Origin of the sequence: Roseicella sp. DB1501 (assembly GCF_013112485.1) — a bacterium.
Taxonomy (GTDB): domain Bacteria; phylum Pseudomonadota; class Alphaproteobacteria; order Acetobacterales; family Acetobacteraceae; genus Paracraurococcus.
In genome coordinates this window covers 55,390-167,235 of the sequence record NZ_JABFHG010000014.1, presented here as the reverse complement: position 1 = coordinate 167,235, position 111,846 = coordinate 55,390, and the positions used below count along the sequence as shown (strand labels likewise).

The window sequence follows — 111,846 nt, the reverse complement described above, 5'->3', positions numbered from 1 at the left end:
CATAGGCCGTCCCTCTGCTAGCCAAGCATCCCACTCTGCTCGCGCCTTGGCGCGCGACGCATCACGCCACCGCGTGAATGCCCCAAGGCCATTATCATCGAGTCCCGATAAGAGATCAGGGGCACCAATCTTACGTTCGAGTTTTGCATAAAATGCATCGAGAACGACTCTCTCTTGAGCCTCGATGCAATGGCCCTCACTACGCCGAAACACCTCCATACCCGCATGGTGACGCGTTCCATAAGCGAGGTGAAAGTAAGTGCGAGCCTTGTCGGGATCTCGTATCCTAGTTGTTCCAACGTACTTAAAACTTCCAAACTTTCGGAGGCGAGATAAGTAAAGCTGTAAGATTGCATCCTCTCGGCCCATGGACCGAAGCATGGTGTCCAGCTCTGATCGCCAATCACCTCCGCCGAAAAACTCGGCGAAACTATCCTGAGTATCACTCTGAGTGGCGTGGCGAACGATGCTGTATGTCATAACATTGACTAGCACTTCCGCATGGGAATGCCGCAGCAAGGGCCGGATACGCTCAAGGGCGATTCCCTTCCAACCTTTCGGGTCGAGAAAAGCAAACAAGAAGGTGCTTGGGCTGAGCATAGGCACAATAGCCGGAATGGCGTCCTCAAATCGCCCGTTGATGGTCGTAACCTTAACTCGCGGGTGACCGTCTACAGCGGAAACCAAGCGTTTGTAAGCTGCCGCGTTTTCCTCGACAAAAACGGCCCGCATCGTCGCGCTTTTGCCCATGCTGCCGAGCTTCTCCCGCACTTCAGCCAAGCGTGAGAGAACAATTCCAAAAGAAGTGTCTTCAAAGCGTTCCCCCTTAGCCTGCCATGGCCCAGAAAACCCATCGACATAAAGGAATTCCGTTGGCGCTCTGGGGGACTGGAGTACCTTAAAGGCTAACTCCGTAATGTAGCGTTTGAGTAAAACGTGCTTCGCGAAGGTCTGCCCGCGACCGCAATACAGAGATGGGTCGAGCCCTGTTTCAAGTTGTGCGCGTTCCTTGCCCAATTCAGGCGGCTTTGGAGAAGGTTGAGGTTGGGAACTCGTTCCACTCTCTTCCGTCGAGCACGCGGCCGTTCGACTTTGGGCGGACACCACCCCACTGCTTAAAGAAAAAGGCGACTTTCTGCGCCACACACTGGTCGCGCACCTCTCCCACCCATTCCGGAAGTATAGGACGGTGCTTTGGGCCCGACTCTCCACCGACAATCACCCAGTGGATGCCGGTCAGGTTGACAGCACCCAGTGGACCAACGAGTGGCTCGACCGAGAGAAAACGCACCGCAGCGGTGGTCCGTTGAAGGTGAACAATCCGCGACTTTCTTGCGCCATCCTCGACGCTGACGCCAAGCCAGACATTGGGTGGCGGTGCGCGGTCGGCGTAGCGACGTCGAGTAAAGCGCGCCATGCGGCTACTCCGCTTGGTCAGCACTTGAAAAGTGTGCTGCCCAGCCTCCTCCATTGTGTCGAAGACCTGCCCGACGAACTCATCAGGTACATCCTTATGGAACAGGTCGCTCATAGAATTCACAAAGATCATGCGAGGCTGCCGCCAGCTGAGCGGTTGACGCAGTCGCTCAGGGCGCAAAGTCAGGTCAAAGCCGTTCTCAAACGGATGCCCAGGAACGCCTCGAAACCTTTCGGAAAAGCGCTCAGCATAGCAGTGAAAGCAGCCAGGGCTGATCTTTGTACAGCCTGTGACAGGATTCCAGGTCGCGTCCGTCCACTCGATGGATGTCTGGGCAGCCATGCAATTTGTTCCGGGCCTCTACTCTGCATTACGCAACCTACTGCGTCCAGAGGCTAGCTTGGTTGCGCCTAAGAGTTTGTTTTCCATCGATCCGACGGCATGGTGTCTATCGGGCGAATCGACGAGTGAGCAAATGCTATAGCGGCGTAGAGAGGAGCGGAATACGCTTTCGAAGTCAAAAAAAGATCCCAATAGGCTACGCAGTCGCGGAGACATTAAAAGAGTTAATTATCACTAGATAAATGGTCTGACTTTGACATAGGACAAGCATTTCAGGGGCCGTTAAGCGGAAAGAAGCTCTTCAGCAACGCGAAAGACGCCTTTGATACATCCCGGATTCCGTATGCAGAGCTGAATATGTGTTTTGTTAAAGAAACCAGACGTTTCGTAGATGCGTCCGCCTTCCAAAAACACGCCACGGACGGAGTCGTGCGCTGGGCGGCCCAACTTGGTACGAACCCCATGCAGATGGTTGACCACAGCACAATCCAAGCTTCGCTTGAGTAGATCATCGCCGAGGAAGTTCGTCGGCATAGGCTCGCCGGCAGTCTGCATGTAAGCGGCGAAGTCTGTATGGGCGGCTTTGACAGCTGAGATGCCAGCTGATGAGGTGAGGTCAAGGCAGAAGCCGAGCTCGATCACTGCACCAACTACAAAAGGATCTTTGATAGCGTTTGGCCTACCCACACGTCGAACTTTTAGCTCCTGGGCGAATTCGAGGCCACGCAGTGGGTTTGCTTCCCAAAAATAGATGCCCGATCCGAGCCAGTCGTAGACGTTTTCACTCGGCGCGAACGCGGCGCCACTGAGCAAGGCCTCCCCGACATGACGATCGCACCCGTGGAACCCTAGAACGAATGACGCGTGCAATGATTGCAGCATCTATTGCCACCAAAGCATGTGCACGATGGTGGCTTACTTCTGGGGATCAGCTCGGTATGGCTCTGCGAGCTTGCCGTCTGGGGCAAGAATACCCTCATCCATGAGGAATTGCCGAGCCTTCTCAGGCGAGGCGGTGTTCTCGGCCCGCAACGCCTTCATCGCCTCCAGCAACTCTTTCAGTTCTTTCTGGCTCACTGGCCAACCTCACGTTTGGAACTGCATCCTAACAATCTAAGCACTTCGAAGCAAACGGATGATTATCCTTGGTCGTTCCGACTCTTGGCACGCCTTCGAACGGTTGACGAGCTAGGAGCATATGTTGGGTTGCACCCCAGAAAAATCAAACGCTTAACCGTCTATCTAGAGAACTCTGCGCACCTACGACACGGACGCGTGGGCAACTGCTGCTTCAGATTGGGACCGTGGCAGCACACCTAGCGTCCTACCTGGCCCCGATCTCATCCTGAAAGCCAGGTGCTGACCATTGGCGCAGCTCCGACGGCGAAACCTAGCGGCCCGCGAGAATGGCTTGGTCCCCAAGGCACACACGGCGAGCGGCCCAGTCTGATCTCGAGAAGGGTTACAAGCTCCGCGCAAGCTGTTAGTCGCCTCGCGAAACACTCCGGCTTGAGAAAGTTTCGGCGTTAAGGGCTTGGATCCTAGAATCTGACTGCAGCCGCCAGGCCATGTAGCCCTTGGTATCCGACGTAAAGCCCGACGCAGATAATTACGGCGCTCGAGAAGTAGGGCGCACGCTGTGCGAAGGTCCCAAAGCCTGACCACCGTTGGGACACATGGCGGATACTGAGGGCGGCGGCGACCCCCGCCGTTACCATCGTAAGGGCGAGGCCGATGCTGAAGCACAGCACCAAGGCGACGCCCAGGGTGAACTCCTTCAGCTGAAGGCACAGCAGAAGGACGGTGATGGCGGCCGGGCACGGGATCAGGCCGCCAGTCAAACCGAACATGATGATCTGGCCCGTAGTGACGTGCCGATTGGCGAAGCGCTGCCGAATGTCATTGGCATGCGCACGCTGGTGCGCGTCTTCATACTCGCCGCCGGACACGTCCAGACCTTCATGGTGGTGGCCGTGATCATGCTCAGCGAACGCTATGTCATAGGTGCGGGTGGCACTGCCTTGCGCCAGGCAGATGTGAGCGGTGAATGCGTGCGGTTCTGGGATCTCCTCGAGAGATTCCAGGTAGGCGCCGCGGTCTGCAAAGGCGAAGGCTTGCCGGGTGCCATTTGGCCGCTCAGTGGTGATGGTGACCTCTTCGGCCTTCCAGCCGTGGCCGCTCTCGAAGCGAACTCGCCAACGCGGCGGCACGTCCTCCTCGAACACCTCCAGGGCCAGGACGCCGTGGTCGGTGTCGATGCGTCGCACCTCCTCTCCGTGGTGGTGGTCATGCTCGGCTAGGCCTGTCTGCCGCCCCTCGCGCCAAGTGCGCCAAATCATCCAGAGCGCCACACCGATGATGAGGACGGCAGACGCGACCTGGAAATAGGGCTCAGTGGTCTCGGCGTCGAACTGCCCACCCAGGTGCAGGCCGACCAGGGCAACAGCCCACACGACGGCCGTATGGGAGATGGTCGCTGCCAGACCAAGCAGCACTGCATGCGTCACCGTGCCACGCACAGCAATGATGAAGGCTGCCATCATCGTTTTCGAGTGGCCGGGCTCAAGACCGTGCAACGCGCCAAGCAGGATGGCTGAGGGAATGAACAGCCAGGCCTGGGCCGTGCCCTGCTGGAGAAGCTCGGAAAGCGGTGTCATCGGCTAAAGCTCACAGGTACTTGGTGATTTCCTTGAACTCCTCGATGGAGCGACGCGCCTCGGCGGTCGGCCCACCTGTCGCGTGTTCAAGGCAGTGGTCGATGTGATCGTGGATCAGCGCGCGCTTGGCGTTCGCCACCGCCTTCTCGACGGCATGGAGCTGCTGAGCCAGCTCGAGACACGGGCGCCCAACCTCAATCATGCCAACGATGCTGCGAAGATGTCCCTCGGCACGCTTGAGGCGCTTGGCGATCTCGGGGTGGCTGAGATGAAGGGCGGCGTCGCTCATGGTCTTAACCTATCCCCCTGGATAGGATATGCAAGCGAGCACGCCATTACAGAGGCTCCATGAACCAAGTCCTTGCCCCCTACGCCCTCTACGTCGCGCTTTACCTAGGGGTAGCGCTCACCGGCGGGTCGGTCGTCCACCTGCCGCTTGATCCAGGCCGATATCTGATGATCGGAGCCATCGGCGTGGTGATTTTCATTGTTGCCTCCGCCCTGGACGCCCGGCGCAGGCATGCTTCGGCCGTTGAAGGTGGCAGCGGGGCCCTCGGTCGCTACATCGCCTGGAGCGTGGTGCTGTCGCTCGGTCTCGGCATGCTCAGCGGCTCCATCCAGCACTTCCTCGACTTCCCGCACTACGCGGCTGTGCTGCTGCCACTCGGGGTGCCGGTGACGCTGGTCGCCTACATGGCGCGGGAGCGCCTTCGCCTGCCGCAGCCGCAGCTACTACGGCTGGGTGGGGTAGCGGTCGCGTTCACGCTGGCGCTGGCGCTTGGCCTGGATGTTCTGGCCGACGAGCTCGTGCCGCATGGGCACGATCATTGAGGATCGGCAGGCAGCCGGCGTCAGTCATGACGCCGACTGCCTGCCACAATCCTACATCGGTCGCCATTCGATGTGACGGAACAGCACCCGACCGGTATGCGTCTGCAGCCCGATAAACCGTGGGTTGCCTGGCGTGGATGGTCGACCGCGCGGCGACTGGGGTCCGCCCGCAAACTGGAAGTTGTTCACGACCTGATTGTTGAGGGCGACCATGAGGTTCGGGCCATCGACGGTGATCCGGTAGCGGTTCCACTCGCCGGGCGGGTGGACGACGACCGGGCCGTCGGTCGGCCCTTTGAAAGAATAGACCGCGCCGGTGCGATGGATCGCCGCGCCATCGGGGCGTGCCAGCTCATCGATCTGGATCTCGAAGCCGAAATCGACACCGACGAAGGCAGTGTTGTCGTATCCTTGGCCCTCCGGGTCGGGAAAGCCTACGAAGACGCCGGAGTTGTCATCGGGCGCCGTCATCATCCACTCCAGCTGCAACTCGTAGCGCGGTGGTGTTGGCTGGTTGAGCCACAGGAGGCCGAGGTCGGTGCCCGGCTGCGCTTCCAGCGCTCCTCTCCGGATGAGGAACTGGCCCGGGTTGTCGCGGCCTGGCTGATTGCGGATGGTGGACATGCGCCAGTTCGCTCGGTTCACCCCATCAAACAAGGTGACAAACGGGTTGGCGGACGCGAAGGCGACCGGTGTGATGATGCGGTCCCCGGTGCGACGCGCCAGCGCAATGCCGCTGAGCATCGGATTGGGCGAACCGATGCTGGGAAAGAGGCAAGGACCGGCCGCGTAGAAATTTTCGGTATGGTGGAAACGGCCATTTGCATCAGTCACGCTGCGCGCTGGATCCGTCCCCATCCACAATGTGCCAGCCTCATGATGCGTCGTGCCAAGCCCATCCCGCGAGAGCGCCTGGACAAGGTCTACAGGCTGGCCATTGGCGAAGAGGGTGGCCACCTGCTGTATGGTGGCATCCATGACGTTCCATAATGCGTTATCGCGGTTGGTTGGCGACAGCGTCACGTTCGCGCGCCGGACATTGTACTCATCCAGGCCCGCATAGAGCTTCACTCGGCTGGGGTGGGTGGCGAGCGTGGCTGGTGTACTTGTGTCGGCCGGCTCCATTTCGCCGATACCACGGACGGCAATGGACACGTGCGTGTCGGTCGAGGTTCGCAGTTGGTCGAAGAACTCGACGTCAGGGATTTTCCTGAACAGCTCGTCCTCTGCTCCAACTGTGTTGCCGTCACCACTGGCAGATATCTGCAGGTGGAAACGGCCGAGCTGATTGCCGCCCTGCTGCGCCAAGCACTTCAAGAACAGGGCCGAGGTCTGTAGCTCGGTTGTCAATGCCGACAACCCAGGCACAGCCGCCCGAGGCACGCGGATCACCATGTTCGAGCGAAGATGCCCGATCAGGTTTTCGCCCATCAGAGGAAAGGTCGGAATACCTGTATTGTCGAACGAGAGCTGAGCAAGGCGGGCACTTTCAATTGTCCCCAAGGCGATGACGGCAGTGCCTCCTGGCGCCAAGTCGATGAAGCCTGCGCTCGTCTCGGCGCCGGTGATGCGCCATGTGCCACTGGTCGTCGGTGCGGTCCGCAACGAGATCACGTGCGTCCCGGGCAGCACCATGAACTCCTTGGTGGCGTCGGTGGTGCCGGGCACGTTGACGGCGGTGCGCGAGGCCTTCATCAACAAAGGCACCGTGCTGAACTTGTTCAGCGGAAAGAAGCCGGCATGCGGCGGCCGCGCCTGGACCCCGAGTGGCGCTTCCAGCTTGAGCATGTTCTCCAGCTGTGCTGTGGACAGCCCGCCGGTAGAAAGTGGACCGAGCAGCTGGGCAGCCGTCTTGCCTGGCTTCAACAGTGGTGATGGAGGAAGGGCGGCGAGCGCTGTTGCGGCACCTATCGTACCAATCTGATCGAAGAGGCGCCGGCGCAAGGCACTATGCAGCTCCCCGAAAATGAAGTCGTTTGTCTCATCGACACCGATCTGACGCGTGCTCTCATCGAAGTAGCGGGGTTCGAGGTCGGCAACCGTCGCAGGCGGCCAGCTCGCCGTTTCCTGCGGCAGCAGTCGTGGTGACCAACCACCCCAGTAAAGCGACCGACCCCCGAGCGTGTAAGCCAGGCCTTTGAAGGGGATCGTGGACTTCCACGGGACGCCCCACACTTCGTTGCGCGGTGGCTCCGGCTGCGGCGCCGCCTCGTTCAGGAGAAAGGGCTGACTTGGGTCAGTGAAGCCTTGAATACCAGTGTTTTGGGTGTGCTCTGGAATGGTGAACAGTCCGGCATCGATGACTAAGGTCCTCAGACCGCCGCCGGTTTGCTTCTGCCGGAACCAGAGATGCTCGGCGATCGCGGAGCCGAACGTACCTCCGCCGATAACCAGGATATCGAAAGGCCGGCCACCTGCGGCTTTCCATTCATTCACCTCAGTGATGTCGTTGCAAAGATATCGACCCTGAATATCCTTCGTAAAAGACGTGCTTTCCGTGGTCTTCGGCATAGTGTCCTCCCTTCTTATAATGCCTGACCAGCACACGCTGAACTGCTCAGGGAAGCCCCTGAAGCTGAGCGTTACTACAGACGCCTTCAAAACAGATCAGGCGGTTGGTCTTGATTCACAGCGTGCTTGTCTTGCCGCCTTAAGGCAGCTTGATACTGTACGTGCGATGCTGCCTGCTGCCGTATCTGGAAAAGGCAGGACCGAGCTGACGTTGATCTCGCAGAGCACGTAGGTGTCCTGTCCGGCGGCATCCGGCGGCCCGAGAAGAAAATCGGCGTCCCAGATCGCGGGTAAGGCGGTCGGCGCCAGATCAAGGATGCCCAACATGGAGGGCAGCCAGGCTTCTGCCATCATCCGACGCAGGCGCTGGAACCGGGCAGCGGACGGCTCATGCATCGTCTTTGCCGAGGCCATCCCCAGAGCGGGCCGGCCCGCGGCAGCAGTCTCGCGCCGGGGCCACTGCTCGGACCATCCGACGACCTGGTCCTGCGAAAGATAGCAGCGGATCATCCCCTCGCCGACGCGCGGTTGGAATGCCTGATCGATCAGGCAGCTCACGTTTGAGAAGTATGGCCGGCAGCGTTCGAGGAACGCCGGGATGGGCACGGCCTCGATCCCGTCATCTGCCGCCGCTTGCACCACAAGCATCGTGGTGTTGGACCAACGATCCGGCGTCTCGGGGTGGCGAGACGCGGTTTGATGCTGCAGCTCCACCTTCCATACGCCTTGGCCGTCATTGCCCCGCTGCGGCTTCAGGATACGAGGCCGTCCCGCCTCCAGGCGTGAGGGAAACCGCCTCTGGAACACCTCGAACGTTTCATAAAGATGAGTATCGGCGTCCCAGCTCAGGCTGCGGGTGCGGAACAGCACCTCCTTCGTGCCCATTGTCTGTATCACGCCCGGATCGGCACTTACCCAGACTCCGCTGCGGGCCACCTGCCGCAGCATTGGGTCGAGCCGGGAGCGATCCTGCCCATCGGCGAGCGGATTGACCCACACCATGACCCCGTCATATCGCAGCAGCTGGTCATGAACGGCATCGGCCGCCTCGTCCGCATAGAGCACTGGCTCGACCATCACCCCGGCCTGGGTGAGCGCTTCGGTCAAAGGCTGCAGCCGGGTGCGATACCGGCTGGCTGGGTCGGGCGCGGCTGGGTTGTCCCGCCACATCAGGGCGAGCCGGAGCGCGCCGTTTGCCGGACCGGCGGACCCACCGGCAGAGGGGTGCATGTCCTGTTTCATGGCACTGAACCTCGCGTTATCGCAGTGCTTCCACCTCAAAGCTGTCAAAATGCGTGAGGCTGTCGGCCTTGGTCCAAACCCCGACTTGGCCGGCGTTCGTGAAGGTCCGGTCGGTCGCGGTAAACAGCGCTCGCCTGTCCAGCCACACGTCGAAGCGCTCGCCTTCAACCCGCAGGCCCAGCGTCTGCCAACGGTCGCGCGGCACCGGCGCATCGGTGCCAGCGAACTGGATGCGTCGGCCGTCCACGACGCGGTAAAGGCGGACATTGTTCTCCAGCGCGTTGGCACGGGCGACGTAGTAGTTGCGGGCGTCGCGGTAGCGCAGCACGAGGCCGGCCGCCTGATCCACCCGTCCATCGATGGCGCGGAAGCGCACTGAGAGGGCTGCGTCTCGTGCGCGGACGCCGTCAAGCACTGCGAGCGGAAACCGTGTATCCGTGCGGTCGCGGCTGATTTCCGCAAGTACCTTCGGGCCTGCCGGCGCGGTCGCGTCCTCCAGCACCACCCAGCGTGGCGGCGGGCCGCCGCCGGTGAGCGCCACGGTGAAGCCAGGCGGAGGGGCGCCGAGGGGCGCCGCCTCGAAATCGACCTGCTGCCGCTGAGATTGGGCTTCCGCCTGACGGCCCGCCATGGCGAGACCCGTTAGGCCGAGCAGACCACGCCGTTGCATGGCGCGAGCCCTAGCCGCTTGGGCGGCTGTTGGTGCGGTCCAGGGCCGCACGCAGTCCACGCGCCAGCTTCTCGCCGTCATCGACCGCCCAGAAATGCATGAAGAACAGGCGCGGCTCCTCGCCGATCATGTGGTTGTGGATGGCGGTGACCTCGATGCCGTTTTCCAGCAGCGCCCGCTGCACCGGCACCACCTCGCTGGCGGTCAGCACGAAATCGCCGGTAATCGCAGCCTTCCCATTCCCCGCCGCCTGGAAGTTGATGGCGGTGCCGAGGCCGAGGGCCGGCGGGACGTCCATGCCGTCTTCCCGGATGGTCTCGGCGCGCGGCACCGAAACGCCATACACCCCACCGGATGCGCGCCCTTCGCGGCCGAGCACGCGAGCAATGGCGGCGGTGTCGAGGCCTTCGATGCGTTCTGCACCGGCGGCGGCCGGCGCGGTGGCTCCCTGCAGTGGGGTGGCGCTTTCCTGCAGGGCGGCGCGCAGCGCTGTGGCGAGCTTGGCGGCCTCCCCATGTCCGGCCACATGCATGTACATGGTCGCCGGCTGCGCTCGCAGCACATGGTTATGGAGCGCCGTGACCTCGAGCCCGGCGGCGGCCAGCCGGCGCATGACCGGCGCCACCTCGGTATCAAGCAGCACCAGGTCGCCCATGACCATCAGCTCCTGGCCATGCGGATGGAAGGCGAGCCAGGAGCCGAGTGCGAAGCCGGGTCGTAGCTGGACACCATCCAGCATGACCTTCAGATCGGTGCGTGGCAGGGCAACGCGCCAGACCCCGCCCGGCATCTCAGTGCCTGGCTTGCCGAGCACATCGTCCACGGTGCGGTGCCAATCGGCATTGGGCGTCCCGCCGGACGGCTGAGCCATGGCAGCGATCGGCAGCAGGAGCGCGGCAGCCAGGAGGGCGGCGCGGTAGGTGAGCTTAACCATGGTGACGTTTCCTCTTGATGGTCTTAGGCACCCAGGCCGAGGGCGAGCCGCACGAGGAGGCCGGCCCCGGCGGCGATGCCGAGGGTTTTCACGACGCCAAGCTTGAGACGGAACAGGCAGACGGCGGCGAGTATGGCAAGGCCGAGCGCCGCCAGATCGAGCGAGGTCAGCACCGGCAGCTCCACCCCGAGCGGGCCGAGCTGGACGAGCTGCATGTCCCGGAACAGCACCCGCAGCCCGAACCAGACGGCGAGGTTGGCCACCACGCCGACCACGGCGGCGGTGATGGCGGCCAGGGCGCCCGAGAGCGCTTTGTTTTCCTGCAGGCGCTCGATCCAGGGCGCGCCCAGGAAGACGAAGACGAAGCAAGGGGCAAAGGTGACCCACAGCACCAGAACCGATGCGGCGATACCGCCTGGCACACCGCTCAACGCTTCCGGTGCACGGAAGCCGGCCAGGAAGCCGACAAACTGCAGCACCAGGATCAGCGGCCCCGGTGTTGTCTCCGCCAGGCCGAGACCGGCCAACATCTCTTGTGCAGACAGCCACTGATACGACTGCACCGCGTCCTGAGCGACATAGGCGAGCACCGCATAGGCGCCGCCGACGGTCACGACCGCCATCTTGGAGAAGAACCACGCCACGTTGGCGTAGGTGCTGCCCACCGTCAGAAGTGCCGCAACCGGCAGCAGCCAGAGTGCCAGGCCGATATACCCGGCTCGCCGCGCGCCGGCCGCCAGTCGCGCCGGCCGTCCCGGATCGGCCGCCAGCACCGCGTCGATCACGGCCGGTGCGTCGCTCTTGGCGCTCCCGTGGCTGCCATGTGTGAAGGCGTGGGGCGCAAGGTAGCCGATGACGCCGGCCGCCAGGACGACCAAGGGAAAGGGCAAGTTGAGAAAGAACAGGGCGGCAAAGGCCGCGACCGCCAGCGCCCAGGCTGCTCTTCCCTTCAGCGCCCGTCGCCCGATGCGCAGCAGCGCCTCGACCACCAAAACGAGGACGGCGCATTTGAGGCCGAAGAACAGGGCGGCGATCAGCGGCACGTCGCCCAGGGTCGCGTAGATCAGCGACAGGGCGAGCATGACCACGGCGCCCGGCAGCACGAAGAGGAGTCCGGCAGCCAACCCGCCGCGCACGCCGTGCATCAGCCAGCCGAGATAGGTGGCGAGCTGCTGGGCCTCCGGTCCCGGCAGCAGGGTGCAGAAGTTCAGACCATGCAGAAAGCGGCGGTCACCAATCCAGTGCCGCTCATCGACCACTTCCCGGTGCAGTAGGGCAATCTGACCCGCCGGTCCGCCAAAGGAGAGCAGGCCGATTTTCAGCCAGACGCGCAGCGCTTCGGCGAAGGACGGCAGCCGCGCCTCGGCGGCCGCCTTCGCTTCTTGTTCCTGACCCAGGGCCTCCACGGTCGCGTCGCTCATGCCTTAGCCCCTTTGTGGTTGCCGGTAGGCCAATTATGCGTCTCGGCGACGGCATCGCGGCTCCAGCGGAAGAAGGAATCGTAGAGGCCCATCGCCGCGTCGAGCTGCGCCAGGTCATCGCGGTACATGCGCGACAGACCGAGCGAAGCGGCGAGCAGGCCAGCCGACTCCGGCACCAAGTCCGGCCGGGCAGTGTCGGCACCGCGCACGATCAGGGCCAGCCGGTTCAGTGCCTCCGATCCCAGGCCGAACTCCTCGACCATGGCGTCGAAGGTGCAGCGGTCCCCCCGGTGGCTCCAGAACACCTCCTCAATGTCAAAGGGGGTGGCGTTGAAGCGCTCGGCCACCGCCGTGACCTCGGAGGGCGCCACGAATAGGAAGACGGCGCTCGGGTCCACAAAGCGGCGGATCAGCCAGGGGCAGGCGATGCGGTCGATCTTGGGGCGAGCGCGTGTGACCCAGACCGTCCTGCCTTGGGCATTTCGCGGCGGGATATGGTCCGGGCGCAATAACATGCCGTCACCGGCCGACTTCACCCAGGCTTCGAAGCCGCCATCCAGCACCTCGGCCCTGGCGCCGCTCTGGCGTAGCCAGGCAGCGACACCCTGACTGAGCTTCAGACCACGCTGGCAGATGACGACCACGGGACGTCCGGCATAGTCAGCGGCCCAGCTGGTGACACTGCGCGCATCGCGTCGGAAGGACGCCGGCAGCAGCCGTGGATCGGTCGCATAGTCCTCTTCAGTGCGCACATCGAGGAGCAGCGGCGCATCGGGCAAGCCGACGAGGCGAGAGAGTTGTGATACAGTAATGGTATCGGGGGCTGGCATGGCACGTCCTCTCCCTTAACTGTGGAGTTTCGGACGCGATCCTTCAGCCGAAGCCTCACGGGGCAATCGCGGTAGTCCCCTTGGCTCTGAGCTAAGAGAGGGCCGTGTCCGGTGTCAAGGTTCACGCCTCCACCGTGCCGATCGGCCCGTTCGTCTGCCGCAGCCAAGCGCTCGCTATCGATGCCAAAGCCATGGCGAAGAGTCTCTGCATGGCGAGACGGCTCGTGAAGCACTGCGTCGAAGCCAACCGAAGCGACGGGCGTGATCCCCGGCGGCTGATCACGGCGCTCGAGTTTCGAACAAAATGTGAACTGCGGCTGGATGATATCGGACTAACCTCGGCGCGTTGTGCGTGGGGGTTTCGGGGGTCGCCATGGAGATCGAGCGCGTCGGAGCGTGGATGGTGATTCGCGATCAAGATGGGCGACGCCATGCCTTGAAGCCCGGCGCACTTCTCGGCGCCTGTGAGATGGTCGAGCAGGACACGACGCTTTTGCTTCTACCGGGAGGGAAGATGGTGGTCGTGGGTCACGACCTGGACACCGTCCTGGAAGCGCTGCAGCCCATCCGACCAACCTGACCTGCTAAATCCCGCAGAGTGCTTGGGGTAGCTGCGTTAGAATTGGTTAGGCGCCAGATTTTATAGCTTCTGGAAGGTCCCATCCTTCAGAAGGATTCCAACTTCGATCTCGCCGTCCTTTTCGTGGATGACCGTTCCGGGTCGGTCCTTGTTTGCGTAATACAGGCTGACGCCCGGCCTGCGGATATTCCATACCGGCGGCGTGTTGGAGGACGCACGAAGCCTGGCTGAAATCTCATCGCTGTGACGGATGTTTTGACGAATATTGCTGGCGCGCTGTTCTGGCGTTAGCTCCGGTCCCACAACGATGACGTCGCCGCACCTCACCGTTCTAGTCGGACCAGCGATGTCGCTCGAATGGACGGTTACGACAGTTCGAGAGCTCGGTGGCATCTCTTCACCTCTCCAGGTGCGCCAGATGGCGCCGTACCGCGGCCCAATGGCAGGATAGGCGATAGGCATCCGTCGGTCATCACCGAACCCGCGTGTTCCATCTGAGCGTTGCAGCTCAAGCCGCCATCAGGTTCAGGCCGACCATACGGGCTTCTGAACGTGGCAAGGCTCGGATGGCTCGTTCGGCGGCCGTGATATCACCGACCAACACCACCTGCTCGGTTGCCCTCGTAATGGCTGTGTAGATTAGAGTCCGATCGAGGAGCCTGCTTGGGAATATGGGCACCACGATCCGCTGAAACTGGCTCCCCTGCGCCTTATGGACGGTGATCGCGTATGCGAGCTGGAGGGCCTGCAGACTGTCGAGCGGATCGAAACGATGGATGGTCCCATCCATCTCAATGATCGTATGACCCTGGCCGTCGACGTTCATGACATGGCCCAGTGAGCCATTCATGAGGCCACGCTCCCAATCATTGACCGTCCACACGACCGGCTCGTCCACGGCGATTTGCCGATTCGGCACACGCCTACGCGCGGAGGCGCAGATAGCATGGAAACGGGCATTGATTCCGTCGGAACCAGTCTCCCCTTTGCGCAAAGGAGCGAGGATCTGGCAGGCGCCGACGCCCCCAAGGGCCGACACTGCGTCAACCAGCGCTGCACCAAGCTGCTCCGGCTGGCAGGGCAGCACACTCACGCCGAGGGATGGCGAGAAGCCGAATGTGGGAAGGGAAGGGAGGTGGCCTGCGCGGACAGCTGCAGCCACCTGGGGGATCCCGGTTTCCGATGCCTGCCGGTGCACACGCGTCAGCTCGACAGTCGGCAGGCGCCGCTCGGCTGCCGCAATGTGGAACACCAGCCCAAAGCCGATCGGCGATAGCTGGGCCGGGTCTCCGACCAGCATCAGCCGCGTGCTTCTCGGCAGGGCTCGAAGGATCCGATAGGCCGTGGGGAGATCGAGCATCGAAGCCTCGTCGACCACGACCAGCGCATCTGGAGGGACTTTCAGGCGGCCAGAAGACACCTGCATCAGGAAGCCAGCGATGGTATAGGCATGACACCCCGTCGCCTCTCGCAGCCGCTGTGCCGCGCGCCCGGCCAGGGCCATCTGCAACACCGGCAGATTGTGACGTCCCATGACCGCATGTACAGCCCGCAGGGTCGTTGTCTTGCCAACACCCGCGCCGCCGATGAGCAGCGAAATGCCTTCGCTCACCGCCATCAGAACTGCATGCTGCTGCTCGGACGTCAGGTCATGAGCGCTTCCTCGCTCCGAGGCAGAAATCTCCGCATCGACCTGAGCGCCCCGAATTGACACATCGAACAGGCCGCCTTGCCGAGACTGAAGCTGCATGTCGCGGATCCGATCCTCGACATACCGCTCCATCACTGCTGCCCCGGCTGGTTGCAGCAGGCAGCCGCCTGGCGCCAGCACGGCACCGCCTTCGATGATTGCGAGGTCGACCGCACGTTCCGCGAGGGCAGGTCCTCGGCCGAGCCTGCAGCAAACAGACGCTACGAGGACCTCTCGACGGACTGCCGCATCTTTCTGCTCCAGACGCGCATAGAGGTCGGCTTCGACCGCGCCGACGAGCCGACGCGGGTCGGCAGCGTCGATGCCAACGCGATACGCCGCGGCGTCGACCTTCGGCCAATCCGCAAAGGTCAGCATGACGTATGGGTTCGCCCGGAGCTTCGCGGCACCTTCCTTGCCCCAAACCGCTATAACCTTGTTTGCCAGGCGAGGGTCGAGCCGGTTCTCATCGAGCCAGACCGCGACATCGCTCTCGGCCTGGTCCTCTTGCCAGGCATGGAGGAGCTCGGCCGCCCGCTCCTCACCCAAGACAGTATGAAGGGGGCACGGATCGTCGCCGGCCAAGATGCGATAGAGTGCCGGGCCGTGAGCCCTCCACAGTCTATGGGCCGTACCGAGGCCAATCCCCGGGAAGCGTTTGGACCGAGCTAGGAAGCGCACAAGGAAGCTGCCGGGCGACTGGCCACCTCGGACGTTCGTGTCCTCGAAGCTTCCAGATTGGTCATGAGGCGCCTCGGCGGGGTACAGCTCCACCCGGGCCTCATCCCGAAGAGCGAGTACGACGCCGAGATTGGACGCCATAGCCTGACGCTCGCCGGCCGTTGAGGTCGCACCCTCCCGACGGTCGGCGCGTTCGGCCTCAGCGCCGACCTTACGACCGGTCACCGTGCGGTCCTCCTGCCCGTCTCGACCATGTGTGACTCGACATGTTCGAGGCGACGAACCCGGCGCCTAAGATCAAGATTCTCGGCCTTCAGGGCGGCATTTTCCTGCTCGAGCTTCAGGATGCGCTGATCTCGCCCGTCCCTCGCCGCGACTTGCGGCTCCTGTCGCTGCGGCGGGGCCAATCCGAGAAGTGCAACCGCTTCGGCCAAGGCGGCAGCCGCGGCTGGATTTTTGTACAAGACTTGGCGGTCAACCCCGGCTGCTAGGGCAATGGCGGAGATGTTCGCCTTGCCATCACGCTCTGGCAGGCCTTGGCCTGCGGCTTGGAGCCCGGCGAAATAGGCTTTGAGCCTGGTAGCGTTCTCGGCGCCGATCTGGGCACCACTCTTCGCCGTGGCCGACATTCCCCGGGCTCCCCAAGATGGTGCTGCGCGCCAATCCTCAACTGTTGCCGGCATCGTCGTCCGACCGAACGACGCTTAGCGTCGGAGCCTTCCGCCGGGCCCGCGCTACTGCTGCTTCCTGCTGCTGCACCTGTAGACGCCCTCCGTTACGGGCGGGCGGCTTGATCAGTGATGAGAGATCGGGGTCGACGTCGATCCCCGCCGCGTGGCACCGCTCGACCATGACTGCTAGCTTTTCGGCCAACCGGGTGGAGATCTGCCTCTCGCTGGCGAGGTCAAAATCCTTGCCGGACGCCTCCTTCGACTTCGCGCGAAGGTCACTCTCGAGGAGCGATATCATGGCTTTGCAGGCAGCCACCTGTTGCATGAGATTGAGGTTGATCACGGTCAGCCGGGCGACTTCGGCGCGAGCCTCTTGTTCCCCGTCATCCAGCTTGCCGGCCGGCGGCTTGCCCGCGATCAGCTTGTCGCCGCTTCGGTCGGGACGCGTCGTCCAGGCGAGCGCCGCAGCCTTGAGAGCAATATCGGGATCCGCGTTCAGGTACCGCCAGTAGGTCGCATTGGTCAGGCCTGCACGCTCCCTGAGGAAGTCGTGGGAGATCTCTTCTGGCTTCAGTGCACCAGCACCCAGTTGCAGTTCGATGAGCGCCAGCACCTCGGCTAAAGCGGATCTACGATGGGCCGCATTCTGCCGCTTGGTCTCCGCGGCCTTGGCTCTGGCGTCAGCAGACGGCCCCCTGCCGTCACGGCTCATGCCGCATAGCTCCGCACCCCCGCACGCTCTATCCGCGCGATGAGGTCCGCGACCTCCGCTCGGCGCCGCTTCCGGGAGACAGTGGAAGCCTCCCTTGCACCGACGCCAATCAGCGCCTGATCGAGCACCCCTCCCTCTGCCTCCAAGGTGGGTAGGAAGGGCAGGATGAGGCGAGCTAGCATTGCCATCTCCTGCCGATAGATATCTCGCTGCGATGACGAGTGGCCCGGATCCGCGAGGAGCTGGCCGTACTCTTCGAAGTCCTCGAGATAGGCCGGCACCTGGAGCCGCGTGATCGCGGAGTTTGCACATCCATGCGGGTCGCATTTGTGAGTTCGTGGCCGTGTTCGCTGCCCGGCTGGAACGCCCTTCAGACACTCTGCTGAATCACCTTTGAACACGCACATTGTCAGAGCCGTCTTGTAGACGGGCACCCCACTCTTCCGAAGGCGCTGAATGGTACGTGCATTCGGGGCTTCGGAGCCGGCTTGTGCATAATTGATCGATCGCACCTCAGCGTCGAGCGAAGCCTGCTCTTCCGCCGTCCTCGCTCTCATAACATCAAGCCCCTTCCGACCGCGGAGAACGGGCTCGGTCATGACAGTATGTAGATGGTCGGCTTGAGCGGCTTGCTCGAAATGGGCGAGCATCGATTGGAACTGCGTGTCGTTCCTCAGATACCCACGGAATGCTGCCGTGCTCAGTTGCTTGAGATGGATCGCACCGGCGACCTCGCCGTGCGGCTCCTGCGCCAACCACTGGGCCAAAGCCACCCGGAACATATGGGTAGAAAGCGGAAATGGCTTTCCATCGACATAAGGGGCCTCAATCCGCTCTAAAAACACTTTTAGATCGTAGTTCATTATATTGTTCTGGACGAGTTTTCCGGTTTGCGTTGCAAACAGTCGAGTTGTTCCAGTCCTCTTTCTCCAAGGCTGCAGCATTTCAGCAAGAATGCCCGCAGCGTCGATTGCCTCCTTTGGCACATTCCAGGTGACCTGTTCCGGGATGCGTCCACGATGCTTAGCGACGGTCCCATGAATGAGGTGCTGCGGCGAGAAACGTGGGTCGACCGCGGGAACCGTTTCCGCGCATTGAAGAGGCAGGTCGTTCATGTCGCCATTACGGCCGCCAGTCAAAAAAGCTATTATGATGTAACAGGCGGTTCGGAGAGAGTTCTCAAGCACCTGCAGCTTGTGTCGGGTTTCGATGCGATCTAACCAAGGCTTGCCCGTATCAGGATCCTCTCTAAAGAATCCATTTTCATTCCACGGTGCAGGCTGCGGCATCTTTTTTCGCGCAGTGCGGTTCTTCGATCCAAATCTCCTGCCAACCCATGAATCGAAATCTGAATATTCTTTCGATCCTTTTTTCCACACCGGCGCTGAAGAATCGTAGATCGTCTCCCACTCGGCTACCAATTCGTCGAGATAACGACGAGCAGCCCGAATATCATGAGCATATACTTCGATAAATCGGAGAGCCGCCCCGACGACATGGTCAAGAACCGCCTTCGGGATCAACTGGTAAGATTCGGTCTCTGGGCCGTCAGTAATCCAATCTTTGCCAAACTCACCCAGTGGTCGGAAACCAAGCGTTGCACTGATCCGGCTTCTCAGCCGCCAAAGAAGAAGCGTCGTGTCGACCAGGCGGCGGGCGTCGCGGACAGAGCGCACACCCGCGCCATCCTTGAGGCTAGCAGCTTCCTTCACCCAGGCTTCGAAGCTCGGTTCGTCGACCTCCGACACCGCGCTGATACCGCGTGCAGCCGCCCACAAGCAGAAATCACGAGCACAGCGGCATGCGTCTGCTGCTCTAGAGGGGGCCCAATTCTTCCCATCCTCTCGCTCTTTGTATAGCCAGCGTACCGCAATGGCCTCCTGGAACGGATAGACGAGGTTACTGTACCGCCTGTCGCCCAGGTTGCCGATCACGACATTGCGGACGCGAACATCAAAAGCCCAGTCGAAAACAAAGAGGCCTGGTGCATCGCCAGTGAAGTCCCAGGTTGAGTCAGCAAGACGACTTCCCTTGCGAGTAACCACGGTCGAGGACGCGAGAAGGCGGAGGTTCGCTCCTGGCTTGAGAGCGGACTCACCTTCGGGGTGTAAATCGCTCATGATTGCTTCGCCGGTCGGAACGCGATCACTGGGGACCGCGAACGCGCTTCGTTCGTTAGTCTATCGACAAGGTCACGAGGGAATTTCGACAAATGGACTTCGACGAGCTTACAGTTCAGCTCGTGTTCCTCACGCCAGATAACCTCTTCCATCTCGTCAGCAAGGCGTAGCCACTGCAGGTAAAAATCTAAGAGACGTGGTAAATGCCGCTCTAGAATGATTCCGTTTACGCAGACCAAGCAGGATTCAAAGCGTCTGCATGCCGTGCCTTTCCGTTCCGGGCCTTTGCCGTTTTTGTCGTCAATGCAGCTATTGCAGAGCTTGTCTCTCTTGCCATACAAGATCTCCGCCGCATGTCCCAGCGTAACCCCAAGCTCCGACGCAAGTGCCTCAACTTCTTCCCGCTTAGGCCTATCTTGGAACCCAGAACGGATTGACGTAATCGCCTTACTTTGCGCACCCTTGATCGTCTCGCGGACTCTGATCTCATTGCCCGGGCTCGATGCGTAATCAATGGTCCGCCTGAAGTCGGCATGCGACGCTCGCCGCTGAGCCTCTTCAACTCCATTTGCAATCGCAATGTTTGCTATAACGGTAGGACGGAACCGCCGAAAGTGTATGTTGGGAATGGGATTGCCGTCAGGCAGAAGATTTTCAGCCTTATGCACGAAGTCACGCAATCCGCTGTACGCCACAGCCGGAGTTAAAACCCGTACGCCTCCGTTTCTGCTTAGCCAGTATAGCCAGAGGCTATGAGCATCCTTGGGATCGGCGATAGACCGAAGTGACTGGGTTACCTCTATGAGTGTTCGGATAACGCCTGGAATATCGAAGGCACCGCGGTCTGGCACGTCGACAAAAGTTTTATCAACACCAGCACGAGGCTTGCCGAAGTACAATCGGCTATGCCCGTGCGTCGGACTCGGCCGCAGGCAATGCGAAGCTGCGTCGGTCAGGTCGATATGCAGGTTGAGTGCACTGCTGAGGTTCAGAGGAGCGTGCTCATTAAATGTAAGTCTTAAAAGAAATGGAATGAGATCGTCTTGATGCGGTTTTACGAGCTCTTTTTCGCACCCACCGGCCTGAGCCATGTCGTCTCGGTTCCCGCTGAACCGTTGCTTAACCCTTCGCATAGCGGTTAAGCATGACTTTTCGAACGCAGCAGCCTCAACCGGTGTTAGCGCTTTCGATTTGACGCGCTGCACCTCCGATCCGGTCAACGGTGCTGGCAAGGCGAAGTCAGGTCCAAAAAGCTCTGAGCGGCTACTGGCAACTCGGGCCAGGGTCTTGTTAACCGTCCAAACGATGTCTGCGATGTAGCGGGACGCTTTGGGGCGACCTTCTTCCCGCCCAATCTCAGGCTGATGTGGCAGAGATTGCCATGGCAGTTTTTTCGGTCTGACAAACGGAACGTTCTGCGCAGACGCTACCCGTTCCACAATTTCAAACAGTGGCGCATGCCGCGCCACGTAGTAAGGTGACGGACCGAGGCGGAGAGAAAGTTTCGTGTAATTAAGCCTTCCTGTTTTTGTTGAAAAATTCGCTAGCGGCTCATTCGCTAAGATTTCCTCCAGAAGCTTAGCTCGCTCCTCGACTTGGCGCCGCACTTTTACCGATTTATCTGCTAACCAGTGCTCGAAGTTGCGAAGAGTATGAAAGGTTAAATCCTTCAGGGACGCTGTAGGTTTCCCATTTTCGTTTGCGTCTCGATCCTGTAGGTATTCGAGGAAGCGCGTGAGGTGATAAACTTGAGAGGCGGCAGTGTCTGATGTCAGCCGCATACACGCTTCTTGGTGTGCGATGAGGAGTTCACCGGCTATCTGCTGATAGGGCGATCCGATCCACACACTAAGGCTGATGTCCCGGGGCTCTCCTCTACCCGCGGGCGGAACGTGTAAGAATGTTAGAGTCTGTCGTATCTGCTCGCGATCAGCTTCGAGATCGATTACTGTAATAGGAGCTGGAGCTTCTGCGAACTTCGAGCTCACTTTTGTCGTGTGCTTAGGCATCGAAATAGGTCGCCTGCATTTCTGAGACAGCCATTGCAAGAAGTGCACGATGTTCGGCTATATGATCGAGATAGATCATTGTCGTCTCAATAGAAGCGTGACCAAGGCGCTCCTTGACCTCGCGTATGGGCTCCATGAAGTAAACACGCCCTTCTGGCCGACCCAGATGGCGATCGACCATTTCTTTCTTCAGCATAGCGTTAATGAGTAGGGATAGGGTAATAATCGCGTAGCTGTGGCGAAGGTTATGGGGTGAGCACTGAGGTCCCTCTTCCCCGCAGCGATCACTGACTTTCGCAAAATCCTTCCCCCATCGTTTGTATGACAATGGGTCGCCATTTTCGGCCAGCCACAATGGCGAGGATGAATTTTCGATTAATTGTCCACCAGAAGCCACGGTGAGAAAGGTTTGTGAGACTGAGATTTCTTGTCTGGCGATCCGTTGCCGCAGAGTTTCTACGGCCATGCGTCTCTCACCATTGATATACCACTGAATCCACTTGATCGCCGTGGACGGCCAGTAAATCGTACGGATTTTTCTACCCTTGCCCTCAATGCTGGCTGGTAGATAGGCACGTCCAAGGTTTGCAGCGCCCCGCGGGTCGGGAATATCAGCAAGCCGTAACGCGGCGAGTTCTGAAACCCGTACCCCCGTTCCAAGACAGGCCGCACACCCGGCCCGCATGCGAGAGGAATCGGCCGCCTGAATGAATGTTTTGAACTCGGTCGCTGATAACGCCTTCACTGGACGGGCGGAACGCCCGCGCTCGATGACGTCGGAACGAGTGAACCCGATGTCGTCGACCAGACCGGTATGCTTGGCGTAGAGGACGAAGGCATACCAATGGTCCATCCACTGATTCCACGTCGCCTTGCTGACCCGAGGGCTCTCAGCAGATCGAAATGAGAGCCAAAGCCGGTTCATGTGGGCGAGCTCGAGGCAGTCTTGCCATCGCAGGTCCCGTTCATCGTACCAACCCAGGACTCGCTTAATCGCACTGGAGCGAGTAGCCCGAGTAGCAGGCGAGGACGTCCTCAGGCCCATTCGGAGTTGCCAGCCGTTGACGTCGTCCAGATACTGACCATTGCGGTCGAAGAGGAAACGGACGCCGTCTGCCATCTCTAACGAGTGGCCTCGCTCACCCGCAGTGATCCGAGAGGTTGCCGCTCCGCCTACCACTGTCGAGAGAAGCTTTGTCATCGCTCCGGCTGGGATGCTCACGCCGCTGATCATCGTCACTCCTTGCGATGCTCACACACAGAGCCGATTCCCAAAGGTCGCGCGGCAACGAGGCTTGCCCATGTAGAACGAAAAGGGAACACAAATTCCGCGAAGATAGTGCGGCGGCTCGATCAACTGTGAGGTTTTTGGCGTGCTTGCAAGCGTCGTCGGCCACTCAACTGGAGAGCGCCAAGCTTCACCAGTTCAAACACCAAACGCTAATATGAGACGTTCTGTTGATATGAGAGTGGGGGCAAATAAGGTTGTTTCATTCCGACTCAGTGCCAAAAAGGCGGGTTTTTCCTCTCATATGAGACAGTCGATGGCAGGGGCGATAAGCGGGGAGGGGGCGGGCAAGTCCACCCAGGCGCGGCTGCTTGAGGCCGCGCTGCGGGCCGCGGGGCATCGGGTGCTTCGCACCCGCGAGCCCGGCGGCGCGCCCGGCGCCGAGGCGATCCGCGCCCTGCTGCTCGGCCAGGGGTCCTATCAGGGGCCGTGGGACGGCATCACCGAGGGGCTGCTGCATTTCGCGGCGCGGCGCGAGCATGTGGTGCGAACCATCCGGCCGGCGCTCGATGCCGGCGCCTGGGTGGTCTGCGACCGCTTCCTCGACTCGACGCTTGCCTATCAGGTCTTTGGCCAGGGCATGCCGCGGGCGGTCCTCGACAGCCTGGCCGGCATCACCCTGGACGGGCTGTGGCCGGATCTGACGCTGGTGCTCGATATCGGCCCCGAGGAAGGCCTTGCCCGCGCCGCCGCCCGGGGCGACGCCAACCGCTACGAGGCGCTCGACCCGGCCTTCCATGCGCGCGTCCGGGCCGGCTTCCGGGCGATCGCCGCCGCCGAGCCGGCGCGCTGCGCCCTGGTGGATGCCACCGCGGCGCCGGAGGGCGTGGCGGCCGACATCCTGCGCCTGGTCCGCGGCCGGCTCGCGGCATGAGCCCGCCGCCCGAGCCGCGCGCCAATCCCGATCTGATCGGGCATGACGACGCCGCGCGCACGCTGGAGGAGGCGGCGCGCTCCGGCCGGCTGCACCATGCCTGGCTCATCGCCGGCCCGCCTGGCCTCGGCAAGGCGACGCTCGCCTATCGCTTCGCCCGCTGGTTGCTCGCCGGCCAGCCGCCGCCGGTGCCGGGCGAGCCGCCGCTGGCGGTGCCGGGCGGCGCGCCGGCCTTCCGCCGGGTCGCCGCCGGCGCGCATGCTGATCTCTTCACCCTCGCCCCGAGCCTCGGCGACAAGGGCGGCAAGAAGGAGGTGCTGCGGGCCGAGGAGGCGCGGGATGCGCTGCGCTTCATGGCGATGACGGCGGCCGAGGGCGGCTGGCGGGTGCTGGTGGTGGAGGCGCTGGAGCAGGTCGACCGCGAGGTGGTGCCGAACATCCTGCTCAAGACCCTCGAGGAGCCGCCGCCGCGCACGATGCAGCTCCTGGTGACGGCGGCGCCGGACCGGCTGCTGCCGACCATCCGCAGCCGCTGCCGCCGCCTCGACCTCGCGCCGCTCGCCGATCCGGTCCTGGACGGGCTGCTGGCCCGCTGGCTGCCGGAGCTCTCGGGCTCCGACCGGGCTGGGCTGGTCGGCATCGCGGATGGCTGCCCCGGCCGGGCGCTGCTGCTCGCCGAGGGCGAGGGGCTGGCCTTGCAGGGGCTGGTCGAGGAGGTGCTCGGCAGCCTCGGTCAGCCTGATCCGCGCCGCTGGCACGGCCTCGCCGAGAGCGTCGCCGGGCGGCGCGACGCCGCGGCGGTGACCCTGTTCCTGACGCTGCTGCGCCGGACGATGGCGGCGGCGCTGCGCCAGGCCGGGCGGGGCGGGGCGGCACCACCCTGGATCGCCGGGCGTTCGCTTGCCGATTGGTCGGTGCTGTGGGACAAGCTCGGCCGCCTGGCCGACGAGACCGAGCGATTGAACCTGGACCGGAAGCAGGCGGTGCTGACCGGCCTCGGTTGGCTCTCCGCGCGCTGAGGCATTGATGGTCCGGCGGGGCACGCAATCGCCCTCCCGGCGCCCCCTGGGCCCCGGTCGAGCCCGCCATGACGGGCGCCGGGGAGGGTGTGCCGGCCCGGCCGGCGGAAGGGCAGCCCGATGGCACGCGTCTACTACACCACCCCGATCTACTACGTGAACGACAAGCCGCATATCGGCCACGCCTATACCTCGCTGGCGACGGACGTGCTGGCGCGCTGGAAGCGCCTCGAGGGGCATGAGGTCTTCTTCCTGACCGGCACCGACGAGCACGGCCAGAAGGTGGAGAAGGCGGCGCAGGAAGCCGGGATGGCGCCGCAGGCCTTCACCGACCAGGTGAGCCAGAGCTTCCGCCTGCTCGCCGAGCGCATGGGCTATTCGAACGACGACTTCATCCGCACCACCGAGCCGCGGCACCGCCGCGCCTGCCAGGCGCTGTGGGAGGAGCTGGTGCGGCGCGACGAGATCTATCTCGGCCATTACGAGGGCTGGTACGCGGTGCGCGACGAGGCCTTCTATGGTCCCGACGAGCTGACCGAGCGGGACGGGGTGAAATACGCCCCTTCGGGCGCCCCGGTCGCCTGGGTGAAGGAGCCCTCCTACTTCTTCCGCCTGTCGAAGTGGCAAGACTGGCTCCTCCGCTTCTACGAGGAGAATCCCGGCTTCATCGCCCCGGCCTCGCGCCGGAACGAGGTGATCAGCTTCGTGAAGTCGGGGCTGCAGGACCTCTCGATCAGCCGCACCAGCTTCACCTGGGGCATCCCGGTGCCGGGCGACACGGCACATGTGATGTATGTCTGGCTGGATGCGCTGACCAACTACATCACGGCCGCGGGCTATCCCGACCCGCAGGCGCCGCGCTGGGGCTTCTGGCCGGCCGACGTGCATTTCGTCGGCAAGGACATCGTCCGCTTCCACGCCGTCTACTGGCCGGCCTTCCTGGCGGCGGCCGGCCTCGCGCCGCCGCGGCGGGTCTTCGCCCATGGCTGGTGGACGATCGAGGGGCAGAAGATGTCGAAATCCCTCGGCAACGCCATCGACCCGCTGAAGCTGGTCGAGGAGTACGGGCTCGATCCGCTGCGCTACTTCCTGCTGCGCGAGGTGCCCTTCGGCAATGACGGCGACTTCTCTCGCGCCGCGCTGATCGGCCGGGTGAACGGTGAGCTGGCCGACACGCTCGGCAACCTGGCGAACCGGACCCTGTCGCTGATCCAGCGGAACTGCGAGGGGCGGCTGCCGGCGCCCGCCGAGGGCACGCCGGCCGACGCCGAGCTGCTGGCCGGCATCGCGGCGCTGCCGGCCGCGGTCGCGGCGCATCTCGAGGCGCAGGAATTCCACCTCGCGCTCGAGGCCATCATGGCCCAGGCGCGGGCGGCCAATGGCTACATCACCGTGCAGCAGCCCTGGGCGCTGCGGAAGACCGACCCCGTCCGCATGGCGGTGGTGCTGCGACACCTGCATTCGGCGCTGCGCGTCTTCGCCACCGTGCTGCAGCCCTTCATGCCCGGCAGCATGGCGAGCATGCTGGAGCAGCTCGGCGTGCCAGAGCAGGCGAGGGGGCTCGCCGACCTCGCCGCGCCGCTGCCCGGGGGCACGCCGCTGCCGGCACCGGCGCCGCTCTTCCGCAAGATCGAGGAGGCCGCGGCCCCCAAGGGCGCCGCATGAATCGAAATCGCAACGAAATGCCCATCCATGCTGATCGATAGCCACTGCCATCTCGACTACTTCGGCGATGGGGAGGTCGAGGCGGTCGTCAGCCGGGCGCGCGAGGCCGGCATCGGCCGTCTGGTCACCATCGGCACCCGTGTCGGCCAGGCAGCGCGGGTGAAGGCGCTCACCGAGCGCTTCCCGGATGTCTGGGGCACGGTCGGGGTGCACCCGCACAATGCCGGCGAGCCCGAGGGCATGCCGACGGTCGAGGAGCTCGTCGCCCTGGCCGATCACCCGCGGATCATCGGCATCGGCGAGGCCGGGCTCGACTACTTCTACGACACGGCGCCGCGCGAGGCGCAGCAGGAAGGGTTCCGCCGCCATATCCGGGCGGCCCGGATCACCGGCCTGCCGCTCTGCATCCATGCCCGGGAGGCCGATGCGGACATCCTGGCCATCCTGCGCGAGGAGGCGGAGGCGGGGGGCGCCTTTCCCTTCCTGCTGCATTGCTTCTCCTCCGGCGCCGAGCTGGCGCGGGGGGCGGTGGCGCTGGGCGGCTACCTGTCCTTCTCCGGCATTCTGACCTTCCCGAAATCGCCCGAGATCCGGGCCATCGCCGCCGAGGCACCGGCCGACCGCATCATGGTCGAGACCGACAGCCCCTATCTGGCGCCGGTGCCGGTGCGTGGGAAGCGCTGCGAGCCGGCCTATGTCGCGCATACCGCGCGCGTGCTGGCTGAGACGCGCGGCACCACCCAGGCGGAGATCGAGGCCCTGACCAGCGACAATTTCTTCCGCCTGTTCCGCAAGGCGGCCTGAGGATGCTGCGGGTGACGATCCTCGGCTGCGGCGGCTCGGGCGGCGTGCCCTTGCTCGGTGGCGCCGATGGCGGCGGGGAATGGGGCGACTGCGACCCTACGGAGCCGCGCAACCGCCGCACCCGTACCTCGGCGGTGATCGAGGGACCGGACGGGCAGCGGCTGCTGATCGATGCCGGCCCGGACCTTCGCCAGCAATTACTGGCCTGCCGGATCGGCCGCTTCGATGCCGTGGTCTTCACCCATGCCCATGCCGACCACATCCTCGGCATCGACGACATCCGGCAGGTCAACCGCACCATCGGCCGGGCAGTGGATGCCTGGGGCACGCGCAAGACGCTGCAGAAGTTGGATGAGCGCTTCGACTATGCCTTCATCGGCCCGACCGAGTTCTTCTTTCGTCCCGCGCTGGAACCGCGGCAGGTGGCGTTCGGAGAACAATTCGAGACCGCCGGCCTGACGGTGGACGCCTTCCGGCAGGACCATGGGGTGATGGACACGCTCGGCCTGCGCATCGGCCGCTTCGCCTATTCGACCGACGTGGTCATGCTGCCGGAGGAGAGCCTGGCGGCGCTGGAGGGGCTCGACACCTGGGTTGTCGGCTGCTTCCAGCATCGGCCGCACCATGTGCATGCCAATCTTGAGCGGGTGCTGGAATGGGTCGGGCGACTGCGGCCGCGCCGGACCGTGCTGACGCATATGGGCACGGCAATGGACTATCAGGGCCTGCGACGGATGCTGCCGCCGGGCATCGAGCCGGCGCATGACGGGCTGGTCCTGGAGGTGCCGCTCGCGTAAGACTTGAAACATCGCGAAGCAAGTGATGAGTTCCGCCAAAGCCCTGGGCCGCTAGGCTGTCAGGGCGCAGCAGCGCCGGGCCGGGGGGCCCGATCAGGGGACCGTTGTCCAGCATTGGCATTCGCAACGCCGCGGCAGGGCGCCGCTGGCGCTCCACAGGCTTGTCCAGGGCTTTTCCCCGACTTGTCCCCAGCTTCTTGTTTTCCATAATATATCTTATGCGGTACATCATCACGGTGGATAATCGGAATCCGGAACACTCCGGCCCGCCCCACCTGTCCGCCCAGGCGGCGCAAGGACATCATGCTGAGCCCAGCTGACGCGGATGGAATGGATGCGTGGGACCCAGGCCCCTGTACGACGTGCCTAGACCGCTCCAACCGCACTCTCCGTCCGGATCGCCCTTGCGATCCCGGCCGGTCCTGGCAGAAGGCGCCGAAACCGGAGATGCCCATGCCGAACTCCCCGACCCAGCCCAGCCCGGAACAGGCCCTCGCACGCCTGCTCGACATCATGGTTCGGCTCCGCGACCCGCAGGCGGGCTGCCCCTGGGACCAAGTCCAGGACTTCGCCTCGATCGCGCCGTATACGGTGGAGGAGGCCTATGAGGTGGCGGACGCCATCCGCCGGGGCCCGGACTTCCCGGCGCTGCTCGACGAACTGGGCGATCTTTTGTTCCAGGTTATCTATCATTCCAGGATGGCTGAGGAAGCCGGTCGGTTCAGCTTCGCGCATGTTGCGGAGGCGATCAGCGGCAAGATGCTGCGTCGCCATCCCCATGTCTTCGGCGAGGCCGTCGCGCGCAATGCCGCCTCCCAGACCGTCGCCTGGGAGGCCGGCAAGGCGGCCGAACGCGCTGCCCGCGCCGAGGCCGGCACCTTGGCTGGAATCCCGGAGGGACTCCCTGCCCTCGTCCGCGCCGCCAAGCTGACCCGCCGCGCCGCCCGGGTCGGCTTCGACTGGCCCGACGCCGTCTCGGTCCTCGACAAGCTTGAGGAAGAGGCCGCTGAACTCCGGGCCGAGTTGCCGGCGGCCGATCCAGTGCGGCTGGCGGATGAGGTCGGGGATCTGCTCTTCGTCCTGGCGAACCTAGCCAGGAAGCTCGACCTCGATCCCGAAGCTTGCCTGCGCTCGGCCAATGCCAAATTCGAGCGGCGCTTCGGCGGAGTCGAGCGGGCGCTGGCCGCCGAAGGCCTGGCGCCGGGCGATGCCGGACTCGAGGCTATGGAGGCCGCTTGGCAGGTGGTGAAGGCTGCAGAGAAAGCCGGCGAAAACAACTGAGCGCGCCTCAGCAAATAACTTTACATGCACTCCATAACGCGGGAGGCGGATTAGTCCGCGTCGTCAAGGATTCACAAATTTAGTGAAAACTTGACATGCTCTCTCGCTGCATAGCCTTGCCTGCAGTGTTGCCGAAAGCAAAAAGAACAAAAAGGGTCTCTAAAAGGAACTCCACGCGTAGAGGGATACATTTTTTAAGAAATAATTCTTAGGAAAATATTCAGAGTTCTTGGAGGCGCCAGATCCGGCTCATGGATAATCCGGCACCCGGCTCCCTGCCCGCACCCGCATCGTCTCCGGCAACGGGATGAACTCGATGCTGTCCGTCGGCACCAGCGGGAAGCGCCGCGCCCGCCAATCAGCCTTCGCCTGCTCGATCCGCTCGCGCGAGGAGCTGACGAAGTTCCAGTAGACGAAGCGCGGCCCATCCATCGGCGCGCCGCCCAGCAGCAGCAGCCGCGCCCCCTCTGGCCCCGCCGTCAGGGCAAGGCCGTCGCCAGCCCGGAAGACCAGCATCCGCCCGGGCGCGAAGCGGTCGCCGGCCAGGGTGACCTCGCCCTCCAGCACATAGGCGGCGCGCTCCTCATGTCCGTCCGGCAAGGGCACCCGCGCTCCGGGGTCGAGGATCGCATCGGCGTAGAAGAGCGGCGAGGCGGTGGCGACCGGTGCCCGCATCCCCCAGCCCTCGCCAGCGATAAGGCGCAGCCGCAGCCCGGCCTCCTCGGCCAGGGGCAGCGTCGCCGCCGGGTGATGGGCGAAATCCGGCGCCCGTTCCTCCGCCTCCTTCGGCAGCGCCACCCAGGACTGGATGCCGGAGAGGCTGCGGGCATGGTCGCGCTCGGCAGTGCTGCTCCGCTCGGAATGGGTGATGCCCTGCCCGGCCGTCATCCAGTTCACGTCGCCGGGCTGGATTGCCAGGTCGGAGCCCAGGCTGTCGCGGTGCTGGATCGCCCCCTCGAACAGGTAGGTGACGGTCGCGAGGCCGATATGCGGGTGCGGCCGGACATCGAGGCCGGTGCCGGCGAGGAATTCGCCCGGCCCCATCTGGTCGAAGAAGATGAAGGGCCCGACCAGCATGCGCTCGCGCGCCGGCAGCGCCCGTCGCACCTCGAAGCCGCCGACATCATGCGCGCGGGGGATGATGACGAGATCGACCGCCGGCATGGCCTCGGGCGGTGCCCCGTTGCAGGCGGGATCCTCGGCGGGTTGCCAGCTCATGCGCTCCCTCCCGGTGGACGTCCCGGGCATATGGGCCCGCGGCGCGCCCGGGGCGCCATCGCCAGACCGGCTCGCGAGAGCGTGGCAAGCCTGGGCCCTCGAAGGGCGCGGTGCCCGATGCCCGGACCCGGCGATGCTTGACCGGCCGCGGCGGCAGGGCCTTCAATCGATCCGGATCGTCCAGGCAGGGCTGCTGCCGAGAAGCCCCCACAAGAAGCGACAAGAAGGATCAGACGCGATGCACGACACGGTCATCCGCGGCGGCACCATCATCGACGGCACCGGGCGGAAGGGCTTCGCCGGCGACATCGCCATCGATGGCGACCGCATCGCCCAGGTGGGCGGCAAGGCGGGCCCGGGCAGGCGCGAGATCGCCGCGGAGGGGCTGCTGGTCACGCCGGGCTGGGTCGATGCCCATACGCATTACGACGGCCAGGCCACCTGGGACCCGCTGCTCGCGCCCTCCTCCTGGCATGGCGTCACCACCATCCTCTTCGGCAATTGCGGCGTTGGCTTCGCCCCGGTGCGGCGGCAGGACCATGCCGAGCTCATCGGGCTGATGGAGGCGGTGGAGGAGATCCCCGGCATCGCCCTGGCCGAGGGGCTGAAATGGAATTGGGAGAGCTTCCCGCAATATCTCGACGCGCTCGACGGCATGCAGCGCAGCATCGACGTCGCCGCGCAGGTGCCGCACCACCCCTTGCGCGTCTATGTCATGGGGCAGCGCGCCATCGACCTCGAGCCGGCCACTGCCGAGGACATCGAGGCGATGCGGCGGCTGACGCTCGAGGGGCTGAAGGCCGGCGCCTTCGGCTTCACCACCTCCCGCACCAACAGCCACAAGACGCTCTCGGGCGGCATGGTGCCGAGCCGTTATTCCGAGGTGGAGGAGCTGCTCGGGATCGGCCGCACGCTCGGCGAGGCCGGCCACGGCGCCTTCGGCATGAACAGCGACTTCGACATCGAGGAGAGTGAGCTCTCCTGGATGACGCAGCTCGGCCGCGAGACCGGGCGCCCCGTCTGGTTCCTGCTGACCGACCGCCCGACCGACGAGGCGCGCTGGCGCCGGCTGATGGATGGTGTGAAGGCGGCCCGCGCCCAGGGCGCGATGGTCACGGCGCAGGTCGCGGGACGGCCGGTCGGCGTGCTGCTCGGCGCCGATACCGCGCTCAACCCCTTCTCCATCCGCCCGAGCTACCAGGCGCTGCTGCGGCTGCCGATCGAGGAGCGGATGCGCCGCCTGCGCGACCCGGCGGTGCGGGCGGAGATCCTGGCGGACCGGCCGGCCGAGGCCCTGGTGAGCCGGCTGTCGCAGTTCCGCCAGCACATCGTCCGCCGCTGGCACCGCATGTTCAAGCTCGGCGATCCGCCGGATTACGAGCCGCCGGCGAGCGAGAGCATCGCCGCCATCGCCGAGCGCGAGGGCCGCACGCCGGACGAGGTTGCCTATGACTATATGGCGGCCGATCCGGCGAACCTGATCTTCTTCCCCGTCACCGGCTACAACATCGACAATCACGACGTCATCCACGGCATGCTGACGGATGAGGCGACGGTGCTCGGCCTCGGCGATGGTGGGGCGCATTGCTCCTCCATCCTCGATGCCGGGGTGCCGACCTGGATGCTGACGCACTGGGCGCGCGACCGGCATCGCGGCCCGCGCCTGCCGCTGGAATTCGTGGTGAAGCGGCAGACCAGCGAAACAGCGACCTTCTTCGGCTTCAACGACCGCGGCGTGCTGGCACCGGGGATGAAGGCGGATGTGAACCTCATCGACTATGAAGGGCTGCGGCTGCACAAGCCGGAGGTCTGGTACGACCTGCCGGCCGGCGGCCGCCGCCTCATGCAGCGGGTCGAGGGCTACAAGGCCACCTTCGTCTCCGGCGTGCCGGTCTTCGAGGGCGGCGAGCATACCGGGGCGCTGCCGGGCCGGCTGGTCCGCGCCGGCCGCGGTTGACCGGCGCCGGCCGGCCTCCCCGTCAGGGCGCCAGCAGGGCGGCGTGCAGCGCCTCCCAGCTCGCCCGGTCGGGGGCGGCGATCATCCCGCCGCCGGTGACCAGCGGGCCATAGGCGCTGCCGTCGAAGCGCGCGGCATAGCCGCCCGCCTCGCGGTGCAGCAGCCAGCCCGGCGCGTGGTCCCAGGGCATCAGCCGGTTGTAGAGCAGCGCATGCGCATGCCCGCTCGCGGCCATGCGGTATTCATGCGCGGCGCAGCGGAAGCCGAGCACCGCCCGCAGCCGCGGCAGGCGCGCGGCGACCCGGCTGCGCAGCGGCTCGGCGAGGTAGGTCCAGCTCACGCTGGCGACCATCTGCTCGAGCGGTGCCGGCGCCGCGACGCGGAGGTCGATGCGGGCGCCATCGGGGAATTCGATCCAGGCCCCCTCCCCGCGCAGCGCCACGGCCGTGTCGTCGCCGAGCGGATCGTGGATCCAGGCCGCGACGATCTCGCCCCGGACCACCGCCGCCGCCATGCAGCCGAAGAGCGGCAGGCCGGCGGCGAAATTCGCCGTGCCGTCCACCGGATCGACGACGAAGGCGAGATCCGCCCCGGCCAGGCGGCCGAGCAGCGCCGGATCGGCGGCGCAGGCCTCCTCCCCCACCACGACGCAGCCGGGAAAGCGCGCCGCGAGCCCGGCGGTGATGACGCGCTCGGCCGCCTCATCGGCATCGGTGACGAGGTCGAGCGGCCCCGACTTCACCCGGACCGCCTCGGCGCCCAGCCGGCGGAAGCGCGGCAGGATCTCGGCCGTCGTGGCCTCGCGCAGCAGCGCCGCCACGGCGGCCGCCGCCCGGGCATCGATAGGGGAAGTCATCACCGGCTCCTCAGGCGGATGTCTGCTCGAAGCGCGCGCGGTCGGCCGGGCTGAGTCGCACGGTCACCCGCACATCGGCATCGCCGTCGTTCCGCTCGAGCACCTCGCCATGCCGGTACAGCCAGGCGAGGCGCGCGCCGTCGCTGGCCGGGATGGCGTAGTCCACCGTCTCCATGCCGGCCGAGAGCCGGGCGTCGAGCGCCGCTCGCAGCGCGTCCAGCCCCTCTCCTGTCAGGGCCGAGACGGCTACTGCGCCGTCATGCTCCTCAAGGCCGGGCACGGCGCCGACGCCGCCGAGCAGGTCGGCCTTGTTCAGCACCTCGACCACCCGCCGCTCCCAGCCCTCATCCAGCGCGGCATGCGGGCCGCTCGCCATCTCGCGCAGCACGCCGAGCACATCGGCCCGCTGCGCGGCACTGTCGGGATGCGCGGCGTCGCGGACATGCAGGATGATGTCGGCGGCCGCGACCTCCTCGAGCGTCGCGCGGAAGGCCTCAACGAGCTGTGTCGGCAGGTCGGAGATGAAGCCGACCGTGTCAGAGAGGATCGCCCGCCGGCCGGAAGGCAGGCGGATGCCGCGCATGGTCGGGTCGAGCGTGGCGAAGAGCTGATCCTGGGCATAGACCCCGGCGCCCGTCAGCGCGTTGAACAGCGTGCTCTTTCCGGCATTGGTGTAGCCGACCAGGGCGATCACCGGATAGGGCACGCGCTCTCGCGCCCGGCGGTGCAGGCCGCGGGTGCGGCGCACCTGCTCCAGCTCCTTCTTGAGCTTGACCATGCGCTCGCCGATCAGCCGGCGGTCGATCTCGATCTGGCTCTCGCCCGGGCCGCCGAGGAAGCCGAAACCGCCCCGCTGCCGCTCGAGATGGGTCCAGGACCGCACCAGCCGCGTGCGCTGGTAGTCGAGATGCGCCAGCTCGACCTGCAATGCGCCCTCGCGCGTGCGGGCGCGTTCGCCGAAGATCTCGAGGATGAGACCGGTGCGGTCGATGACCTTGCAGCGCCAGTCGCGCTCGAGGTTGCGCTGCTGCACCGGCGTCAGCGCCGCATCGACGACGACGAGTCCGACGCGCTGGTCGGCGATCGCCTGGCCGGCCACCTGCACCTGCCCGTCGCCGAGCAGGGTGCTGGGCCGCCGCTCGCGCAGCGGGAAGATCGCCTGGTGGACGATGGTCACGCCGATGCTGGCCGCAAGCCCGACCGCCTCGGCGAGCCGCGCCTCGGCCGCGCGCTGGCCGCCATCGACGACCGGAGCGCCGGCGGGGCCCACCGGGCGCATGCCGCGCTCGAAGGGCAGGATCACCGCCGCCCGGATCGGCCCGGTATCGGTGCCATCGCCCCGGTCATTGGCCGGGGACGGCCAGTCGGACTCAGTCACTTCCGGCAGGATGGACCTCACGGCTCATGGTCAGGGTGGTGCCCTCGCGCTGCACCGTCGCACCCTCGCGGGCGGCGGAGGCGTCGAAGAGCTGGATCGGGGCACCCGGCATCACAGTGCTGATCGCATGCTTGTAGACAAGCTGCGTATGGCCGTCCCGACGAAGCAGAACAGAGAAATTGTCGAACCAGGTAATGATACCCTGCAATTTGACGCCGTTGACGAGGAAGATCGTCACAGGCGTCTTGCTCTTGCGAACATGGTTCAGGAATACATCCTGAACGTTCTGGGACTTCTCGGCGGCCACGGCGCGGTCCTTCTTGTTTTTGGCAGCCACTGAATGCGGCATGCCTGGGCGGGTTTCGCCTTCGACAACAGGTGAGCAGAACATCTGCCACCGTGGCCACAGTTGCAAGGGATGGTTGGGTGCCGAGCGCGGAAATTTGCTGCGATGCAGCAATTCCGCGCCTCACCCTGGCCCGGCCAGCGCTCAGCGCTGCCGGAAATGCGCGGCCAGGGCCTTCCCATCGGCAAAGGCTCGGTCCGGATCGACCTGCGCCACCCCGCCGTCATGCGCCGCGTCGCCCAGCAGCACCGCGGTGCAACCGGCCCGGCGGGCGGCCTGCATGTCAAGCCCGGTATCGCCGACATACCAGATCTCCGGCCCGGCCGGCAGGTCCATCGCCGACAGCGCCAGCCGGAACGGCGCCGGATCGGGCTTGTCCGCCGCCGCGTCGCCCGCGCCGATCAGGCTGCGGAAATGCCGGTCCCAGCCGAGATGCGCCGCCTCCGCCCGCAACAAGGGCCCCTGCTTGTTGCTGATCACCCCCTGCGGCAGGCCGGCCGCGGCCACGGCCTCGATCGCCGCGGCGGCGCCGGGCATGGGCGTCAGCACGGCGAGGTGCCGGGCCCGGACCTCCCGATAGAAGATGTCGCGCGCCGTCTCCCAGGCCTCGCCGAAGATCTCCGGGAAGGATTCCCGCAGCGAGCGGCGGACCCGGGCCCGCACCTCCTCCAGCGTCCAGAGCGGCAGGTCATAGGCGGCGAAGGCGGCGTTCAGCCCGGCGGCAATCGCCGCCCAGCCATCGACCAGGGTGTTGTCCCAATCCCACAGGATGGCGCGCGGCGCGGTCATGCGGCGTTCCTGCGGTCGCCCTGCACATGGCGGGCGAAGATGGCGAAGAGCCGCCGCACCACCGGCCCGACCTGGCCATCGCCGACCGGTCGGCCATCGATGCGGGTGACCGGCTTCACGAAGGAGGTCGCCGAGGTGAGGAAGGCCTCCCGCGCCTGCCGCATCTCCTCGAGGGAGAACGCGCCCTCCTCCACGGGGATGCCGGCCTGGGCCAGCTCCGCCAGCAGGGCGCCGCGGGTGCAGCCCGGCAGGATTACATGGTCGAGCTGCCGGGTGCGGATGGCGCCCGCCGCATCGACGATCCAGAAGCTGGTCGCCGCCCCCTCCGTGACCATCCCGCTCGCCTCGTCGTAGAGGATGGCCTCCATCGCCCCCTGCTCCCGCGCCGCCTGGCGGGCGAGGCAATTGGGCAGCAGGTTGATGCTCTTGATGTCGCGCCGCGCCCAGCGCAGGTCCGGCTGGGTGATGCAGGCCGCCGCCCAGCGCTCGACATCCTGGGGGAAGGGCGGGATGCGCCTGATGGTCACCACCAGCGCCGGCGGCACCGGCTTCGTCGGGAAGGCGTGGTCGCGCCGCGCCACGCCCCGCGTCACCTGCATGTAGAGCAGCCCCTCGGCGAGGCGGTTGCGCCGCGCCACCTCGACCAGCACGTGGCGCAGCGCGGCGCGGGTCATCGGCATCGGCAGCCGGATCTCGCGCAGCGACCGCTCAAGCCGGTCGAGATGCCGGTCCTCGTCGACGAAGCGGCCGCCATGCAGGTGGACGACCTCGTAGATGCCATCGCCGAACTGGTAGCCGCGATCCTCGATGTTCACCTCGGCCAAGCGTTGGTCGAGATAGCGGCCGTTCACATAGGCGATGCGCGACATAGGGTCCCCGAAGGCCTGCGAGGCCTCCGGTTTAGGCCGGCTTCGCCGCCGAAGGGAAGCGCCGGCCGGCGCCTCGCCTCTGGCGGTCCGATCTGAACTCCCCGCAAAACCGCTTCGCGGCTTTGCGGGGGCCCCATGGAGTCCCCTTCTGCCCCAGAACCGCCACAGCCTGCTGCGGCAAAGCCGCAGCAGGGCAACGGGTAGCGACGGTTTTGATGGACGCTCTTAGATCGTCGGCCCGGCCGCCGCCGAGGCCGCCGCGGCGGCGGCCTGGGCCGGGGCGCGGTCCTCGGCCTGGACGCCGAGGAACTTCAGCTTCCGGTGCAGCGCGCTCCGCTCCATGCCGACGAAATTCGCGGTCCGGCTGATATTGCCGCCGAAGCGCAGCAGCTGCGCCTCGAGATACTGCTTCTCGAAGAGTTCCCGCGCCTCGCGCAGCGGCAGGGTCATGATCTCGGAGGAGCGGTCGAGCTTCAGCATCGCCGGCGCCGCCGAGCCCACCTCGGGCGGCAGCATCTCGGCGCGGATCGGATCCCGCGCCTCGCCCGGCGCCATGATCAGCAGCCAGTCGATGAGGTTGCGGAGCTGCCGGACATTGCCCGGCCAGTCATAGGCCTGCAGCGCCGCCAGCGTGTCCTCGGCCAGCTCGCGCGCCGGGATGCCGGAGAGCTCGGCCGAGCGGATCATGAAATGCCGCGCCAGGGCCGGCACGTCCTCGCGGCGCTCGCGCAGCGAGGCGATCTTCAGCGGCACCACCGCCAGGCGGTAGTAAAGATCCTCGCGGAAACGGCCGGCACCGATCTCGGCCTGCAGGTCGCGGTTGGTGGTGGCCAGCACCCGCACATCCACCTTCACCCGCGTCGCCCCGCCGACCCGCTCGAAGCCCTGCTCCTGCAGCGCGCGGACGATCTTGCCCTGGGTCTCGAGCGGCATGTCCGCCACCTCGTCGAGCAGCAGGGTGCCGCCATGCGCCCGCTCGAGCACCCCGGCCCGGCGCGGCGCGGCGAGCGGGTCGGCCCCCGCCTCCAGGCCGAACAGCTCCTCCTCGAACCGCCCGGGATTGAGCGTGGCGCAGTTGAGCGCGACGAAGGGCCCGTCGGCGCGGCGCGATCGGGCATGGATCATCCGCGCCGCGACCTCCTTGCCCGAGCCGGCCGGCCCGGTGATCAGCACGCGGGAGCCGGTCGGCGCCACGCGCTCGATCGCCGTGCGGAGCTGGTTGATCGCCTGCGAGATCCCGACCAGCTCGGTCTCCGGCCCGGCGCGCAGCCGCAGCTCGGAATTCTCCCGCCGCAGCCGCGCCGCCTCCAGCGCCCGCGCCACGACCAGCAGCAGGCGGTCGGAGTTGAACGGCTTCTCGATGAAGTCGTAGGCCCCCTGCTGGATTGCCCGCACCGCGGTCTCGATCGTGCCGTGGCCGGAGATCATCACCACCGGGATCTGCGGCTCCTCGCGGTGCAGCGCGTTCAGGATGCCGAGGCCGTCGAGCTTCGAATTCTGCAGCCAGATGTCCAGGACCACCATGGACGGGCGGCGCTGCTTGAAGGCTGCGAGCGCCGTGTCGCTGTTGTGGGCCTGCCGCGTCTCGTAGCCCTCATCCGTCAGGATGCCCTCGATGAGGGCACGGATGTCCGGCTCGTCGTCGACGATCAGGATCTCATGCGCCATGCGCGCGCCTCATGCTCCCATCCGGACGGTCGCTCTCCGTTGCCAGGGGCCGATCCTGCGCCGGCCGCCAGGGCAGGGTCAGCACGGCCCGGGCGCCGCCGGGCAGCGTGCCCTGGCCCGGGTCGGGGGGCCTGTCCTCGAGCCCCAGCCTACCGCCATGGTCCTCCATGATCTTCTTCACGATGGCAAGGCCGAGGCCGGTTCCTTTCGCCTTGTGCGTGACATAGGGCTCGGCGAGCCGCTCCCGCTCCTCGCCCTGGGGCAGGCCGATCCCGTCATCCTCCACCGCGATGGCCACCATGTCCTCGCCGGGCTCGATTCGCACGGTGATGTGTCCGGCGGCTTCGCCCGGGGCGCGGGGTGCGGCCGACTCGCCTTCCGCCTGGAGGCGCATGGCGATCCCATCCGCCGCGTTCTGCAGCAGGTTGGTCAGGGCCTGGCCCAGCAGGCGCCGGTCGCAGGGCACCACCGGTGCCGCTTCCGGCAGGTCGATCCGGTACTCGATCTCGGGATGCGCGTCTCGCTGCAGCACCAGCGCCTCCCGCAGCACCTGCCCGAGATCCTCCGGCTTGATCACCGGCTGCGGCATGCGGGCGAAGGCGCTGAACTCGTCCACCATGCGGCCGATATCGCCGACCTGGCGGACGATGGTGTCGGTGCAGGCCCGGAAGGTATCCGGATCGGACTGGATCTCCTTCAGGTAGCGCCGCTTCAGCCGCTCGGCGGAGAGCTGGATCGGCGTCAGCGGGTTCTTGATCTCATGCGCGATCCGCCGCGCCACATCGGCCCAGGCCGCCTTGCGCTGCGCCGAGAGCAGCTCGGTGATGTCGTCGAAGGTGAGCACGTAGCCGGCGATGCGCGGCGCCTCGCCGCTCTCGGGCGGCGATTGCAGCTCGGCGCCGATCTGGGTGAGCAGGGTCCGCCGGTTGGAGGGCGGCCCGATGCGGATCTCGGCGGTGATGGCCCGCTCAGGCGCCCCCGCCGTCTCCTCGATGACGCGCTCGAGCAGCGGCGCGAATTCCGGCACCACCGCGCCGAGCGGCAGGCCGATCGCGGCGTCGAGGTCGAGGCCGAGCAGCTCGCTCGAGCGGCGGTTCGGCAGGTTGATCCGGCCATCCGCCTCGAGGCCGAGGACGCCGGCCGAGACGCCGGCCAGCACCGCCTCGGTGAAGCGGCGACGGTCGTCGATCTGCCGGTAGGCCTGCATCAGCTCGGCGCGCTGCGCCGCGAGCTGGTTGGTCATGCGGTTGAAGGCCCGGGTCAGGCTGGACAGCTCCTCATCCGTCGCCGCCTCCTCGACGCGCGTCGTGAGGTCGCCGGCCCGGACCCGCTCGGCCGCCACGATCAGCCGCCCGATCGGCCGGGCGAGCTGGTTGGCCAGCACCAGGCCGATCAGCACCGCTGCCAGCAGCACCAGCAGCGCAGCGACGGCGAAGATCATGATGAAGGTGAGCTGCAAGCCATAGCGGTTGCGGTCGAGCTGCTCGTACTGCGCCACCTCCCGCTCGGCCCGTTGCTGGTTGTTGACCACCTCCGGGTCGACCGGCCGGCCGATCAGCAGCATCAGCATCGGCCGGCTGTCGAGCGCCACCACGGCGCGGACGCGGCCGGCCTGCTCGTCCGGCAGCACGGCGACGTCGCCCTGCTTGGCCATGTCGATCGCCCAGTCGGGCGGCGGGTCGAGGGCGAAATTGGCGGTCGGCCCATATTGCGCCATGGGGCGGCGCAGCGTCGGGTCGAAGACCACCGACTCGGTCAGGCCGCGCAGCAGCGTGTGGGTGGCGAGCACCTGGGCGAAACTGCGCCCCTGATCCGCCAGGAGCTGGCCGCCGGCGCGGTTCAGGTCGTTTGCCATGGCGAGGGCGTCGCCGCGGATGTTGTTGCGGTGCTCCTCCAGATAGGCCTGGGCCACCTGCCGGCTCGCCTCGAGCGCGGTGCGGACCCGGTCGCTGAACCAGGCCTGGATGCCGAGGCTGAAGAAGGCGGCGGCGAAGCCGGCGACGAGGATGGAGGGCACCACCGCCACCACGCCGAAGAGCAGCACCAGCCGCACATGCAGCCGCGCGCCGGCCGAGCCGCGCCGCCGCTCCGCCCAGACCCGCACCAGCCGCCCCGCAAGCGAGGCACCGAGCAGGCAGAGGACCAGCAGGCTGACCAGCATCAGCCCCATCTCGACCCCGGGGCGGGTCGGGCCGAAGGGGCTGCCGTTGGAGAGCACGGTGAAGGTGGCGATGCCGAGCAGCAGCGCCCCGACCGCAAGGCCGAGGGTCATGCCGCGGCCGAGCAGCAGGTCGGCGATGCGGCGCGAGACGCCGCGCTGCCCGGCCGGCGCCGCCCCCTCCTCCAGCCGCCGCCCCGTCGGGCGCGGAACGCGCATCAGCCGAGCCCGCGCACCACGGGCAGGTCGAGCTCGCGGATCTTCTTGCGCAGCGTGTTGCGGTTCAGCCCGAGCATGGCAGCGGCCTTGATCTGGTTGCCGCGGGTCGCGCCGAGCACCAGGCGGAGCAGCGGCCGCTCGACCTCGGCGAGCACGCGATCATAGAGGTCTCGCACCGGCATGCCATCCCTATGCGCGGCGACGAAGCCCTTGAGATGCCGCTCGACCGCCTGCTCGAGCGTCTCCGGCCCGCGGGCACCGCCGGCCTCTGCCGGGGGCTCGGCCTCGGAGAGTTCGGCGCTGACCGCCTCCGCATCGATCGTCTCCTGCGGATAGAGCGCGGCCAGGCGGCGCATCAGATTCTCGAGCTCGCGGGCATTGCCGGGCCAGGAATGCTGCTTCAGCCGATCCACCGCCTCGGCGCTGAGCTGCTTCTGCGGCAGGCCGGAGGCGCGGGCGCGGTCGAGGAAGTGCCGCGCCAGCAGGGGGATGTCCTCCAGCCGCTCGCGCAGCGGCGGCAGGCGGATCGGCACCACGTTGAGGCGGTAGAACAGGTCCTCGCGGAAGACGCCCTGGCGGATGGACTGCCGCAGATCGCGATGGGTCGCGGCGACGATCCGTACATTGGCCTTGATCGGGTTGCGGCCGCCGACGGTGGTGAACTCGCCCTCCTGCAGCACCCGCAGCAGCCGGGTCTGGGCCTCGGGCGGCATGTCGCCGATCTCGTCGAGGAAGAGGGTGCCGCCGGCCGCCTGCTCGAAGCGGCCGATGCCGCGGTTCAGCGCTCCGGTGAAAGCGCCGCGCTCGTGGCCGAAGAGCTCGCTCTCGATCAGCTCGCGCGGGATGGCCGCCATGTTGATGGCGACGAAGGGCCCGCCGCGGCGGCGGCCGTAATCGTGCAGGGCGCGCGCCACCAGCTCCTTGCCGGTGCCCGACTCGCCGGTAATCATCACCGTCAGATCGGTGGTCGTGAGCCGCGCGACGGTGCGGTAGATCTCCTGCATCGCCGGGCTGCGGCCGACCAGCGGCAGGCGCTCGCCCGCCTCGTCCCCCTCCTCCTCGGCCAGCGGCGGCTGCGGCGCCGCCAGCGCCCGCTCGACCACCGCCATCAGCTCCTTCAGGTCGAAGGGCTTGGGCAGGTATTCGAAGGCGCCGCGCTGGGCCGCCTTCAGCGCGGTCATGAAGGTGCTCTGCGCGCTCATCACCACGACCCGGAGCTCGGGCCGGACCCGCTTGATGCGCGGCACCAGGTCGAGCCCGTTCTCGTCCGGCATCACCACATCGGTGATGACCAGGTCGCCCTCGCCATCCTCGACCCAGCGCCAGAGCGTCGAGGCGGAGGAGGTGGCGCGCACCTGGTAGCCGGAGCGCCCAAGGGCCTGGCTCAGCACGGTGCGGATGGCCCGGTCGTCATCGGCGACCAGGATGGTACGGTTGTCGTTCATCATCGGCTCTTGGCCCGGATGCCCGTGCCGCGCTCGGCGGCCCGCGCGGCTGCCTCCTGCTTCCGGGCGGCGGCAGGCGGCATGGCGAGGGAAAGACGGAAGACGGTGCGGCCGGGACGGCTGTCGCATTCGATCAGCCCCCCCTGATCGGCGACGAGCTTGGCCACCAGCGCCAGGCCGAGCCCCTGCCCGCCCCGCTTGGTGGTCACGAAGGGCTCGAAGAGCGTGGCGCGAACCGGCTCGGGGATGCCGGGGCCGTTGTCCCGCACGCTGACCTGCAGTGGCAGGTGCACCCGGTCGCGGCTGCCCGGCACCGCGATCCGCACGCCGTGATGATAGGCGGTGGAGAGGATGATCTCGCCTGCCGCAGGATCAACGGCTTCCGCAGCATTCTTCACCAGGTTCAGCAGGATCTGCACGAGCTGGTCGCGGTTGCCCCAGACCTGCGGCAGCGAGGGATCGTAGTCCACCAGCACCCGGAGATGCGCCGCGAAACCGGTCTGGGCGACGCGCCGGACATGATCGAGCACCTGATGGATGTTCACCGGCCCCAGCTCGACCGGGCGGTCGGAGAACATGTCCATGCGGTCGACCAGGCCGCGGATCCGGTCCGACTCGTCCTGGATGAGCTGACAGAGCTCGCGGTCGCCCTCGTCGAGGCTCGACTGCTCGAGCAATTGCGCCGCGCCGCGAATGCCGGAGAGCGGGTTCTTCACCTCATGCGCCAGCATCTCCGCCATCGCCGAGGCCCCCCTGGCGGCGCCGAGGAAGTTCAGCTGGCGGTTCATCATCTGCGCCGTCGAGCCGTCCTGCAGCGTCAGCACCACTCCGCCCGGCATCTCCGGCAGGGGCGCTCCATGCGCCGTCACGCCGCGCCGGTGCAGGCGCGGGCTCTCGAGCGCCAGATCGTGGTCCGAGACCGGCGCCTCGTGCTGCCGCACCTGATGCAGCAGGGCGAGGAGCCGGCTGTCCTCCGGCAGCAGGTCGCCGAGCCGCATCGCCGCCAGGGTCGGGAAGGAGAGCTGGAAGAACAGCTCAGCCGCGGGATTGGCGTAGCGGAAGCGGTCCTCGGCATCGAGCACCACGGCCGGCATCGGCAGGGCGGAGAGGATCGCCGCGGCCTCGGGCAGCGGCGTGACATGCGCCGGCTTCGGGACGGGCTTCGGGGTAGGCTTCACCGGCAGGACGGCGCGCGGCCGGGCAGCGAGGGTGCCGCTCATGCCGCCATCCGCTCGCCGTCCTGCGAGAGGCCGCGGGCATGGAAGGCGGCCCGCGCCGCCTCCAGCCCCTGATCGAGGAGCGGCTGGTAGAAGCCGTGGACCAACGCCTCCACCGCCTCCGGCGCATCGACCCGGTTGATGCTCGACCGGAATTCCGCCGAGCCCGGCAAGCCTTTGGAATACCAGGCGATGTGCTTGCGCGCGAGGCGCACGCCGGTCTGCCGCCCATGGTGGCTGAGCATGTCGCGGTAATGCTCCAGAAGGATGGACAGCTGCTCGGCGAGGCTCGGCTCGGCCGGCGGCAGGCCGGTGGCGAGATAGGCGGCCACCTGCCGAGGGAACCAGGGACGGCCGTAGCAGCCGCGCCCGATCATCACCCCATCGGCCCCCGACTGCCGCAGCGCCTCGGCGGCGTGCTCCGGCGTCAGGATGTCGCCATTGACCAGGACCGGGATTCGCACCGCCTCCTTCACCTGCCGCACGAAGGCCCAGTCGGCGGTGCCGGTGTAGAGCTGCTGGCGGGTGCGGCCATGGATGGTGACCAGGCGGATGCCGCACGCCTCGGCGATGCGGGCGAGGCGCGGCGCGTTGAGCGAGGCGTGGTCCCAGCCCATCCGCATCTTGAGCGTGACCGGCACGGAGACGGCCCGCACCGTCGCCTCGAGGATCGCGGCGGCGCGCGCCTCGTCGCGCATCAGGGCGCTGCCGGCCTGCTGGCCGACCGCCACCTTCTTCACCGGGCAGCCGAAATTGATGTCGACGATGGCCGCCCCGCGATCGGCGGCGAGCTTCGCCGCCTCGGCCATCACCGCCGGCTCGCAGCCGGCGAGCTGCACCGCAGAGGGGGCGCCGAAGCCGTCCACCTCCGCCATCTTCAGGGTTTGCCGGTTCTCTCGCACCATGGCCTGGGAGGCGATCATCTCGCTCACCACCATCCCGGTGCCCTGGGCGCGGGCGAGTCGCCGGAAGGGCAGGTCGGTGACCCCCGACATCGGGGCCAGATAGACAGGCGTCTCGATCTGCACGGGACCGACCGCGAGCGACCGCAATTCGGGCACAGAGGCGGGCCGGCCGTCGCCGAGGGGCGTTTCGATGCTCATGATTTGAGCAAGCTAGTCCAGGACCGGGCATCCGGCAACGCGCCACGGCCGGAAAGTGACAGTTTTCATCATCTTTGCGCGGCGCCTGGGACAAGACTGCCATGGCGAGGCAGCCGGGCAAGGCGGTAGAGGGGCTATGGACGGCGACAGAGCCTGTCCGGTGCCCTACACCTCCAGGCGATGACGATCGCTGCCCTCCTGATGACCGCCGGCCGTGGCGCCCGATTCGGCGCCGACCAGCCGAAGCAGTACCTGCCGCTGCTGGGCCGTCCGGTCCTGCGGCACGCCGCCGAGGCCCTGCTCGCCGAGGGCGCGGTCACGCTGCTGCAGCCGGTCTGCGCCGCCGGCGAGGAGGCGCGCGTCGCCGGGCTGCTGCAGGGGCTCCCCGCCCTGCCGCCGGTCGTCGGCGGCGCCACCCGGCAGGAGAGCGTGCGGGCCGGGCTCGAGGCCCTGGCGCGGCGCGATCCGCCGCCGGCGACCGTGTTGGTGCATGACGCGGCGCGGCCGGTGGTGCCGCCCGGGACGATCCCGGCCCTGCTGACAGCGCTCTTCGGTGCGCCTGGCGCCATTCCCGCCCAGCCGGTCGCCGATACGATCAAGCGCGGCGCCGAGGGCATCGTCCTCTCGACCGTGCCGCGCGCCGGCCTCTACCGCGCCCAGACTCCGCAGGCCTTCCGCTTCGAGACGCTGCTCGCCGCGCATCGCGCCGCGGCGGAGGAGGCGACCGACGATGCCCAGCTGCTGGAGCTGATGGGCAGCCCCGTCGCCCTCGTCGCGGGCGCCGAGACCAATGTGAAGATCACCTTCCCCGAGGACCTGGCGCGCGTGGAGGCGCATCTGATGACCCGCATGCTGCCGCGCATCGGCACCGGCTTCGACGTGCACCGGACCGAGATCGGCCGGCCGATGGTGCTCTGCGGCGTCACCATCCCCTGCGAGTTCGGGCTGGAGGGGCATTCCGACGCCGATGTCGGCATCCACGCCCTCTGCGACGCCATCTACGGCGCCCTCGCCGAGGGCGATATCGGCCGTTGGTTCCCGCCCTCCGAGATGCGCTGGAAGGATGCCGACAGCGCGCAATTCCTCCGCCACGCTGCCGGGCGCATCGCCGCCCGGGGCGGGATGCTGGCCAATGCCGACGTCACCCTGCTCTGCGAGCGGCCGAGGATCGGGCCGCACCGGGACGCCATGCAGGCCCGGCTGGCGGGGCTGCTGGGCGTCGAGCCGGAGCGGATCGGGGTGAAGGCGACAACGACGGAGCGGCTCGGCTTCACCGGGCGCGGCGAGGGCATCGCCGCCCAGGCGGCGGCGATGCTGCTGCTGCCCGCCTAGACCATGAATGATCCGCTCACACAGGGTCGCGGATCATGGTCCAGGCCGCTGTTTGATCGCGTGAGTCACGCTGTTCGGTGAGTCCACCTCAAGCGATCACGCTCTAGGCTTCGCCCCGCTCCGCGCAACTGCGGGCGCGCGCCGCCGCCAGGACCGTCTGCCGCACCGGGTCGGGCTGCTCCTCCAGGGCGCCGAGCAGCGCCCGCACCGTCCGGCGCGCATCGTAGAGCTGGTCGATCAGCGAGAGGACGACCGGCATCGCCTCCTCCGTCACCTCCAGCGTCACGCGCAGCTCGGTCAGCAGCCGCACCCGCGCCACATCCATCTCGGTGAGGACCCAGGCGCCGTCCGGCGCCCGCTCCGCCCGCAGCCAGCGGCGCTCGATCCAGACCGTGACCTCGGCGGACGGAGCCTCGGGGACCAAGCCTCGCAAATCCTCGAGCCGGATCATGCGTGCATCCCCGCCCGTGGGTTGCTGCCATCCCGCGGCGTCCAGCCGCTCAGGAATTCCTCCAGCGCCGGCTCCGGCCCCTTCGGCATCACCACATGCAGCACCGCGATCTGGTGGCCGCCATCGATGCCGCGGCCGCGCAGCCGCAGCCGGCTTCCCTCGCTGGAATAGGGCGGGATGGTCATGGTCACCGGTCCCTCGATCGTCGGCACCTCGACCTTGGCGCCGAGCAGCGCCTCCTTCAGCGTCACCGGCAGGTCGAGCAGGATGTCGTTGCCCTCGCGCCGGAACAGCGGATGCGGCTCGATCTCGACCACCGCCAGGATGTCGCCCGCCGGAGCCCCCTCGCCCTGGCCCGGCATGCCCTGCCCGGCCAGGCGCAGCACCGTCCCGTCCTGCGCCCCCTTCGGAATGGTCAGGTTGATCCGGCGCCCATCCGGCAGCGTCACCTGCCGGGTGGCGCCGCGCACGGCATCGAGGAAGGGGACGTGCAACGCCACCTGGATATCGGCGCCGCGGCGCGGCCCGCCGCGGCGGGCGCCGGTCCCGAAGGCGCGCGACAGCAGATCCTCGAAATCCTCGGCCTCGTAGCTGCCGCCCGGCCCCTCGCCGCCGAAGCCGTAGCTGCGCGACTGGTAGCGCGCCCCCTGCGGCGCCTCGGCCCATTCGCGCCAGCCGCCGCCGGGGCCGGCCCCAGGATATGCGCCGGGCGGAGCGCGCTCGGCGCCCGAGGCGTCGATCTCGCCGCGGTCGAACCGGGCCCGCTGCTCCGGATCGGAGAGCAGGGCGTTGGCGGCGCTGATCGCCTTGAAGCGCGCCTCCGCCTCCGGCTTGTCCGGGTTGGTGTCGGGATGCCATTGCTTGGCGAGACGCCGATAGGCCTTGCGGATCTCCTCCGCCGAGGCCGTCTTCGGCACGCCGAGGATCTGGTAGGGATCGTCCACGCGGCCTCTCACTCCTCCTAGCCGGCGCTCGTCAGCAGGCCGACCGGGCCCGCCGGCGTCAGGTCTTCCTTCCCCTGGTCGGTGCCGCACCAGGGTTGCGTCAGCGCCCCTCAACCGGCTGGGGCTGACGCGGTTCCACCACCTGTCAGCCCGGCTCCGTCGTCTCCCGACGGAGCCAGTCGAGGAAGGCGGCATCGCCCGCCACGGCCGGCAGCGCCAGGATCGCCGGCGTCTCGTAGCTGTGCAAATCGCGGATGCGGGCGCTGAGCGCGGCGAAGCGGGCGGCGGTGGTCTTGGCCACGAAGGCGGCCTCCGCCTCCTCCCGCACCTCGCCCTGCCAGCGGTAGATCGACCGGTGGCCGGGCAGCAGGTTGACGCAGGCGGCGAGCCGCTCCTCGACCAGGGCACGGCCGATCGCGCGCGCCTCCACCTCGTCGGCGGCCGTCACATAGACCCAGTATGCCGTCTCGCCCATCGGCCGCCCTGCCCCTGGTCTCCCTGATCAGGCGCGCTCGAGGATGGAGACGTAATTGGCGACGGCGGCGCCGCCCATGTTGAAGATGCCACCGATTTCCGCCTTCGGGAGTTGCATCGCCCCGGCCGTGCCGGTGAGCTGCATGGCGGTCAACACATGCATGGAGATGCCGGTGGCGCCGATCGGATGGCCCTTCGACTTCAGCCCGCCCGAGCGGTTCACCGGCAGCCGGCCGTCGGCGGCCGTCCAGCCCTCCAGCGCCGCCCGGGCGCCCTGCCCCTCGGACGTGAGGCCCATCGCCTCGTATTCCAGCAGCTCGGCGATGGTGAAGCAGTCATGCGTCTCGACGAAGGAGAGGTCGGTGACTGCCCCGAGCCCCGCCTGGTCGAGCGCCCGCGTCCAGGCCTCGCGCGGCCCCTCGAAGCGGGTGATGTCGCGCGCGGCGATGGGCAAGAAGTCGTTCACCTGCACCGCGGCGCGGAAGCGCACCGCCTTCTGCATTGCCTTCGCGGTCTCGGCATCGGTGATGACCAGCGCCGCGGCGCCGTCCGAGACCAGGCTGCAATCGGTCCGCTTCAGCGGCGGGGCGACGAAGGGGTTCTTCTCGCTCTCGGCGCGGCAGAAGGCGAAGCCGAGATCCTTGCGCATCTGCGCCCAGGGGTTGTCGACGCCGTTCTTGTGATTCTTCGCGGCGATCGCCGCCAGCGCGTCGGACTGGTCGCCATGGCGCTGGAAGTAGGCCTCGGCAATGCGGCCGAAGACGCCGGCGAAGCCGCCCCGGATGTCCTGCTCGGTCTTGCGGTAGCTGGCGTTCAGCAGGATCTCGCCGACCTGCGGGCCCGGCGTCGCCGTCATCTTCTCGGCGCCCAGCACCAGGGCGAAGCGGCCGCGCCTCGCCGCCAGGAAGTCCAGCGCGCCGTGGATCGCGGCGGTGCCCGTCGCGCAGGCATTCTCGTAGCGGGTGATCGGCTTGAACCGGAGTTCCGGGACCGATTGCAGGATCAGCGAGCTCGGGAAGCCCTGGTTGGTGAAGCCCTCCCCGAAGACGCCGACGAAGCCGGCATCGATCTCGGCGGGCGAGATCCCGGCATCCTCGATGGCGGCGCGGCCGACTCGGGCGAGCAGGCTCTCGAGATCCGGCTCCTCGGCCTTGCCGAAGGGGGTATGGGCCCAGCCGACGATGCAGGCCTCGGGCGCAGCCATGGTGGGGGCGGGCATGAGTTCCTCCGTGCAGTTGCCCCGAAGATAGGCGGCCCGGCCGCTGCCGGCTACCGCCCTGCCCCGTCGCATGCTCAACTCCGCCCGAACCGATAGGGAGCGAACGGATGAGCTGGCAGCCCGAACTGGACGAGCTCGCGCGGCGGCAGGCCATGGCGGAGGCCATGGGCGGGCCGGACAAGGTGAAGCGCCAGCACGATGGCGGTCGGCTGACGGTGCGCGAGCGGATCGACGGCATGGTCGATCCCGGCAGCTTCCACGAGATCGGCGCCATCGCCGGGCGAGGCCAGTACGGGCCGGACGGCCAGCTCACCGGCTTCACCCCCTCCAACTGCGTCATGGGCCGCGGGCTGGTGGACGGGAGGCCGGTCGTGGTGGTGGGCGACGACTTCACCGTCCGCGGCGGCAGCGCCGATGCCACCATCAAGGAGAAGCCGATCATGGCGGAGCGGATGGCGGCGGATCTCCGCCTGCCGATCATCCGCATCATCGAGGGCTCGGGGGGCGGCGGCTCGGTGAAAACGATCGAGACCACCGGGCGGGCCAACCTGCCGGGTGGCGTCGGCGGCACCTGGCTCTATCACCATACCGGCGACAACCTCGCCCGCGTGCCGGTGGTCGGGCTCGGCCTCGGCTCGGTCGCCGGGCTCGGCGCGGCGCGGCTGGCGGCGACGCATTTCTCGGTCATGACCAAGGAGACGAGCGCGATGTTCGTCGCCGGGCCGCCGGTGGTGAACGCGCTCGGCAACAACCTCTCCAAGGCCGAGCTCGGCGGCTGGGAGATCCAGTGCCGGGCCGGCGCCGTCGACCATGCGGTGGACAGCGAGGAGGAGGCCTTCGCCGCCGCCCGCCGCTTCCTCAGCTACCTGCCCGCCTCGGTCTGGGAGCTGCCGCGGCGCCTGCCCTCGGAAGACGATCCGGCGCGGACGGAGGAATCCTGGCTCTCGGTGATCCCACGCGACATCCGCAAGCCCTATCGCATCCGGCCGATCATCGAGGGGCTGATGGATCGCGGCTCGGTCTTTGAGACGGGCCGGTATTTCGGCCGCTCGGTCGTCACCTGCCTGGCGCGGCTGGGGGGCATGCCGGTCGCCGTGCTGGCCAGCGACCCGATGTTCTATGCCGGCTCCTGGACGGCGGATGCCTGCGCCAAGGTGACCCGCTTCGTCGACCTCGCCGAGACCTTCCACCTGCCGGTGGTCTACCTGATGGACTGCCCGGGCTTCATGATCGGGCTGGAGGCGGAGCAGCGCGCCACGATCCGCTGGGGCGTGCGGGCCATGGCGGCGGTGAACCAGACGACCGTGCCCTGGTGCACGGTGATCCTGCGCAACGCCTTCGGCGTCGCCGGCGTGGTGCACCAGCCGGCCAGCCGCTATTCGGTGCGCTATGCTTGGCCCTCGGCCCGCTGGGGCAGCCTGCCGCTGGAAGGCGGGATCGAGGCCGCCTACCGCGCCGATCTCGATGCCGCCGATGATCGCGCGGCAGCGCTTGCCGAGATCGAGGCGCGGCTGCAGCAGCTCCGCTCGCCGCTCCGCACGGCCGAGGCCTTCTGGGTGGAGGAGATCATCGATCCGCGGCAGACGCGGCGGCTGCTCTGCGAATTCGCGGGGCTGGCGGAGCGGGTGCTCGAGCCCGGCCAGCGGACGCATGGCATGCGGCCTTGAGGCATCGGCCCTGGGGGCAGCGGGGCGGCCGCCTATTCCAGATAGGCGTCGCGCAGCGCCCGCAGCCGCGCGGCGTCGAGGCCAAGCCCCTGCTCGAGCAGCAGCGGCAGCCCATCATGCGCCGCGATCGCCCGGTCGAGCGTCTCCTCCAGCAGCTCGGGATGGGTCGAGAGCAGCGCATCGGCAAGCGGCTTCGGCGTGCCCTCCGGCAGCGAATGGTCGCGCCGCCACAGCCGGTCGGTGGCGCGGTAATCCTCCAGCACCGTCTGCCGGCTGGCGCCGAGGGCGGTGAGGATCAGCGCCGCGCCGACGCCGGTGCGGTCCTTCCCGGCCGAGCAGTGGAAGAGCAGCGCCTGCCGCCCCGGCTCGAGCAGCAGGGCGAAGACCTGCCGGTAGACGCCGATGAAGCGGCCGAGATAGTCGAGATAGGCGCGGCGCAGCAGCGAGACGACATCCTCGCCGGTCGCCTCCTCGCGGTGCAGCAGGTCGCGCAGCGAGGCGCCGACCGTGGGCTCGATCGGCAGATGCACCCGCTCGGCGCCGGGCGGGAGGCGCGAGGGACGGAGCGCCGCCTCGCGCTCGCCGCGCAGGTCGCAGACGGTGCGCAGGCCAAGCGCGGCGACGCGGGCCTGGTCAGCCTCAGTGAGGTTGGCGAGGCTGGCCGAGCGGTAGATCAGCCCGTGCCGCACGCGCCGCCCATCCGTCACCGGCCAGCCGCCGAGGTCGCGGAGGTTGGAGGCGCCCTCCAGGGCGACGGCCTGCGGCTGGTCCTCTGCGGTGCTGCTCACGATCGGCATCTCCCCTCGCTCCGCCGGCATCGGGCGGCCGCGCCGGGGCCCGGCCCGCTCTAAAGCAGTTCCGGCGCGAGGGAAATCCGGCCGGCGTCAACCCGGGGGCGGCGGATGCGGTCGAGCGGCCGGTCCGCGCCGCCCCCGGGTTGACGCCGGCCGGATGGGCTGCGGAGACTCAGCGCGGCACAAGACAGAGGAAACGCAGCATGCCCGGATCATCCCTGTTCGACCTTTCCGGCAAGGTGGCGATCGTCACCGGCGGCAGCCGTGGGATCGGCCGCGCGATCGCCGAGCGCATGGCCGAGCATGGCGCCAAGGTGGTGGTCTCCTCCCGCAAGCTCGATGCCTGCCAGGCAGTGGTCGACGGCATCGCGGCGAAGGGCGGCGAAGCCTTCGCCTTCGCCTGCAATATCGGCCGCAAGCCCGAGCTGCAGGCGCTCGCCGAGGAGACCATGCGCCGTTACGGCGGGGTGGACATCCTGGTCTGCAACGCGGCGATCAACCCGCATTTCGGGCCCGCCATGGGCATCCCGGACGACATCTTCGACAAGATGATGGCGACCAACGTGAAGTCGAACATGTGGCTGAGCCATATGTGCATCCCCTCGATGGAGGCGCGCGGCGGCGGCGCCATCGTCATCGTCAGCTCGATCGGCGGCTATCGCGGCTCCACCAATCTCGGCGCCTACGCCATCACCAAGGCGGCCGACCTGCAGCTCGCCCGCAACCTTGCCTGCGAGTGGGGACCGAAGAACATCCGGGTGAACTGCATCGCCCCGGGGCTGGTCCGCACCGATTTCGCGCGGGCGCTCTGGGAGGATCCGGTCAACTACAAGAAGCGGACCCGGGACACCCCGCTGAAGCGGATCGGCGAGCCGGACGAGATCGCGGGCGCCGCCGTCTTCCTCGCCAGCCCCGCCGGCAGCTTCATGACCGGCCAGAGCATGGTCATCGATGGCGGGGTGCTGGCGGGCGCGCCGCCGAACAGCGAGGAATGAGGCGAGGATGACGTTGCCCGGGCGGCCGGCGTCCGGCGCGCCGCTGCCCGGGAGCCAAGAGCGAAGGACCCTGTGCCCAGGAAACAGGCAGGGCCGCCGGGCGCCGATGCGCGCCCGGCAGGCTTGAAATTCCGGCCTGATTAACCTTCTCGCCATCGCCAGCCCGGCGAATCGTATTCACTGGCGCTGCTGGCCGAGTCGAGCCGCCTGCAAGGGGCTAAACTTTACCATTTAGCGCAGCTCATCACAGATTGCACCTGCGTGGCGGGCCAAGGATCCCTTGGGTGCAGCAGAGATTGTAACCGGCTGACGAGACGCTGCGGAGACAGGCACACCATGCCTCAAACATGGACAAGTCTTTGTTTCGGGCCTCCATGAAGCGATTCACAAGGAGTCGGTTCGGCATATTGTGTCGAGCCGCAGCGTTCCGGTGCGTGATTTGACAGCTTCGTGGCCAACAACAGGACCGGGCTTGCGATCCGCGCTATCAGGACAACATGATTTACGGACTACAACGCCACACTGCGGCGCAGCAATAAAAGTTTACCGCAATCTGCCTTGGCAAAGCCCATGCTACCGGCGTTGCGCATTCGTGGCAGCACTTCCAGGGGCCGCCGATGGACACCATGCAGGACATCTTCGCCGATTACGCACGGGCCTATGAAGCCCGCCGGGAATCGGACATGTCGATTTCCGAGTTTCTCGAGGCCTGCAAATCCGATCCGGGCTGCTACGCTTCCGCTCCCGAACGCATCCTCAAGGCGATCGGTGAGCCGGAGGTCGTGGACACCGCGAAGGATGCCCGCCTCGGGCGGATCTTCCTCAACCGCACTATCCGGATCTATCCGGCCTTCTCCGAGTTCTTCGGTATGGAGGACACGATCGAGCGGATCGTGGGCTTCTTCCGCCACGCCGCGCAGGGGCTCGAGGAGCGCAAGCAGATCCTCTACCTGCTCGGGCCGGTCGGCGGCGGCAAGTCCTCCCTCGCCGAGCGTCTGAAGGCGCTGATGGAGCAGGAGCCGGTCTACGTGTTGAAGGCCGGTGACCAGATGAGCCCGGTCTTCGAGAGCCCTCTTGGCCTGTTCGATCCGGAGCGGCTCGGCGGCATGCTCGAGGACCGCTATGGCATCCCGCGCCGGCGGCTCACCGGGCTGATGAGCCCCTGGGCGCTCAAGCGTCTCGACGAGTTCGGCGGCGACATCTCGAAATTCCGGGTGGTGAAGGTGCGGCCCAGCCGGCTGCGGCAGATCGCCGTTGCCAAGACCGAGCCGGGCGACGAGAACAACCAGGACATTTCCTCGCTGGTCGGCAAGGTCGATATCCGCAAGCTCGAGATGTACGGCCAGAACGACCCGGATGCCTACAGCTTCTCGGGCGGGCTGAACCGCGCCAACCAGGGCATCCTCGAATTCGTCGAGATGTTCAAGGCGCCGATCAAGATGCTGCACCCGCTGCTGACGGCGACGCAGGAAGGCAACTACATCGGTACGGAGAATATCGGCGCCATCCCCTTCCAGGGGATCATCATGGCGCACAGCAACGAGGCGGAGTGGCAGAGCTTCAAGAACAACAAGAACAACGAAGCCTTCATCGACCGCATCTACGTCATCAAGGTTCCCTACTGCCTGCGGGTGACGGAGGAGCAAAGGATCTACGACAAGCTGGTCCGCAGCTCCGAGCTCTCCTCGGCGCCCTGCGCGCCGGCGACGCTCGAGATGTTGGCCCGCTTCAGCGTGCTCTCGCGCCTGCGCAAGCACGAGAACTCCAACCTCTACGCCAAGATGCGGGTCTATGACGGCGAGAGCCTGAAGGAGACCGATCCGCGGGCGAAGACGGTGCAGGAGTACCGCGACTCGGCCGGGCCGGATGAGGGCATGGACGGCGCCTCCACCCGCTTCGCCTTCAAGGTGCTGGCCGCGACCTTCAACTACGACACGACCGAGATCGCAGCCGATCCCGTCCACCTGATGTACGTGCTGGAACAGTCGATCCGGCGCGAGCAGCTGCCGGACGAAACCGAGAAGCGCTACCTCGAGTTCATCAAGGGCGAGTTGGCGCCGCGCTATGCCGAGTTCATCGGCAACGAGATCCAGAAGGCCTATCTCGAATCCTACAACGACTACGGCCAGAACCTCTTCGACCGCTACGTGGCCTATGCCGATGCTTGGGTCGAGGACATGGACTTCAAGGATCCCGATACCGGCCAGATGATGAACCGGGAGCTGCTGAACCAGGAGCTCACCAAGGTCGAGAAGCCGGCCGGCATCGCCAATCCTAAGGATTTCCGCAACGAGGTGGTGAAATTCGCCCTTCGGGCGCGGGCCAATCGGGGCGGGAAGAACCCCTCCTGGACCTCCTATGAGAAGATCCGGGAGGTGATTGAGCGGCGCATGTTCAGCCAGGTGGAGGACCTGTTGCCGGTGATCAGCTTCGGCTCGAAGAAGGACGGCGACACCGAGAAGAAACACGGTGAATTCGTGGCTCGGATGACCGCTCGCGGCTATACTGAGAGGCAGGTGCGCCGGCTGGTGGAGTGGTACATGCGCGTCAAGCAGGCCGGCTAGCCCGACAACCCGAAGGCAGGCCGCTGTATGCAGATCCTGGATCGCCGCCTCAATCCAAGCGGCAAGAGCCTTCCCAACCGGCAGCGCTTCCTGCGTCGGGCGAAATCCCTGGTGCAGGAGGCGGTCCGGGACGCCTCCGCCAAGCGTGACATCCGTTCGGCCGATGAGGGGGGCGAGGTCAGCATCCCCCTGCACGGCATCCGCGAGCCCAGCTTCCATCTCGGCTCCGGCGGCATCCGCGACCACGTCCTGCCCGGCAACAAGGAATACCGGGAGGGGGATGAGATCCCCCGCCCGCCGGGCGGCGGCGGCGGCGGCGGCTCGGAGGGCGCCACCGATGGCGGCGGCGAGGACGCCTTCCGTTTCGTCCTGAGCCGGGAGGAATTCCTCTCCCTCTTCCTCGACGACCTCGAACTGCCCGACATGGCCAAGCGGCGGCTGGTCGAAGGCGCCGATCCGGCCTGGCACCGGGCCGGCTATTCCGTCTCCGGCTCCCCGGCCAACCTCTCCCTGCCCCGCACCATGCGGAACAGCCTGTCGCGGCGGATCGCCCTCAAGCGGCCGAAGCCGGAGGAGGTGCAGGCGCTCGAGGCGGAGATCGCCGCGCTCGAAGGCAAGCCCGAGCATGCCGAACGGGTGCTCGCCTTGCGAGCGGAGCTCGAGCGGCAGCTGCTGCGGACCCGCCGCATCCCCTACATCGACCCGATCGACGTCCGCTACCGGCGCTTCGAGCCGGTGCCGCGGCCAGTCGCCCAGGCGGTCATGTTCTGCCTCATGGATGTCTCCGGCTCCATGACCGAGGACATGAAGGATCTGGCCAAGCGCTTCTACACGCTGCTCTATATTTTCCTGCAGCGCCGCTACAAGCATGTGGAGATCGTCTTCATCCGCCACACGCACGAGGCGTCGGAGGTGGATGAGGAGACTTTCTTCCACAGCCGCGAGACCGGCGGCACGCTGGTCTCCACCGCACTCGAGGAAATGCGCAAGGTGGTGGCGGATCGCTACCCGCCGAACGAGTGGAACATCTACGCGGCCCAGGCCTCGGACGGCGACAACGCCGCCGGGGACAGCCAGAAGACGGCGCGGCTGCTGGTGGATACCATCCTGCCCGCCTGCCAGTACTACGCCTATATCGAGGTGGGCCGGGAGGGCGAGCACGGCATCCCGGGTTTCCCGCGCGGCCCGACCGATCTCTGGCGCACCTATGAGGCGCTGGTGAATGCCGGCGCGCCACTCGCCATGAAGAAGGTCCGCCACCGGCGGGAGATCTTCCCGGTCTTCCGGGAGCTCTTCGCCAAGCGCGGCGTGACCGAGGGGGCCAGCGCGTGAACGTCATCATGAAGCCTGAGAGCCGCCTTCTCTACGAGGGCGCCGACTGGGATTTCGACACGCTGATGCGGGTCCACGACGCCTGCGAGGAACTCGCCGGCGCCGAGCTCGGGCTCGACTGGTACCCGAACCGCATCGAGGTCATCAGCGCCGAGCAGATGCTCGACGCCTATGCCAGCACCGGCCTGCCACTCTTCTATCGGCACTGGTCCTTCGGCAAGCATTTCGCCCAGCAGGAGGCGCTGTACCGCAAGGGCTATCGTGGCCTCGCCTATGAGATCGTCATCAACTCCGATCCGTGCGTTTCCTACGTCATGGAGGAGAACACGGCGACGATGCAGGCGTTGGTGATCGCCCACGCTGCCTTTGGCCACAACCACTTCTTCAAGAACAACCGCCTCTTCCGCGAATGGACCGATGCCAAGGGCATCCTTGACTACCTCGAATTCGCCAAGGGCTACGTTCAGTCCTGCGAGGAGCAGCATGGCGAGCTGGCGGTCGAGCGGGTGCTCGACTCGGCACATGCCCTGATGAATTACGGCGTCCACCGCCACCGCCGCCGCGCCCCGGACCTGCAGAGCGAGCAGAAGCGGGAGCGGGAGCGTCGGGAGCATGACGAGCGGATGTTCAACGTCCTCTGGTCGACCCTGCCGGAGAAGGCCTCGCAGCCGACCACCAGCACCGAGGAGGAGCGGCGCCGCGCCCTGCTGCAATTGCCGCAGGAGAACATCCTCTACTTCCTCGAAAAGTCGGCGCCGCGCCTCGCCCCCTGGCAGCGCGAGATCCTGCGCATCGTCCGCAACGTGGCGCAGTATTTCCATCCGCAGCGCCAGACCAAGATGATGAATGAGGGCTGTGCCACCTATGTCCACCACCGCATCCTGAACCGCCTGCACCAGCAGGGCCGGATCAGCGACGGCGCGATGCTGGAGGTGCTGCACTCCCATTCCTCCGTCGTCATGCAGCCGGATTTCGACGACCAGCGCTATTCGGGCATGAACCCTTATGCGCTCGGCTTCGCCATGATGGAGGACATCGAGCGCATCTGCCGCGCGCCGACCGAGGAAGACAAGCAGTGGTTCCCGGACTTCGCCGGTTGCGGCGACCCGATGCCGGTCCTGCGGCATGGCTGGGCGGAGTTCCGCGACGAGAGCTTCGTGCTGCAATTCCTCAGCCCGGCGCTGATGCGCAAGCTGCGGCTCTTCCATCTTGTCGATGACAGCGGCCAGCCGGTGCTGCGGGTGGATGCGATGCATGACGAGCGCGGCTACCGGCGGGTGCGGCGCGCCCTTGCCCGGCAATACGACCCGGCCTGGCAGGACCCGGACATCCAGGTGGTGGATGTCGACCTCGGCGGCGACCGCAAGCTGGTGCTGGAGCACCGCGTCGCCTCCGGCCGGCTGCTGGAAGAGCAGGAGGCGCGGCAGGTGCTGCGTCACCTCGCCAGCCTCTGGAGCTACGACGTGCTGCTGCGCGAGGTGGATCCGGCGAGCGGCGCCAGCTTGCGCGAGCACGCGGTCAGCCCGCCGCGCTGAGGCGGCGGCCGCCCACCGCTTCAGGCCGCCGGTGCGGGGCTGCGCAGCGCCGCTCCGACCCGTTGCATGAAGTCGTCCAACCGGGTCGCGTTGATCCAGCGCAGCACGGCGACGATCCCGTTCGGCGCGTCGATCCAAGTGATGTTGCCGCCGGCGCCCGAGAAGCAAATGCTCTCGGCGCTCGCGGCCGGCCAGCGGGTGCGGCCGGTGTTGAGCCACCAGAGCAGGCCGTAATGCGGGTTGAGGGCGCAGGGGGTGCGACAGGCCGCCACCCAGCCCTCCGGCAGCAGGCGCCGGCCGGCCCAGATCCCGTCCTGCAGCACGAGCTGGCCGATACGGGCCTGGTCCTCGGCATGGATGAAGACGCCGCCACCCCAATGCCCGCCGCCGGAGACGCTCTGCAGGCGCCGGCCCTCCACCTCCACCCAGCTCGTCTCGTAGCCATGCCAGGACCAGTCGGCCGAGGCGCCGATCGGCTGCATGATGCGCTCGGCGAAGACCTCGGGCAGCGGCCGGCGGAAGCGGCGGAGCAGGGCCAGGGCGAGGCGGTTCACCCGGACGTCGTTGTATTCCCAATAGGCGCCCGGCGGCTGCAGCGGCCGCGGCTCCCCCTTCCGCCCCTTCCCTTCGAGTTGCAGATTCCGACCGCGATCGATGCGGTCGCTCTTGCCGAAGAGCGTGCCCTCCCATTCCGAGCTGTTCTGCAGCAGTTGCCGCCAAGTGATGCCGCGGTTCTGCGGCGAGTCGAAGCCGCCATCCTCAACCAGCTGGCCGACCGGCGCGTCGAGGTCGGGGATCAGCCCATCGCCCACCGCCAGGCCGGCCAGGAGGGCGAGGTAGGATTTCGCCACGCTGAAGGTCATGTCGACCTGCCGCGGATCGCCCCAGCGCGCCACCAGCCGGCCGTGCCGCAGGATCACCCCGTTCGGGTCGCCGCGGGACCGGACGGGTCCGATGATGGCGTTGTCCGGCGGCGGCTCGAAGAAGCCGGCCTCGAGATGGGCGCGGATGTCGCGCGGCCAGGGTGATTCATGTATCAGCGCGAAGGTCACCGCCTCGGCAAGCGCGGCGGGGTCGAAACCCAGCTCCCCTGCCGTGGTCTGGGGCCAAGCAGCGGGATGGGGCGGCAAGCCGGTCTCATCGATCATCGGGGTGCCACCTCTTTCTTGGTTTGGGCGAAAGGCTTTTCTGTTCCTGCCGCACCGGTTGAGATAGATGTTTGGTCATGCACAATGCAACCCTGACCGTAGAGAGCAGCGGCCGCATCCCGGACGATGTGCCCGCCCCGCGCAGCCCGGCCGTCACCGCGGCCGAGTCGATGATGGATGCCGCGCTGGCCGTCTCCCCGGCTGGGCTCCTGCATGCCCGGGCCACCGCGCCCAGCTTGCTGCTGGAAGAGCGGGACCCGCGCCGCTTCGTCATCACCACCGCATGGCACGAATACAGCGGCGACCTGTCGCAGGGGCTGGTGTTGCAGGCCCTGCGCGGCGCCGAAGGGGCGCCGGGCAGCCCGATTTGCCACTCAGGCAACATGCTCGAATGCCACCATCGCGGCCGCGCCCTGTCCCTCGACGTCGAAGCCAATATCGTCGATTTCGGCATTCGTCGCCTGCCGGGCCGGGTGGTGCTGTTCCATGAGAGCCGCTTTAGCCGGCCGGAAGGGCTGGCCGGCCGCCTCCGTCCCTTCGCCCGCCTGCGCTACGAATACGCCATCTCGGCCGACAATCCGGTCCTGCAGCTGACGGTGACGCTGACGGCGGAGCCGGGTCGGCGCCTGGTTGCGCCGCGCATCACCACCGCGCTCGACGCCCTCAGCCCGGCCGGCGCCCGCACCGCCATCCGCCGCCTGATCGCCTGGGGTCCCGCCGGCAAGGCAGCCAGCCAACCGGCCGGGCAGACGGGCGCCGTGATGCTGCATGAGGGACCGGCGCGCCATCTGATGCTGCCGGAGGAGCCGCGCTATGGCGGCGCGGCCCAGGCCTGCCATCTCCGTCTCGGCGACGGCCATCTCCTCGCCAGCGTCAAGGGCACGCCGCAGGCCGATGGGATGCTGCACTGGATGGTGCTGCGCTATGCCTGCCCCACCCTGCCGCGCGGCGGATCGATGACGATCCGCGAGGAAAGGCTGCGGCTCGACGAGGCGGACATCGATCCGATGCCGGATGCGATGGAGCAGGCGATCGGCAGCGCGGTATCGGTTGCGATCGAGGCCAGCCAGGATGCCGCCTGGGACGCGGGCGGGACCTCGCCGGAGCGGCGCCCGGCGCCTGGCAGGATCGCGTTCAGGTCGCCGCATGTCACGACGGGCGAGACGGCCGCCCTGCGGGCCAATATCAAGCTGCTGGGCTCGGCGCTGGCGCAGTCCCGGCTCGCCGCCCGCGCCGCGACCGAAGCGCCGATCGGGCCACAGGCCATCGGGCTGGCCAGCCGCGCCTGCTGCCAAGCCGATATCGAGGGGGATTGGCTGCATTACTGGTGCCGCGTGCTCGGCACCGAGCCGCATTATCATCGGAAGCTCTGGGAAGACTGCACCGTCCCGCAGATGCTCTGGGAGGCCGGCATGCTGGAGCCCGGGATGCGCGGGCTCGGCTTCGCGGTCGGGCGCGAGGATCTTCCCGCCCTCTTCGCCAGCCGCGGCGTCGAGGTGCTGGCGACGGATCTCGACGGTACCGACAGCCGGGCGACGGCCTGGACGGAGACCGGGCAGCATGCGGACCGGCTGGAGAGCCTGCATCGTCCGCGCCTGTTGCCCGAGGAGGGATTCCGCCGCCGCGTCCGCTTCCGTCCTGTGGACATGTCCGCGATTCCGGAGGATCTGCTGCAGGGCGAATTCGACTTCGTCTGGTCGGTCTGCGCCCTCGAGCATCTCGGCTCGCTCGAGGCCGGCGAAGCCTTCATCCGCACAGCCATGCGCTGCCTGCGACCGGGCGGCATCGCCGTGCACACGACCGAGTACAATCTCAACCCGACCGGTCCGACCATCGAGGCAGGCCCCACCGTACTCTATCAGCGTCGCCATCTCGAAGGCCTGGGCGAGCGCCTGGCCGCGTCGGGCCATGAGATGCTGCCGCTCCGGGACCCGACCGGAGACCAGCAGCTCTTCGACCAGCTCGTCGATCTGCCGCCTTACACGCAGCAGGGCGGGCCAGCGGATGCGCCGCATCTGCGGCTGGTCCTGGGTGGCCATATCGTCACCTCAGCGGCCATCGTGATCCGGGCCGGCGGCAAGGCCTGACCTGCGCCACGGCGCCGGCCCCTCAGGTCGGCGCCGCGCCGATATCGGCGACGGATCGCGGCCCATGCCGCCGAGCCCGGCCAAGTGCCGGCGCCCGGGCCTTCACGCCCGCCTGAAATCTGCCAGACCATGATCCGCTCACACAGGGTCGCGGATCATGGTCCAGGCCGTTGTTTGATCGCGTGAGTCATGCTTTCTGGTGAGTCCACCTCAAGCGATCACGCTCCGATATCCTGATCTCGAAGCTTTGCTGACTTCGCCAGAGGCCACTCGCTTCCATGATCGGGGGCGTGCCGATCCGCTGCGTCACGGGCGAACCCACAGACGCAGAGGGCGTGATGCGGAAGCGGCTTGCGTTCAGGGTTGAACGCTGCTCCGCCATAGTTCCTTATTGGCAAAGCAGGTCCACGCTTCGGGCGATGCCGCCCTGCGGCGATCTGCATTTATCTTTGCAGGGCAGATTCACGCCTTCGGGCGATGCCGCCCTGCGGCGATCTGCCCTAGGCCCTAGCCGCCTCGACCGCGCCCGCGGGTGTCGAACGCGTCATCGGCAGCTCGATCTCGATCGCCAGGGTCGAGATGTCGCTGCTGCGGTCGAGCGCGACATTCACCTTCGCCGGATCGATCGCCACGTAGCGGGCGACCACGGCGACGAGGTCCTGCTGCAGCCGCGGCAGGAAATCCTCGCGGGTGCGGCCGATCCGCTCATGCGCGAGCAGGATCTGCAGCCGCTCCTTCGCCTGCGCCGCGCTCTCGGGCTCCGGCTTGCGATTGGTACGAAAGAAGTCGCGCCAGCTCATCTCAGGCAGCCCTCCCTCCGAACAGGCGCCGCAGCAGACCCGGCTTCTTCTCCGGCTCGAGGAAACGGTGCGGCAGCTCCTGGCCGAGGAAGCGGCTCACGGCGTCCTTGTAGGCTTGGCCGGCGACGCTTCCGCCGTCGAGGATCACCGGCGTGCCGGTATTCGACGCGCGCAGCACGCTCTCGTTCTCCGGGATCACGCCGAGCAGCGGGATCGCCAGGATCTCCCGCACGTCGTCGAGCTTCAGCATCTCGCCGCGCTCGACGCGGTTGGGGTCGTAGCGAGTGACGAGCAGATGCTCCTTCACCTTGTCGCGCTTGTCTTCCGCCCGCTTGGACTTCGATTGCAGCACGCCGAGGATGCGGTCGCTGTCGCGCACCGAGGAGACCTCGGGATTCGTCACGACGATGGCGTGGTCGGCAAAGTAGAGCGCGAGCAGCGCGCCCTTCTCGATACCCGCCGGGCTGTCGCAGAGGATGAAGTCGTTCTCCTTCGAGAGCTCCTCGATGATCTCGGCGACGCCCTCGCGGGTCAGTGCATCCTTGTCCCGGGTCTGCGAGGCCGGGAGGATGCTCAGATTCTCGATCCGCTTGTCGCGGATCAGCGCCTGGTTCAGCCGCGCCTCGCCCTGGATGACGTTGACGATGTCGAAGACCACGCGCCGCTCGACACCCATGATGAGATCGAGGTTGCGCAACCCGACATCGAAATCGATCACCACCGTCTTCTTGCCGGCCTGGGCCAAACCCGTCGCAAAGGCGGCGCTGGTCGTGGTCTTGCCCACGCCCCCCTTCCCCGACGTCACGACGATCACCTGCGCCATCGACGCACCCCCTTCTGAACCTTCCTGACCCGGACGCGTCCCTGCTCGGTTCGCATCCGTGGCTGGTGCATCATCACGCCCACTCTGCGGCATGAAGATGCCCAGGCCATTGATAGTGGAGCCGATTCACGCCTCCGGGCGCCCTGCCCCCATGGCAATCGTCTCCGGCCTCCGTCCGTGCCGACCGCGCGGCGCAGCACCACGCCAAGCCACCGGCAGCTAGCCCAGCGGCCCGAAGCGCATCTCCTCGCCGTCCAGCCGGACCTGGGCTGGCCGGCCGATCGGCGCGTCGCCCAGCCCCTCGCGCACGACGTAGTAGCCCGCGATGGCGATGAGCTCGGGATCGAAATGCAGCGCGAAGATCCGCGCCTCGGAATCGTTCTGCGCGCCGGCGATCGCGCGGCCACGCAGGGCGCCGTAGACATGCACGTTGCCGTCGGCGATCACCTCGCCGCCGGGATTGACCGTGGCCGTTACGATCAGGTCGGCACCCTCGGCATAGATCCGCTGCCCCGAACGGACCGGCTCCGTCACCAGCAGGGCGTTGCGGCCGCTGCCGCGGAACTGCGCTGCGGCACCCGGCTTCGCCGCCGCAGCGGGCGCGGCCTGCGGCGCGGAGGCAGCCTGCGAGGCGCCCTGGGGCGCAGCGGCCATGGCGGCCTCGGCATCCACCTCCTTGCCGCCGGCGGCGCGCAGCGGAGGCAGGCCAGCCGCCGTCGCCGCCTGGCGCATCTGCGGCGTGCCGCCGGTGGTGCCGATCGGGACGATCTCGAGGGCATGCAACCCCTCGATCAAGCCGCGGAAATCCACGTCCTCCGGCGCCGCGACGAGGTCCTGCAAGCCGATGACGATGGGCGCGAAGCGCAGGAAGCCGGGCGCCTTGCGGAACTGGTCGCCGAGCGCCGGCAGCACCGCATCCGGCCGCGGATCGAGCAGGCGCAAAACCAGCAAGTTGAAATTGCCGGCACGGAGCCTGAATGTTTCCGGAAGGGTCTGGCTGCTCAATGCGGTCTCGGATCGGCCATTCGACAGGGCACACAAAAGCGCGTGCCATTGCGCGTGCATAGCAGCGCCATCGCGGTGGGCGAAGCCCGAATGCAACGCTTTACCGTTCGGCGTTGCACGCCGGCCGCGGACTCGCCCGACGCGGCGAAGCCTGGATAATGGCGCGGACGCGACGGAGACGCCGGTCTTGCACGAGGTGACGCTGCTCGAACCTTTCCGGGCCCTGTTCTATGCGCCCTTCTATCTGGCGGAGGCGCTCGGCGCCTTCGCCCGCCAGGGCGTCCGACTCCGCCTGGAAACGGCCGGCACCCCGGACGCGGCCTGCGCTCGCCTGCACGCTGCGCAGCTTCTGCGCGGTGGTGATGCGCGACCCCTTCCTGCTGATGGGCGGGCGCCGCCGCCCGGATTTCCGGCTGGAGGACCTGCCCGGCCTCCGGCTCGGCCTCGTCTTCGAGGTGCCGACCCCGGTCTGGTGCCTGCGCGGCGACCTGGCGGTACGCGGCATGGACTGGGCGGCGCTCACCGCCGTCACCGGCGGCAGCAGGCCGAGAATGCCGAGGCGGTGGCCGAGGGCCGGCTCGACCTGGCGCAGCTCTTCGAGCCCTTCGCCTGCCGGGTCGAGGATGCCGGCGGCGCGCTCTGGCACGCCCAGGCGAGCCGCGGCCATACCGCCTATACGGCGCTCTACGCCACCGAGGCCGGCATCGCCGCGCGACGGCCGGCGCTGCAGGCGGTGATCCGCGCCCTGGCCGAGGCGCTGGCGGCGATCCGCCGGATGCCGGCCGGCGAGGTCGCCGCGCATCTCGCGCCGCACTTCCCGGATGTCCTGGCCTCGCACCGCGTTCGCGGCATCGCCCGCTACCAGGCGCTCGGCCTCTGGGATGCCGGCCCGGTCTTCCCGTGCGAGGCCTATGACCGCCTCGCCGCCGCCATGCTGGCGAGCGGCGCCATTGCCCAGGTCCCGGATTTCGAGGCCTGCATCGACAACGCCATCGTCGAGGAGGCGCTGAGATGAGTGAGAAGACGCCCATCGGAACCCGCGCCGACTACCGCTGGTTCACCACCCTGCCCACCCGCTGGATGGACAACGACGTCTACGGCCACGTCAACAACGTCACCTATTACAGCTGGATCGACACCGCCGTGGCGCAGTTCCTCATCGCGCATGAGGTGCTCGATCTCGGCAGCAGCACCGAGGTCGGGCTCGTCGTCGAGACGCAGTGTCGCTACTTCGCGCCCATCGCCTTCCCCGACCTCGTCACCTGCGGGGTGCGCTGCGGCCGGCTCGGTACCTCCTCCATCCGCTACGAGCTCGGCATCTTCCGCAACGAGGAGGAGCGGGCGAGCGCCGAGGGACATTTCATCCATGTCTATGTCGCGCGCGCCGAGCAGACCCGAACCGTTCCGCTGCCGGCCAGGCTGCGCGAGGTCGCGGAGCGGCTGCTGCTGCGTTGACGCATCATGCGCGGGCCCTGCCCGCCCTATCGCCCCGCTGGGAGGACACCATGCCGGAGTTGAAACGCCTCGGGATCCTGGATGACTACCAGGGCGCGACCCTGCGGCTTGGTCCCTGGGACCGGCTGCCGGAGAGCCTGCAGATCGAGCAGTACCGCGACACCGTGACCGGCCCGGCGCTGCTCGAGCGGCTGCGGCCGCTGGATGCGATCCTGGCGATGCGGGAGCGCACGCCCTTCCCGCGCGCGCTGATCGAGCAGCTGCCGAATCTCCGGCTGCTCGTCACCACCGGCGCCCGCAACCGCAGCATCGACCTCGCCGCCTGCGCCGAGCGCGGCATCACCGTCTGCGGCACGCCTTCCTTCGCGCATCCGACCGTCGATCTGGCCTGGGGGCTCATCCTGTCGCTGATGCGGCGCATCCCGGAGCAGGAGGCGGCGCTGCGGCAGGGCCGCTGGCAGGTGGCGCTCGGCCATACGCTGGAGGGCAAGACGCTCGGCGTCATCGGCCTCGGCAATCTCGGCAGCCGGGTGGCGCGGATCGGCGCCGCCTTCGGCATGCGCGTCATCGGCTGGAGCCAGAACCTGACGCCGGAGGCGGCCAGGGCGGCCGGTGCCGAGGCGATGAGCAAGGAGCGGCTGCTCGCCGAGGCGGATGTGGTGACCCTGCACCTGGTGCTGTCCGAGCGCTCGCGCGGCGTGGTCGGCGGCGCCGAGCTCGCCCGGATGAAGCCCTCGGCGGTGATCGTGAACACCAGCCGCGGCCCGCTGATCGACCAGCCGGCCCTGATCGCCGCGCTGGCCGAGCGGCGCATCGCCGGCGCCGGCCTCGATGTCTACGACCAGGAGCCGCTGCCGCCCGGCCACCCCCTGCTCTCGGCGCCCAACACCGTGCTGACCCCGCATCTCGGCTATGTCACCGAGGAGAACTACCGGGCCTATTTCACCGGCGCGGTGGAGGCGGTGGAGGGCTACCTGGCCGGCCGGCCGGTGCGGGAATTGCACGCCGGCTGAGCAGCCCTGCCCAGGGGTTGGGCGCAGGGGCTGGGCGAGGGATAACGGGCGATGGGCAGCGGAACCGGCCCGGCCCCGCCGGCATGGCCGTTGCATCCACGGTGCGGATTGTCCCGCGTCCATGGGACCGTACCGGGAGGCCCGCGCCATGTCGCTCACCCGTCGCATGCTCATCGCCGCCGGCGCGGCGAGCCTTGCCGCGCCCGCCCTCCGGGCGCAGGGCGTCACGGTGCGGATGGGCGCGCTGCGCCTGATCCACTCCATCGCCCCCTATATGTATAAGCGCTTCCAGCCGGACGGCCTGCGGATCGAGGTCGTGGTGTTCGAGAGCCCGACCGAGGGCAAGAATGCCGTGGTCACGCGCTCGGTCGATTTCGGGGCCTTCGGCGTCGCCGCCGCCATCCTGGGCGCCGCGGCGCGCGAGCCGGTGGTGGTGGTCGGCTCCTGCTGCGACCGCGGCATGGCGGTGGTCGCCCGCGCCGATTTGGGCATCGACAGGCTGCAGGCGCTGAAGGGCCGCAAGGTCGGCATCTGGCCCGGCTCGACGCAGGAGGTCTTCATCCTCGAGCGGCTGCGCATGGAGGGCATGAGCATCCGCGACGTCCAGCCGGTGCGCGTCTCCTTCTCGGAGATGCCGATCGCCCTCGCCCGCAGCGATATCGAGGCCTATGTCGGCGCCGAGCCCGGCCCCGGCATCTCGGTCGCCGCCGGCATCGGGAAGATCGTGGAATATCCCTATTCGACGCCGATGGGCTCGCTGAACATGGTCTTCGCCACCCATGCCGAGATGGCGGCGCAGAAGCCCGATCTGGTGCGGCAGATGCTGAAGCTGCACCGCCAGGCCAGCGAGTTCGGCATGGCGAATCGCGAGGCCACCATCGAGACGGCGATCGCCAGGCTCGGCATGAAGCGCGAGGCGCTTGAGATCAGCCTGCCGAATGTCGAGCTGAACTGGCAGATGACGCCGGAGATGGTGCAGCGCTCGAAGACCTATGCCGAGCAGATGCTGAGCCTGAAGCAGATCCGCGCCATGCCGGATTTCAGCCACTTCTTCGATACGCGCTTCTCGGACGAGCTGGCGAAGTCGGCGGCCTGAGGCATGGCCGCCGCCCTCGGCCGCGGCCTCGCCTCGCGCCAGGCGCTGCTGGCGCTCGCCGCGCCGGTGCTCGGCCTGCTCGCCTGGCACCTGGCGACGGCGGGCCGGCCCTACAGCCTCGTCCCGCCGCCCTGGGATGTTGCGGTGCAATGGTGGGACCTCGCCTTCGGCGGGGTCTGGGACGACCTCTATTCCGCGACCCTGCTCGACCACACCCTCGCCAGCCTTGGCCGGGTCTATGGCGGCTTCGCCCTCGCGGCGCTGGTGGCGCTGCCGCTCGGCATGCTGATCGGCCGCGTCGCGGTGGCGCGCGACCTGCTCGACCCCAGCCTGCAGATCCTGCGGCCGATCCCGGTGACGGCCTGGCTGCCGCTCGCCATGATCGTCTTCGGCATCGGCCCGCGCAGCGCCTTCTTCCTGGTCTTCCTTGGCGCCTTCTACCCGATCCTGCTGAACACGGTCTTCGGGGTGCAGAGCGTCGAGGCGCGGCTGTTCGAGGCGGCGGCGATGCTCGGCGTCTCGCGCCAGGCCACCTTCTGGAAGGTGGTGCTGCCGGCCAGCCTGCCCTCGATCTTCACCGGGCTGCGCCTCGGCCTCGGATTCGCCTGGGTGGTGATCGTGGTCGGCGAGATGACCGGCGTGCAGACCGGGCTCGGCGCCATCATCATGGAGGCGCGGCAGCTCTCCCGCACCGAGATCGTCATCAGCGGCATGATCACGATCGGCCTGCTCGGCTTCCTTTCCGACCGGCTGATCCAGGCCCTCGGCCGCCGCCTCCTGCGCTGGAGCCCGCAACATGGATGACCTGGCCGCGCTGCCGGTGCAGCCCGCCACGGCGGCGGTGCCGATCCTCGACATCCAGGGTGTCGGCAAGCGCTTCGCCTTCGGAGCGGAGACGATCACCGCCCTCTCCGGGGCGACGCTGCGCATCCCGAAGGGCCAGTTCGTCTGCCTCATCGGCCCCTCGGGCTGCGGCAAGTCGACGCTGCTGCGCATGATCGCCGGCTTCGAGACCGCCAGCGAGGGCACGCTGCTCATGGCCGGGCGCCATGTCGCGGGGCCGGGGCCGGATCGCGGCATGGTCTTTCAGGATTACGGCCTCTTCCCCTGGCTCACCGTGCGGCAGAATATCGGCTTCGGGCCGGCGGCGCGCGGCCGGCCGCGCGCCGAGGTGGCGGCGACCGCCGCGCGCTTCCTCGAGATGGTCGGCCTCACCCGCTTCGCCGATGCCTATCCGCACCAGCTCTCGGGCGGCATGAAGCAGCGGGTGGCGATCGCCCGGGTGCTGGCGAACCAGGCCGAGGTGGTGCTGATGGACGAGCCCTTCGGCGCGCTCGACGCCATGACGCGCGAGAACCTGCAGCAGGAATTGCTGCAGATCTGGGAGAGCGCCGGGCTGACCATCATCTTCGTCACCCATGCCATCGAGGAGGCGATCCTGCTCGCCGACCGGGTGGTGGTGATGTCCCCCGGGCCGGGCCGCATCGTCGCCGATGAGCGGGTCCCGCTGCCGCGGCCGCGCGACCCGACCGGGGTGGAGTTCAACGCCCTGCGCCGGCACCTCGCCGCGCTGCTCGGCAGCCAGCATTGATCCGGCGCGCCCGCGCCGTGGAGGCAGCATGACGCAGACCGGCCTGCCCGGCTTTTGGGCGAGGGCGACCCAGGCGGAGCGCGACGCCGCCTATGACAACACCCGCGCCGTCGCTGACAGCGCGGCGCTGATCGCCGCGCGCGTGGCGGCCTCTGCGCCGCTGCGCGCCAGCCATGGCGGCACCCTCGACCTGCTCTATGCCGCGGGCGAACGGACGCGCTGGGACCTCTTCCCCGCCGCCGATCCCGGCGCGCCCTGCCTGGTCTTCGTCCATGGCGGCTACTGGCAGCGCAACCGGCGCGAGGATTTCGCCGCGTTGGCCGAGGGAGCGTTGGCCACGGGCTGGTCGGTGGCGCTGCCGGGCTACACCCTGGCGCCGGAGGCCTCGCTCACCCGGATCACGGGCGAGATCCGCGCCGCGCTCGACTGGCTGCGCGCCGAGGGGCCGGGCCATGGCATCGCCGGCCCGGTGCTGCTCTCCGGCTGGTCGGCGGGCGGGCATCTCGCCGCCGCCTGCCTCGATCACCCGGCCGTCGCCGCCGGCCTCGCCATCTCCGGCATCTTCGAGCTGGCGCCGATCCGCGACACGGTGCTGAACGACAAGGTGCGGCTGACCGCGGCGGAGATCGACACCCTCTCGCCCCTGCGCCGGCCCATGGTGCCGAAGCCGCTCGGCATCGCCTATGGCACGGCCGAGCTGCCGGAGCTGCAGCGGCAATCGCGCGACTTCCATGCGGCGCGTGAGGAGGCGGGCTGCCCGAGCCCGCTGATCCCCGTCCCCGGCGCCGATCATTTCCGCATCCTCGATGCCCTGCGCGCGTCCAACGGCCTCCTGCTGCGGGCCGCGGCCAACCTGCTGCGGCAGGCCGCATGACCGCGCCGGAGGTCTTCACCCTGCCGGCCCTCGCCGGCTTCCACGCCGCGGGCGGCAGCCCGGTCGCCGTGGCGGAGGCGGCGCTCGCCCGCATCGCCGCCTGGGCCGATCCGGCGCTCTTCCTTGCCACGGTGCCGCCCGAGGCGGTGCGGGCCCGCACCGCCGCCCTCGCCGCCGAGGGGCCGCGCGGCCGGCCGCTCTACGGCGTGCCCTTCGTGGTGAAGGACAATATCGACGTTGCAGGCCTGCCGACCACCGCCGCCTGCCCGGCCTACGCCCATGTCCCGGCCGCGGATGCGCCGGCCGTCGCCCGGCTGCTCGCCGCCGGCGCCGTGCTGCTCGGCAAGACCAATCTCGACCAGTTCGCCACCGGGCTGAACGGGACCCGCAGCCCCTTCGGCACGCCGCGCAACCCGGTGGCGCCGGACTGCATCCCGGGCGGCTCCTCCTCCGGCTCGGCGACCGCGGTCGCCGCGGGCATTGCCGCCTTCTCCCTCGGCACCGACACCGCGGGCTCCGGCCGGGTGCCGGCGATGGCGAACAACATCGTCGGGCTGAAGCCGAGCCTCGGCCTGGTGCCGACCCAGGGGGTGGTGCCGGCCTGCCGCTCACTCGACTGCGTCTCGGTCTTCGCCCTGACGGTCGCCGATGCGGCGGCGGTGCTGGAGGTGATCGCCGGCCCGGCGCCCGGGGATCGCTATTCCCGCCCGGCCCCGCCGCACTGGCAGGCCCGGCCGGCGCCACAGCCCGCCTGGCGCTTGGCGGCGCCGTGGCCGGAGCAACTCGTCTTCGACAGCCCGGAGGATGCGGCGCTCTATGAGGCGTCGCTGGCGCGGGCGGCGCTGGATGGGACGCTGCTGCGGGTCGATATCGCGCCCCTGCTCGCCATCGCGCGACGTCTCTATGACGGCGCCTGGGTGGCCGAGCGCACCGCCGCGCTGCGCGAGATGGTGGAGCAGCGGCCGGAAGCGCTGCACCCGGTCACCCGCGGCATCCTCGCCGCCGGGCTCGAGAAGCGGACCATCGAGGCCTGGGAGGATTTCCACGCCGCCGCCGAGGCCCGCCGCCTGGCGCGCGAGCTCTTCGCCAGGGTCGATATCCTGCTGCTGCCGACGGCGCCCGGCCTGCCGGACCTCGCCGCCCTGGCGGCCGAGCCGGTCGCGGCCAATAGCCGGCTCGGCACCTACACCAATTTCGTCAATATCTGCGACCTCAGCGCCCTGGCGGTGCCCGCCGGCTTCCGCGCCGATGGCCGGCCGGCGGGCGTGACCCTGGCCGGCCCGGCCTTCGCCGAGGCGGGCCTCGGCGGGCTCGGTGCGGTGCTGCATGCCGCGGCCGGGGTCGGGCTCGGCGCCTCCGCAGCGCCAGTCCCGCCGCCGCCCAGGCCGCCGCCGCTCGCGCCCGGCGAGCTGCCGCTGCTGGCGATCGGCGCCCATATGGCAGGCCTGCCGTTGAACCCGCAGCTCCGCGGGCATGGCGGGCGCTTCCTCCGCGCCGCCCGCACCGCGCCGCTCTACCGGCTGCACGACCTCGGCAACCGGCCTGGCATGGTCCGCGTCGCGGAGGGCGGGATGGCCGTCACGGGCGAGCTCTGGGCGCTGCCGGCAGCGGGGATCGGGCCCTTCCTCGCCGAGATCCCGGCACCGCTCGGCTTCGGCCGGGTGACGCTGGAGGACGGCTCGACGCCGCTCGGCTTCCTCTGCGAGGCCGCCGGCATCATCGGCGCGCCGGACATCTCCGCCACGGGCGGCTGGCGCGCCCATCTGCAAATGCGAAAGGACGGGTGATGGAGGTCGATATCCCGGAGGTGCTGGCCGAGGTCCGGGCCGCCTTCGCCGCCTATGAGGCGGCGCTGGTCGGCAATGACGTCGCGGTGCTGCAGGACCTCTTCCGCAAGGATGCGCGGACCCTGCGCTACGGCCCGAACGAGAACCTGCTCGGCTGGGAGCGGATCGCCGCCTTCCGCGCTGCCCGCTCGCCGGTGGGGCTGGAACGGACGCTGGAGAACACGGTGATCACCACTTACGGCCGCGACTTCGCCACCGCCAATACCGAGTTCCTGCGCGGCGGCCGGTGCGGGCGGCAGAGCCAGACATGGGTGCGCTTCCCGGAAGGCTGGCGCATCGTCGCCGCGCATGTCTCGCTGATGCCGCCGCCCGACGCGGCGCCGTGACGCGCCGACCGGGCAGCGGCACCTCTCAGCCCGCGAGGTAGCGGGCCGCGCCCTCCCCGAGGATGCGCATGCAGAGGGCGAGATCCTCCTCCTTCGTATCCTCGGCCCAGTGATGGCTGATGCCGCCGATCGAGGGGGTGAAGAGCATGGCGACCGGCATGACGCGGGCGATGTACTGCGCGTCGTGCCCGGCGCCGCTCGGCATGCGCTGCCACTTGCCGGGGGCGATCGCCTCCGCCGCGGCGTCGAGCGCCGCCATCATCGCCGGGTCGCAGGGCGCGGGCATCGACTTGCTGACGCTGATCAGCTGCGCCCGGGTGCGCTCGCGCCGGTTGCTCTCCTGCACGCAGGCGCGCAGGCAGGCCTCCATCCGCTCCAGCACCGCCAGGTCGATGTCGCGGAACTGGAAGAGGATGTCCGCCCCGCCCGGGATGATGGAGGGGGCGCCGGGATCGAGGGCGATCCGCCCGGTCGTCCAGGTGCTGCGCTCGCCGCAGACTTTGGGGAATTCCCGGTCGATCATCGCCAACAGCCGCACCGCGGCGAGGCCGGCATCGCGCCGCTCCGCCATGGTGGTGCCGCCGGCATGGTCCTGCATGCCCTCGATCAGGATGCGCCACTGCCAGATGGCGACGATGCCGGTAACCACGCCGGCCTGCAGCCCGGCGCCTTCGAGCTGGGTGCCCTGCTCGATATGCATCTCGAAGAAGCCCTTGTGGCGGCCGGGCTCGAGCTGCAGGCGCGGCTTGCCGGCAAGGCCCGCCGCGGCCAGCGCCTCGCGCAGCGGCGTGCCGTCCGTGCGGTTGCGGCTGCGGTCGATCTCCTCCTCCGAGAGCAGGCCGATCAGGGACTTGCTGCCGAGGAAGCCGCCCTCGAAATGCCCCTCCTCATCGGCGAAGGCGGCGACATCGATGGGCAGGCCGGCGCGCGCGAGGGCGAGGCCGGCGACCACGCCGAGCGCGCCGTCGAGCCAGCCGGCCTCATTCTGTGATTCGATGTGGCTACCGGCCAGCAGATGCGGCCCCGGCCCGCGATGCCGGCCATAGACATTGCCGATGCCGTCGATGCTGGGCTCGAGGCCGATCTCGGCCATGCGGTCCATCAGCCAGCGCCGGCTCTCCATGTCCTGCGGTGAATAGGTCGGCCGGTGCACGCCGGTCTTGTAAGCGCCGATCTGCCGCAATTCCTGCAGGTCCCGCAGGAAGCGCTCGGTATCGATCTCCGGCATGGCGTCTGCTCCTTCTTACTGCATCGGAATAGGCTGCCGCTGGCTGGCGGCCGGCGCCAGGCGCCGCGGCGGATCGCGTGGCAGCTTCCGTGCCAGCCGGCTTCGCCTAGAGCGTGATCGCTTGAGGTGGCCTCACCGAACAGCGTGATCCACGCGATCAAACAACGCCCTGGACCATGATCCGCGACCCTGAGCGAGCGGATCATCGTCTAGCAGGCGGGCCCTCTCCGGCGGCATCGGCGCCGAGGCCCTTTCGCCATGGGGATCAGGGCTGAGGGCGGGAAATTTTTCTGTCCGGAAGCAACTCGTTTCGCTTGCCGAAAATCTGATTGCGATTGATATTATGAACGCCATGCAACTAACACACGTCCAGGGCGCCGGACCGACAGCGCCGAGCCTCCCGATCCTCGCTCCGGACGACGCCATCGACGGCGGCCCGGCCCGCGAGGCCCTGCCACCGGCGTTGCTCGCCATGATGATGATGGCGAACCGCATCATCGCGACCGAGGCGGTGCGCGTCATTCCCGACGGAAAGCTGACGCCACCGCAGTTCCGCATCCTGAACTACCTGCTCATCGCGCCCGGCGCCTCGCTTTCCGAGGTGGCGAACTATCTCGGCGTCCGGCTGCCGACCGCCTCCGTCATGCTCGTGAAGCTGGCGGCGGAGGGCTATGTGCTGCGCAGCCGGCATCCGATGTCGCGGCGGCGCATGCAGCTCGTCCTGACCGAGCAGGGCCAGGAGATGACGGAGGCGGTCCGCACCGCCCTCTTCGCCCGCCTGCATACCGGCCTCGACCGCCTCGACCCCGCCGACCGGACCCTGGTGCAGGACGCGATCCCGGTGCTCCGCCGCCTCTTCTCCGAGGTGTGAGCCGGACTGCGCGGCACAGGCAGGCCGGCCGACCAGCCGCCGATCGGTCCCCCGGCGATCAGTCGTCGATGATCGCGACCGCCCGGGTCCAGCCGGCCGAGCCGCGATGCACCTTCACCGGGAAGCAGACCACCTGGAAGCCGTCGGGCGGCAGGGCCTCCAGGTTGTGCAGCTTCTCGAGATGCGAATAGCCGATCTCCCGCCCGGCCCGGTGGCCCTCCCAGATGAGCGAGGCATCGCCCGTCTCCTGCACCCGGCGGCGGGTATGGCTGAAGGGCGCGTCCCAGGACCAGCCATCGGTGCCGACCAGGCGGATGCCGTGCTCGAGCAGCCAGAGCGTTGCCGCCTTGCCCATGCCGCAGCCGGAATCGATGTAGTCCTCCTCGCCGTAGCGCGACCCGGCGCGGGTGTTGACGACGACGATCTCAAGCGGCCGCAATTCGTGGCCGATGCGCTGGAGCTCGGCTTCGACATCGCCCGGCTGCACCACGTAGCCGTCCTCGAAATGCCGGAAGTCGAGCTTCACGCCGGGATTGAAGCACCATTCGAGCGGCACCTCGTCGATCCGCCAGGAGGGCTCGCCGCCGGGCGTCAGCCGCTCATTCATGCGCGAGAAGTAGTGGTAGGGCGCGTCGAGGTGCGTGCCGTTATGGGTGCTGATGTTCACCCGCTCGACCGCGGCGTATTCACCCTCCGGCAGCGCCTCGACCGGCACCCCCATATAGGCGGCCATGCGTGGCGCCGACTGGTGGTGATCGACATACTCGATCTGCGGCAGCATCTCCGGCGGGTCGGAGCGGATCCCGGCCTTCAGCGGCACGGAGATGTCGATGAAGCGACGGGCCATGGCGTGTCCTCCTGCCTTTGCGGTCTGCTGCCGCGCGCTCAGTACAGCGCGTAGCCGCCATCGATGACCAGCGTGTCGCCGGTATGGAAGCTGGCGGCATCGCTCATCAGATAGACCGCGATGCCGCCGAAATCGGCACCCGTGCCCCAGCGCCGCATCGGCACCCGCGGTAGGACATTGCCGGCGAACTTCGCATCCGCCGTCGCCCGGGCCGTCATCTCCGTCTCGATCCAGCCCGGCAGGATGGCATTGGCCCGCGCGCCGTAGCGCGCCAGCTCCACCGCCAGCGCCCGGATCATCGAGACCATGCCGCCCTTGGAGGCGCCGTAATGCTCGTTCCGCGCCGCCCCCTCGATGGCGGCGAGCGAGGCGGTGCCGACGAGCACGCCGCCCCGGTCGCCCGCCTCGGCCCGCGCCTTCATGTGCCGCGCCGCGGCGCGGAAGGTGAGGAAGGCGCCGCGGAGATTGACCCCGAGCACCCGGTCCCATTCCTCGACCGTGCGCTCGACGAAGGGGCCGCTGCGGCCGCCAGAGACGCCGGCATTGGCGAAGCAGCCATCGACCCGGCCGAGCACCCGCAGCGTCTCGGCGAAGGCGGCCTCCACCTCGGCCTCCTCGGCGACGTTGCAGCGCAGCGCCAGCACCCGCCGGCCAGTGGCCTCGAGCTGCGTCCGCGCCGCCGCGTTCTTCGCCTCGTTGGTGCCCCAGATGGCGATGTCGGCTCCCGCCTCCGCCATGGCCTGCGCCATGCCGAGGCCGATGCCGCCATTGCCGCCGGTGACCAGCGCCACCTTGCCCGTGAGGTCGAACCCCGCATAGGCCATGGCCATTCCCTTCCCTGCTCCGTTCCGCCCAGCCTGCACCGGCCCGGCTTGCGCCGGAAGCCCGGCCGCGCGAGAGGAGGCCCCGGCAACGGGGAGCAGCGGCATGGCGCGGATCACCTTCGTCCAGCCCGATGGCAGCCGGCAAAGCTTCGAGTCGGGCGAGGACGAGACCGTCATGCTGGTCGGCGTCCGGCACAACGTGGCGCATCTGCCGGCGGATTGCGGCGGCCAACTCGCCTGCGCGAGCTGCATGGTGGATGTGGCGGAGCCCTGGCGAGAGCGGGTCGGCCCGCCGGGGCTCGACGAGGGCGACATGATCGAGGATGCGCTCGGCGAGCGGCCGCCGGGGCGGCGCCTGTCCTGCCAGATCGGCATCACCGAGGCGCTGGACGGGCTTGAAGTGCTGCTGCCCCGGGATCGGAGGCCGGACCGCCAGGGATGAGCCGGGACCGCGCCCTTGGCATGGACCGGCCGATCCCCCGGCGGGACCTGCTGCAGGGCGCGGCGGCACTGGCGCTGGGCGGCGCGGCACCGGCGGCCGGGCTGCCCGATCCGCCGCTGCGCCAGGGGCTGCGCGGCAGCCAGCCCGGCAGCTTCGAGGCGATGCATGCGCTGGCCGCCGGCGCGCCGCTGCCCAGCGCCACCGACACCGAAGGGCCCTATGACCTGGTCGTGGTCGGCGCCGGGATCAGCGGCCTGGCCGCGGCCCTGTTCTGGCGCGATGCCAGGCCGGAGGCCCGGATCCTCATCCTCGACAACCACGACGATTTCGGCGGCCATGCCCGCCGCAACGAGTACCGCATCGGCACCCGCACCCTGCTGATGAATGGCGGGACCATGCTGATCGACAGCCCACGCCCCTACGGCGCCGTGGCAGCGGGGCTGCTGCGGCGGCTCGGCATCGAGCCCGAGGCGCTGGCGGCGCGGCATGCCGATCCGGGCTTCTGGCGGCGCCAGGGCATGGGCCGCGGCGTCTTCCTCGACCATGCGACCTTCGGTGCCGACCATCTCCTCACCGGCATCGGCGACCGGCCCTGGGCCGAGGTGCTGCGCGACTCGCCGCTGCCGTCAGCGGTGCAGCAGGACATTGCCCGGCTGCACGAGGCGCGCACCGACTACCTGCCCGGCCTGTCCTCGGCCGGGAAGAAGGCGCTGCTCGCCCGCACCAGCTACCACGACTATCTGGCCCGGATCGCCGGGGCGGGGGCGGCGACCCTGCCCTTCTTCCAGGCGATGAGCCATGGCGAATGGGGCGTCGGCGCCGATGCGGTGAGCGCGCTCGATGTCTGGGCCCTCGGCTTTCCCGGCTTCCAGGGGCTCGACCTGGCGCCGGGCGCGGCGGCGGGCATGGGCTACACCGCCGCCGGCTATGCCGAGGGCGGCTCGGCCCGCTTCCATTTCCCGGACGGCAACGCCTCCATCGCTCGGCTGCTGGTGCGCGCGCTGATCCCGCAGGCGGTGCCCGGCGGCAGCGTCGAGGATGTGGTGCTGGCGCGCGCCGATTACGCGCGGCTGGACCGGCCGGAGGCCGCCACGCGCCTGCGGCTCGAAAGCCCGGTGCTGCGGGTGCGGCAGGCCGGCGATGCGGTCGAGCTCACCTATCTCCGCCATGGCGAGGCCCGCCGCGTTGTCGCGGCGCGCTGCGTCCTGGCCTGCTGGGGGATGACGATCCCGCATCTCTGCCCCGACCTGCCCGAGGCGCAGGCGGCGGCGCTGCGCAGCCAGGTGAAGGTGCCGCTGGTCTATGTCTCGGTGCTGCTGCGGAACTGGCTGGCCTTCCGGCGGCTCGGCATCGCCCGAGCGCAGGCGCCGGGCAGCCGCTTCACCGCGCTCTGGCTCGACTGGAAGACCCGCATCGGCGGCTACGACAGCATCGGCCGGCCGGAGGAGCCGGTGCTGCTCTTCCTCTCGCATGTGCCGACCGCGCCGGGCCTCGACCAGCGCGCCCAGCATCGGGCCGGCCGCGCGGCGATGCTCGCCACCACCTTCGAGGAGTACGAGCGGGACCTGCGCGACGAGCTGCAGCGCCTGCTAAGCGCCGGCGGCTTCGAGGCGGCGCGCGACATCCTCGGCATCACGGTGAACCGCTGGCCGCATGGCTATGCCTATGAGTACAACCCGCTCTTCGATCCCGCCTGGCCGCCGGGCGAGGCGCCGCACGAGATCGGGCGCCGCCGCTTCGGCCGCATCGCCATCGCCAATTCCGATGCTGGCGCCGCCGCCTATACCGACAGCGCCATCCACCAGGCGCATCGCGCGGTGACGGAGCTGCTGGCGGATTGAGCGGCGGCGGGCGCGCCCTGCCCACCGCCGCCTGACCCTGTTGCGCCCATCAAAACCCTCGCTGCCCGTTGCCCTGCTGCGGCTTTGCCGCAGCAGGCTGCGACGGTTCCTGGGCAGGAAGGGACTGCATGGGGCCCCGCAAAGCCGCGAAGCGGCTTTGCGGGGAGTTCCTATTGCGCCGGCGCCGGCGCCACCGTCGGGTCGAGCTCGATCGCCGGGATCGGATCGCGGACGATCACCGCATAGGCGACGGCGCAGAAGACGGCGAGGCTGGCACCGACCAGCAGGGCCGGGGCGAAGCTGCCGCTTCCCTCGACGATGAAGCCGGTCGCCGTCGGCGCCAGGGCGCCGCCGAGATAGCCGCCGAAATTCTGCATCGCGCCGAGGGAGGCGGTGCAGTTCGCCGGCGCCACGACCGAGACCATGGCCCAGGCCGTCGCGGTCGCGACATAGCCGAGGAACATCGCCGCCGAGATGAAGGCGATCGCCAGGCTGTTGCTCGGCGTCCAGGCGGCCAGCGCGGTGCAGAGCCCGGCCCCGGCGAGCGAGATCGCCATCGGCCATTTCCGGCTGTTGACCGGCGAGACGCCGCGGCGCGCCAGCACATCCGTCAGCCGGCCGCCGAGCAGGCTGCCGACCACGCCGAAGGCGAAGGGGATGGCGGCCAGCACGCCGGTATCGCGGATGCTGATATGCCGCTCCATTTCCAGATAGGCGGGCAGCCAGGAGGCGTAGATCCAGAGGGTGTAGATGACGCCGAAGAAGCCGATCAGCATCCCCCAGGTGGTGCGGAAGGTGAACAGCCGCCGCCACTCCACCAGGGTGAGCTGCGTGGTCTCCCCGGTCGCGTCGCCCTCGGTGAGATGCGCCCGTTCCTCCGGTGTCAGCGCGACCTCGCCGGGGTTGCGGTAGATGGCATAGGCGATGACCGCGACCGCTACCCCGGCCAGGCCGACGATGAGGAACATCCAGCGCCAGCCGACATAGAGCATCAGGAAGGTCAGCACGGGCACGGAGACGGCGGTGCCGAGCGTCGAGGAGCAGTTCCAGATGCCGGTCGCGGTGCCGCGGTCGCGGGCATTGAACCAGTCCCGGCTCACCCGCGCCGCGGTCGGGAATTGCGGCGCCTCGCCGATGCCCAGCAGCATGCGCGCGGCGAAGAATTGGGTGAAGCTGTGCACCAGCCCGCCGGCGGCCTGGGCGATGGACCAGAGGCCGAGCCCGAGCGAGAGCATCCGCCGCGGCCCGAAGCGGTCGACCAGCGCCCCGACTGGGAGCTGGGAGAAGGCATAGGCCCAAAGGAAGGCGGAGAGCAGCAGCCCCATATCGCCGACCGAGAGGCCGAGCTCCTCGCGGATCAGCGGGTTGGCGACGGCGAGCGTCGCACGGTCGATGTAGTTGATGACGCCGCTCAGCACGAGCAGCGCCAGCGCGATGCGCTGAGTCCGGACAATTCGTGGGGTCCGGCCCGGCGGCAGCGAAGCCGACACGGCCAAGGCGAGTCCTCCCGCTATCTGCCTGTCCCGGCGAGAGCGAAGGAGAAACGCCGGGGGCATGTTGCGGCCATTCGACGGCCGCGCGCGGCGGCTCCGTTCCCGGGCGGCTCCGCGTGGCCGGCATAGTCCCATGCCACGCGGCCTGCAAATCGGCGCCGGCTCAGCTGGCCGGCGGCAGAGTGCCGAAGACGGTCTCGGCCTCGATCTGGCGGACATTCTCCGGCCGCGGGAAGGGCGGCGGTGGCGCCTCGTCCTCGGCCCGCACCCGGCCGATGCGGGCGAAGAAGGTCTCGAGCCCGCCCGGCATGATGCACCAGACGAAGGTCAGCGGCCCGCTGCCGGTATTGTGGAAGCTGTGCGCCCGGTTGCGCGGGAAGAAGAAGCAGGAGCCGGGCCGCATCGGATGCACCGCGCCCTCGATATGCGCCTCCCCCTCACCGGCGATGACGAAGATGACCTCCTCGTTCTGGTCGTGCAGGTGCTCGCGCACATGGCAGCCGGGATCGACGGTCTGGGTGCCGAAGGCGAAGGGCGTCTCGGAGCCGGTGCTGGCGCCGTCGAGCAGGCAGCGCACGAAGCCGTTGGCCGGCACCGGCTGCCAGAAGCTGAGCGCCTCCCCCGGCTGCTGCACGATCAGGCGGGCGGGGCTCTGCGGGGCGGTGTCGGGCATGGCGGCTCTCCGGCGCGGCGGCGCGAGTGTCGGGCCGCGGCCCGCCACGCCGCAAGCCTTGCGGCGGCGTGCCACCCGTGGAACCTTCCGTCTGGGAGACACGCCGCGCGGCCACCGCCTGCCGGGAGACGAACCACCATGCCTCGCTGGACCGCCCGGGCCCGGAGAGCCCGTTCGCGCCTTGCCTCCCTCGCCGCGGCGCTGGCGATCGCGCTGCTGCCCACGGCGCTGCCCATGGCGCCGGCCTTCGCCCAGACGCGCTGGGTCATGGCCACGCCCTATGCCGAGAATTTCCACACCCAGAACATCCGCCAGTTCATCGCCGATCTCGACCAGGGGACCGGCGGCCGGATGCAGGTGCAGCTGCACAACAATGCCAGCCTGCTGCCCATGGCGCAGATCAAGCGCGGCGTGCAGACCGGCCAGGTGCAGCTCGGCGAGATCCTGCTCTCGGCCTATGCCAACGAGGACCCCTTCTTCGAGGTGGACGGCGTGCCCTTCCTCGCCTGGACCTGGCCGCAGGCGGAGGCGCTGAACGCGGCGACCGAGCCCTATATCCGCGCCCGGCTGGAACGGCAGGGCCTGACCCTGCTCTACATCGTCCATTGGGATGTCCAGGGCTTCTACGCGAAATCCGAGATCCGCAGCGTCGCCGACCTGAAGGGTAGTCGCTTCCGCGCCTACAACACCGTCACCGCCCGCATGGCCGAGCTGATGGGGGCGACGCCGGTGACCGTGCAGCTCGCCGAGGTCAGCCAGGCCTTCGCCACCAACGTCATCACCGCCATGTTCACCTCGGCCCAGAGCGGCGTGAACGTCACTGCCTGGGAGTTCACCCGCGCCTGGACCAATGTCGGCGGCATGCGGACGCGCAACGCCGTCTTCGCCAACACTCGCGCCCTGCAGGCGCTGGATGCGCCGAACCGGGAGGCGTTGCTGGCCGCCGCCGCCCGGGCCGCCACGCGCGGCAAGGAGCTGGCGAAGCAGGCCGAGGTCACCCAGGCGGAGCGGCTGCGTGCTCAGGGGATGCTGCTGCCGCAGCCGAGCGAGCAGCTCATGGGCGAGCTGAAGGGGATCGGCGAGACACTGACCGCCGAGTGGGTGCAGCGCGCCGGCCCCGAGGGGGCGCAGATGCTGCAGGCCTACCGCGCCGCCCTGCGCTGATCCCGCCGCTATTCGGCGGCGAGACGCTCCGCATCCAGCAGCCCGGCCGCTGCCAGGGCCTGGCCGATCCGGCGAATCTCCGCCGGGCCGAGTTTCTTCAGCGGCGGCCGCACCACCGCGCGCGGCAGCTTGCCGAGCAGCACCAGCGCCTCCTTCATGCGGTTGTGCATGTCGAAGAAGGGCTCGGCATAGAAGGCCTGGGCGGTCGGGCGGATGCGGGCGTTCAGCGCCTGCGCCGTCGCCATGTCGCCGCGCTGCACCGCCTCGAACAGCCGCGCCTGCAGATCGGCGATGACGCTGCCTGAGCCGGAGAGCAGCCCGGCGGCGCCGGTGACGAGCGAGGCGAAGAGCCAGGCGCTGTGGGTCGAGAGCACATGCACCGGCCGGCGCAGCCCCTGCAGCACCTCGATATGCCGCTCCGCCAGCGCCGGGTCGTTGCACCAGTCCTTGATGGCGCGGATGCTCGGCACCTCCTCGGCGAGCCGTGCCAGGGTGTCGAGCGGATAGGTCAGGCCGGTCACCGCCGGATACTGGAACAGGATGAGCGGCAGGTCCGTCGCGTCGGCGATGTGCCGGACATGGTCGGCCAGGCAATCCGGCCGGGCGGCATTGCCGCGCGAGAGCACGCCGGACGGGAAGACCAGCAGGGCCGAGGCGCCGCCAGCCGCGGCGCGCCGGGCGATCTGCGCCGCCTGCAAGGTGCCGTCGGCATGGACGCCGTTCACCACCGGCAGCCGGTCGCCCACCGTCTCCAGCGTCAGCGCCAGCACGCGCTCCTGCTCCTCCGGATCGCAGGAGGCGACCTCGGAGGCATGGGCGTTGGTGGTGATGGCGCTGAGGCCCGGGACGGCGGCGACGTCGCGCAGATGCGCCGCATAGGCGGCCTCGTCGATCGAGAGGTCGTCATGGAAGGGCAGCAGCACGGCGGGGATGACGCCGCGCGGCTCGAATCCCGGGAAGCGGCTCGGCATGCGCTGCGTCCTCCTCTCCTCCGCTGGCCCGGCTCAGCCGGGCAGCTTGCTGGTCTTGGTGCCGAGGCCGCGCATGAAGCGGTCCCGGATCTGCGGCGGGTCACGCTCGGTCTGCGCCGCCGGCCCCTGGTCGTCGAGCTTCAGGCCGATCAGATGCGGCCCGTCGGTGGCCAGGGCGTTGTCGATCAGCCGTTCCAGATCCGCCTCGTCGGCCGCCCAGGCGGCGCCCGCGATGCCGCAGCCGCGGGCGATGGCGACGTAATCCGCGCCGCCCGCCGCCGGCGTCGCCTGGCCGCCGGTGATCTGGTAGGTGCCGTTGTCCATCACCAGGATGGCGAGGTTGGCCGGGCGCAGGGTCGCGACCGTCGCCAAGCAGCCGAGTTGCATGAGCAGCGAGCCGTCGCCCTCCAGCGCGAAGACCCGGCGCTGCGGCTGCGCCAGCGCGACGCCGAGCGCGATCGGCACGGCGAGGCCCATGCTGCCCAGCATGTAGAAATTCTGCGGCCTGTGCCCGGCGGCCCAGAGGTCGAAATTGCTGTGGCCGATGCCGCCGATGACGGCTTCCTCGCGCTGCAGCCGCGCCACCAGCCGCTTCGTCGCATCGAAGCGGTGCAGCCGCTTGGCATTGTGCGCCGTGGTCGCCATGGCTCAGCTCCCCGCCTTTACCGGCGAGGCCTTGGCGCCGGTCAGCAGCGGCGAGAGGACCAGCGCCGCCGGCTGCTGCGTCATCAGCGCCTGCCTGATCACCCGGTCGGCGATGAAGCCACATTCATCGAGCCGCGTGATCACCTGATGCGGCATGGCCAGCGCCTCGAGGGTCGGCCGCATGGTGCGCCAGACCGCCGCCTGGCCGAGATTGAACTCGCCGAGCGTGCCGCGCTCGCTGATCATCAGCAGCACCGGGATCTGGAAGGCGCAGGGCAGGCTGGCCAGCACATTGGCCAGCGTGGCGAAGCCGCTAGTCTGCATCAGCACCATGCCGCGCATGCCGGCCATCGCCCCGCCGGCCACGATGCCCACCGCCTCCTCCTCCCGCGCCGTGGTGAAGGCCGTGAAGAAGGGATCGGCATGGATGGCGGCGATGAGCGGCTTCAGGACGTTGTCCGGCACATAGGGGATGAGGCGAATCTCGTTCGCCTTCAGCACCTCCAGCACGATCTCGTGCCAAGCCTGGCTCATGGACGCTTCCCGTTATCGCCTCGGTCTTGCCCGCATCATCGCCCAAGGGGCGGGATCGCGCCAGATGGGCGCCGCTCGGGCGGCGCCGGTCAGGCGGCGGGCGTCTCGGCCGGCGGGTAGTTCAGCTCGACCGCGACGCCGTCCGGGTCGCGGATGAAGAGCTGGGTCTGCCGGTCGCGCGGGATCACCCGCACCTCATGCGCGATGCCGCGCTGCGCCAGGCGCTGCTTCATCTCGGCAAGCCCGGTGCAGGAGAAGGCGATGTGGTCGAGCAGCCCGGTCGGCCCCGCCTCGCGCGCCGCCGGATGGCCGTCATCGCTGCGCGGGCCGATCAGGTGCACGGTCGGGTTGTCGCCGACATAGAGCCAGTAGCCCGGGAAGGACAGCGGCGGCCGGTAGCCGACCTCGAGCCCCAGCACGTCGACATAGAACTCCCTGGTCCGCTCCAGGTCCACCGGGCGGATCGTGTAGTGGTTCAGGCCTTCCAGCGGCATGTCGCGAGTCCTCTCCCATACGAACGGACCGGTCGCTTGACCGGTCCGAGGTCCCGAACGGGGCCCGCAGCGTATGCTGCGAAGCCAAGCAAACCGGAGGCTTGCGCCCGGCGACCGAGGGGCACCGGTACCAGGCGGCGGTCAGAAGAAGCGGCCGGACGGGTTCATCCCCAGGAAATGCTGGCCGCACATCTCGAGATGCGCGGTCCGGCCCTGCACCTGCTGCGCCGAGGCATGGATGTCGCGCATCCGGCGCTCGAAGGGGCCGCCGACCATGATCGCGCTCGCCCCCGCCTCGTGATAGGCCCATTCGGCCACCTCCTTGGCGCGGTGGATGGCCGAGGTGGTGGCGAGGCGGACCATGGCCCGCTCCTGCATGGTGATGTGGCCGCGGCTGCGCGCCACCTCCCATGCCTCCTCCAGCACCTCGACCAGCCAGGCGCCGGCCGAGCGCAGCTTCGCCTCGCATTGCGCGATGCCGTTCTGGATCACCTCGCTCTCCCGCATCGGCCGCGTCATGGCGGCACCGGTCTTGGTCCGCGCCATGCTGGTGAAGGCATCCAGCATGCCGCGGGCGATGCCCATGGAGACGCCGGCGAAGCCCGCGGCATAGAGGTTGGTGGTGGTGAACTTGTAGAGCGGCGAGTCGATCCGGCGCTCGGCATCGCTGTCGCGGCAGACGCTGAAGGCCTCCGGCACGAAGAGCTCGTCGAAGCTGTAGGTGTCGCTGTTGGTGCCGCGTAGGCCGACGACGTTCCAGACATCGTGGAAGCGCACCGCCTCGCGCCGCACCAGCATCGTGCGCTCGGCCTCGCTGCCATCGGGGTTGCGGCGGATGGAGCCGTCCGGCTCGACGAGGCGGCAATGCCCGCCCATCCAGCTCGCATGCCGGTTGCCGCTGGCAAAGCCCCAGGTGCCGGAGACGCGGTAGCCGCCAGGCACGGCATGGGCGGTGCCGGTGCCGAAGCCCCAGGCAAGCACCGCGCGAGGGTCGCCCCAGACCTCCCAGGCCGCCTCGGGCGCCATATAGGCCGCGGCGAAGGAGCAGCCCGAGGCCTGGCCGAGGCACCAGGCCGTCGAGCCGTCGGCGGCGGCGATCGCCTCCTCCATGCGGAAGAAGGTGGCGGGCCGTACCTCCTCGCCATTGTAGGCGCGCGGCAGAAGGGTCCGGAACAGGGCGGCGCCGTGCAGGGCGTCCAGCACCTCGGGCGTCAGCGCCTTGTCGGATTCGATGCGGGCCGAATCCGCCTCGATGCGGGCGGCGATGGATCGGGCCCGGGCCACGGGATCGGTGCCGACCCGGATCGGCGAGAGGCCGTCCATCTCCAAGGCTGCGCTCATTGGCCGTCCTTCCGCGATGCTGGGGCCACGATGTTCGGTCGCCCGACCAAATCTCGACGAGCGGGCCCGTCCGTGTCAAGCAGGCGGCAGCACGCTATAGGGACTGCGGGGACGAGGCATCGACGCGGCCATGGACGGATCGAGAATGACGGTAACAGAGCAAACCAGGCCCGCTGCGGAGGCCACCGCCAGCGTGCGCGACCGCATCCTCGACGTTGCCCAGTCGCTCTTCTCCGAACAGGGCTATGCCGCCACTTCTACCCGGGCGATCGCCCAGCGGGCGGGGGTGAACCTCGCCCAGCTCCATTACCACTTCGGCGCCAAGCGCGACCTGTTCAAGGCGGCCTATCTGCGGGGCGCCAGCCAGGTGACCGAGGCGCGCCGGCGCGCCCTTGCCGAGGCGCGAGCGGGGCGAGGCGGCGGGCCGATCCCGCTCGAGGAGCTGGTCCGCAGCTTCGTGACGCCCTTCATGCTGAATGGCCAGACGCCGGAGGGGCGGGCCACCATGCGCATGCATGCGCGGCTGCACACCGAGCCGGACGACATCTCGAAGGAGGTGCTGAGCGCCGTCTACGACGAGACGACGCTCGACTATCTCGGCGAGTTCGCCCGCGTGCTGCCGCATCTCGACCGGCAGGTGCTGTGCTGGCGGGTCTATTTCATGATGGGCGCCTATCGCTACACGCTGCTGCGCACCGGGCGGCTGGAGATGATGTCGGACGGCGCCTGCGACAGCGGCGACTTCGACCGGGCGGTCACCGAGATCGTGCCCTTCCTCTGCGCCGGCCTCAGCGCGCCCTGACGCGGCCGGCGGTCCGGGAGGGCCGCCATCACCATGGCATGACCGGCCACTGGACGGGCCGAGCCGGGATGCGGCCCCGGCGTTCCCTCCGGCGGCATCTGGGCGGGAGCGGGACATGGCGGAGTACGACGCGATCGTGATCGGGGCCGGGCAGGCCGGACCCTCCCTCGCCTTCCGCCTCGCGGCCAGCGGCCGGCGCGTCGCCATGATCGAGCGGAACAAGGCCGGCGGCACCTGCGTCAACACCGGCTGCACCCCGACCAAGACCCTGGTGGCGAGCGCCCGGGTGGCGCAGCTCGCCCGGCGGGCGGCGGAATACGGCGTGGTGCTCGCCGGCGAGGTCGGCATCGACTGGCCGCGGGTCCGCGCGCGGATGGAGGGGATCGTCGCCCGCTCGCGCGACGGCCTGGCGCAGTCCCTCGCCACGACCGAGAACATCGCCTTCCTGCACGGCCATGCCCGCTTCACCGGCCCGCACCGCGTCGCGGTCGATGACCAGACGCTGACCGCGCCCTGGATCTTCCTCGATGTCGGCGGGCGCGCCGCGGCGCCGCCGATCCCGGGCCTCGAGACCGTGCGCTGGCTCAGCAACAGCGACCTGCTCCGCCTCGATGCCCTGCCCCGGCATCTGGCGATCATCGGCGGCAGTTATATCGGGCTGGAATTCGCCCAGATCTTCCGCCGCTTCGGCGCCATGGTGACGGTGGTGGAACTGGCGCCGCGGCTGATCCCGCGCGAGGACGAGGAGGTCTCGGCGGCGGTGCAGGCGCTGCTCGAGGCGGAGGGCGTGACCGTCCATTGCGGCGCCAAGGGGCTCGCCCTGGCGCCCGCCGGCGAGGCGGTGGCGGTCCGCATCGAGGGCGTCCCGGAGATCCAGGCCTCGCACCTGCTGCTGGCGACCGGCCGGCGACCCAATACCGACGATCTCGGCCTGGAAGCCGCCGGCATCGCCCGGGACGCGCGCGGCTACATCACGGTCGACGACGCGCTGGAGACCAGCCAGCCCGGCATCTGGGCGCTCGGCGACTGCAACGGCCGCGGCGCCTTCACCCATACCGCCTACAACGATTACGAGATCGTCGCCGCCAACCTGCTCGATGGCGAGCGGCGCCGGGTCACCGACCGGCTGCCCTGCTACGCCCTCTTCACCGACCCGCCGCTCGGCCGCTTCGGCATGACCGAGACCGAGACCGAGGCGCGCGCCGCCGGGCACCGGCTGCTGGTCGGGCGGCGGCCGATGACGCGGGTGAACCGCGCCGTCGAGAAGGGCGAGACCCAGGGCTTCATCAAGATCGTGGTCGATGCGCAGACCCACCGCATCCTCGGCGCCGCCATCCTCGGCGTGGAGGGCGACGAGGCGATCCATGGCCTGCTCGACCTCGCCCATGCCGGCGCGCCAGCCCCGGTCATGCAGCGGGCGGTGCATATCCACCCCACCGTCTCCGAGCTGATTCCGACCGTGATGGGCGACCTGCAGCCCGCCTGACGGCTCAGCCGACGACCGGCACCCGGCCCTCGATCGGGTATTGCGGATCGTTGTAGCCGGGCGTCGAGGGGTGGCCGGGCGCGACCAGGCTGTCGATCAGCGCCTCGTCCTCGGCCGTGAAGCGGTAGTCGAGCGCCGCGAGGTAGTCCTCCAGATGCTGCTCGGTGCGCGGGCCGAGGATGCAGCCCGTGACCAGGCGGTTGTTCAGCACCCAGGCGATGGCGAGATGCGCCGCCGAGCCGCCCTTCGCCGCGGCATGGTCGCGGATGCGCTGCGCGATCGCGAGCGATTCCGGCCGCAGCTCGGTCTCCAGCATCCGGCGGTCCTGGCGGCCGGCGCGGCTGCCCGGCTCCGGCGCCTCGCCGGGGCGGTACTTCGCCGTCAGCACGCCGCGGGCCAGCGGCGAATAGGGCACGACGCCGAGCCCGTAATGCGCCGCGGCGGGGATCTGCTCGACCTCCGGCTGGCGGTTCATGGCGTTGTAATAGGGCTGCGAGACCACCGGCCGGTCGATGCCCAGCCCGTCGCAGAGCCGGCAGATCTCGGCGATCCGCCAGGAGCGGTAGTTGGAGACGCCGAAATGCCGGATCTTCCCGGCCCGCACCAGGTCCCCGAGCGCCCGCACCGTCACCTCCAGCGGCGTCGCATGGTCCTCCTTGTGCAGGTAGAGGATGTCGATGAACTCGGTGCCGAGGCGGCGCAGGCAGGCCTCGGTGCCCTGCATCACCCATTTGCGGGAGAGGCCGCCCTCGTTCGGCCCCTTCCCCACGCGGTTGGCGATTTTGGTCGCCAGCACCCAGGCATGGCGGTTGCCGGCGATGGCGGCGCCGACCACCTCCTCCGAGCGGCCGGCATTGTAGCCATCCGCGGTGTCGAGGACGTTGATCCCGGCTTCGGCCGCGCGGGCGATGAGGCGCTCGCTGGTCGCGGCATCGGTCGGGCCGCCGAACATCATGGTGCCGAGGCAGTAGCGGCTGACCGAGAGGCCGCTGCGGCCGAGCGTGCGGTATTCCATCGCCTGTCTCCCCTGCGGCCGGCGAGGCTTGCCGTGCCGCCGGGGAAGGTCAAGCGGACCGGCGGCCCTCAGGCGACGGCGTAGCGCGAGAGGGCGAGGTCGTCGGCGGCGATCTCCGGCGCGCGGCCGGTCATCAGGTCGGCGAGCAGGCGGCCGCTGCCGCAGGCCATGGTCCAGCCGAGCGTGCCATGGCCGGTATTGAGATGCAGGTTGCGGTAGCGGGTCGGCCCCACCACCGGCGTGCCGTCCGGCGTCATCGGCCGCAGCCCGGTCCAGAAGCTGGCCTTCGCGATGTCGCCGCCGCGCGGGAAGAGGTCGCCGACGGAATAGGCGAGCGTCTCACGTCGCGGCTTGCGCAGCCGCAGCGAGAAGCCGGCGAGCTCGGCGGTGCCGCCGACCCGGATGCGGTCGCCGAGCCGGGTGATCGCCACCTTGTAGGTCTCGTCCATCACGGTCGAGACCGGCGCGCCGGCCTCCTCGGTCACCGGCAGGGTGAGCGAGTAGCCCTTCACCGGATAGACCGGCACCGCCACCTGCAGCGGCCGCAGCAGCGCCGGCGAATAGCTGCCCATGGCGACGACATAGGCATCCGCGGTCACCCGGCCCCGGTCGGTGGCGACGCCGGTGATGCGGTCCCCTTCGCGCTCGAGCGCCCGCACCGTGACGCCCTGGCGGAAGACGACGCCGCGGGCGGCGGCCATGGCGGCGAGTCGCTGGGTGAAGAGATGCGCATCGCCGGTCTCGTCCCCTGGCAGGCGCAGGCCGCCGACGAACTTGCCGGGCACCAGGCCGAGCGCCGGCTCGGCGCCGATGCAGCCTGCCGCGTCCAGCACCTCGTAGGGCACGTGATAGGCATCGAGCACCGCGGTGTCGCCGCCGACGGCATCGAGCTGCTTCTGGGTGCGGAAGAGCTGCAGCGTGCCCCTGCTGCGCTCGTCATAGGCGATGCCGGTCTCGGCGCGCAGGTCCCGTAGCACGTCGCGGCTGTATTCGGCGAGGCGCACCATGCGGGACTTGTTGGTGCCGTAGGCCGCCTCGGTGCAGTTGGCGAGCATCTGGCCGAGCCAGCGATAGAGCCCGTGGTCGAGCTGCGGCCATAGCACGAAGGGCCGGTGGCGCATCATCAGCCATTTCAGCGCCTTGATGGGGATGCCCGGCCCGGCCCAAGGGGCGGAATAGCCCGGCGAGACCTGGCCCGCATTGGCGAAGCTGGTCTCCATGCCGGCGGCGGGCTGGCGGTCCAGCACCGTCACCTCGTGCCCGGCCTTCGCCAGGTACCAAGCGCTCGTCACGCCGACCACGCCGCTGCCCAGGACCAGGACCCGCATCGCCGCCTCCGTTGGTTCGCCGCAAAGACTATCGGGAGGGTCAGCAAATTTCACGCCGATGCGCCGAATCCTCTGCCGCCGGCACGCCATGTGCCGCATGATCGACGACGGATTCGCAGATAATTCGATGCACGCGCTGGACGATACCGACCGCGCCATCCTCCGCCAGTTGCGGGCGGACGGGCGGATGAGCAATGCCGCCCTGGCCGAGGCGGTCGGGCTCTCGCCCTCGGCCTGCCTCAGGCGGCTGCGGCTGCTGGAGCACCGGGGCGTGATCCGCGGCTATACGGCGATCATCGAGGAGGCGGCGCCGCGCGAGGGCGTGGTGGTGATCGTCCAGATCACCCTCGAGCGGCAGACAGATGCCAGCATGCAGGGCTTCGAGACGGCGGTTCGCCGCTGTCCGGAGGTGCGCGAGTGCTACCTGATGACCGGGATGTCGGACTACCTGCTGCGGGTCGAGGCGCGCGACGCGGCGGATTACGAGCGCATCCACAAGGAGGTGCTCTCCCGCCTTCCCGGCGTGGCGCGCATCCAGTCGAGCTTCGCGATCCGCAGCATCGTCCGCGGCTGACCCAGGCCGGCAGGACCGGCGGATGGCGCGCCCGGCAGGACTTGAACCTGCGACCCCACGCTTAGAAGGCGCGTGCTCTATCCAGCTGAGCTACGGGCGCTTGGTGCCGGGCCGGCCGGGCCAGCCTCAGTGGGTCCAGTTCTCGGTCCGGCCGTAGCGGAAGTTGTCGGCATAGACCTTGGCCTTGATCCGGACCGGCTTCGGCTCCTCCACCTCATAGCGCAGGCCGTTCGCCTCGGCATAGGCGACGGCCTCCTCGCGGGTGGGGAAGCGCAGCCGGACCTGGCCGCGCGTGTCGCCCGAGCCGGCCCAGCCCATCAGCGGGTCGAGGTTCTGCCGCTCGCCGGGCGCGAATTCCAGCACCCAGTCCTGGGTGCGGCCCTTGCCCGACTGCATGGCACTGCGGGGCGGCACGAAGATGCGGGCGATCTGGGACGGGCCGGGCATGGTGTTCCTCGTTGCAAGACTCGGGGCGGCGGGATTCGAACCCACGACCTCCTGTACCCAAAACAGGCGCGCTACCAGGCTGCGCCACACCCCGCGCGGCGCGCACCCTATGGGCGTCGGGGCTCCGGGGCAATGGGCAGCCGGCGGATCGCCCCTCGGGACCCGCTTCCCCGGCCCCATTCCAGGCGCGGTCAAGGAGCGTTGCCGAAGATCCGCTGCTGCACCTGGTCGCCCACCCGCAGCCCCAGCCGCTCCGCCGTGCCGGCCGCGAGCTCGAGCGTCGCCCGGACCGGCCCCCGGCTCTCGATGGTCGCCAGGGATTGCGGCACGGTGCGCTCGGCGATGCGGTGGATCCGGCCATCGGCGGCGATGAAGACCATGTCGAGCGGGGCGATGGTGTTGCGCATCCACATCGCCGATTCCCGCGGCACGCCCCAGTCGAAAAGCATGCCCTCATCCGGGCCGACGCTTGGGCGGAACATCAGCCCGACCGTCTGCTGCTCCGGCGTCAGCGCCATCTCCACCTTGAATTTATGGCGCACCCCGTCCCGGGTGACGATGACCAGCGGCTCCTCCGGCAGCTTCGGTTGCGGGCCGGTCTGCGCCGGGGCGATGCCCGGGAGGGCGAGCTGCGCCGCCAGCAGGGCGGCGCCGGCCAGAAGGGAGCGTCTGTTCATCCAGCGAGCATGCCATCCGCCCCTGGGGCGGCCAACGCCCCTTCCCTTCCGGGCGGCGCGGCGCGCATCCTCGCCGGCATGAGCCATCTCCGCACCGTCCGGACCCCGACCCTCGAGATCGCCTATGAGGAGCATGGCCCGCCAGAGGGGACGCCGGTGGTGCTGCTGCACGGCTTTCCCTACGCGCCGCGGGGCTATGACGCGGCGGTGCCGCTGCTCGTCGCCGCCGGACGGCGGGTGATCGTTCCCTATCTGCGCGGCTACGGCCCGACGCGCTTCCTCGCCGCCGAGACGCCGCGCTCGGGCCAGCAGGCGGCGCTCGGTAAGGACCTGCTCGACCTGCTCGACGCGCTCTCCATCCCGCAGGCGGTGCTCGCGGGCTATGACTGGGGCGGGCGCGCCGCCTGCATCGTCGCGGCGCTCTGGCCGGCCCGCTGCGCCGGGCTGGTGAGCTGCACCGGCTACAACATCCAGGACATCGCCGCCTCCGTGCATCCGGCCACGCCGGAGCAGGAGCACCGCTATTGGTACCAGTACTACTTCCACACCGAGCGCGGCCGGGCCGGGCTGCAGGCCAACCGCGCCGGCATCGCCCGGCTGCTCTGGCGCCTGTGGTCGCCGGAATGGCAGTTCGACGAGGCGACCTTCGCCGCCAGCGCCGCCGCCTTCGACAATCCCGATTTCGTCGATGTGGTGATCCAATCCTACCGGCACCGCTTCGGCTATGCGCCGGGCGACCCGTCGCTCGAGCCGCTCGAGGTCGCGCTCGCGGCACGGCCGCCGATCATCGTGCCGACCATCGCCCCGCATGGCGGCGCGGACGGCGTCGGGCCGGCGGCGGATTCCGCCGGCCATGCCCACTTCTTCAGCGGTCCCTATGAACGCCGGGTCCTGCCGCGCATCGGCCACAACCTGCCGCAGGAGGCGCCGGCGGATTTCGTCCGCTGCATCCTCGACCTGCCGCATCACTGACCGCCCCGCAGCCGCCTCGCGCCGTGGTCAGGTGCGCCGCGGCTGCCCCGTGCCGGCCTGCTCCGCCGGAAGCGGTTGCGCGCCGATGAAGCGTGAGATGTCGCGCAGCACCGGTGCCGCGCTCGGCAGCCAGGGCGCCGAGGCGAGCAGATCGAGATGCCCGAAGCCGGGATAGACGATGGCCTTGACCGGCGTGCCCGCCGCGCGCGCCGCTTCGGCGAGCAGCCGCGTCTCGCGCGGCGGCACCACGAAATCGAGGCTGCCGGCGAGCAGCAGCAGCGGCGGCGTGTCCGGGCCGAGCTGCCGCGTCGCCGGCGCCACCGCACGCACATTCGGCGGGAAGACCGCGTTGAGCAGCGGCCAGTCCATGCAGCGCTCGGTGAAGAGGCCGGCGATGCCGATGGCGCCCTGCACCGCGTCGCGCGGCAGGCCGACCGAGGCGACGTGGTTCCGGTCGACCGCGAGCTTGACCGCGTTGTAGGCGCCGGCGGAATGGCCGGCGAAGTAGATCCGCGCCGGATCGCCGCCGAGCCGCGCCGCGTTGCGATGCGCCCAGACGGCGGCACCGGCGCCGTCCTCGAGGAAGTTCGGATAGCAGGCTTCCGGCGCCAGCCGGTAATTCGCCGAGATCACCACCGCGCCGCGCGCCGCCAGCCGGCGGGCGAAGAGCATGTCCTGCAGCTCGTCCTTCCGCCCGACCTGCCAGCCGCCGCCATGGAAGTAGACGATGACCGGCAGGGGCTCCGTCGCCGCCACCGGGTGGTAGGCGTCGAGCAGCGCTTCCGCGCGCGGCGCATAGGCGATGTCGCGCTCGACCTGGACCTCCGGCCCGCCCAGATCCGGCAGGCCGCCGGGAATGCATCCCGCGAGCAGCAGGGACGCGCCTGCTCCCGCGCCGCGCGCGAATGCGCGTCGCCCGACTCCTTGTCGCATTGGCCTCCTTCCCGCACGCCACATGACGCGGTCGGGAGGCGGAATGCTGCCGTTTCGTCACTGTTGCGCGGTCCGTGAAACACGCCGACGCGATAACGTAACGACCGGGTGAGAGAACATCCGTCGCGCAAGTTCGGGAATCCCTGTGCGTATCCACGGTGCTCGAGCCCAACCTGAAATGCTCACTGCCAGACGCGTCGTCGCCTGATCGATGCGAGGAGGCGTGGTGGAGGATCGGGCCAGACATGAACGCAGCGGCTGCGGGGGCCGCCGTACTGCTCAGACGAGGCCGGTGAGGTAGTAGAGCGCGATGACGAAGAACACCGCCGCGGTCTTCAGCGCCGTGACCGCGAAGATGTCGCCATAGCTCTGCCGGTGCGTCAGCCCGGTGACGGCGAGCAGGGTGATCACCGCGCCATTGTGCGGCAGCGTGTCCATGCCGCCGCTCGCCATCGCCGCGACGCGATGCAGCACCTCGAAGGGGATGCCGGCCGCGCTCGCCGCGGCTTTGAACTGCTCGGCCATGGCGGCGAGCGCGATGCTCATGCCGCCACTCGCCGAGCCGGTGATGCCGGCGAGCGCCGTCACTGCCACCGCCGTGTTCACCAGCGGATTGGGAATGGCGGCGAGCGCCTCGCGGATCACCAGGAAACCGGGCAGCGCCGCGATCACCGCGCCGAAGCCGTATTCCGAGGCGGTGTTCAGGCTGGCGAGCAGCGCGCCGGCGACGGCCGCGCGGCTGCCCTCGGCGAAGCGGCCGGCGATGCCCCGCCAGCCGAGCGCCAGCACCGTCAGGATGCCGCAGAGCAGCGCCAGCTGCACCGCCCAGATCGCCGCCACCGCCGGCACGGCGGTGGTGATCGGCTGCTCCAGCCCGGCGAGTTCGGTCACATGGCTCGGCCCATAGAGCACGGGCACCAGCCGCGTGAAGGCCAGGTTGAGCAGGAAGACCACGACGAGCGGCGCGACGGCGATGGCGGGATGCACCGGGCGCTCGTCGGTGGCCCGTTCTGGCTCGTTGGCATGGCCGCTGCCATAGCCCTCGCCGCGCGCCGCCGCTTGGCGGATCCGCCAGGAGAGATAGGCGATGCCGAGGGTGAAGATGAAGCCAGCGCCCGCCAGGCCAAGCAGCGGCGCGGCCCAGGCATCGGTCTGGAAGAAGGTGCTCGGGATGATGTTCTGGATCTGCGGCGTCCCCGGCAGCGCATCCATCGTGTAGCTGAAGGCGCCGAGGGCGATGGTGCCGGGGATCAGGCGCTTCGGGATGTCCGCCTGACGGAAGGCCTCGGCGGCGAAGGGATAGACCGCGAAGACCACGACGAAGAGCGAGACCCCGCCATAGGTGAGCAGGTTGCAGACCAGGACGATGGCGAGGATCGCCCGTTCCCGCCCCGCGAGGCCGATGACGGCGGCGACGATCGCGCGCGAGAAGCCGGAGAGCTCGATCAGCTTGCCGAAGACGGCGCCGAGCATGAAGGCCGGGAAGTAGAGCTTCACGAAGCCGACCATCTTCTCCATGAAGAGGCCGGTATAGACCGGCAGCACCGCCGCCGGATCGGTGAGCAGCACCGCGCCGAGCGCGGCGACCGGCGCGAAGAGGATGACGCTGTAGCCGCGATAGGCGACGAGCATCAGGAAGCCGAGCGCGGCGAGCGCGATGACGAGGCTCATGGGCACCTCCTGCGGCGGCGCCGGTCCGCCGCCCTGCCCGCAACCGCCCGGCGGCCCGCCGGTTCCGCCGCGGATCAGGCGGTCGCCACGCCCGCCCCCATATCCTTCCTTGGCGCCGGCAGGTCGCGCAGCGCCGCGGCCGCCACGCGCTGCACCTCGGCGCGCACCACGCCCGGCCGCGGCGGGTCGCGCAGGGTGGTGAACCAGTGCGCCGGCGGGTTGCGTCCGGCCGCCCGCGAGTAGGTCAGCGCCCGCAGCACGCGCTCGGCCGCCGGCGTCGCGCGCGCCGGGATCTCGATGCCGTTCAGCACCGCCCAGATGCCGGCCCAGCAGCGCCCGACCGACCAGGGATTGTAGCCGCCGCCGCCCAGCACGACGAGGCGCGGCGCCGCGCCGAGCAGCGCCCGCACCATGCCCCAATGCGCGTTGTTGGACAGGGCCAGGCGCGAGAGCGGGTCCTCCTCCAGCGCGTCGGCGCCGCATTGGAGCATGATGGCCTGCGGCCGCAGGCGCCGCGCGATCGGCAGGATGGCCTGATGCAGCAGCCACAGCATCTCGCTGTCGTTGAAGCCGGCCGGCACCGGCAGGTTGCGCGCATGGCCGCCGGCGCGGTCGGTCGCGGCGCCGGTGAAGGGCCAGCGCCCGCCCTCATGGATGCTGAGCGTGAAGACGCGTGGATCGTCGTGGAAGGCATCCTGCACGCCGTCGCCGTGATGCGCGTCGATGTCGACGTACAGGATGTTGTCGATCCCCTGGTCGAGCCAGGCGAGCAGCGCGAGGACGACGTCGTTCAGGAAGCAGAAGCCGCTCGCCCGGTCCGGCCGGCCGTGATGCGTGCCGCCGCCCGGGCAGTAGGCGATCCCGCCCGCCACGGTCAGCCGCGCCGCCAGCATGCAGCCGCCGGCGCTGGTCGCCGGGCGGGAGAAGACCTCGCGGTAGACCGGGTTGCCATGGGCGCCGATATGGAAGCGCTCGCGGTCGGCGGGATCGGCCTGCTGCGTCGCCTCGGCCCGCTGCAGGGCGGCGATGTAGTCGGGGTGGTGGAAGCGGGCGAGCTCGGCCGGCGCCGCCATCGGGGCGGGCAGCCAGCCCTCCGGCGGCAGCCAGCCCATGGCCTCGATGAGGTCGAGCGCGGTCGAGACCCGCGGGATGGAGAGCGGGTGCTTCGGGCCATAGGAGGAGCGGCGGTAGATCTCGGACCCGATCAGGACCGGGCGGCGGTGGGGATCGGGCGGCATCGCTGCCGATATGCGTCGCGGCCGCCCCAGCGCAAGCGCCGTCCCGATGCGCCGGCTTGAATTAGGTGCATATACGTGTATTCTCGGCCGATGCCCGCGCGCGCCCCGGATCCCTGCAGCTGCCTCGCCATCCGCAAGGCGGCGCGGCACGTGACCCAGTTCTACGATGCCCGGCTCGCGGCGAGCGGGCTGACCACGCCGCAATTCTCCATCCTCGCCCGCCTCCGCCATCTCGGGCCGAGCACCATCAACGACCTCGCCGGGGATCTGGTGATGGACCGCACGACGCTGGGGCGGAACCTGCGCCCGCTCGAGCGCGACGGGCTGCTCGCCATCGCCGCCGATCCGGCGGACCGCCGCTGCCGGGCCCTGGTCCTGACCGAGGCCGGGCAGCGCCGCCTCGCCGTCGCGCGGCCGCTCTGGCAGGCGGCGCAGGCGGAGTTCGATGCCCGCTTCGGCGCCGAGGCTTCGGCCGCGCTGCGGGCCAGCCTCGCCAGCCTCGTCGCCATAGACCTCAACGGCCCGCAGGCGGGCTGAACGGATCCCGCGCCATGCTCGCCGACCGCCTCGCCCAAACCCTCGCCCGCCGCGGCATCCATTACGGCTGGGCGATGGTGGCGCTCACCTTTCTGGTCTCCCTGGCCTCAGCCGGCGCCCTCGGCGTGCTCGGCGCGCTGCTGCTGCCGGTGCAGCGGGAATTCGGCTGGGAGACGGCCACCATCTCCGGCGCCCTCGCCCTCCGCCTGCTGCTCTTCGGCCTGACGGCGCCCTTCGCCGCGGCGATCCTGCAGCGCTACGGACTGCGCCGGACGGTGGCCGCGGCCCTCTCGCTCGTCATCCTCGGCTGCGGCCTGTCGATCGGGATGCGGGCGCCCTGGCAGCTCTGGCTGAGCTGGGGCCTGCTCACCGGCCTCGGCACCGGGATGACGGCCCTCGTCCTCGGCGCGACGGTCGCCAACCGGTGGTTCACCGCCCGCCGCGGCCTGGTGATGGGCATCCTCACCGCGACCAATGCCACTGGGCAGCTCGTCTTCCTGCCGCTCGGGGCCTGGCTGGCGCAGGCTGCCGGCTGGCGCGTGGCCATCCTGCCCGGCCTCGCCGCCTGCCTGCTGGCTGCCCTGCTTTTCTGGCTGCTCGCCCGCGACCATCCGGCCGAGCTCGGCCTGCCGGCCTATGGCGAGACCGCCGCCGCGCCGCCGCCGCGCCCGCCGGCCGGCAATCCGGTACGCACCGCCTTCGCCACCCTGGCGGACGCCGCCGGCACGCGCATCTTCTGGATCCTTTTCGTCACCTTCGCTATCTGCGGGTTGTCGACCAACGGGCTGATTCAGACGCATTTCATCCCGCTCTGCAGCGATTTCGGCATGGCGGAGGTCGAGGCCGCCTCGGTCCTGGCCCTGATCGGCGCCTTCGACTTCGTGGGGACCGTCGCCTCGGGCTGGCTCTCCGACCGCTACGACAACCGCAAGCTGCTGTTCTGGTATTACGGTCTGCGCGGCCTCTCGCTGCTCTTCCTGCCGAGCAGCAGCTTCACCCTGTTCGGCCTTTCGCTCTTCGCCGTGTTCTACGGGCTGGACTGGGTCGCCACCGTGCCGCCCACCGTGAAGCTGGCCGGCCAGGCCTTCGGGCGCGAGAAGGCGCCGCTGGTCTTCGGCTGGATCTTCACCGCGCATCAGCTCGGTGCCGCGACCGCCGCCTTCGGGGCTGGCCTCGCCCGCGATTCCCTGGCGAGCTACCTGCCCGCCTTCTACCTCGCCGGCCTTGCCTGCCTCCTGGCCGCGCTGCTCGCCCTCACCGCCCGCCGGCCGCAGCAAGCGGCGGCGCCGGCCGAGTAGCCGCCCCGGCCCCGCCCGGGTGGCAGATGCCCATGGAAGGATGCTGCGACAGGGCTGAATGTGTAAGGTGCTCCCGGCTGCGGGAGGGCTGCTCGGATGCGGTCGCAGGCATGGCGATGGCGCGAGGCGCCGCCCCGGCATGGCCGCCCGCGCCCGTGAGGCGCGCGCGCCAGGTGCGGCCGACGCGGCCCGGCCAGCGGGAGGTGCAGGCCGAGCGCGTGGCGGCGCTGATGCGCCAGACGCCGCTGGCCGTGGCGGTCACGGTGCTGAATGCCAGCCTGATGACGGCACTGCTGTGGCATCTCGGCGAGGGGCGGGCGGGCGGCTGGCTCCTCCTGGCGCTGGCGGTCGCGGCGCTCCGGCTCGTCCTGGTGCGGCGCTGGTGGCGCGCCTCCGTCATTGCGCGGCGCGAGGAACGCTGGAGCCTGCTCGGCACGCTCGGCAGCGGCGCCGCCGGCCTGGTCTGGGGCGGCGGCGCGGCCTGGCTCTGGCCGGCCTCGGACGCCGCCCGCCTGATCTGGACCTTCCTCGTCGGCGGCATGTGCGCGGGCGCGACCGGGCTGCACCATGCGCATCTGCCCGCCACCCTCGCCTTCCTCCTCGCCGCCGGCCTGCCGCTGCTCGGCTGCTACGCCGCGGTGGGCACGGCGGAGAGCGCCATCGCCGCCGCGATGATCCTCGTCTTCCTCGGCGCCCTGTGCTTCAGCGCTTGGCGGTCGAGCGGGGAATTCGCGGCGCAGATCCGCCTCCGCCTCGACCTGTCGCGGCAGGCGCGCGAGCTGGACGAGATGAACCTCCGGCTGCGCGAGGCGATGGCGCGGCATCGCAGCGCCGAGGCCAGCCTGCGCCAGGCGCAGAAGATGGAGGCCGTCGGCCAGCTCACCGGCGGCATCGCGCATGACTTCAACAACCTGCTGACCGCGGTGCTCGGCAGCCTGGCGCTGCTGCGCAAGCGCCTGCCGCCCGGCGACGGCCGCGCCGGCCGGTTGCTCGAGAATGCCTGGCAGGGAGCGCAGCGCGGCGCCGCGCTGACGCAGCGGCTCCTCGCCTTCGGCCGCAGGCAGGCCCTCGACCCGGTCGTCGTCTCCCTGCCGGATCTCGTGCGGGAGATGGCGCCGCTGCTGCGGAGCGCGCTCGGCGGCGGCGCGCAGCTGCGCACCGCGCTGCCGCCCGACCTCGCGCCGGTCATCGTCGATGCCAACCAGCTCGAGCTGGCGCTGCTCAACCTCGTGGCCAATGCCCGGGACGCCCTGCCCGAGGGCGGCGAGATCCGGATCTCGGCGGAGGAACGCAGCGTGGCGAGGGGCGAGGCCGGCGCCCTGCAGCCCGGCCGCTACGTGGTGCTGCAGGTGGCCGATGCCGGCGAGGGCATGGACGAGGCGACGCTCGCCCAGGCGATCGAGCCCTTCTTCACCACCAAGGGCCTTGGTAAGGGAACCGGGCTCGGCCTGTCGATGGTGCATGGCCTCGCCGCGCAATCGGGCGGCCACTTCGTGCTGCGCAGCGCCCGGGGCGAGGGCACGGTGGCGGAACTCTGGCTGCCCCGCGCGGCGGCGCCCGTGCCGCAGCGCGCCGCCGCGCCGCAGCCCGGTGCGAGCGGCCGGCAGGGCAACATCCTGCTGGTCGATGACGATCCGCTGGTCCTGGCGAGCACGGCGGCGATGCTCGAGGATCTCGGCCATCGCGTCACCGAGGCTGGCTCGGGCGCCGAGGCGCTGGCGCTGCTGGCCGCCGGCGCGCCGGTCGATCTGCTCGTGACCGACCAGGCGATGCCGAACATGACCGGGCTGCAGCTCACCGAGGCCGCCCGGCGGCTGCGGCCGGGCCTGCCGGTGCTGCTGGCGACCGGCTATGCCGAGCTCAGGGGCGAGACGCCGCCGGGCCTGATGCGGCTGGGCAAGCCCTTCGAGCAGGACCGGCTCGCCCTCGCCGTCGAGGCAGGCCTCGCCGGCGACCGGCTCGACACGACCGCCGGCTGACCGGAGCGGCGGCCGTCAGCCGACCGCGGCGGCGATCGCCAGGAAGTCGGCGGCGACCAGGCTGGCGCCGCCGACCAGCGCCCCATCGACATGCGGCAGAGCGAGGATCGCCTTGGCGTTGCCCGGCTTGACCGAGCCGCCATAGAGGATCCTGAGCCCTTCCCCCGCCTTGCCGAAGCGACCCGCCAGATGCGCCCGGATCGCGGCATGGATGGCGGCGATGTCGGGCTCGGTCGGGGTCCGGCCGGTGCCGATCGCCCAGACGGGCTCGTAGGCGACCACCCCGCCGGCGCCGGCGAAGCCCTCGGGCAGGCTGCCGGCCAGCTGGCCGGTGACCACCGCCTCGGCCTCGCCGGCCAAGCGCTGCGCCTCGCTCTCGCCGACGCAGACGATGGGGACCAGCCCGGCGGCGAGGGCCGCCTCGGCCTTGGCACGCACCGCGGCGTCGCTCTCGCCATGGTCCGCCCGGCGCTCGGAATGGCCGAGGATGACGTAGCGGGCGCCGACATCCTTCAGCATGGGCGCGGCGACGTCGCCGGTATGGGCGCCCTTGGCGGCGGCGTGGCAATCCTGCGCGCCGACGGCGAGGCCCGGCCCGGCCTTGCCGGCGACGAGCTGGAGATAGGGAAAGGGCGGGCAGACCAGCAGCTCCGCCGCCCCGGCCTGCGCTGCCCCGGCCTGCACCGCCCCGACCAGCGAGGCGGCCTCGGCGAGCGAGCCGTGCATCTTCCAATTGCCGGCGATCAGCGGGCGCACTCCGGGCGTCATGGCGTCCTCCTTTGCGGCCCCACCGGCCCGGACCGATCGCGGATCCGTCCTAAGCCATTGCCGGGCTGCGTGATTCAGGCAATCCGGCGTTTCCGCCGCGAGGGCTGACGCTCTATCGGGCATGCCCCGGTTTGGCAACCGGGGCTGTCCTCGGCTATGGCAGCCGCCCAACGCGCGCACGGGACACGATGCTCACCGCCCTCCGACGCCTGGCCGGCACCTGGTTCGCCAGGGCCCTCTTCGTCCTGCTGATCCTGTCCTTCGCTGTCTGGGGCATCGGCGACATGGCGCGCAACCTCTTCGCGCCCGATACCTCGCTCGCCCGCGTCGCCGGCCAGCCGGTGACCCTGGAGGAGGGGCAGGCGGTGATGCGGCGCGAGATGCAGCGCCTGTCGCGCCAGATGGGCAGCCAGTTCGAGAATGATCCGCGCATCCGCCGCGCCATCGCCGAGCAGGCGGTGGACCAGCTCGTGCTTGACCGGGTGATCCGGGACGAGGCGCAGCGGCTGAAGGTGGCGGTGCCGGATGCGGCGGTGCGCGACTATGTCTTCGCCATCCCCGGCTTCCACGGGGCCGACGGCCAATTCTCCCAGGCGCTGTTCCAGAGCTTTCTGCGCAACAACGACCTGAGCGAGGCGCGCTTCCTCGACCTGCTGCGCGCCGATCTGGCGCGGCAGCAGATCGCCATGGCGGTCCGCTCCGGCGCCGCCGCCCCGGCACTGCTGACGGACCGGCTGCTGCGCTGGCTCGACGAGCAGCGCGACGTCACGCTGGTGACGCTGCCCATCGCCGCCGCGCCGGAGCCGCCCGCCCCGACCGAGGCGCAGCTGCAGCGCTTCCACGAGAACAATCCGGAGCAATTCTCCTCGCCCGAATACCGCGCGGTCACGGTCGCGGTGCTGACCGCCGACCTGCTGTCGCGCGAGGTGGCGGTGAGCGACGAGGATGTCGCCGCCGCCTATGAGGCGCGCCGTGGCCAGTTCGAGACGCCGGAGCGGCGGACGCTGGAGCAGGTGCTGGTCCCGGACGAGGCCAAGGCGAAGGAGATCGCCGCCGCCTGGTCCGGCGGCGCGGATTTCGCGGCGATCGGCGCCCAGGCCAAGGCGGCGGGCGGCGAGGCGCTGGAGCTCGGCGAGGTCGACCGCGCCGGCCTGCCGGTGCCGGAGCTGGCCGAGGCCGCCTTCGCGGCGCCCGAGGGCGGGGTGACGGCGCCGGTGCGCAGCCCCTTCGGCTGGCATGTCTTCCGCGTCCAGTCGATCGAGCCTGGGCACAGCCGGCCGCTGGCCGAGATGCGCGAGCAGCTGCGGCAGGAGCTGGCTCAGGAGAAGGCGGCCGACATCGCCTTCGAGCGCGCCAACAAGGTGGAGGACGCGCTGGCCGGCGGCGCGACGCTCGCCGAGGTGGCGAAGCAGTACGGCCTCGGCCTCGCCACCGTGGAGACCGATGCCAATGGGCTCGGCCCGGACGGCAAGCCGGTGACCCTGCCGGTGATCGAGGCCGCTCGCGCGCCGCTGCTGAAGGCGATCTTCCAGGCCGAGCGCGGCGCCGCGCCGCGGCTGCAGGAGACCGAGGCGGGCTTCGTCGCCATCGACGTGCAGAAGATCGTCCCGCCGGCGCTGCGGCCCTTCGACACGGTCGAGGCCGCGGTGCGCGCCGCCTGGGTGCAGGATGCGCGCCGGCATGCCGAGGAGGAGCGCGCCGCCGCGCTGCTGCAGGCGACGAAGGAGGGCAAGCCGCTCGCCGAGGCGGCGGCCGCTGCCGGGCTGGGCTCGCGCGAGATCGGCGCGGTGCGGCGCGACCCGCAGCAGGATGCGGCGGTGCCGCGCGAGCTGCTGGCGCCGCTCTTCGAGTTGAAGCTGCACGAAGCAACGATGGTGCAGACCCGCGACGGCTTCGCCGTGGCGCAGGTGCAGGGCATCACGCCGGGCGATCCGGCGGCGGACAAGGAAGGGTTCGACCGGCTCAAGGACCAGCTCGGCCAGGCGATGGCGCAGGACATCGATATCGAGTTCGTCGCCGCGCTGCGGGCCCGCGGCGACGTGCGCGTCAACCCGCGGATGCTCGATACGCTGGCCCAGCCCTAGGCCGGGAGGCGCGGCGGCTCCCGCATCCGGGCCGCCGCGCGCCGGGCTCAGCTCACGCTGCCTTCTAGCAGCGAGCCGAAGCGGTCATAGCTTCGGCCGTTGAAGCGCTGCAGCTGCATCTGCCGGATCGGCCGGTAGTTGGTCGGGCTGGAGTTCAGCCGGATGCCCGGCAGCAGCGTCGGGACCTCGACATCCTTGAGGTTCGCCGCCTGGCGCATGATGTTCTCGCGCGAGGCATCCTCGCCGCATTGTCGCAGCACCTGCTCCATCGCCCGCGCCGCGCTGTAGCCATAGACCGAATTGGCATCCGTCAGGTCGGCATCCGGCAGGTAGCGGGCCATGAAGGCGCGCCATTCCAGCATGCCGGCATCCTGCGCCCAGGCCGGATCGGTCGGGTCCTTCATATAGGCCGCCGTGGTCAGGCCGACCGCCTTCTCGAGCCCCGCGGGCTGGATCACCACGCCGACGGAATTGGCGCCGTAATGCACGCAAGTGGTCGGCTTCCAGCCGATCTCGTACAGCTTGCGGATGGCCATGGAGGCGAATTTCGCGGTGACAGCCAGCACCAGGCCCTGCGCCCCGCTCTGCTGCAGCGTCAGGATCTGCTGGTCGATGGTCGGGTCGGTGCTCTCGTAGCTCAGCACCTTCGTCGCCTCATCGAACCGCGCCCCGAGCACGTCGCGCACGCCATGGACGTAGTCGCGGCCGAAATCGTCGTTCTGGTGCAGGATGGCGATGCGCCCGCCCGGATGCGTCGAGAGGATGTGCTTGGCGTAAAGCTGCGCCTCGATCCGGTAGGAGGGCGGGAAGCCGATGGTCCAGGGGAATTCCTGGTAGTTGCTCCACTTGTCGGCGCCGGTCGAGGGAAACAGGTTCGGCACCTTGCGCTGGTTGGTGTAGCGCAGGATGGCGCTGTTGGTCGGCGTGCCGAGGTTGCTGAACAGGCAGGCCACCTGGTCCTGCTCGACCAGCCGTCGCACCTGCTCGACCGTCTTCGGCGGGCTGTAGGCGTCGTCATAGGAGAGGAATTTGATCTTCCGCCCGGCGATGCCGCCCGCATCGTTCAGCTTGCGGAAATAGGCCTCCATGGTCTTGCCCTGGATGCCGAGGCCCGAGACCGGGCCGCTATAGGACATGGTGTTGCCGATGCGGATCTCGGTCGCGGTGACGCCGGGCATGGCAGGGGCTGCGGCGAGGCGCGGGGCGACGAGCAGGCTTGCGGCCGCGCTCCCGAGGAGCGTGCGACGGGTGGTCATGGACGGGTCTCCCTTTCCCTTTGGCGAGCGCCCTGTTGGGCCTCTGCGCCATTGTCTTGGGCGGGCCGGCTGGCGGTCCGCCTGCGGGTAGCCTAGGCCGAAGCGCTGCCTGCCGGCCATTGCTTCCGGTGGGCTGACCGCGCTCCCGAAACGAGCAGATGCACGGCTCCGAGCGTACCGCCCCCTCGCCGATCTGCCGGTTGGTGGAACGAGCAGATTCACGGCTCCGGGCGTACCGCCCTCCGCCGATCTGCTCTAGAACCTCCGGCGCGCCGGCAGCCCGGCCCGCGGCGGGCCCGGGGCGGCGCAGCCCCAAATCAGGAACCCACCCAATGTCGCTTCCCGATTTCCCCCGCTTCAGCGCCGGTCTTGCCGCAGGGCATGGCCAGGTGCTGTGGCGGGAGCGGGTCGCGGATCTCGACACGCCGGTCGGCACCTTCCTCAAGCTCGCACATGGAAGGCCGAACAGCTTCCTGCTCGAGAGCATCGAGGGCGGCGCCGCCCGCGGGCGCTATTCCGCCATCGGCATGGAGCCGGACCTGATCTGGCGCTGCCGCGACGGCCGCGCCGAGGTGAACCGCCACGCCCTGGCCGCGCCGCATGCCTTCGAGCCGGAGCCCGGCGCGGCGCTGGACAGCCTCCGCGCCGTCATCGCCGCCACCCAGATGCCGCTGCCGCCCGGGCTGCCGCCCATCGCCACTGGCCTCTTCGGCTATCTCGGCTACGACATGGTGCGGCTGATGGAGCGGCTGCCCGCGACGAAGCCGGACGTCATCGGCATCCCCGATGCGGTGCTGCTGCGCCCGACCCTGGTCGCCGTCTTCGACCATGTCCGCGACGCGCTCAGCCTCTTCACCACCGTTTGGCCCCAACAAGGACTTGATCCACGCGCTGCCTGGGAGGCGGCCGAGGCGCGGCTCGACGAGGCGGAGGCGGCGCTCGACCGGCCCCTGCCGCGCCCCGCCGCGCCGGTCAGCCTGCCCGCCCTGCCCGAGCCCTCGAGCAATTTCAGCCGCGAGGGCTTCATCGCCGCGGTGGAGCGGGCGAAGGAGTACATCCGCGCCGGCGACTGCTTCCAGATCGTCCCCAGCCAGCGCTTCTCCCTGCCCTTCGCGCTGCCGCCCTTCGCGCTCTACCGGGCGCTGCGGCGGATCAACCCGGCGCCCTTCCTGTTCCATTTCGACTTCGGCGGCTTCGCCGCGGTGGGCGCCAGCCCAGAGATCCTGGTACGGCTGCGCGACGGCACGGTGACCATCCGCCCGCTCGCCGGCACGCGCCGCCGCGGCGCGACGCCGGAGGAGGACAAGGCGCTGGAGGCCGAGCTGCTCGCCGATCCGAAGGAGCGCGCCGAGCACCTGATGCTGCTCGATCTCGGGCGCAACGATGTCGGCCGCGTCGCCGAGATCGGCAGCGTCCGGGTGCCCTCGCAATTCCAGATCGAGCGCTACAGCCAGGTGATGCATATCGGCTCGGAGGTCGAGGGCCGGCTGCGCCGCGGCCTCACCGCCGTCGATGCGCTGGCGGGCGGCTTCCCCGCCGGCACGCTGACCGGCGCGCCCAAGGTGCGGGCGATGGAGATCATCGAGGAGCTGGAGCCCTCCCGGCGCGGCGTCTATGCCGGCGGCTTCGGCTATTTCGGCACCGATGGCGGCATGGACACCTGCATCGGCCTGCGCATGGCGGTGGTGAAGGACGGCGTCATGCATGTCCAGGCCGGCGCCGGCGTGGTCGCCGACAGCGATCCGGTCGCGGAATACGAGGAGACGCGGCAGAAGGCGCGCGCCCTCTTCCGCGCCGCCGAGGAAGCCGTCCGCTTCGCCGCCGGGCGGCGATAGGCCGCATCCGGGCGGCGCCTGCCCGCGCCGCCCGGATTTGACACCGCGCCGCACCGGCCGCCTACTGCCCGGCGTGCGGCGATCCCTGAATCGCCCTCGTCCAGGAAAGACGCGCCGACCGTCCTGCCCCGCAGGCGCATCCGCGCGCGCGGCAGGAGGATCCCCCGGCCATGTTCGGCTGGCTACGCGAGCTCAACGAGAAAGAGCGCAAGACCATGATCGGCTGCCTCGGCGGCTGGTCGCTGGATGCGCTCGACGTGCAGATCTTCAGCTTCGTCATCCCGACGCTGCTCACCCTCTGGGGCATCAGCCGCGCCGATGCCGGCATGCTCGGCACCGTCACCCTGCTGGTCTCGGCGCTCGGCGGCTGGCTCGCCGGCGCGCTGTCGGACCGCTACGGCCGCGTCCGGGTGCTGCAGATCACCATCCTCTGGTACGCCTTCTTCACCTTCCTCTGCGGCTTCGCGCAGGACTTCAACCACCTCTTCATCTTCCGCGCCCTGCAGGGCCTCGGCTTCGGCGCCGAGTGGTCGGCCGGCGCGGTGCTGATGGGCGAGGTGATCCGGGACCGCTTCCGGGGCCGCGCCGTCGGTTTCGTGCAGTCCGGCTGGGCGATCGGCTGGGGCGCCGCGGCGCTGCTCTACACCGTTATCTTCGCCCTCCTGCCGGAGGAGACCGCCTGGCGGACCATGTTCTGGATCGGCCTGGCGCCGGCCGCCCTCGTCTTCTGGGTGCGCAAGCATGTCGACGAGCCGGATGTCTTCAAGGCGCAGCAGGCGCACCTCATCGAATCCGGCCGCTCGCCGCTCAGCCAGCTCCTGGTCGTGCTGAAGCCGCCCTATCTCTCGACCACCTGGAAGGTGGCATTGATGGTCACCGGCGCCCAGGGCGGCTCCTACGCCCTCTCGGTCTGGCTGCCGACCTTCCTGCGGACCGAGCGGCACCTCTCGGTGCTGAACACCGGCAGCTACCTGCTGGTGCACATCCTCGGCGCCTGGTTCGGCTTCATCGTCGGCGCGGTGCTGGCTGATGCCATCGGGCGGAAGGCGACCTTCCTCATCTCGGCCATCGGCTCGGCCATCTCGGTGGTGCTCTACGTGACGATGCCGATCTCGGACACGGTGATGCTGCTGCTCGCCGCGCCGCTCGGTTTCATCCTCTACATGATGTTCTCGGCGATGGGCCCCTTCCTCACCGAGCTCTACCCCACCGAGGTGCGCGGCAGCGGCCAGGGCTTCTGCTACAATGTCGGGCGCGCCTTCGGCGCCCTCTTCCCGGCGCTGGTCGGCTTCCTGTCGCAGCGCCTCGGCCTCGGCCCGGCCATCGCGGTCTTCGCCGCCGGCGCCTACGGGCTGATGATCATCGCGCTCCTGATGCTGCCCGAGACGCGGGGCCGCGATGTCCGCACCATTGCGATGGCCGGAGAATAGGTGGATTCAGGTGGTCGTCGCAACACCGTGGCGGAGGGTGGTGCGATGGCGGGTCGGCGGCGTTCGGATCGGAAGCTACGGGGTAAGCTGCGTTCGCCGGGGCGGCCGCCTGTTGCGCGGCAGGAGCATCGGCATCGGTTCTGGGCGTTCATCGCTGCGGGCAAGACAAGCGAGGACGCGGCGATGGAAGTCGGGGTATCGCGGCCGGTTGGGACGCGCTGGTTTCGCCAGGCAGGCGGGATGGCGCCGTCGCACCTGGCACGATCCGCGAAGCCGCCTTCGGGGCGCTATCTCTCGTTTGCCGAGCGGGAGGAGATTGCGCTGCTCCGGGTGGAGGGACTGGGTGTACGGGAGGTGGCCCGCCGCGTCGGACGCGCGCCGTCGACGATCTCGCGGGAGCTGCGGCGGAACGCGGCGACGCGAGGTGGGGAGCTGGATTACCGAGCCACGACGGCGCAGTGGCACGCGGAGCGTGCCGGGCGTCGGCCGAAGGCGGCGAAGCTGGCGGCGAACCCCGAGCTGCGGTCGTATGTTCAAGAGCGGCTGGGCGGTGCGGTCGGTGTTCCTGGCAGGGCTGCGGTCCCGGGTCCCGCGGTATCGTGGAAGGGCCGGCGGCATGGGCGACGTCAGCACCGGCGCTGGGGACTGGCCTGGAGCCCGCAGCAGATCGCCGAGCGGCTGCGGGTCGACTACCCGAACGAAGGGAGGATGCGGATCAGCCACGAGGCGATCTACCAAGCGCTCTACATTCAGGGCCGAGGGGCGCTGAAGCGCGAGCTGACAGCGTGCCTGCGGACGGGCCGGGCGTTGCGCGTGCCGCGAGCGCGCATGCAGGGGCGCGGCAAGTCGTTCGTCACGCCGGAGATCCTCATCAGCGAGCGCCCGGCGGAGGCGGAGGACCGCGCGGTGCCGGGGCACTGGGAGGGGGACCTGATCCTTGGCCTGAACCGCTCGGCGATCGGCACCCTCGTCGAGCGGACGACGCGGTTCACGATGCTGCTGCACCTGCCACCGATGGAGGGGCACGGGGTCGGACCGCGGGCGAAGAACGGGCCAGCGCTGGCGGGGCACGGCGCGGAGGCAGTGCGCGATGCGATCACCGGCACGATCACCACGTTGCCCGAGCAGGTGCGCCGATCGCTGACCTGGGATCAGGGATCCGAGATGGCGCAGCACGCACGGCTGCGGGTCGAGACGGGGCTGGCGGTGTACTTCTGCGATCCGCACAGTCCATGGCAGCGTGGCTCGAACGAGAACACCAATGGGCTGCTGCGGCAGTATTTTCCAAAGGGGACGGACCTGAGCGTCCACAGCGCCGACGATCTGGCGGCAGTCGCTGCGGCACTCAACAGCAGGCCACGGAAGACGCTCGGATGGAGGACACCAGCCGAGGCGTTCGACGCAGCGCTGCAGTCGGTCCAGAAAGGCGTTGCGACGACCGCTTGAAAGTAAGATAGCCATGACCCGCCCCTGCCCCGGCCCGCGCGCCGTGACGAGCAAGCCCGGCTGGCACCCGCCGCCCGGCGCCACCGACTGCCACATGCACATCTTCGGGCCCTATGACCGCTACCCGCTCTCGCCGGGCCGCGGCTACACGCCGCCCGAGGCGAGCATCGCCATGTACCGGGAGATGCTCTCGACCATCGGCCTCGAACGCACGGTGGTGGTGCAGCCGAGCGTCTACGGCACCGATAACGAGGTCAGCCTCGCCGCCGTCGAGGCGCTCGGCCGCGACCGCGCCCGCGCCGTGGTGGTGGTCGATGAGAGCTTCGACCTCGCCGCGCTGCGGGCCATGGGGGAGCGTGGCGCCTGCGGCGTGCGCTTCAACGCGGTCTCCGGCAACGGCACACCGCTCGAGCAGCTCGAGGCGCTGGCGGAGCGGCTGGCGACCCTCGGCTGGCACCTGCAGCTCTATGCCCACAGCGCCGAGCTGGTGGCGTTGGAGGCCGTGCTCGCCCGGCTGCCCTGCCCGCTCATCATCGATCATATGGGCGGGGTGCAGGCGAGCGAGGGGGGCACCGCCGATCCCGGCTTCAAGGCGATGATCCGGCTGCTGGAGGGCGGCGCCTGGGCCAAGCTCTGCGGCTACCGCTCCTCGGCGGGGGCGCCCTATGCGGATGTCGATGCCATGGCGCGGGCGATGATCGCCGCGGCGTCGGAGCGCTGCGTCTGGGGCACCGACTGGCCGCACCCCTCGCTGGCCAGCCCGGAAGCGGTGCCGGATGACGGGGTGCTGCTCGACGCCCTCGGCCGCTGGGCGCCGGGCGAGGCGCAGCGCCGGGCGATCCTGGTCGACAACCCGGCGCGCGTCTACGGATTCCGGTAGTCCCCACGACGTCGCCGCGCGCCGCCGCAGGGGCCCCGTCATTCGCTCGATGCCCGGCATGCGTCACAGCCTGTCGCGGCGAAGCCGCGCCAGGGCAACGGAAGGCGACGGACGGCCCGCGGTGCCGTGTCGGATTGGCGGCGAAGGGGCGTTGCGTCGGGGGCGCGGCGCGGCTAGTCTCCGCGCCATGTCCAGAGCAACGCGCCCCGCAATGCGATTTTGGTACCGCTGGTACACACCGGCGGCCTAGGATCTCGCGTAGCGCAGAGACACACCCGAAGCCGCCACTCGCTGGCGGCTTTCGCATCTCTGGACCTTTCTTCAGCGAATGCAGCCGGCCCGTGACGGTGTCCCCACCAGGAGGCCAGCATGCAACGCAGCGATTTCGATTTCGACGTCATCAGCGGGCCCTCGGCGCCGCCGCTGATCCGCACCGCGCCGCAGCCGAGCGCGCCGGCGCCGGCCGAGCCGCGCGACACGGCACCGGCCGAGGCGCAGCCCGGTGGCTGAGTCCATGCCCGGCGCGACGCGGCCGCCCGTGCCGTTGCGGGCGCCGTTGCTTGACCGGGTCGCCCACCGGCCCGAGAGTGCCGCGCCCGTGAGTACCGCGCCATGATCCTGCTGATCGATAATTACGACAGCTTCACCTTCAACCTCTACCACTTCCTCGGCGATCTCGGGGTGGAGATCGAGGTGCGGCGGAACGATGCCCTGACCAGCCAGGAAGCGCTGGCCATGCGGCCGGAGGCCATCCTGCTCTCGCCCGGCCCCTGCACGCCGAACGAGGCCGGCATCTGCCTGCCGCTGATCGGCGCCGCGGCTGCGGCCGGCGTGCCGCTGATGGGTGTCTGCCTCGGCCACCAGGCCATCGGCCAGGCCTTTGGCGGCACCGTGATCCGGGCACCGGAGCCGGTGCACGGCAAGGTTTGGGACGTGCACCACCGCGGCAGCGACCTCTTCGCCGGCCTGCCCGACCCGGTCCGCGCCACGCGCTACCACTCCCTCGTCGTGCGGCGGGAAGACCTGCCGCCGGCGCTCGAGGCGACGGCCTGGACCGAGGACGGGCTGATCATGGGCCTCGCGCATCGGGAGCTGCCGATCTGGGGCGTGCAATTCCATCCCGAGAGCATCGCCAGCCAGCACGGCCACGACCTGCTGCGGAACTTCGTCTCGCTGGCCAAGGCCACGGCCCTGACGCCGGCATGAACACGCTGAAGCCGGTCCTGGCCCGCCTCGCCGCCGGCGAGCGCCTGGCGGAGAGCGAGGCCGAGGCCGCCTTCGGGGTGATCATGGCCGGCGAGGCGACGCCGGCGCAGATCGCTGGCCTGCTCATGGCCATGCGGCTGCGCGGCGAGACGGTGCCGGAGATCACCGGCGCGGTGCGGGCCATGCGCGCCCGCATGAGCGCGATCGAGGCGCCGCCCGGCGCCATCGACATCGTCGGCACCGGCGGCGACGGCTCGGGCAGCCTCAACATCTCGACCGCGACGGCGCTGGTCACCGCCGCCTGCGGCGTGCCGGTCGCCAAGCACGGCAACCGTGCCCTCTCCTCGCGCTCCGGCGCCGCCGATGCGCTGGCGGCGCTCGGCATCAATCTCGACGTGCCGCTGGACCGGCTGGAGGCGGTGTTGGAGGCCGCCGGCATGGTCTTCCTCTGGGCGCCACGGCACCACGCCTCGATGCGCCACGCCGCCGGTCCGCGGGTCGAGCTCGGCACCCGGACCATCTTCAACATCCTTGGCCCGCTGGCCAATCCGGCGCGCGTCCGCCGGCAGCTCACCGGCGCCTTCTCGCCGAGCTGGCTGCGGCCCATGGCCGAGACCCTGGCCCGGCTCGGCACCGAGAGCGCCTGGGTGGTGCATGGCCAGGGGCTCGACGAGATCGCGCTCTGCGGCGAGACCCATGTGGTGGCGCTGCAGGACGGCAGGCTGCGGGAGTTCACCATCGCCCCGGAGGATGCAGGGCTGGAGCGTGCCCCGGCGGAGGCGATCCGCGGCGGCGAGCCGGCGGAGAACGCCGCCGCCCTCCTGGCGTTGCTGGAAGGCGCGCCGGGCGCCTATCGTGACATCGTGTTGCTGAATGCCGCGGCGGCGCTCATCGTCGCCGGCCGGGCCACCGATCTCCGCCAGGGGGCGGCCCAGGCGGCCCGGGCCATCGACAGCGGCGCCGCATCCGGCGTCC

The 111,846-nt window shown here is 69.2% G+C and carries 102 protein-coding genes and 2 tRNA genes (2 of these 104 cut by a window edge); 45 read left to right on the top strand and 59 right to left on the bottom strand.

Features of this window, described 5'->3' with window-relative positions; genetic code table 11:
* The 6 genes from tcmP to HJG45_RS23615 all read right to left on the bottom strand — a co-directional run.
* A protein-coding gene (tcmP, locus tag HJG45_RS23640; RefSeq protein ID WP_171615717.1) for a three-Cys-motif partner protein TcmP crosses the window boundary here: on the bottom strand, nt 1-1,017 show its 5' portion. Its footprint begins 159 nt before the window's first position; the window shows 1,017 of its 1,176 coding nt (coding positions 1-1,017); it begins with the start codon at nt 1,015-1,017; the stop codon falls past the left edge of the window.
* A 1-nt stretch (nt 1,018) separates the two neighbouring features.
* Nucleotides 1,019-1,759, bottom strand: coding sequence for a DUF5131 family protein (locus HJG45_RS23635; protein ID WP_171615716.1), 741 nt, complete (start codon nt 1,757-1,759; stop codon nt 1,019-1,021).
* Between the two features lie 282 nt (nt 1,760-2,041).
* Nucleotides 2,042-2,641 (bottom strand): hypothetical protein, encoded by a 600-nt coding sequence (locus HJG45_RS23630; protein ID WP_171615715.1) that lies wholly within the window; start codon nt 2,639-2,641, stop codon nt 2,042-2,044.
* Nucleotides 2,642-2,674: 33 nt separating this feature from the next.
* A complete protein-coding gene (locus HJG45_RS23625; protein WP_171615714.1) occupies nt 2,675-2,836 on the bottom strand; it encodes a hypothetical protein in 162 nt (53 codons plus the stop codon).
* A 464-nt stretch (nt 2,837-3,300) separates the two neighbouring features.
* The gene (locus HJG45_RS23620; RefSeq protein ID WP_171615713.1) at nt 3,301-4,416 is read right to left on the bottom strand and encodes a nickel/cobalt efflux transporter; all 1,116 of its coding nucleotides are present in this window, start codon (nt 4,414-4,416) and stop codon (nt 3,301-3,303) included.
* Between the two features lie 10 nt (nt 4,417-4,426).
* Entirely contained in the window at nt 4,427-4,705 is a 279-nt protein-coding gene (locus HJG45_RS23615) for a metal-sensing transcriptional repressor (RefSeq protein WP_171615712.1), read from the bottom strand.
* Between the two features lie 59 nt (nt 4,706-4,764).
* Here HJG45_RS23615 and HJG45_RS23610 point away from each other — a divergent pair, with 59 nt between their 5' ends.
* Nucleotides 4,765-5,247, top strand: coding sequence for a hypothetical protein (locus HJG45_RS23610; RefSeq protein ID WP_171615711.1), 483 nt, complete (start codon nt 4,765-4,767; stop codon nt 5,245-5,247).
* Between the two features lie 51 nt (nt 5,248-5,298).
* Here HJG45_RS23610 and HJG45_RS23605 read toward each other — a convergent pair whose 3' ends face one another.
* From HJG45_RS23605 to HJG45_RS23580, 6 genes are all read right to left on the bottom strand, one after another.
* Nucleotides 5,299-7,758, bottom strand: a complete 2,460-nt coding sequence (locus HJG45_RS23605) for a family 16 glycoside hydrolase (RefSeq protein ID WP_171615709.1) — start codon at nt 7,756-7,758, stop codon at nt 5,299-5,301.
* Nucleotides 7,759-7,854: 96 nt separating this feature from the next.
* A complete protein-coding gene (locus HJG45_RS23600; protein ID WP_217363020.1) occupies nt 7,855-9,000 on the bottom strand; it encodes a Cj0069 family protein in 1,146 nt (381 codons plus the stop codon).
* Between the two features lie 16 nt (nt 9,001-9,016).
* Nucleotides 9,017-9,631 carry a hypothetical protein gene (locus HJG45_RS23595; protein ID WP_171615707.1) on the bottom strand — a complete coding sequence of 205 codons (615 nt, stop codon included), beginning with the start codon at nt 9,629-9,631 and terminating at the stop codon, nt 9,017-9,019.
* A 49-nt stretch (nt 9,632-9,680) separates the two neighbouring features.
* On the bottom strand, nt 9,681-10,604 hold the full coding sequence (locus HJG45_RS23590) for a DUF1259 domain-containing protein (RefSeq protein WP_171615705.1): 924 nt from the start codon (nt 10,602-10,604) through the stop codon (nt 9,681-9,683).
* A 23-nt stretch (nt 10,605-10,627) separates the two neighbouring features.
* Nucleotides 10,628-12,025, bottom strand: a complete 1,398-nt coding sequence (chrA, locus tag HJG45_RS23585) for a chromate efflux transporter (protein WP_171615704.1) — start codon at nt 12,023-12,025, stop codon at nt 10,628-10,630.
* Nucleotides 12,022-12,855 carry a chromate resistance protein ChrB domain-containing protein gene (locus tag HJG45_RS23580; RefSeq protein ID WP_171615702.1) on the bottom strand — a complete coding sequence of 278 codons (834 nt, stop codon included), beginning with the start codon at nt 12,853-12,855 and terminating at the stop codon, nt 12,022-12,024. The genes chrA and HJG45_RS23580 overlap by 4 nt, the downstream gene beginning before the upstream one ends.
* Nucleotides 12,856-13,228: 373 nt before the next feature.
* On the opposite strand from HJG45_RS23580, the gene HJG45_RS23575 reads away from it, so the two are divergent.
* Nucleotides 13,229-13,435: a hypothetical protein gene (locus HJG45_RS23575; protein WP_171615700.1), complete on the top strand. Its 207-nt coding sequence runs from the start codon at nt 13,229-13,231 to the stop codon at nt 13,433-13,435.
* 60 nt (nt 13,436-13,495) lie between these two features.
* On the opposite strand, the gene HJG45_RS23570 is transcribed toward HJG45_RS23575, so the two are convergent.
* Both HJG45_RS23570 and HJG45_RS23565 read right to left on the bottom strand, forming a co-directional pair.
* The gene (locus HJG45_RS23570; protein WP_171615698.1) at nt 13,496-13,897 is read right to left on the bottom strand and encodes a hypothetical protein; all 402 of its coding nucleotides are present in this window, start codon (nt 13,895-13,897) and stop codon (nt 13,496-13,498) included.
* Between the two features lie 46 nt (nt 13,898-13,943).
* The gene (locus HJG45_RS23565; RefSeq protein WP_171615696.1) at nt 13,944-16,031 is read right to left on the bottom strand and encodes an AAA family ATPase; all 2,088 of its coding nucleotides are present in this window, start codon (nt 16,029-16,031) and stop codon (nt 13,944-13,946) included.
* 41 nt (nt 16,032-16,072) lie between these two features.
* Here HJG45_RS23565 and HJG45_RS23560 point away from each other — a divergent pair, with 41 nt between their 5' ends.
* Nucleotides 16,073-16,297, top strand: coding sequence for a hypothetical protein (locus tag HJG45_RS23560; protein ID WP_171615694.1), 225 nt, complete (start codon nt 16,073-16,075; stop codon nt 16,295-16,297).
* A gap of 175 nt (nt 16,298-16,472) precedes the next feature.
* On the opposite strand, the gene HJG45_RS23555 is transcribed toward HJG45_RS23560, so the two are convergent.
* The 4 genes from HJG45_RS23555 to HJG45_RS23540 all read right to left on the bottom strand — a co-directional run bounded on the left by HJG45_RS23555 (nt 16,473) and on the right by HJG45_RS23540 (nt 22,171).
* Nucleotides 16,473-17,189 carry a hypothetical protein gene (locus HJG45_RS23555; protein WP_171615692.1) on the bottom strand — a complete coding sequence of 239 codons (717 nt, stop codon included), beginning with the start codon at nt 17,187-17,189 and terminating at the stop codon, nt 16,473-16,475.
* The gene (locus HJG45_RS23550) at nt 17,186-19,309 is read right to left on the bottom strand and encodes a hypothetical protein (protein ID WP_171615690.1); all 2,124 of its coding nucleotides are present in this window, start codon (nt 19,307-19,309) and stop codon (nt 17,186-17,188) included. The genes HJG45_RS23555 and HJG45_RS23550 overlap by 4 nt, the downstream gene beginning before the upstream one ends.
* Entirely contained in the window at nt 19,306-21,156 is a 1,851-nt protein-coding gene (locus HJG45_RS23545) for a hypothetical protein (protein WP_171615688.1), read from the bottom strand. Before HJG45_RS23545 ends, HJG45_RS23550 begins: the two co-directional genes overlap by 4 nt.
* 154 nt (nt 21,157-21,310) lie before the next feature.
* Nucleotides 21,311-22,171, bottom strand: coding sequence for a tyrosine-type recombinase/integrase (locus HJG45_RS23540; protein ID WP_171615686.1), 861 nt, complete (start codon nt 22,169-22,171; stop codon nt 21,311-21,313).
* 691 nt (nt 22,172-22,862) lie between these two features.
* Between HJG45_RS23540 and tmk the strand changes: the two genes are divergently transcribed.
* From tmk to mazG, 6 genes are all read left to right on the top strand, one after another.
* The gene (gene tmk / locus HJG45_RS23535; RefSeq protein WP_254452733.1) at nt 22,863-23,480 is read left to right on the top strand and encodes a dTMP kinase; all 618 of its coding nucleotides are present in this window, start codon (nt 22,863-22,865) and stop codon (nt 23,478-23,480) included.
* Nucleotides 23,477-24,499 (top strand): DNA polymerase III subunit delta', encoded by a 1,023-nt coding sequence (locus HJG45_RS23530; RefSeq protein ID WP_171615682.1) that lies wholly within the window; start codon nt 23,477-23,479, stop codon nt 24,497-24,499. The genes tmk and HJG45_RS23530 overlap by 4 nt, the downstream gene beginning before the upstream one ends.
* A gap of 120 nt (nt 24,500-24,619) precedes the next feature.
* Nucleotides 24,620-26,164 carry a methionine--tRNA ligase gene (metG, locus tag HJG45_RS23525; RefSeq protein ID WP_171615680.1) on the top strand — a complete coding sequence of 515 codons (1,545 nt, stop codon included), beginning with the start codon at nt 24,620-24,622 and terminating at the stop codon, nt 26,162-26,164.
* A gap of 27 nt (nt 26,165-26,191) precedes the next feature.
* Entirely contained in the window at nt 26,192-26,968 is a 777-nt protein-coding gene (locus HJG45_RS23520; RefSeq protein ID WP_171615678.1) for a TatD family hydrolase, read from the top strand.
* A gap of 2 nt (nt 26,969-26,970) precedes the next feature.
* Nucleotides 26,971-27,765: an MBL fold metallo-hydrolase gene (locus HJG45_RS23515; protein ID WP_171615676.1), complete on the top strand. Its 795-nt coding sequence runs from the start codon at nt 26,971-26,973 to the stop codon at nt 27,763-27,765.
* 447 nt (nt 27,766-28,212) lie between these two features.
* Complete coding sequence (gene mazG, locus HJG45_RS23510) at nt 28,213-29,046, top strand: nucleoside triphosphate pyrophosphohydrolase (RefSeq protein WP_171615674.1); 834 nt, start codon at nt 28,213-28,215, stop codon at nt 29,044-29,046.
* 249 nt (nt 29,047-29,295) lie between these two features.
* Here the strand turns inward: mazG and HJG45_RS23505 are convergent, their stop codons facing one another.
* Nucleotides 29,296-30,264: a pirin family protein gene (locus HJG45_RS23505; protein WP_171615672.1), complete on the bottom strand. Its 969-nt coding sequence runs from the start codon at nt 30,262-30,264 to the stop codon at nt 29,296-29,298.
* Between the two features lie 238 nt (nt 30,265-30,502).
* On the opposite strand from HJG45_RS23505, the gene HJG45_RS23500 reads away from it, so the two are divergent.
* A complete protein-coding gene (locus tag HJG45_RS23500; protein WP_171615670.1) occupies nt 30,503-32,221 on the top strand; it encodes an amidohydrolase family protein in 1,719 nt (572 codons plus the stop codon).
* Between the two features lie 22 nt (nt 32,222-32,243).
* Here HJG45_RS23500 and HJG45_RS23495 read toward each other — a convergent pair whose 3' ends face one another.
* The 10 genes from HJG45_RS23495 to dusB all read right to left on the bottom strand — a co-directional run bounded on the left by HJG45_RS23495 (nt 32,244) and on the right by dusB (nt 44,269).
* Complete coding sequence (locus HJG45_RS23495; protein WP_171615668.1) at nt 32,244-33,077, bottom strand: inositol monophosphatase family protein; 834 nt, start codon at nt 33,075-33,077, stop codon at nt 32,244-32,246.
* 10 nt (nt 33,078-33,087) lie between these two features.
* On the bottom strand, nt 33,088-34,356 hold the full coding sequence (gene hflX, locus HJG45_RS23490) for a GTPase HflX (protein WP_171615744.1): 1,269 nt from the start codon (nt 34,354-34,356) through the stop codon (nt 33,088-33,090).
* 91 nt (nt 34,357-34,447) lie between these two features.
* Nucleotides 34,448-34,762 (bottom strand): RNA chaperone Hfq, encoded by a 315-nt coding sequence (gene hfq, locus HJG45_RS23485; protein ID WP_111468737.1) that lies wholly within the window; start codon nt 34,760-34,762, stop codon nt 34,448-34,450.
* Between the two features lie 183 nt (nt 34,763-34,945).
* On the bottom strand, nt 34,946-35,590 hold the full coding sequence (locus HJG45_RS23480; protein WP_171615666.1) for an HAD family hydrolase: 645 nt from the start codon (nt 35,588-35,590) through the stop codon (nt 34,946-34,948).
* Nucleotides 35,587-36,459 (bottom strand): D-amino-acid transaminase, encoded by an 873-nt coding sequence (locus HJG45_RS23475; protein WP_171615664.1) that lies wholly within the window; start codon nt 36,457-36,459, stop codon nt 35,587-35,589. Before HJG45_RS23475 ends, HJG45_RS23480 begins: the two co-directional genes overlap by 4 nt.
* Nucleotides 36,460-36,684: 225 nt before the next feature.
* Nucleotides 36,685-38,127: a sigma-54 dependent transcriptional regulator gene (locus HJG45_RS23470; protein ID WP_171615662.1), complete on the bottom strand. Its 1,443-nt coding sequence runs from the start codon at nt 38,125-38,127 to the stop codon at nt 36,685-36,687.
* Entirely contained in the window at nt 38,117-40,504 is a 2,388-nt protein-coding gene (locus HJG45_RS23465) for a PAS domain-containing sensor histidine kinase (protein WP_171615660.1), read from the bottom strand. The genes HJG45_RS23470 and HJG45_RS23465 overlap by 11 nt, the downstream gene beginning before the upstream one ends.
* Nucleotides 40,504-41,949, bottom strand: coding sequence for a nitrogen regulation protein NR(I) (gene ntrC / locus HJG45_RS23460; RefSeq protein ID WP_171615658.1), 1,446 nt, complete (start codon nt 41,947-41,949; stop codon nt 40,504-40,506). Before ntrC ends, HJG45_RS23465 begins: the two co-directional genes overlap by 1 nt.
* Complete coding sequence (locus HJG45_RS23455; protein ID WP_171615656.1) at nt 41,949-43,169, bottom strand: nitrogen regulation protein NR(II); 1,221 nt, start codon at nt 43,167-43,169, stop codon at nt 41,949-41,951. Before HJG45_RS23455 ends, ntrC begins: the two co-directional genes overlap by 1 nt.
* Entirely contained in the window at nt 43,166-44,269 is a 1,104-nt protein-coding gene (gene dusB / locus HJG45_RS23450) for a tRNA dihydrouridine synthase DusB (RefSeq protein ID WP_171615654.1), read from the bottom strand. Before dusB ends, HJG45_RS23455 begins: the two co-directional genes overlap by 4 nt.
* Nucleotides 44,270-44,449: 180 nt before the next feature.
* Here dusB and HJG45_RS23445 point away from each other — a divergent pair, with 180 nt between their 5' ends.
* Complete coding sequence (locus HJG45_RS23445; protein WP_171615652.1) at nt 44,450-45,601, top strand: bifunctional 2-C-methyl-D-erythritol 4-phosphate cytidylyltransferase/2-C-methyl-D-erythritol 2,4-cyclodiphosphate synthase; 1,152 nt, start codon at nt 44,450-44,452, stop codon at nt 45,599-45,601.
* A gap of 103 nt (nt 45,602-45,704) precedes the next feature.
* On the opposite strand, the gene HJG45_RS23440 is transcribed toward HJG45_RS23445, so the two are convergent.
* The 4 genes from HJG45_RS23440 to HJG45_RS23425 form a co-directional block, all read right to left on the bottom strand.
* Complete coding sequence (locus HJG45_RS23440) at nt 45,705-46,052, bottom strand: hypothetical protein (protein WP_171615641.1); 348 nt, start codon at nt 46,050-46,052, stop codon at nt 45,705-45,707.
* A complete protein-coding gene (locus HJG45_RS23435) occupies nt 46,049-46,996 on the bottom strand; it encodes a DnaJ C-terminal domain-containing protein (protein WP_368040661.1) in 948 nt (315 codons plus the stop codon). Before HJG45_RS23435 ends, HJG45_RS23440 begins: the two co-directional genes overlap by 4 nt.
* A gap of 145 nt (nt 46,997-47,141) precedes the next feature.
* A complete protein-coding gene (gene cutA, locus HJG45_RS23430; RefSeq protein WP_171615639.1) occupies nt 47,142-47,471 on the bottom strand; it encodes a divalent-cation tolerance protein CutA in 330 nt (109 codons plus the stop codon).
* Between the two features lie 27 nt (nt 47,472-47,498).
* On the bottom strand, nt 47,499-48,689 hold the full coding sequence (locus HJG45_RS23425; RefSeq protein ID WP_254452732.1) for an acetyl-CoA acetyltransferase: 1,191 nt from the start codon (nt 48,687-48,689) through the stop codon (nt 47,499-47,501).
* A 107-nt stretch (nt 48,690-48,796) separates the two neighbouring features.
* Here HJG45_RS23425 and HJG45_RS23420 point away from each other — a divergent pair, with 107 nt between their 5' ends.
* Nucleotides 48,797-50,356: an acyl-CoA carboxylase subunit beta gene (locus tag HJG45_RS23420; protein ID WP_171615638.1), complete on the top strand. Its 1,560-nt coding sequence runs from the start codon at nt 48,797-48,799 to the stop codon at nt 50,354-50,356.
* Nucleotides 50,357-50,388: 32 nt separating this feature from the next.
* Here HJG45_RS23420 and HJG45_RS23415 read toward each other — a convergent pair whose 3' ends face one another.
* Nucleotides 50,389-51,144, bottom strand: a complete 756-nt coding sequence (locus HJG45_RS23415) for a tyrosine-protein phosphatase (protein WP_171615637.1) — start codon at nt 51,142-51,144, stop codon at nt 50,389-50,391.
* A gap of 209 nt (nt 51,145-51,353) precedes the next feature.
* On the opposite strand from HJG45_RS23415, the gene HJG45_RS23410 reads away from it, so the two are divergent.
* The 4 genes from HJG45_RS23410 to HJG45_RS23395 all read left to right on the top strand — a co-directional run bounded on the left by HJG45_RS23410 (nt 51,354) and on the right by HJG45_RS23395 (nt 57,576).
* Nucleotides 51,354-52,145 carry an SDR family NAD(P)-dependent oxidoreductase gene (locus HJG45_RS23410; RefSeq protein ID WP_171615636.1) on the top strand — a complete coding sequence of 264 codons (792 nt, stop codon included), beginning with the start codon at nt 51,354-51,356 and terminating at the stop codon, nt 52,143-52,145.
* 617 nt (nt 52,146-52,762) lie between these two features.
* The gene (locus HJG45_RS23405; RefSeq protein ID WP_171615635.1) at nt 52,763-54,709 is read left to right on the top strand and encodes a PrkA family serine protein kinase; all 1,947 of its coding nucleotides are present in this window, start codon (nt 52,763-52,765) and stop codon (nt 54,707-54,709) included.
* Nucleotides 54,710-54,736: 27 nt separating this feature from the next.
* The gene (locus HJG45_RS23400; protein WP_171615634.1) at nt 54,737-56,041 is read left to right on the top strand and encodes a YeaH/YhbH family protein; all 1,305 of its coding nucleotides are present in this window, start codon (nt 54,737-54,739) and stop codon (nt 56,039-56,041) included.
* Between the two features lie 8 nt (nt 56,042-56,049).
* Nucleotides 56,050-57,576 carry a SpoVR family protein gene (locus HJG45_RS23395; RefSeq protein ID WP_171615633.1) on the top strand — a complete coding sequence of 509 codons (1,527 nt, stop codon included), beginning with the start codon at nt 56,050-56,052 and terminating at the stop codon, nt 57,574-57,576.
* 20 nt (nt 57,577-57,596) lie between these two features.
* On the opposite strand, the gene HJG45_RS23390 is transcribed toward HJG45_RS23395, so the two are convergent.
* Nucleotides 57,597-58,724, bottom strand: coding sequence for a serine hydrolase (locus HJG45_RS23390; protein ID WP_171615632.1), 1,128 nt, complete (start codon nt 58,722-58,724; stop codon nt 57,597-57,599).
* A gap of 77 nt (nt 58,725-58,801) precedes the next feature.
* Between HJG45_RS23390 and HJG45_RS23385 the strand changes: the two genes are divergently transcribed.
* Nucleotides 58,802-60,811 (top strand): cyclopropane-fatty-acyl-phospholipid synthase family protein, encoded by a 2,010-nt coding sequence (locus HJG45_RS23385; protein ID WP_171615630.1) that lies wholly within the window; start codon nt 58,802-58,804, stop codon nt 60,809-60,811.
* 500 nt (nt 60,812-61,311) lie between these two features.
* On the opposite strand, the gene minE is transcribed toward HJG45_RS23385, so the two are convergent.
* The 3 genes from minE to minC all read right to left on the bottom strand — a co-directional run bounded on the left by minE (nt 61,312) and on the right by minC (nt 63,499).
* Entirely contained in the window at nt 61,312-61,611 is a 300-nt protein-coding gene (gene minE / locus HJG45_RS23380; protein WP_171615628.1) for a cell division topological specificity factor MinE, read from the bottom strand.
* A gap of 1 nt (nt 61,612) precedes the next feature.
* Nucleotides 61,613-62,434, bottom strand: a complete 822-nt coding sequence (gene minD / locus HJG45_RS23375; RefSeq protein WP_171615626.1) for a septum site-determining protein MinD — start codon at nt 62,432-62,434, stop codon at nt 61,613-61,615.
* Between the two features lie 219 nt (nt 62,435-62,653).
* A complete protein-coding gene (gene minC / locus HJG45_RS23370) occupies nt 62,654-63,499 on the bottom strand; it encodes a septum site-determining protein MinC (protein WP_171615624.1) in 846 nt (281 codons plus the stop codon).
* A gap of 502 nt (nt 63,500-64,001) precedes the next feature.
* Between minC and HJG45_RS23365 the strand changes: the two genes are divergently transcribed.
* The 9 genes from HJG45_RS23365 (at nt 64,002) to hpxZ (ending at nt 71,641) form a co-directional block, all read left to right on the top strand.
* Nucleotides 64,002-64,454 (top strand): hypothetical protein, encoded by a 453-nt coding sequence (locus HJG45_RS23365; RefSeq protein WP_171615622.1) that lies wholly within the window; start codon nt 64,002-64,004, stop codon nt 64,452-64,454.
* Nucleotides 64,451-64,894: a thioesterase family protein gene (locus tag HJG45_RS23360; RefSeq protein WP_171615620.1), complete on the top strand. Its 444-nt coding sequence runs from the start codon at nt 64,451-64,453 to the stop codon at nt 64,892-64,894. The genes HJG45_RS23365 and HJG45_RS23360 overlap by 4 nt, the downstream gene beginning before the upstream one ends.
* Nucleotides 64,895-64,944: 50 nt before the next feature.
* Complete coding sequence (locus HJG45_RS23355; protein ID WP_217363019.1) at nt 64,945-65,907, top strand: D-2-hydroxyacid dehydrogenase family protein; 963 nt, start codon at nt 64,945-64,947, stop codon at nt 65,905-65,907.
* A 148-nt stretch (nt 65,908-66,055) separates the two neighbouring features.
* Nucleotides 66,056-67,003: an ABC transporter substrate-binding protein gene (locus HJG45_RS23350; RefSeq protein WP_171615618.1), complete on the top strand. Its 948-nt coding sequence runs from the start codon at nt 66,056-66,058 to the stop codon at nt 67,001-67,003.
* 3 nt (nt 67,004-67,006) lie between these two features.
* A complete protein-coding gene (locus HJG45_RS23345) occupies nt 67,007-67,807 on the top strand; it encodes an ABC transporter permease (protein ID WP_171615616.1) in 801 nt (266 codons plus the stop codon).
* The gene (locus tag HJG45_RS23340; RefSeq protein ID WP_171615614.1) at nt 67,800-68,594 is read left to right on the top strand and encodes an ABC transporter ATP-binding protein; all 795 of its coding nucleotides are present in this window, start codon (nt 67,800-67,802) and stop codon (nt 68,592-68,594) included. Before HJG45_RS23345 ends, HJG45_RS23340 begins: the two co-directional genes overlap by 8 nt.
* 28 nt (nt 68,595-68,622) lie before the next feature.
* Entirely contained in the window at nt 68,623-69,468 is an 846-nt protein-coding gene (locus HJG45_RS23335) for an alpha/beta hydrolase (protein ID WP_171615612.1), read from the top strand.
* Entirely contained in the window at nt 69,465-71,255 is a 1,791-nt protein-coding gene (gene atzF, locus HJG45_RS23330; protein WP_171615610.1) for an allophanate hydrolase, read from the top strand. The genes HJG45_RS23335 and atzF overlap by 4 nt, the downstream gene beginning before the upstream one ends.
* A complete protein-coding gene (gene hpxZ / locus HJG45_RS23325; RefSeq protein WP_171615608.1) occupies nt 71,255-71,641 on the top strand; it encodes an oxalurate catabolism protein HpxZ in 387 nt (128 codons plus the stop codon). The genes atzF and hpxZ overlap by 1 nt, the downstream gene beginning before the upstream one ends.
* Before the next feature lie 25 nt (nt 71,642-71,666).
* Here hpxZ and HJG45_RS23320 read toward each other — a convergent pair whose 3' ends face one another.
* Nucleotides 71,667-72,869, bottom strand: coding sequence for a Zn-dependent hydrolase (locus HJG45_RS23320; RefSeq protein ID WP_171615606.1), 1,203 nt, complete (start codon nt 72,867-72,869; stop codon nt 71,667-71,669).
* A 352-nt stretch (nt 72,870-73,221) separates the two neighbouring features.
* Here HJG45_RS23320 and HJG45_RS23315 point away from each other — a divergent pair, with 352 nt between their 5' ends.
* Nucleotides 73,222-73,740, top strand: coding sequence for a MarR family winged helix-turn-helix transcriptional regulator (locus HJG45_RS23315; RefSeq protein WP_171615604.1), 519 nt, complete (start codon nt 73,222-73,224; stop codon nt 73,738-73,740).
* A gap of 58 nt (nt 73,741-73,798) precedes the next feature.
* On the opposite strand, the gene HJG45_RS23310 is transcribed toward HJG45_RS23315, so the two are convergent.
* Together HJG45_RS23310 and HJG45_RS23305 are read right to left on the bottom strand one after the other, a co-directional pair.
* On the bottom strand, nt 73,799-74,587 hold the full coding sequence (locus HJG45_RS23310; RefSeq protein ID WP_171615602.1) for a cyclase family protein: 789 nt from the start codon (nt 74,585-74,587) through the stop codon (nt 73,799-73,801).
* Between the two features lie 38 nt (nt 74,588-74,625).
* Nucleotides 74,626-75,411: an SDR family NAD(P)-dependent oxidoreductase gene (locus HJG45_RS23305; protein WP_171615600.1), complete on the bottom strand. Its 786-nt coding sequence runs from the start codon at nt 75,409-75,411 to the stop codon at nt 74,626-74,628.
* A gap of 103 nt (nt 75,412-75,514) precedes the next feature.
* Here HJG45_RS23305 and HJG45_RS23300 point away from each other — a divergent pair, with 103 nt between their 5' ends.
* Both HJG45_RS23300 and HJG45_RS23295 read left to right on the top strand, forming a co-directional pair.
* The gene (locus tag HJG45_RS23300; protein ID WP_171615598.1) at nt 75,515-75,853 is read left to right on the top strand and encodes a 2Fe-2S iron-sulfur cluster-binding protein; all 339 of its coding nucleotides are present in this window, start codon (nt 75,515-75,517) and stop codon (nt 75,851-75,853) included.
* Nucleotides 75,850-77,694: an NAD(P)/FAD-dependent oxidoreductase gene (locus HJG45_RS23295; RefSeq protein WP_171615596.1), complete on the top strand. Its 1,845-nt coding sequence runs from the start codon at nt 75,850-75,852 to the stop codon at nt 77,692-77,694. Before HJG45_RS23300 ends, HJG45_RS23295 begins: the two co-directional genes overlap by 4 nt.
* A gap of 170 nt (nt 77,695-77,864) precedes the next feature.
* Here HJG45_RS23295 and HJG45_RS23290 read toward each other — a convergent pair whose 3' ends face one another.
* Together HJG45_RS23290 and HJG45_RS23285 are read right to left on the bottom strand one after the other, a co-directional pair.
* Complete coding sequence (locus HJG45_RS23290; RefSeq protein ID WP_368040663.1) at nt 77,865-79,184, bottom strand: MFS transporter; 1,320 nt, start codon at nt 79,182-79,184, stop codon at nt 77,865-77,867.
* 166 nt (nt 79,185-79,350) lie between these two features.
* The gene (locus HJG45_RS23285; RefSeq protein ID WP_171615592.1) at nt 79,351-79,860 is read right to left on the bottom strand and encodes a cupin domain-containing protein; all 510 of its coding nucleotides are present in this window, start codon (nt 79,858-79,860) and stop codon (nt 79,351-79,353) included.
* A gap of 138 nt (nt 79,861-79,998) precedes the next feature.
* On the opposite strand from HJG45_RS23285, the gene HJG45_RS23280 reads away from it, so the two are divergent.
* Nucleotides 79,999-81,024 (top strand): TRAP transporter substrate-binding protein, encoded by a 1,026-nt coding sequence (locus HJG45_RS23280; RefSeq protein ID WP_171615590.1) that lies wholly within the window; start codon nt 79,999-80,001, stop codon nt 81,022-81,024.
* Nucleotides 81,025-81,032: 8 nt separating this feature from the next.
* On the opposite strand, the gene HJG45_RS23275 is transcribed toward HJG45_RS23280, so the two are convergent.
* The 5 genes from HJG45_RS23275 to HJG45_RS23255 all read right to left on the bottom strand — a co-directional run bounded on the left by HJG45_RS23275 (nt 81,033) and on the right by HJG45_RS23255 (nt 85,009).
* Complete coding sequence (locus HJG45_RS23275; protein ID WP_171615588.1) at nt 81,033-81,995, bottom strand: dihydrodipicolinate synthase family protein; 963 nt, start codon at nt 81,993-81,995, stop codon at nt 81,033-81,035.
* Between the two features lie 33 nt (nt 81,996-82,028).
* Nucleotides 82,029-82,640: a thiamine pyrophosphate-dependent enzyme gene (locus HJG45_RS23270; protein ID WP_171615586.1), complete on the bottom strand. Its 612-nt coding sequence runs from the start codon at nt 82,638-82,640 to the stop codon at nt 82,029-82,031.
* A 3-nt stretch (nt 82,641-82,643) separates the two neighbouring features.
* Nucleotides 82,644-83,174, bottom strand: coding sequence for a thiamine pyrophosphate-binding protein (locus tag HJG45_RS23265; protein ID WP_171615584.1), 531 nt, complete (start codon nt 83,172-83,174; stop codon nt 82,644-82,646).
* A gap of 89 nt (nt 83,175-83,263) precedes the next feature.
* The gene (locus tag HJG45_RS23260; RefSeq protein ID WP_171615582.1) at nt 83,264-83,668 is read right to left on the bottom strand and encodes a VOC family protein; all 405 of its coding nucleotides are present in this window, start codon (nt 83,666-83,668) and stop codon (nt 83,264-83,266) included.
* Between the two features lie 141 nt (nt 83,669-83,809).
* Nucleotides 83,810-85,009, bottom strand: a complete 1,200-nt coding sequence (locus tag HJG45_RS23255; protein WP_171615580.1) for an acyl-CoA dehydrogenase family protein — start codon at nt 85,007-85,009, stop codon at nt 83,810-83,812.
* Nucleotides 85,010-85,202: 193 nt separating this feature from the next.
* On the opposite strand from HJG45_RS23255, the gene HJG45_RS23250 reads away from it, so the two are divergent.
* Together HJG45_RS23250 and HJG45_RS23245 are read left to right on the top strand one after the other, a co-directional pair.
* Nucleotides 85,203-85,811 (top strand): TetR/AcrR family transcriptional regulator, encoded by a 609-nt coding sequence (locus HJG45_RS23250; protein WP_171615578.1) that lies wholly within the window; start codon nt 85,203-85,205, stop codon nt 85,809-85,811.
* A gap of 115 nt (nt 85,812-85,926) precedes the next feature.
* Nucleotides 85,927-87,297, top strand: a complete 1,371-nt coding sequence (locus HJG45_RS23245) for an FAD-containing oxidoreductase (RefSeq protein ID WP_171615576.1) — start codon at nt 85,927-85,929, stop codon at nt 87,295-87,297.
* 4 nt (nt 87,298-87,301) lie between these two features.
* On the opposite strand, the gene HJG45_RS23240 is transcribed toward HJG45_RS23245, so the two are convergent.
* Both HJG45_RS23240 and HJG45_RS23235 read right to left on the bottom strand, forming a co-directional pair.
* Nucleotides 87,302-88,312 carry an aldo/keto reductase gene (locus HJG45_RS23240; protein WP_171615574.1) on the bottom strand — a complete coding sequence of 337 codons (1,011 nt, stop codon included), beginning with the start codon at nt 88,310-88,312 and terminating at the stop codon, nt 87,302-87,304.
* A 68-nt stretch (nt 88,313-88,380) separates the two neighbouring features.
* Nucleotides 88,381-89,640, bottom strand: a complete 1,260-nt coding sequence (locus HJG45_RS23235; RefSeq protein ID WP_171615572.1) for a D-amino acid dehydrogenase — start codon at nt 89,638-89,640, stop codon at nt 88,381-88,383.
* Between the two features lie 127 nt (nt 89,641-89,767).
* Between HJG45_RS23235 and HJG45_RS23230 the strand changes: the two genes are divergently transcribed.
* Complete coding sequence (locus tag HJG45_RS23230; RefSeq protein ID WP_171615738.1) at nt 89,768-90,214, top strand: Lrp/AsnC family transcriptional regulator; 447 nt, start codon at nt 89,768-89,770, stop codon at nt 90,212-90,214.
* Between the two features lie 23 nt (nt 90,215-90,237).
* Here the strand turns inward: HJG45_RS23230 and HJG45_RS23225 are convergent.
* The 4 genes from HJG45_RS23225 to HJG45_RS23210 form a co-directional block, all read right to left on the bottom strand.
* Nucleotides 90,238-90,314: transfer RNA gene (locus HJG45_RS23225), tRNA-Arg, on the bottom strand.
* A gap of 26 nt (nt 90,315-90,340) precedes the next feature.
* On the bottom strand, nt 90,341-90,661 hold the full coding sequence (locus HJG45_RS23220) for an ETC complex I subunit (RefSeq protein ID WP_171615566.1): 321 nt from the start codon (nt 90,659-90,661) through the stop codon (nt 90,341-90,343).
* Nucleotides 90,662-90,681: 20 nt separating this feature from the next.
* Nucleotides 90,682-90,755, bottom strand: a tRNA-Pro gene (locus HJG45_RS23215).
* Nucleotides 90,756-90,852: 97 nt separating this feature from the next.
* On the bottom strand, nt 90,853-91,338 hold the full coding sequence (locus HJG45_RS23210; RefSeq protein ID WP_171615564.1) for a DUF192 domain-containing protein: 486 nt from the start codon (nt 91,336-91,338) through the stop codon (nt 90,853-90,855).
* 78 nt (nt 91,339-91,416) lie between these two features.
* Between HJG45_RS23210 and HJG45_RS23205 the strand changes: the two genes are divergently transcribed.
* A complete protein-coding gene (locus HJG45_RS23205; protein ID WP_171615562.1) occupies nt 91,417-92,310 on the top strand; it encodes an alpha/beta fold hydrolase in 894 nt (297 codons plus the stop codon).
* A gap of 27 nt (nt 92,311-92,337) precedes the next feature.
* On the opposite strand, the gene HJG45_RS23200 is transcribed toward HJG45_RS23205, so the two are convergent.
* From HJG45_RS23200 to HJG45_RS23190, 3 genes are all read right to left on the bottom strand, one after another.
* Nucleotides 92,338-93,243 carry an alpha/beta hydrolase gene (locus HJG45_RS23200; RefSeq protein WP_171615560.1) on the bottom strand — a complete coding sequence of 302 codons (906 nt, stop codon included), beginning with the start codon at nt 93,241-93,243 and terminating at the stop codon, nt 92,338-92,340.
* 279 nt (nt 93,244-93,522) lie between these two features.
* Entirely contained in the window at nt 93,523-94,914 is a 1,392-nt protein-coding gene (locus tag HJG45_RS23195) for a GntP family permease (RefSeq protein ID WP_171615559.1), read from the bottom strand.
* A 74-nt stretch (nt 94,915-94,988) separates the two neighbouring features.
* The gene (locus tag HJG45_RS23190) at nt 94,989-96,152 is read right to left on the bottom strand and encodes an acetoin utilization protein AcuC (protein ID WP_171615557.1); all 1,164 of its coding nucleotides are present in this window, start codon (nt 96,150-96,152) and stop codon (nt 94,989-94,991) included.
* A 90-nt stretch (nt 96,153-96,242) separates the two neighbouring features.
* Between HJG45_RS23190 and HJG45_RS23185 the strand changes: the two genes are divergently transcribed.
* The 3 genes from HJG45_RS23185 to HJG45_RS29510 all read left to right on the top strand — a co-directional run bounded on the left by HJG45_RS23185 (nt 96,243) and on the right by HJG45_RS29510 (nt 99,966).
* On the top strand, nt 96,243-96,689 hold the full coding sequence (locus HJG45_RS23185; protein WP_171615555.1) for a MarR family winged helix-turn-helix transcriptional regulator: 447 nt from the start codon (nt 96,243-96,245) through the stop codon (nt 96,687-96,689).
* 14 nt (nt 96,690-96,703) lie between these two features.
* On the top strand, nt 96,704-97,987 hold the full coding sequence (locus HJG45_RS23180) for an MFS transporter (protein WP_171615553.1): 1,284 nt from the start codon (nt 96,704-96,706) through the stop codon (nt 97,985-97,987).
* A gap of 155 nt (nt 97,988-98,142) precedes the next feature.
* On the top strand, nt 98,143-99,966 hold the full coding sequence (locus HJG45_RS29510; RefSeq protein ID WP_217363017.1) for an ATP-binding protein: 1,824 nt from the start codon (nt 98,143-98,145) through the stop codon (nt 99,964-99,966).
* 15 nt (nt 99,967-99,981) lie between these two features.
* Here the strand turns inward: HJG45_RS29510 and tpiA are convergent, their stop codons facing one another.
* A complete protein-coding gene (gene tpiA, locus HJG45_RS23170; protein WP_368040662.1) occupies nt 99,982-100,722 on the bottom strand; it encodes a triose-phosphate isomerase in 741 nt (246 codons plus the stop codon).
* A 200-nt stretch (nt 100,723-100,922) separates the two neighbouring features.
* Here tpiA and HJG45_RS23165 point away from each other — a divergent pair, with 200 nt between their 5' ends.
* Nucleotides 100,923-102,818 (top strand): peptidylprolyl isomerase, encoded by a 1,896-nt coding sequence (locus HJG45_RS23165; protein WP_171615549.1) that lies wholly within the window; start codon nt 100,923-100,925, stop codon nt 102,816-102,818.
* Nucleotides 102,819-102,865: 47 nt separating this feature from the next.
* Here HJG45_RS23165 and HJG45_RS23160 read toward each other — a convergent pair whose 3' ends face one another.
* Nucleotides 102,866-104,074 carry an ABC transporter substrate-binding protein gene (locus HJG45_RS23160; protein ID WP_171615547.1) on the bottom strand — a complete coding sequence of 403 codons (1,209 nt, stop codon included), beginning with the start codon at nt 104,072-104,074 and terminating at the stop codon, nt 102,866-102,868.
* A 332-nt stretch (nt 104,075-104,406) separates the two neighbouring features.
* On the opposite strand from HJG45_RS23160, the gene trpE reads away from it, so the two are divergent.
* The 7 genes from trpE to trpD all read left to right on the top strand — a co-directional run.
* Nucleotides 104,407-105,909 carry an anthranilate synthase component I gene (trpE, locus tag HJG45_RS23155; protein ID WP_171615545.1) on the top strand — a complete coding sequence of 501 codons (1,503 nt, stop codon included), beginning with the start codon at nt 104,407-104,409 and terminating at the stop codon, nt 105,907-105,909.
* A 170-nt stretch (nt 105,910-106,079) separates the two neighbouring features.
* Nucleotides 106,080-107,339, top strand: coding sequence for an MFS transporter (locus HJG45_RS23150; RefSeq protein WP_171615543.1), 1,260 nt, complete (start codon nt 106,080-106,082; stop codon nt 107,337-107,339).
* A gap of 45 nt (nt 107,340-107,384) precedes the next feature.
* Entirely contained in the window at nt 107,385-108,785 is a 1,401-nt protein-coding gene (locus HJG45_RS23145) for an IS30 family transposase (RefSeq protein ID WP_171615541.1), read from the top strand.
* A 13-nt stretch (nt 108,786-108,798) separates the two neighbouring features.
* Complete coding sequence (locus HJG45_RS23140) at nt 108,799-109,665, top strand: amidohydrolase (RefSeq protein ID WP_171615539.1); 867 nt, start codon at nt 108,799-108,801, stop codon at nt 109,663-109,665.
* A gap of 369 nt (nt 109,666-110,034) precedes the next feature.
* Entirely contained in the window at nt 110,035-110,175 is a 141-nt protein-coding gene (locus tag HJG45_RS23135) for a hypothetical protein (protein ID WP_171615537.1), read from the top strand.
* A gap of 102 nt (nt 110,176-110,277) precedes the next feature.
* Nucleotides 110,278-110,871 carry an aminodeoxychorismate/anthranilate synthase component II gene (locus HJG45_RS23130; RefSeq protein WP_171615535.1) on the top strand — a complete coding sequence of 198 codons (594 nt, stop codon included), beginning with the start codon at nt 110,278-110,280 and terminating at the stop codon, nt 110,869-110,871.
* Nucleotides 110,868-111,846: the 5' portion of an anthranilate phosphoribosyltransferase gene (trpD, locus tag HJG45_RS23125; RefSeq protein WP_171615532.1), read on the top strand. 32 nt of this gene lie beyond the right edge of the window; 979 of the gene's 1,011 nt are visible here — the first part of the coding sequence; the start codon lies at nt 110,868-110,870; its stop codon lies off the right edge, out of view. Before HJG45_RS23130 ends, trpD begins: the two co-directional genes overlap by 4 nt.

Excerpts from the sequence above, each read along its gene's own strand:
- HJG45_RS23345 (WP_171615616.1), top strand. The coding sequence starts at position 67,007 with ATGGCCGCCGCCCTCGGCCGCGGCCTCGCCTCGCGCCAGGCGCTGCTG.
- HJG45_RS23335 (WP_171615612.1), top strand. The coding sequence starts at position 68,623 with ATGACGCAGACCGGCCTGCCCGGCTTTTGGGCGAGGGCGACCCAGGCG.
- tmk (WP_254452733.1), top strand. The coding sequence starts at position 22,863 with ATGGCAGGGGCGATAAGCGGGGAGGGGGCGGGCAAGTCCACCCAGGCG.
- HJG45_RS23265 (WP_171615584.1), bottom strand. The coding sequence starts at position 83,174 with ATGAGCCAGGCTTGGCACGAGATCGTGCTGGAGGTGCTGAAGGCGAAC.
- trpE (WP_171615545.1), top strand. The coding sequence starts at position 104,407 with ATGTCGCTTCCCGATTTCCCCCGCTTCAGCGCCGGTCTTGCCGCAGGG.
- minC (WP_171615624.1), bottom strand. The coding sequence starts at position 63,499 with ATGCACGCGCAATGGCACGCGCTTTTGTGTGCCCTGTCGAATGGCCGA.
- HJG45_RS23275 (WP_171615588.1), bottom strand. The coding sequence starts at position 81,995 with ATGCCGAGCCGCTTCCCGGGATTCGAGCCGCGCGGCGTCATCCCCGCC.
- HJG45_RS23360 (WP_171615620.1), top strand. The coding sequence starts at position 64,451 with ATGAGTGAGAAGACGCCCATCGGAACCCGCGCCGACTACCGCTGGTTC.
- HJG45_RS23480 (WP_171615666.1), bottom strand. The coding sequence starts at position 35,590 with ATGACCGCGCCGCGCGCCATCCTGTGGGATTGGGACAACACCCTGGTC.
- HJG45_RS23635 (WP_171615716.1), bottom strand. The coding sequence starts at position 1,759 with ATGGCTGCCCAGACATCCATCGAGTGGACGGACGCGACCTGGAATCCT.
- HJG45_RS23440 (WP_171615641.1), bottom strand. The coding sequence starts at position 46,052 with ATGATCCGGCTCGAGGATTTGCGAGGCTTGGTCCCCGAGGCTCCGTCC.
- HJG45_RS23445 (WP_171615652.1), top strand. The coding sequence starts at position 44,450 with ATGACGATCGCTGCCCTCCTGATGACCGCCGGCCGTGGCGCCCGATTC.
- HJG45_RS23385 (WP_171615630.1), top strand. The coding sequence starts at position 58,802 with ATGCACAATGCAACCCTGACCGTAGAGAGCAGCGGCCGCATCCCGGAC.
- HJG45_RS23500 (WP_171615670.1), top strand. The coding sequence starts at position 30,503 with ATGCACGACACGGTCATCCGCGGCGGCACCATCATCGACGGCACCGGG.
- HJG45_RS23165 (WP_171615549.1), top strand. The coding sequence starts at position 100,923 with ATGCTCACCGCCCTCCGACGCCTGGCCGGCACCTGGTTCGCCAGGGCC.
- HJG45_RS23305 (WP_171615600.1), bottom strand. The coding sequence starts at position 75,411 with ATGGCCTATGCGGGGTTCGACCTCACGGGCAAGGTGGCGCTGGTCACC.
- HJG45_RS23350 (WP_171615618.1), top strand. The coding sequence starts at position 66,056 with ATGTCGCTCACCCGTCGCATGCTCATCGCCGCCGGCGCGGCGAGCCTT.
- dusB (WP_171615654.1), bottom strand. The coding sequence starts at position 44,269 with ATGAGCATCGAAACGCCCCTCGGCGACGGCCGGCCCGCCTCTGTGCCC.
- HJG45_RS23270 (WP_171615586.1), bottom strand. The coding sequence starts at position 82,640 with ATGGCGACCACGGCGCACAATGCCAAGCGGCTGCACCGCTTCGATGCG.
- HJG45_RS23470 (WP_171615662.1), bottom strand. The coding sequence starts at position 38,127 with ATGGCGCATGAGATCCTGATCGTCGACGACGAGCCGGACATCCGTGCC.
- HJG45_RS23145 (WP_171615541.1), top strand. The coding sequence starts at position 107,385 with ATGGCGGGTCGGCGGCGTTCGGATCGGAAGCTACGGGGTAAGCTGCGT.
- HJG45_RS23505 (WP_171615672.1), bottom strand. The coding sequence starts at position 30,264 with ATGAGCTGGCAACCCGCCGAGGATCCCGCCTGCAACGGGGCACCGCCC.
- HJG45_RS23620 (WP_171615713.1), bottom strand. The coding sequence starts at position 4,416 with ATGACACCGCTTTCCGAGCTTCTCCAGCAGGGCACGGCCCAGGCCTGG.
- HJG45_RS23515 (WP_171615676.1), top strand. The coding sequence starts at position 26,971 with ATGCTGCGGGTGACGATCCTCGGCTGCGGCGGCTCGGGCGGCGTGCCC.
- HJG45_RS23630 (WP_171615715.1), bottom strand. The coding sequence starts at position 2,641 with ATGCTGCAATCATTGCACGCGTCATTCGTTCTAGGGTTCCACGGGTGC.
- HJG45_RS23455 (WP_171615656.1), bottom strand. The coding sequence starts at position 43,169 with ATGAGCGGCACCCTCGCTGCCCGGCCGCGCGCCGTCCTGCCGGTGAAG.
- HJG45_RS23210 (WP_171615564.1), bottom strand. The coding sequence starts at position 91,338 with ATGAACAGACGCTCCCTTCTGGCCGGCGCCGCCCTGCTGGCGGCGCAG.
- HJG45_RS23180 (WP_171615553.1), top strand. The coding sequence starts at position 96,704 with ATGCTCGCCGACCGCCTCGCCCAAACCCTCGCCCGCCGCGGCATCCAT.
- HJG45_RS23615 (WP_171615712.1), bottom strand. The coding sequence starts at position 4,705 with ATGAGCGACGCCGCCCTTCATCTCAGCCACCCCGAGATCGCCAAGCGC.
- HJG45_RS23610 (WP_171615711.1), top strand. The coding sequence starts at position 4,765 with ATGAACCAAGTCCTTGCCCCCTACGCCCTCTACGTCGCGCTTTACCTA.
- HJG45_RS23550 (WP_171615690.1), bottom strand. The coding sequence starts at position 19,309 with ATGAGCGATTTACACCCCGAAGGTGAGTCCGCTCTCAAGCCAGGAGCG.
- HJG45_RS23595 (WP_171615707.1), bottom strand. The coding sequence starts at position 9,631 with ATGGCGGGCCGTCAGGCGGAAGCCCAATCTCAGCGGCAGCAGGTCGAT.
- HJG45_RS23285 (WP_171615592.1), bottom strand. The coding sequence starts at position 79,860 with ATGCCCGACACCGCCCCGCAGAGCCCCGCCCGCCTGATCGTGCAGCAG.
- HJG45_RS23230 (WP_171615738.1), top strand. The coding sequence starts at position 89,768 with ATGCACGCGCTGGACGATACCGACCGCGCCATCCTCCGCCAGTTGCGG.
- HJG45_RS23140 (WP_171615539.1), top strand. The coding sequence starts at position 108,799 with ATGACCCGCCCCTGCCCCGGCCCGCGCGCCGTGACGAGCAAGCCCGGC.
- HJG45_RS23465 (WP_171615660.1), bottom strand. The coding sequence starts at position 40,504 with ATGCGCGTTCCGCGCCCGACGGGGCGGCGGCTGGAGGAGGGGGCGGCG.
- HJG45_RS23245 (WP_171615576.1), top strand. The coding sequence starts at position 85,927 with ATGGCGGAGTACGACGCGATCGTGATCGGGGCCGGGCAGGCCGGACCC.
- HJG45_RS23235 (WP_171615572.1), bottom strand. The coding sequence starts at position 89,640 with ATGCGGGTCCTGGTCCTGGGCAGCGGCGTGGTCGGCGTGACGAGCGCT.
- HJG45_RS23575 (WP_171615700.1), top strand. The coding sequence starts at position 13,229 with ATGGAGATCGAGCGCGTCGGAGCGTGGATGGTGATTCGCGATCAAGAT.
- HJG45_RS23580 (WP_171615702.1), bottom strand. The coding sequence starts at position 12,855 with ATGCCAGCCCCCGATACCATTACTGTATCACAACTCTCTCGCCTCGTC.
- HJG45_RS23400 (WP_171615634.1), top strand. The coding sequence starts at position 54,737 with ATGCAGATCCTGGATCGCCGCCTCAATCCAAGCGGCAAGAGCCTTCCC.
- HJG45_RS23475 (WP_171615664.1), bottom strand. The coding sequence starts at position 36,459 with ATGTCGCGCATCGCCTATGTGAACGGCCGCTATCTCGACCAACGCTTG.
- HJG45_RS23315 (WP_171615604.1), top strand. The coding sequence starts at position 73,222 with ATGCAACTAACACACGTCCAGGGCGCCGGACCGACAGCGCCGAGCCTC.
- HJG45_RS23260 (WP_171615582.1), bottom strand. The coding sequence starts at position 83,668 with ATGCCGCTGGAAGGCCTGAACCACTACACGATCCGCCCGGTGGACCTG.
- HJG45_RS23590 (WP_171615705.1), bottom strand. The coding sequence starts at position 10,604 with ATGGTTAAGCTCACCTACCGCGCCGCCCTCCTGGCTGCCGCGCTCCTG.
- HJG45_RS23410 (WP_171615636.1), top strand. The coding sequence starts at position 51,354 with ATGCCCGGATCATCCCTGTTCGACCTTTCCGGCAAGGTGGCGATCGTC.
- HJG45_RS23520 (WP_171615678.1), top strand. The coding sequence starts at position 26,192 with ATGCTGATCGATAGCCACTGCCATCTCGACTACTTCGGCGATGGGGAG.
- HJG45_RS23390 (WP_171615632.1), bottom strand. The coding sequence starts at position 58,724 with ATGATCGATGAGACCGGCTTGCCGCCCCATCCCGCTGCTTGGCCCCAG.
- HJG45_RS23570 (WP_171615698.1), bottom strand. The coding sequence starts at position 13,897 with ATGCCTATCGCCTATCCTGCCATTGGGCCGCGGTACGGCGCCATCTGG.
- chrA (WP_171615704.1), bottom strand. The coding sequence starts at position 12,025 with ATGAGCGACGCGACCGTGGAGGCCCTGGGTCAGGAACAAGAAGCGAAG.
- HJG45_RS23130 (WP_171615535.1), top strand. The coding sequence starts at position 110,278 with ATGATCCTGCTGATCGATAATTACGACAGCTTCACCTTCAACCTCTAC.
- atzF (WP_171615610.1), top strand. The coding sequence starts at position 69,465 with ATGACCGCGCCGGAGGTCTTCACCCTGCCGGCCCTCGCCGGCTTCCAC.
- HJG45_RS23495 (WP_171615668.1), bottom strand. The coding sequence starts at position 33,077 with ATGACTTCCCCTATCGATGCCCGGGCGGCGGCCGCCGTGGCGGCGCTG.
- HJG45_RS23540 (WP_171615686.1), bottom strand. The coding sequence starts at position 22,171 with ATGGACCATTGGTATGCCTTCGTCCTCTACGCCAAGCATACCGGTCTG.
- hflX (WP_171615744.1), bottom strand. The coding sequence starts at position 34,356 with ATGCGCCCGGTGGGCCCCGCCGGCGCTCCGGTCGTCGATGGCGGCCAG.
- HJG45_RS23310 (WP_171615602.1), bottom strand. The coding sequence starts at position 74,587 with ATGGCCCGTCGCTTCATCGACATCTCCGTGCCGCTGAAGGCCGGGATC.
- HJG45_RS23240 (WP_171615574.1), bottom strand. The coding sequence starts at position 88,312 with ATGGAATACCGCACGCTCGGCCGCAGCGGCCTCTCGGTCAGCCGCTAC.
- ntrC (WP_171615658.1), bottom strand. The coding sequence starts at position 41,949 with ATGAACGACAACCGTACCATCCTGGTCGCCGATGACGACCGGGCCATC.
- HJG45_RS23295 (WP_171615596.1), top strand. The coding sequence starts at position 75,850 with ATGAGCCGGGACCGCGCCCTTGGCATGGACCGGCCGATCCCCCGGCGG.
- HJG45_RS23340 (WP_171615614.1), top strand. The coding sequence starts at position 67,800 with ATGGATGACCTGGCCGCGCTGCCGGTGCAGCCCGCCACGGCGGCGGTG.
- HJG45_RS23300 (WP_171615598.1), top strand. The coding sequence starts at position 75,515 with ATGGCGCGGATCACCTTCGTCCAGCCCGATGGCAGCCGGCAAAGCTTC.
- HJG45_RS23190 (WP_171615557.1), bottom strand. The coding sequence starts at position 96,152 with ATGCCGCCCGATCCCCACCGCCGCCCGGTCCTGATCGGGTCCGAGATC.
- hpxZ (WP_171615608.1), top strand. The coding sequence starts at position 71,255 with ATGGAGGTCGATATCCCGGAGGTGCTGGCCGAGGTCCGGGCCGCCTTC.
- cutA (WP_171615639.1), bottom strand. The coding sequence starts at position 47,471 with ATGGGCGAGACGGCATACTGGGTCTATGTGACGGCCGCCGACGAGGTG.
- HJG45_RS23555 (WP_171615692.1), bottom strand. The coding sequence starts at position 17,189 with ATGAGCCGTGACGGCAGGGGGCCGTCTGCTGACGCCAGAGCCAAGGCC.
- minD (WP_171615626.1), bottom strand. The coding sequence starts at position 62,434 with ATGGCGCAGGTGATCGTCGTGACGTCGGGGAAGGGGGGCGTGGGCAAG.
- HJG45_RS23355 (WP_217363019.1), top strand. The coding sequence starts at position 64,945 with ATGCCGGAGTTGAAACGCCTCGGGATCCTGGATGACTACCAGGGCGCG.
- HJG45_RS23420 (WP_171615638.1), top strand. The coding sequence starts at position 48,797 with ATGAGCTGGCAGCCCGAACTGGACGAGCTCGCGCGGCGGCAGGCCATG.
- HJG45_RS23600 (WP_217363020.1), bottom strand. The coding sequence starts at position 9,000 with ATGAAACAGGACATGCACCCCTCTGCCGGTGGGTCCGCCGGTCCGGCA.
- HJG45_RS23135 (WP_171615537.1), top strand. The coding sequence starts at position 110,035 with ATGCAACGCAGCGATTTCGATTTCGACGTCATCAGCGGGCCCTCGGCG.
- HJG45_RS23205 (WP_171615562.1), top strand. The coding sequence starts at position 91,417 with ATGAGCCATCTCCGCACCGTCCGGACCCCGACCCTCGAGATCGCCTAT.
- minE (WP_171615628.1), bottom strand. The coding sequence starts at position 61,611 with ATGAGCTGGCGCGACTTCTTTCGTACCAATCGCAAGCCGGAGCCCGAG.
- HJG45_RS23160 (WP_171615547.1), bottom strand. The coding sequence starts at position 104,074 with ATGACCACCCGTCGCACGCTCCTCGGGAGCGCGGCCGCAAGCCTGCTC.
- HJG45_RS23150 (WP_171615543.1), top strand. The coding sequence starts at position 106,080 with ATGTTCGGCTGGCTACGCGAGCTCAACGAGAAAGAGCGCAAGACCATG.
- HJG45_RS23255 (WP_171615580.1), bottom strand. The coding sequence starts at position 85,009 with ATGAGCGCAGCCTTGGAGATGGACGGCCTCTCGCCGATCCGGGTCGGC.
- HJG45_RS23560 (WP_171615694.1), top strand. The coding sequence starts at position 16,073 with ATGTTCGAGGCGACGAACCCGGCGCCTAAGATCAAGATTCTCGGCCTT.
- mazG (WP_171615674.1), top strand. The coding sequence starts at position 28,213 with ATGCCCATGCCGAACTCCCCGACCCAGCCCAGCCCGGAACAGGCCCTC.
- HJG45_RS23405 (WP_171615635.1), top strand. The coding sequence starts at position 52,763 with ATGGACACCATGCAGGACATCTTCGCCGATTACGCACGGGCCTATGAA.
- HJG45_RS23280 (WP_171615590.1), top strand. The coding sequence starts at position 79,999 with ATGCCTCGCTGGACCGCCCGGGCCCGGAGAGCCCGTTCGCGCCTTGCC.
- HJG45_RS23195 (WP_171615559.1), bottom strand. The coding sequence starts at position 94,914 with ATGAGCCTCGTCATCGCGCTCGCCGCGCTCGGCTTCCTGATGCTCGTC.
- metG (WP_171615680.1), top strand. The coding sequence starts at position 24,620 with ATGGCACGCGTCTACTACACCACCCCGATCTACTACGTGAACGACAAG.
- HJG45_RS23320 (WP_171615606.1), bottom strand. The coding sequence starts at position 72,869 with ATGCCGGAGATCGATACCGAGCGCTTCCTGCGGGACCTGCAGGAATTG.
- HJG45_RS23395 (WP_171615633.1), top strand. The coding sequence starts at position 56,050 with ATGAAGCCTGAGAGCCGCCTTCTCTACGAGGGCGCCGACTGGGATTTC.
- HJG45_RS23185 (WP_171615555.1), top strand. The coding sequence starts at position 96,243 with ATGCCCGCGCGCGCCCCGGATCCCTGCAGCTGCCTCGCCATCCGCAAG.
- HJG45_RS23200 (WP_171615560.1), bottom strand. The coding sequence starts at position 93,243 with ATGCGACAAGGAGTCGGGCGACGCGCATTCGCGCGCGGCGCGGGAGCA.
- HJG45_RS23220 (WP_171615566.1), bottom strand. The coding sequence starts at position 90,661 with ATGCCCGGCCCGTCCCAGATCGCCCGCATCTTCGTGCCGCCCCGCAGT.
- HJG45_RS23425 (WP_254452732.1), bottom strand. The coding sequence starts at position 48,689 with ATGCCCGCCCCCACCATGGCTGCGCCCGAGGCCTGCATCGTCGGCTGG.
- HJG45_RS23530 (WP_171615682.1), top strand. The coding sequence starts at position 23,477 with ATGAGCCCGCCGCCCGAGCCGCGCGCCAATCCCGATCTGATCGGGCAT.
- HJG45_RS23605 (WP_171615709.1), bottom strand. The coding sequence starts at position 7,758 with ATGCCGAAGACCACGGAAAGCACGTCTTTTACGAAGGATATTCAGGGT.